Annotated in this window: 108 protein-coding genes, 1 tRNA gene, 1 pseudogene and 1 riboswitch (1 of these 111 only partly in view); of the genes and pseudogenes, 59 read left to right on the top strand and 51 right to left on the bottom strand. The window is 64.9% G+C overall.

From position 1 onward, the window contains the following. On the bottom strand, positions 1-337 hold the start of the coding sequence (locus AmiPiv_RS18555) for an AEC family transporter (RefSeq protein ID WP_340038974.1). 614 nt of this gene lie to the left of the window's left edge; the window shows 337 of its 951 coding nt (coding positions 1-337); its start codon is at positions 335-337; the stop codon falls past the left edge of the window. A 160-nt stretch (positions 338-497) separates the two neighbouring features. On the opposite strand from AmiPiv_RS18555, the gene AmiPiv_RS18550 reads away from it, so the two are divergent. The 6 genes from AmiPiv_RS18550 (at position 498) to AmiPiv_RS18525 (ending at position 6,056) form a co-directional block, all read left to right on the top strand. After that, positions 498-1,043 carry a histidine phosphatase family protein gene (locus AmiPiv_RS18550; protein ID WP_340038973.1) on the top strand — a complete coding sequence of 182 codons (546 nt, stop codon included), beginning with the start codon at positions 498-500 and terminating at the stop codon, positions 1,041-1,043. 123 nt (positions 1,044-1,166) lie between these two features. Beyond that, entirely contained in the window at positions 1,167-1,475 is a 309-nt protein-coding gene (locus tag AmiPiv_RS18545; protein ID WP_340038972.1) for an acyl carrier protein, read from the top strand. 17 nt (positions 1,476-1,492) lie between these two features. Next, positions 1,493-2,683 (top strand): beta-ketoacyl-ACP synthase, encoded by a 1,191-nt coding sequence (locus AmiPiv_RS18540; RefSeq protein ID WP_340038971.1) that lies wholly within the window; start codon positions 1,493-1,495, stop codon positions 2,681-2,683. 18 nt (positions 2,684-2,701) lie between these two features. Then, positions 2,702-3,973: a beta-ketoacyl-ACP synthase gene (locus AmiPiv_RS18535; RefSeq protein WP_340038970.1), complete on the top strand. Its 1,272-nt coding sequence runs from the start codon at positions 2,702-2,704 to the stop codon at positions 3,971-3,973. A gap of 42 nt (positions 3,974-4,015) precedes the next feature. Beyond that, positions 4,016-5,044, top strand: a complete 1,029-nt coding sequence (locus AmiPiv_RS18530; RefSeq protein WP_340038969.1) for a zinc-binding dehydrogenase — start codon at positions 4,016-4,018, stop codon at positions 5,042-5,044. A gap of 52 nt (positions 5,045-5,096) precedes the next feature. Beyond that, a complete protein-coding gene (locus AmiPiv_RS18525) occupies positions 5,097-6,056 on the top strand; it encodes a lipid A biosynthesis lauroyl acyltransferase (RefSeq protein ID WP_340039088.1) in 960 nt (319 codons plus the stop codon). A 5-nt stretch (positions 6,057-6,061) separates the two neighbouring features. On the opposite strand, the gene AmiPiv_RS18520 is transcribed toward AmiPiv_RS18525, so the two are convergent. From AmiPiv_RS18520 to AmiPiv_RS18505, 4 genes are all read right to left on the bottom strand, one after another. Beyond that, positions 6,062-6,982, bottom strand: a complete 921-nt coding sequence (locus tag AmiPiv_RS18520) for a dimethyl sulfoxide reductase anchor subunit family protein (protein WP_340038968.1) — start codon at positions 6,980-6,982, stop codon at positions 6,062-6,064. Positions 6,983-6,985: 3 nt separating this feature from the next. Next, positions 6,986-7,747 carry a 4Fe-4S dicluster domain-containing protein gene (locus AmiPiv_RS18515; protein WP_340038967.1) on the bottom strand — a complete coding sequence of 254 codons (762 nt, stop codon included), beginning with the start codon at positions 7,745-7,747 and terminating at the stop codon, positions 6,986-6,988. Further along, the gene (locus AmiPiv_RS18510) at positions 7,744-10,584 is read right to left on the bottom strand and encodes a molybdopterin oxidoreductase family protein (protein ID WP_340038966.1); all 2,841 of its coding nucleotides are present in this window, start codon (positions 10,582-10,584) and stop codon (positions 7,744-7,746) included. The genes AmiPiv_RS18515 and AmiPiv_RS18510 overlap by 4 nt, the downstream gene beginning before the upstream one ends. 548 nt (positions 10,585-11,132) lie before the next feature. Further along, positions 11,133-11,558 carry a L,D-transpeptidase gene (locus tag AmiPiv_RS18505; protein WP_340038965.1) on the bottom strand — a complete coding sequence of 142 codons (426 nt, stop codon included), beginning with the start codon at positions 11,556-11,558 and terminating at the stop codon, positions 11,133-11,135. A 306-nt stretch (positions 11,559-11,864) separates the two neighbouring features. Between AmiPiv_RS18505 and AmiPiv_RS18500 the strand changes: the two genes are divergently transcribed. The 8 genes from AmiPiv_RS18500 to AmiPiv_RS18465 all read left to right on the top strand — a co-directional run bounded on the left by AmiPiv_RS18500 (position 11,865) and on the right by AmiPiv_RS18465 (position 20,992). Continuing rightward, complete coding sequence (locus AmiPiv_RS18500) at positions 11,865-13,466, top strand: flavin monoamine oxidase family protein (protein ID WP_340038964.1); 1,602 nt, start codon at positions 11,865-11,867, stop codon at positions 13,464-13,466. Positions 13,467-13,516: 50 nt separating this feature from the next. After that, entirely contained in the window at positions 13,517-13,927 is a 411-nt protein-coding gene (locus tag AmiPiv_RS18495) for a c-type cytochrome (RefSeq protein ID WP_340038963.1), read from the top strand. Positions 13,928-13,984: 57 nt separating this feature from the next. Further along, on the top strand, positions 13,985-14,485 hold the full coding sequence (locus tag AmiPiv_RS18490; RefSeq protein ID WP_340038962.1) for a RidA family protein: 501 nt from the start codon (positions 13,985-13,987) through the stop codon (positions 14,483-14,485). Between the two features lie 101 nt (positions 14,486-14,586). Further along, positions 14,587-15,867 carry an acetylornithine deacetylase/succinyl-diaminopimelate desuccinylase family protein gene (locus tag AmiPiv_RS18485; protein ID WP_340038961.1) on the top strand — a complete coding sequence of 427 codons (1,281 nt, stop codon included), beginning with the start codon at positions 14,587-14,589 and terminating at the stop codon, positions 15,865-15,867. A gap of 136 nt (positions 15,868-16,003) precedes the next feature. Then, the gene (locus tag AmiPiv_RS18480) at positions 16,004-17,485 is read left to right on the top strand and encodes an ABC transporter substrate-binding protein (RefSeq protein ID WP_340038960.1); all 1,482 of its coding nucleotides are present in this window, start codon (positions 16,004-16,006) and stop codon (positions 17,483-17,485) included. Between the two features lie 77 nt (positions 17,486-17,562). Next, entirely contained in the window at positions 17,563-18,510 is a 948-nt protein-coding gene (locus AmiPiv_RS18475; RefSeq protein WP_340038959.1) for an ABC transporter permease, read from the top strand. Then, positions 18,507-19,376 carry an ABC transporter permease gene (locus AmiPiv_RS18470; protein ID WP_340038958.1) on the top strand — a complete coding sequence of 290 codons (870 nt, stop codon included), beginning with the start codon at positions 18,507-18,509 and terminating at the stop codon, positions 19,374-19,376. The genes AmiPiv_RS18475 and AmiPiv_RS18470 overlap by 4 nt, the downstream gene beginning before the upstream one ends. Further along, on the top strand, positions 19,373-20,992 hold the full coding sequence (locus AmiPiv_RS18465) for an ABC transporter ATP-binding protein (protein WP_340038957.1): 1,620 nt from the start codon (positions 19,373-19,375) through the stop codon (positions 20,990-20,992). The genes AmiPiv_RS18470 and AmiPiv_RS18465 overlap by 4 nt, the downstream gene beginning before the upstream one ends. A gap of 17 nt (positions 20,993-21,009) precedes the next feature. On the opposite strand, the gene AmiPiv_RS18460 is transcribed toward AmiPiv_RS18465, so the two are convergent. Then, entirely contained in the window at positions 21,010-21,426 is a 417-nt protein-coding gene (locus AmiPiv_RS18460; RefSeq protein WP_340038956.1) for a TerB family tellurite resistance protein, read from the bottom strand. Positions 21,427-21,581: 155 nt separating this feature from the next. Between AmiPiv_RS18460 and AmiPiv_RS18455 the strand changes: the two genes are divergently transcribed. After that, complete coding sequence (locus tag AmiPiv_RS18455) at positions 21,582-22,367, top strand: TSUP family transporter (protein WP_340039086.1); 786 nt, start codon at positions 21,582-21,584, stop codon at positions 22,365-22,367. A gap of 5 nt (positions 22,368-22,372) precedes the next feature. Here AmiPiv_RS18455 and AmiPiv_RS18450 read toward each other — a convergent pair whose 3' ends face one another. Together AmiPiv_RS18450 and AmiPiv_RS18445 are read right to left on the bottom strand one after the other, a co-directional pair. Continuing rightward, entirely contained in the window at positions 22,373-23,842 is a 1,470-nt protein-coding gene (locus tag AmiPiv_RS18450; protein WP_340038955.1) for a cobyric acid synthase, read from the bottom strand. A 2-nt stretch (positions 23,843-23,844) separates the two neighbouring features. Continuing rightward, positions 23,845-24,456: a dimethylsulfonioproprionate lyase family protein gene (locus AmiPiv_RS18445; protein ID WP_340038954.1), complete on the bottom strand. Its 612-nt coding sequence runs from the start codon at positions 24,454-24,456 to the stop codon at positions 23,845-23,847. A gap of 116 nt (positions 24,457-24,572) precedes the next feature. On the opposite strand from AmiPiv_RS18445, the gene AmiPiv_RS18440 reads away from it, so the two are divergent. Together AmiPiv_RS18440 and mmsB are read left to right on the top strand one after the other, a co-directional pair. Then, entirely contained in the window at positions 24,573-25,748 is a 1,176-nt protein-coding gene (locus AmiPiv_RS18440; RefSeq protein ID WP_340038953.1) for an isobutyryl-CoA dehydrogenase, read from the top strand. Between the two features lie 110 nt (positions 25,749-25,858). Next, positions 25,859-26,743: a 3-hydroxyisobutyrate dehydrogenase gene (gene mmsB / locus AmiPiv_RS18435; RefSeq protein ID WP_340038952.1), complete on the top strand. Its 885-nt coding sequence runs from the start codon at positions 25,859-25,861 to the stop codon at positions 26,741-26,743. A 311-nt stretch (positions 26,744-27,054) separates the two neighbouring features. Here mmsB and AmiPiv_RS18430 read toward each other — a convergent pair whose 3' ends face one another. The 3 genes from AmiPiv_RS18430 to AmiPiv_RS18420 all read right to left on the bottom strand — a co-directional run bounded on the left by AmiPiv_RS18430 (position 27,055) and on the right by AmiPiv_RS18420 (position 29,389). Beyond that, a complete protein-coding gene (locus AmiPiv_RS18430) occupies positions 27,055-27,435 on the bottom strand; it encodes a hypothetical protein (RefSeq protein ID WP_340038951.1) in 381 nt (126 codons plus the stop codon). Positions 27,436-27,543: 108 nt separating this feature from the next. Next, a complete protein-coding gene (locus AmiPiv_RS18425; protein WP_340038950.1) occupies positions 27,544-27,954 on the bottom strand; it encodes a carboxymuconolactone decarboxylase family protein in 411 nt (136 codons plus the stop codon). Between the two features lie 55 nt (positions 27,955-28,009). Further along, positions 28,010-29,389 (bottom strand): aspartate aminotransferase family protein, encoded by a 1,380-nt coding sequence (locus AmiPiv_RS18420; RefSeq protein ID WP_340038949.1) that lies wholly within the window; start codon positions 29,387-29,389, stop codon positions 28,010-28,012. 320 nt (positions 29,390-29,709) lie between these two features. On the opposite strand from AmiPiv_RS18420, the gene AmiPiv_RS18415 reads away from it, so the two are divergent. The 5 genes from AmiPiv_RS18415 (at position 29,710) to AmiPiv_RS18395 (ending at position 37,869) form a co-directional block, all read left to right on the top strand. Next, entirely contained in the window at positions 29,710-30,087 is a 378-nt protein-coding gene (locus tag AmiPiv_RS18415) for a COG4315 family predicted lipoprotein (RefSeq protein WP_340038948.1), read from the top strand. Positions 30,088-30,295: 208 nt separating this feature from the next. Continuing rightward, entirely contained in the window at positions 30,296-31,870 is a 1,575-nt protein-coding gene (locus AmiPiv_RS18410; protein WP_340038947.1) for a trimethylamine methyltransferase family protein, read from the top strand. A gap of 62 nt (positions 31,871-31,932) precedes the next feature. After that, positions 31,933-34,506: a GcvT family protein gene (locus AmiPiv_RS18405; protein ID WP_340038946.1), complete on the top strand. Its 2,574-nt coding sequence runs from the start codon at positions 31,933-31,935 to the stop codon at positions 34,504-34,506. A 236-nt stretch (positions 34,507-34,742) separates the two neighbouring features. After that, positions 34,743-36,104: a M24 family metallopeptidase gene (locus AmiPiv_RS18400; RefSeq protein WP_340038945.1), complete on the top strand. Its 1,362-nt coding sequence runs from the start codon at positions 34,743-34,745 to the stop codon at positions 36,102-36,104. 199 nt (positions 36,105-36,303) lie between these two features. Continuing rightward, complete coding sequence (locus AmiPiv_RS18395; protein ID WP_340038944.1) at positions 36,304-37,869, top strand: ArnT family glycosyltransferase; 1,566 nt, start codon at positions 36,304-36,306, stop codon at positions 37,867-37,869. Positions 37,870-37,941: 72 nt separating this feature from the next. On the opposite strand, the gene AmiPiv_RS18390 is transcribed toward AmiPiv_RS18395, so the two are convergent. Next, on the bottom strand, positions 37,942-38,742 hold the full coding sequence (locus AmiPiv_RS18390; protein WP_340038943.1) for a phosphate/phosphite/phosphonate ABC transporter substrate-binding protein: 801 nt from the start codon (positions 38,740-38,742) through the stop codon (positions 37,942-37,944). Positions 38,743-38,790: 48 nt separating this feature from the next. Continuing rightward, positions 38,791-39,801, bottom strand: coding sequence for a fatty acid desaturase (locus AmiPiv_RS18385; RefSeq protein WP_340038942.1), 1,011 nt, complete (start codon positions 39,799-39,801; stop codon positions 38,791-38,793). A gap of 217 nt (positions 39,802-40,018) precedes the next feature. Here AmiPiv_RS18385 and AmiPiv_RS18380 point away from each other — a divergent pair, with 217 nt between their 5' ends. Further along, positions 40,019-40,867, top strand: a complete 849-nt coding sequence (locus tag AmiPiv_RS18380; protein ID WP_340038941.1) for a helix-turn-helix domain-containing protein — start codon at positions 40,019-40,021, stop codon at positions 40,865-40,867. A gap of 143 nt (positions 40,868-41,010) precedes the next feature. Beyond that, positions 41,011-42,027, top strand: coding sequence for a betaine--homocysteine S-methyltransferase (gene bmt, locus AmiPiv_RS18375; protein WP_340038940.1), 1,017 nt, complete (start codon positions 41,011-41,013; stop codon positions 42,025-42,027). Positions 42,028-42,032: 5 nt separating this feature from the next. Here the strand turns inward: bmt and AmiPiv_RS18370 are convergent, their stop codons facing one another. The 11 genes from AmiPiv_RS18370 to AmiPiv_RS18320 form a co-directional block, all read right to left on the bottom strand. Then, positions 42,033-42,353, bottom strand: a complete 321-nt coding sequence (locus tag AmiPiv_RS18370; protein WP_340038939.1) for a hypothetical protein — start codon at positions 42,351-42,353, stop codon at positions 42,033-42,035. 138 nt (positions 42,354-42,491) lie between these two features. After that, on the bottom strand, positions 42,492-43,034 hold the full coding sequence (locus AmiPiv_RS18365) for a PadR family transcriptional regulator (RefSeq protein ID WP_340038938.1): 543 nt from the start codon (positions 43,032-43,034) through the stop codon (positions 42,492-42,494). A gap of 293 nt (positions 43,035-43,327) precedes the next feature. Beyond that, complete coding sequence (locus AmiPiv_RS18360) at positions 43,328-43,774, bottom strand: hypothetical protein (RefSeq protein WP_340038937.1); 447 nt, start codon at positions 43,772-43,774, stop codon at positions 43,328-43,330. 119 nt (positions 43,775-43,893) lie between these two features. After that, positions 43,894-45,930 carry a vWA domain-containing protein gene (locus tag AmiPiv_RS18355; protein ID WP_340038936.1) on the bottom strand — a complete coding sequence of 679 codons (2,037 nt, stop codon included), beginning with the start codon at positions 45,928-45,930 and terminating at the stop codon, positions 43,894-43,896. Between the two features lie 2 nt (positions 45,931-45,932). Then, positions 45,933-46,490 (bottom strand): RNA polymerase sigma factor, encoded by a 558-nt coding sequence (locus AmiPiv_RS18350; RefSeq protein ID WP_340039084.1) that lies wholly within the window; start codon positions 46,488-46,490, stop codon positions 45,933-45,935. Positions 46,491-46,547: 57 nt separating this feature from the next. Continuing rightward, positions 46,548-47,726, bottom strand: coding sequence for an NAD(P)/FAD-dependent oxidoreductase (locus AmiPiv_RS18345; RefSeq protein WP_340038935.1), 1,179 nt, complete (start codon positions 47,724-47,726; stop codon positions 46,548-46,550). A gap of 96 nt (positions 47,727-47,822) precedes the next feature. Continuing rightward, a complete protein-coding gene (locus tag AmiPiv_RS18340) occupies positions 47,823-48,554 on the bottom strand; it encodes a dienelactone hydrolase family protein (RefSeq protein ID WP_340038934.1) in 732 nt (243 codons plus the stop codon). A 69-nt stretch (positions 48,555-48,623) separates the two neighbouring features. Next, positions 48,624-49,937 carry a CynX/NimT family MFS transporter gene (locus AmiPiv_RS18335; protein WP_340038933.1) on the bottom strand — a complete coding sequence of 438 codons (1,314 nt, stop codon included), beginning with the start codon at positions 49,935-49,937 and terminating at the stop codon, positions 48,624-48,626. After that, positions 49,934-50,611 (bottom strand): FadR/GntR family transcriptional regulator, encoded by a 678-nt coding sequence (locus AmiPiv_RS18330; protein WP_340039082.1) that lies wholly within the window; start codon positions 50,609-50,611, stop codon positions 49,934-49,936. The genes AmiPiv_RS18335 and AmiPiv_RS18330 overlap by 4 nt, the downstream gene beginning before the upstream one ends. Positions 50,612-50,710: 99 nt before the next feature. After that, a complete protein-coding gene (locus AmiPiv_RS18325) occupies positions 50,711-51,397 on the bottom strand; it encodes a hypothetical protein (protein WP_340038932.1) in 687 nt (228 codons plus the stop codon). A 92-nt stretch (positions 51,398-51,489) separates the two neighbouring features. Continuing rightward, entirely contained in the window at positions 51,490-53,064 is a 1,575-nt protein-coding gene (locus tag AmiPiv_RS18320) for a trimethylamine methyltransferase family protein (protein WP_340038931.1), read from the bottom strand. A 252-nt stretch (positions 53,065-53,316) separates the two neighbouring features. On the opposite strand from AmiPiv_RS18320, the gene AmiPiv_RS18315 reads away from it, so the two are divergent. Beyond that, the gene (locus AmiPiv_RS18315; protein ID WP_340038930.1) at positions 53,317-54,015 is read left to right on the top strand and encodes a corrinoid protein; all 699 of its coding nucleotides are present in this window, start codon (positions 53,317-53,319) and stop codon (positions 54,013-54,015) included. Between the two features lie 83 nt (positions 54,016-54,098). Here AmiPiv_RS18315 and AmiPiv_RS18310 read toward each other — a convergent pair whose 3' ends face one another. Beyond that, complete coding sequence (locus AmiPiv_RS18310; RefSeq protein WP_340038929.1) at positions 54,099-54,233, bottom strand: entericidin EcnAB; 135 nt, start codon at positions 54,231-54,233, stop codon at positions 54,099-54,101. Between the two features lie 124 nt (positions 54,234-54,357). Here AmiPiv_RS18310 and AmiPiv_RS18305 point away from each other — a divergent pair, with 124 nt between their 5' ends. The 12 genes from AmiPiv_RS18305 (at position 54,358) to AmiPiv_RS18250 (ending at position 63,494) form a co-directional block, all read left to right on the top strand. Continuing rightward, entirely contained in the window at positions 54,358-54,933 is a 576-nt protein-coding gene (locus tag AmiPiv_RS18305) for a DUF1638 domain-containing protein (RefSeq protein WP_340038928.1), read from the top strand. 41 nt (positions 54,934-54,974) lie between these two features. Then, positions 54,975-55,550, top strand: a complete 576-nt coding sequence (locus AmiPiv_RS18300; RefSeq protein ID WP_340038927.1) for a DUF4893 domain-containing protein — start codon at positions 54,975-54,977, stop codon at positions 55,548-55,550. A 128-nt stretch (positions 55,551-55,678) separates the two neighbouring features. Further along, a complete protein-coding gene (locus AmiPiv_RS18295) occupies positions 55,679-56,338 on the top strand; it encodes an exopolysaccharide biosynthesis protein (protein ID WP_340038926.1) in 660 nt (219 codons plus the stop codon). A gap of 228 nt (positions 56,339-56,566) precedes the next feature. After that, positions 56,567-56,869 carry a virulence factor gene (locus AmiPiv_RS18290; RefSeq protein WP_340038925.1) on the top strand — a complete coding sequence of 101 codons (303 nt, stop codon included), beginning with the start codon at positions 56,567-56,569 and terminating at the stop codon, positions 56,867-56,869. Then, positions 56,862-57,470, top strand: coding sequence for a methylenetetrahydrofolate reductase C-terminal domain-containing protein (locus AmiPiv_RS18285; protein ID WP_340038924.1), 609 nt, complete (start codon positions 56,862-56,864; stop codon positions 57,468-57,470). The genes AmiPiv_RS18290 and AmiPiv_RS18285 overlap by 8 nt, the downstream gene beginning before the upstream one ends. Beyond that, positions 57,467-58,567 carry a methylenetetrahydrofolate reductase gene (locus AmiPiv_RS18280; protein WP_340038923.1) on the top strand — a complete coding sequence of 367 codons (1,101 nt, stop codon included), beginning with the start codon at positions 57,467-57,469 and terminating at the stop codon, positions 58,565-58,567. The genes AmiPiv_RS18285 and AmiPiv_RS18280 overlap by 4 nt, the downstream gene beginning before the upstream one ends. Before the next feature lie 78 nt (positions 58,568-58,645). Then, positions 58,646-59,614, top strand: coding sequence for a methyltetrahydrofolate cobalamin methyltransferase (locus AmiPiv_RS18275; RefSeq protein WP_340038922.1), 969 nt, complete (start codon positions 58,646-58,648; stop codon positions 59,612-59,614). A 227-nt stretch (positions 59,615-59,841) separates the two neighbouring features. Continuing rightward, positions 59,842-61,947, top strand: a complete 2,106-nt coding sequence (locus AmiPiv_RS18270) for an ASKHA domain-containing protein (protein WP_340038921.1) — start codon at positions 59,842-59,844, stop codon at positions 61,945-61,947. A 196-nt stretch (positions 61,948-62,143) separates the two neighbouring features. Continuing rightward, complete coding sequence (locus AmiPiv_RS18265) at positions 62,144-62,323, top strand: hypothetical protein (protein WP_340038920.1); 180 nt, start codon at positions 62,144-62,146, stop codon at positions 62,321-62,323. Positions 62,324-62,487: 164 nt separating this feature from the next. Continuing rightward, on the top strand, positions 62,488-62,790 hold the full coding sequence (locus AmiPiv_RS18260) for a hypothetical protein (RefSeq protein WP_340038919.1): 303 nt from the start codon (positions 62,488-62,490) through the stop codon (positions 62,788-62,790). Between the two features lie 142 nt (positions 62,791-62,932). Continuing rightward, positions 62,933-63,115, top strand: coding sequence for a hypothetical protein (locus tag AmiPiv_RS18255; RefSeq protein ID WP_340038918.1), 183 nt, complete (start codon positions 62,933-62,935; stop codon positions 63,113-63,115). 76 nt (positions 63,116-63,191) lie between these two features. After that, positions 63,192-63,494, top strand: coding sequence for a DUF1330 domain-containing protein (locus AmiPiv_RS18250; RefSeq protein ID WP_340038917.1), 303 nt, complete (start codon positions 63,192-63,194; stop codon positions 63,492-63,494). An 81-nt stretch (positions 63,495-63,575) separates the two neighbouring features. Here AmiPiv_RS18250 and AmiPiv_RS18245 read toward each other — a convergent pair whose 3' ends face one another. Further along, complete coding sequence (locus AmiPiv_RS18245) at positions 63,576-64,475, bottom strand: LysR substrate-binding domain-containing protein (RefSeq protein ID WP_340038916.1); 900 nt, start codon at positions 64,473-64,475, stop codon at positions 63,576-63,578. 225 nt (positions 64,476-64,700) lie between these two features. Between AmiPiv_RS18245 and AmiPiv_RS18240 the strand changes: the two genes are divergently transcribed. The 3 genes from AmiPiv_RS18240 to AmiPiv_RS18230 all read left to right on the top strand — a co-directional run bounded on the left by AmiPiv_RS18240 (position 64,701) and on the right by AmiPiv_RS18230 (position 66,590). Next, complete coding sequence (locus tag AmiPiv_RS18240) at positions 64,701-64,880, top strand: hypothetical protein (RefSeq protein WP_340038915.1); 180 nt, start codon at positions 64,701-64,703, stop codon at positions 64,878-64,880. A gap of 314 nt (positions 64,881-65,194) precedes the next feature. Further along, positions 65,195-65,335, top strand: a complete 141-nt coding sequence (locus tag AmiPiv_RS18235; protein WP_340038914.1) for a hypothetical protein — start codon at positions 65,195-65,197, stop codon at positions 65,333-65,335. Between the two features lie 316 nt (positions 65,336-65,651). Further along, positions 65,652-66,590 (top strand): GlxA family transcriptional regulator, encoded by a 939-nt coding sequence (locus AmiPiv_RS18230; protein WP_429091824.1) that lies wholly within the window; start codon positions 65,652-65,654, stop codon positions 66,588-66,590. Positions 66,591-66,621: 31 nt separating this feature from the next. Here AmiPiv_RS18230 and AmiPiv_RS18225 read toward each other — a convergent pair whose 3' ends face one another. The 4 genes from AmiPiv_RS18225 to AmiPiv_RS18210 all read right to left on the bottom strand — a co-directional run bounded on the left by AmiPiv_RS18225 (position 66,622) and on the right by AmiPiv_RS18210 (position 73,236). Beyond that, positions 66,622-67,464, bottom strand: a complete 843-nt coding sequence (locus AmiPiv_RS18225) for a DUF1194 domain-containing protein (protein ID WP_340038912.1) — start codon at positions 67,462-67,464, stop codon at positions 66,622-66,624. Between the two features lie 130 nt (positions 67,465-67,594). Continuing rightward, positions 67,595-70,156 (bottom strand): GcvT family protein, encoded by a 2,562-nt coding sequence (locus tag AmiPiv_RS18220; protein ID WP_340038911.1) that lies wholly within the window; start codon positions 70,154-70,156, stop codon positions 67,595-67,597. Between the two features lie 188 nt (positions 70,157-70,344). Beyond that, positions 70,345-70,611 (bottom strand): hypothetical protein, encoded by a 267-nt coding sequence (locus tag AmiPiv_RS18215; RefSeq protein ID WP_340038910.1) that lies wholly within the window; start codon positions 70,609-70,611, stop codon positions 70,345-70,347. Positions 70,612-70,752: 141 nt separating this feature from the next. Next, a complete protein-coding gene (locus AmiPiv_RS18210; protein WP_340038909.1) occupies positions 70,753-73,236 on the bottom strand; it encodes a mechanosensitive ion channel family protein in 2,484 nt (827 codons plus the stop codon). A gap of 195 nt (positions 73,237-73,431) precedes the next feature. Between AmiPiv_RS18210 and AmiPiv_RS18205 the strand changes: the two genes are divergently transcribed. The 4 genes from AmiPiv_RS18205 to soxG are packed head-to-tail and all read left to right on the top strand — an operon-like array spanning position 73,432 to position 78,575. Then, on the top strand, positions 73,432-74,691 hold the full coding sequence (locus AmiPiv_RS18205) for a sarcosine oxidase subunit beta family protein (protein ID WP_340038908.1): 1,260 nt from the start codon (positions 73,432-73,434) through the stop codon (positions 74,689-74,691). An 11-nt stretch (positions 74,692-74,702) separates the two neighbouring features. Beyond that, positions 74,703-75,002 (top strand): sarcosine oxidase subunit delta, encoded by a 300-nt coding sequence (locus tag AmiPiv_RS18200; RefSeq protein ID WP_340038907.1) that lies wholly within the window; start codon positions 74,703-74,705, stop codon positions 75,000-75,002. Further along, complete coding sequence (locus AmiPiv_RS18195; RefSeq protein WP_340038906.1) at positions 74,999-77,995, top strand: sarcosine oxidase subunit alpha family protein; 2,997 nt, start codon at positions 74,999-75,001, stop codon at positions 77,993-77,995. Before AmiPiv_RS18200 ends, AmiPiv_RS18195 begins: the two co-directional genes overlap by 4 nt. Then, complete coding sequence (gene soxG / locus AmiPiv_RS18190) at positions 77,988-78,575, top strand: sarcosine oxidase subunit gamma family protein (protein WP_340038905.1); 588 nt, start codon at positions 77,988-77,990, stop codon at positions 78,573-78,575. Before AmiPiv_RS18195 ends, soxG begins: the two co-directional genes overlap by 8 nt. A 23-nt stretch (positions 78,576-78,598) precedes the next feature. Here soxG and AmiPiv_RS18185 read toward each other — a convergent pair whose 3' ends face one another. Continuing rightward, positions 78,599-79,108, bottom strand: coding sequence for a DMT family transporter (locus tag AmiPiv_RS18185; RefSeq protein WP_340038904.1), 510 nt, complete (start codon positions 79,106-79,108; stop codon positions 78,599-78,601). A 121-nt stretch (positions 79,109-79,229) separates the two neighbouring features. On the opposite strand from AmiPiv_RS18185, the gene AmiPiv_RS18180 reads away from it, so the two are divergent. Together AmiPiv_RS18180 and AmiPiv_RS18175 are read left to right on the top strand one after the other, a co-directional pair. Next, on the top strand, positions 79,230-80,096 hold the full coding sequence (locus tag AmiPiv_RS18180; protein WP_340038903.1) for a LysR family transcriptional regulator: 867 nt from the start codon (positions 79,230-79,232) through the stop codon (positions 80,094-80,096). Positions 80,097-80,181: 85 nt separating this feature from the next. Then, complete coding sequence (locus AmiPiv_RS18175; protein WP_340038902.1) at positions 80,182-80,577, top strand: RidA family protein; 396 nt, start codon at positions 80,182-80,184, stop codon at positions 80,575-80,577. Position 80,578: 1 nt separating this feature from the next. Here AmiPiv_RS18175 and AmiPiv_RS18170 read toward each other — a convergent pair whose 3' ends face one another. Further along, the gene (locus tag AmiPiv_RS18170) at positions 80,579-81,289 is read right to left on the bottom strand and encodes a nitroreductase (protein ID WP_340038901.1); all 711 of its coding nucleotides are present in this window, start codon (positions 81,287-81,289) and stop codon (positions 80,579-80,581) included. Positions 81,290-81,523: 234 nt separating this feature from the next. Between AmiPiv_RS18170 and AmiPiv_RS18165 the strand changes: the two genes are divergently transcribed. Genes AmiPiv_RS18165 through AmiPiv_RS18145 form a run of 5 tightly spaced genes read left to right on the top strand, consistent with a single transcriptional unit; the run spans position 81,524 to position 88,830 of the window. Further along, positions 81,524-82,066 carry a helix-turn-helix domain-containing protein gene (locus tag AmiPiv_RS18165; protein WP_340039081.1) on the top strand — a complete coding sequence of 181 codons (543 nt, stop codon included), beginning with the start codon at positions 81,524-81,526 and terminating at the stop codon, positions 82,064-82,066. Positions 82,067-82,087: 21 nt separating this feature from the next. Beyond that, the gene (locus AmiPiv_RS18160; RefSeq protein WP_340038900.1) at positions 82,088-84,541 is read left to right on the top strand and encodes a GcvT family protein; all 2,454 of its coding nucleotides are present in this window, start codon (positions 82,088-82,090) and stop codon (positions 84,539-84,541) included. Continuing rightward, positions 84,541-85,206, top strand: a complete 666-nt coding sequence (locus AmiPiv_RS18155; RefSeq protein WP_340038899.1) for an HAD family hydrolase — start codon at positions 84,541-84,543, stop codon at positions 85,204-85,206. Before AmiPiv_RS18160 ends, AmiPiv_RS18155 begins: the two co-directional genes overlap by 1 nt. A 1-nt stretch (position 85,207) precedes the next feature. After that, on the top strand, positions 85,208-86,389 hold the full coding sequence (locus tag AmiPiv_RS18150) for a pyridoxal phosphate-dependent aminotransferase (protein ID WP_340038898.1): 1,182 nt from the start codon (positions 85,208-85,210) through the stop codon (positions 86,387-86,389). Further along, positions 86,386-88,830, top strand: a complete 2,445-nt coding sequence (locus tag AmiPiv_RS18145; RefSeq protein WP_340038897.1) for a GcvT family protein — start codon at positions 86,386-86,388, stop codon at positions 88,828-88,830. Before AmiPiv_RS18150 ends, AmiPiv_RS18145 begins: the two co-directional genes overlap by 4 nt. Before the next feature lies 1 nt (position 88,831). On the opposite strand, the gene AmiPiv_RS18140 is transcribed toward AmiPiv_RS18145, so the two are convergent. Genes AmiPiv_RS18140 through AmiPiv_RS18110 form a run of 7 tightly spaced genes read right to left on the bottom strand, consistent with a single transcriptional unit; the run spans position 88,832 to position 95,386 of the window. Next, entirely contained in the window at positions 88,832-89,419 is a 588-nt protein-coding gene (locus tag AmiPiv_RS18140; RefSeq protein ID WP_340038896.1) for an NAD(P)H-dependent oxidoreductase, read from the bottom strand. Next, complete coding sequence (locus AmiPiv_RS18135) at positions 89,419-90,000, bottom strand: NAD(P)H-dependent oxidoreductase (RefSeq protein WP_340038895.1); 582 nt, start codon at positions 89,998-90,000, stop codon at positions 89,419-89,421. The genes AmiPiv_RS18140 and AmiPiv_RS18135 overlap by 1 nt, the downstream gene beginning before the upstream one ends. An 8-nt stretch (positions 90,001-90,008) precedes the next feature. After that, the gene (locus AmiPiv_RS18130) at positions 90,009-91,406 is read right to left on the bottom strand and encodes an FAD-binding oxidoreductase (protein ID WP_340038894.1); all 1,398 of its coding nucleotides are present in this window, start codon (positions 91,404-91,406) and stop codon (positions 90,009-90,011) included. A gap of 4 nt (positions 91,407-91,410) precedes the next feature. After that, positions 91,411-92,703, bottom strand: coding sequence for a cytosine deaminase (locus tag AmiPiv_RS18125; protein WP_340038893.1), 1,293 nt, complete (start codon positions 92,701-92,703; stop codon positions 91,411-91,413). Positions 92,704-92,705: 2 nt separating this feature from the next. After that, entirely contained in the window at positions 92,706-93,557 is an 852-nt protein-coding gene (locus AmiPiv_RS18120) for an ABC transporter permease (protein WP_340038892.1), read from the bottom strand. Next, positions 93,544-94,368 carry an ABC transporter ATP-binding protein gene (locus AmiPiv_RS18115; protein ID WP_340038891.1) on the bottom strand — a complete coding sequence of 275 codons (825 nt, stop codon included), beginning with the start codon at positions 94,366-94,368 and terminating at the stop codon, positions 93,544-93,546. The genes AmiPiv_RS18120 and AmiPiv_RS18115 overlap by 14 nt, the downstream gene beginning before the upstream one ends. 13 nt (positions 94,369-94,381) lie before the next feature. After that, positions 94,382-95,386 (bottom strand): ABC transporter substrate-binding protein, encoded by a 1,005-nt coding sequence (locus AmiPiv_RS18110; RefSeq protein ID WP_340038890.1) that lies wholly within the window; start codon positions 95,384-95,386, stop codon positions 94,382-94,384. 261 nt (positions 95,387-95,647) lie between these two features. On the opposite strand from AmiPiv_RS18110, the gene AmiPiv_RS18105 reads away from it, so the two are divergent. Together AmiPiv_RS18105 and AmiPiv_RS18100 are read left to right on the top strand one after the other, a co-directional pair. Then, positions 95,648-96,031, top strand: a complete 384-nt coding sequence (locus AmiPiv_RS18105) for a RidA family protein (RefSeq protein WP_340038889.1) — start codon at positions 95,648-95,650, stop codon at positions 96,029-96,031. 59 nt (positions 96,032-96,090) lie between these two features. Further along, on the top strand, positions 96,091-96,888 hold the full coding sequence (locus AmiPiv_RS18100) for a creatininase family protein (protein WP_340038888.1): 798 nt from the start codon (positions 96,091-96,093) through the stop codon (positions 96,886-96,888). Here the strand turns inward: AmiPiv_RS18100 and AmiPiv_RS18095 are convergent. Together AmiPiv_RS18095 and cobD are read right to left on the bottom strand one after the other, a co-directional pair. After that, positions 96,885-97,400: a tyrosine phosphatase family protein gene (locus AmiPiv_RS18095; RefSeq protein ID WP_340038887.1), complete on the bottom strand. Its 516-nt coding sequence runs from the start codon at positions 97,398-97,400 to the stop codon at positions 96,885-96,887. The two genes, AmiPiv_RS18100 and AmiPiv_RS18095, sit on opposite strands and share 4 nt — an antisense overlap. Continuing rightward, on the bottom strand, positions 97,397-98,443 hold the full coding sequence (gene cobD, locus AmiPiv_RS18090) for a threonine-phosphate decarboxylase CobD (protein ID WP_340038886.1): 1,047 nt from the start codon (positions 98,441-98,443) through the stop codon (positions 97,397-97,399). The genes AmiPiv_RS18095 and cobD overlap by 4 nt, the downstream gene beginning before the upstream one ends. Between cobD and cbiB the strand changes: the two genes are divergently transcribed. Further along, positions 98,442-99,407 carry an adenosylcobinamide-phosphate synthase CbiB gene (cbiB, locus tag AmiPiv_RS18085; protein WP_340038885.1) on the top strand — a complete coding sequence of 322 codons (966 nt, stop codon included), beginning with the start codon at positions 98,442-98,444 and terminating at the stop codon, positions 99,405-99,407. The two genes, cobD and cbiB, sit on opposite strands and share 2 nt — an antisense overlap. Positions 99,408-99,421: 14 nt before the next feature. On the opposite strand, the gene cobO is transcribed toward cbiB, so the two are convergent. The 6 genes from cobO to AmiPiv_RS18055 all read right to left on the bottom strand — a co-directional run bounded on the left by cobO (position 99,422) and on the right by AmiPiv_RS18055 (position 102,763). Continuing rightward, entirely contained in the window at positions 99,422-100,039 is a 618-nt protein-coding gene (cobO, locus tag AmiPiv_RS18080; protein ID WP_340038884.1) for a cob(I)yrinic acid a,c-diamide adenosyltransferase, read from the bottom strand. A 1-nt stretch (position 100,040) separates the two neighbouring features. After that, positions 100,041-100,550, bottom strand: a complete 510-nt coding sequence (gene cobU / locus AmiPiv_RS18075) for a bifunctional adenosylcobinamide kinase/adenosylcobinamide-phosphate guanylyltransferase (protein ID WP_340038883.1) — start codon at positions 100,548-100,550, stop codon at positions 100,041-100,043. Then, entirely contained in the window at positions 100,543-101,310 is a 768-nt protein-coding gene (locus tag AmiPiv_RS18070) for a CbtA family protein (RefSeq protein ID WP_340038882.1), read from the bottom strand. Before AmiPiv_RS18070 ends, cobU begins: the two co-directional genes overlap by 8 nt. 15 nt (positions 101,311-101,325) lie before the next feature. Further along, on the bottom strand, positions 101,326-101,505 hold the full coding sequence (locus AmiPiv_RS18065) for a CbtB domain-containing protein (RefSeq protein ID WP_340038881.1): 180 nt from the start codon (positions 101,503-101,505) through the stop codon (positions 101,326-101,328). 36 nt (positions 101,506-101,541) lie between these two features. Then, positions 101,542-101,735: riboswitch (cobalamin riboswitch) on the bottom strand. Positions 101,736-101,802: 67 nt separating this feature from the next. Next, entirely contained in the window at positions 101,803-102,492 is a 690-nt protein-coding gene (locus AmiPiv_RS18060; protein ID WP_340038880.1) for a gamma-glutamylcyclotransferase, read from the bottom strand. Positions 102,493-102,538: 46 nt separating this feature from the next. Then, a complete protein-coding gene (locus AmiPiv_RS18055) occupies positions 102,539-102,763 on the bottom strand; it encodes a hypothetical protein (RefSeq protein WP_340038879.1) in 225 nt (74 codons plus the stop codon). A gap of 89 nt (positions 102,764-102,852) precedes the next feature. Here AmiPiv_RS18055 and AmiPiv_RS18050 point away from each other — a divergent pair, with 89 nt between their 5' ends. Beyond that, positions 102,853-103,851, top strand: coding sequence for a heparan-alpha-glucosaminide N-acetyltransferase (locus AmiPiv_RS18050; protein ID WP_340038878.1), 999 nt, complete (start codon positions 102,853-102,855; stop codon positions 103,849-103,851). Further along, on the top strand, positions 103,848-104,324 hold the full coding sequence (locus AmiPiv_RS18045) for a methyltransferase family protein (protein WP_340038877.1): 477 nt from the start codon (positions 103,848-103,850) through the stop codon (positions 104,322-104,324). Before AmiPiv_RS18050 ends, AmiPiv_RS18045 begins: the two co-directional genes overlap by 4 nt. 30 nt (positions 104,325-104,354) lie before the next feature. Here the strand turns inward: AmiPiv_RS18045 and AmiPiv_RS18040 are convergent, their stop codons facing one another. The 3 genes from AmiPiv_RS18040 to AmiPiv_RS18030 form a co-directional block, all read right to left on the bottom strand. Beyond that, entirely contained in the window at positions 104,355-104,741 is a 387-nt protein-coding gene (locus AmiPiv_RS18040) for a MerR family transcriptional regulator (protein ID WP_340038876.1), read from the bottom strand. Positions 104,742-104,886: 145 nt separating this feature from the next. After that, positions 104,887-106,314, bottom strand: coding sequence for a magnesium transporter (gene mgtE, locus AmiPiv_RS18035; RefSeq protein ID WP_340038875.1), 1,428 nt, complete (start codon positions 106,312-106,314; stop codon positions 104,887-104,889). 128 nt (positions 106,315-106,442) lie between these two features. After that, positions 106,443-106,865, bottom strand: coding sequence for a MerR family transcriptional regulator (locus AmiPiv_RS18030; protein ID WP_340038874.1), 423 nt, complete (start codon positions 106,863-106,865; stop codon positions 106,443-106,445). 71 nt (positions 106,866-106,936) lie between these two features. On the opposite strand from AmiPiv_RS18030, the gene AmiPiv_RS18025 reads away from it, so the two are divergent. Beyond that, a complete protein-coding gene (locus tag AmiPiv_RS18025; protein ID WP_340038873.1) occupies positions 106,937-109,222 on the top strand; it encodes a heavy metal translocating P-type ATPase in 2,286 nt (761 codons plus the stop codon). Between the two features lie 224 nt (positions 109,223-109,446). Here AmiPiv_RS18025 and AmiPiv_RS18020 read toward each other — a convergent pair. After that, a tRNA-Leu gene (locus tag AmiPiv_RS18020) sits at positions 109,447-109,531 on the bottom strand. Between the two features lie 207 nt (positions 109,532-109,738). Here AmiPiv_RS18020 and lipB point away from each other — a divergent pair. Next, entirely contained in the window at positions 109,739-110,479 is a 741-nt protein-coding gene (lipB, locus tag AmiPiv_RS18015; protein WP_340038872.1) for a lipoyl(octanoyl) transferase LipB, read from the top strand. Positions 110,480-110,915: 436 nt separating this feature from the next. Further along, positions 110,916-111,030, top strand: a pseudogene (locus tag AmiPiv_RS18010) (IS630 family transposase); the annotation flags it as partial.

The following is a 111,030-nucleotide window of genomic DNA, read 5'->3' as shown; positions in this document are numbered from 1 at the left end:
GTATGCCGAGCAGCACCAGGTTGGAGAAGGCAGAGGAGACGCCGCCGACCACACCAGCCTGCCCGTCCCGGCCGAAGACCCGCGTGGTCACCAGATGACCGGCAGCCCAGGCCACGGCCACTGCCGCGAAGTAGGTGGCCCACAGGCCCCAGGGCGCCGCACCCTGGAAATCGGCGCCCAGCATCGTGCGGAACAAGAGCAGCGGCAGCGCCACCCCGACTGCAAAATGGGACAGTTGGTCCCCGGCTTCGGCCCGCAGATAGCCGGTCGCGCCGGCGAGGTAGCCCAGGGCGACGAGACCGAATACGAAGAGCACTGTTTCGACGAGTGGTGACATCGGCGCTTACGGGTTGGGGAATCGCGCTCCAGCATTGCCGCCTATCCCATCCCGATCAAGCCGGCCGGCGCCTTTGCGCCACCCGCTGCGATTGCCGGCCGCCTTGCCTTTCAATCGGCTTTGGCATCCCTATATCCGCATTGCGAATTCGGGACGATTCATGCTCAGGCTCGTGCTTGCCATCATAGTGTTTCTGGGCGCCATGCCGGCCCAGGCGACCGAAGCCGGCTGGGCGCTCCTGCGCAATGGCGGCCACGTGGTGCTGCTGCGTCATGCCGCCACGACGGGAACTGTCGAGCCACCGAGCTTCGACATCGAAAAATGCGCCACCCAGCTCAACCTCTCCGACCGGGGACGCCAGCAGGCGCGCAAGATCGGGGCATTGTTCGCAGCGCGTGCCGCGCCGGTCGAGAGGGTGCTTTCCAGCCGCTACTGCCGCACGCTGGAAACCGCCCGGCTTGCCTTCGGCGACAGCCTCGTCGAGCCGCTGGCCGCGCTCGACAAGCCCACCGAAGCGACGATCGAGGCCGATGTGACGGCGGTAAAGGAGATCATCCGCAACTTCTCTGGCTCCGACAACATCGTGCTGGTGACCCATCTCGAGAACATCCAGGCGCTGACGGGCGCATCGGCGCGCGAAGGCGAAGCCGTCATTGTAGGGCTCCAGGGAGAGAACTTGCATGTGCTCGGCCGCATCGTCTTTTGACGTGCCTTCCCCAACGTACAGGAGCGGACGCCCAATGAAGGCACAGGATTTGGCCTTTTCCTGTCCGGAAAAACCGATTAGACAGCCCGACAAAACTATGCGCGCAGAATCTGCCCCGGGTTCATGACCGCCCTCACCAAAGGAAAAGCCGTGTCCACGACCTTCGAGAAAGTCGCCAAGATCATTGCCGAAACCAGCGAGATCGACCTCGACACCATCACGCCCGAGAGCCACACCATCGACGACCTGGGCATCGACAGCCTCGACTTTCTCGACATCGTCTTTGCGATCGACAAGGAATTCGGCATCAAGGTGCCGCTCGAGAAGTGGACGCAGGAAGTCAATGACGGCAAGGCTTCGACCGACGAGTACTTCGTCATGAAGAACCTCTGCGCCAAGATCGACGCGCTCGTCGCGGCCAAGAACGCCTGAGCAGGCGAACGCCGCCCATGGCCAACCGCGACGTCGTCATCACTGGCATCGGCCTCGTCTCCTCGCTCGGCGAAGGCGGCGGGGCGCATTGGGACAAGCTGAGCACCGCCGGTGCGACGCCGGTCATCGATGCCGAGCGCTTCTCGCCCTACACCATCCACCCACTGCCCGGAATCGACTGGGGACTGCAGATCGCCAAGCGCGGCGACCAGCGGCAGATGGAGACCTGGCAGAGGCTGGGCACCTATACCGCCGGCATGGCGCTCGACGACGCCGGCATCAAGGGCAACGACGATCTCAGCACGACCATGGACATGGTGGTTGCGGCAGGCGGCGGCGAGCGGGACGAATCTGTCGACGCAGGCGTCCTCGATGCGTCCAACACCCGCAGCGACCGTGGCGTACTGCTCAATGAAAAGCTGACGACCGAGCTTCGGCCGACGCTGTTCCTCGCCCAGCTCTCCAATCTGCTCGCCGGCAACATCTCGATCGTCCACAAGGTCACCGGCTCGTCCCGCACCTTCATGGGCGAGGAAGGTGCCGGCGTCTCCGCCATCGAGACAGCGGCGGCGCGCATCCGTTCGGGCCAATCGACGCATGTCCTGGTCGGCGGCGCATTCCAGACCGAACATTCCGACATGCTGCTCGGTTACGAGCTGGCCGGTTATCTGCATCGCGGCCCGTGGAAGCCGGTATGGCAGCGGCAGGGCTCGGAAGGCGGTGGCGTGGTCACCGGCTCGGGCGGCGCGTTCCTGGTGCTCGAATCCCGCGAACATGCCGAGGCCCGTGGCCAGAAGATCTATGCCCAGTTGGGTCCGGTCGTGTCCGGCCGCGCCAGGCGCCGCGGAAATGGCAGCCTGGAGGAAGGGCTCGCCGAGCTCCTGGCCAAGGTCGAGCTTCCCCAAGGCAACCTGCTGGCGATTTCCGGCGCGTCCGGCGCACACGCCGCGACCGCGGCTGAAAAAGCTGCGCTCGACGCCAATCCCGCGATTGCCGCACGTGCGCTTTCGTCGCTGACCGGTCACATGAAGGAAGCGCAGTTTCCGTTCGCGGTTGCGCTCGCGGCCCTCGCCATCGACAACGGCGCTGGCTATCCGGCGTTCGAAACTGGCGAGAAGGAATTTGCCGGTGCGCCGAGAAATGTACTGGCAACAGCCGTCGGCTATCACCAATTCGAAGGCGTGGCGCTCGTCTCCGCGCCGCGCTGAAGGGTGTCAGGACAGAACATGGCCAATTTGAAAGATCATCTCGGCAGACCCGTCGTCGCCGTTACCGGCATCGGCGTCGTCACCTCGCTCGGCGTCGGCAAGGCCGACAACTGGGCGGCGCTGACCGCAGGCAAGTCGGGCATCCACCCGATCACCCGCTTTCCGGTCGACCACCTGAACACCCGCGTCTCCGGCATGGTCGACTTTCTGCCGTCAAGCACCAAGGGCTCCAGCGCCCTGACCTACGAGCTCGCGGAAACGGCAGCACAGGAGGCCGTCGCCGAGGCGGGCTTCGATGCCGGCGACTTCGACGGTCCGCTGTTCCTCGCCTCCCCGCCCGTCGAGCTCGACTGGGCCGACCGCTTCGCGCTCTATGCCGGCGACGATGAGGGCTCCGCTTCCGAGCGCCTGCTGCGTGTCGCCCGCAACCTAAATTCGCTCGACATGTTCGACACCTCGCAGTTCGGCTCGATCGCCGATCGCCTGGCCGAGCGCTTCGGTACGCGCGGCCTGCCGATCACACTGTCGACCGCCTGTGCATCGGGCGCCACCGCCATCCAGCTCGGTGTCGAGGCGATCCGCCGCGGCGAATGCGACCGCGCGCTCTCGATCGGCGCCGACGGCTCGGCCACCGCCGAGGCGCTGATCCGCTTTTCGCTGCTGTCGGCGCTGTCGACCAACAACGATGTTCCGGAGAAGGCGTCAAAACCCTTCTCCAAAGACCGCGACGGCTTCGTGTTGGCGGAAGGCTCCGCGGCACTGGTGCTCGAGTCGCTGGAAAGCGCGCTTGCCCGCGGTGCCGAGGTGCTCGGCATCCTGCGCGGCTGCGGCGAAAAGGCCGACGATTTCCACCGCACCCGCTCCAAGCCGGACGGTTCGCCGGCCATCGGCGCCGTCAAGGCCGCGCTGGCGGATGCTGGCCTCAGCGAGGACGAGATCGACTACGTCAACGCCCACGGCACCTCGACGCCCGAAAACGACAAGATGGAGCACATGTCGCTCTCGACCGTATTCGGCGAGCGCATCCGCAAGATTCCGGTGTCGTCAAACAAGTCAATGATCGGCCACACGCTCTCGGCGGCAGGTGCGATCGAGGCCGCCTTCTCGCTGATGACCATGCGCGAAGGCGTGATCCCGCCGACGATCAACTACGACAATCCCGATCCGTCGATCGAACTCGACGTGGTGCCGAACGTGAAGCGGGAAGCCAAGGTTCGCACCGTACTCTCCAACTCCTTCGGCTTCGGCGGCCAGAACACCTGCCTTGTCATGGCACTGGAACCGGTCTAAGCGACCGTCTCAACGTTCCAGAGACAAGGATTTAGCGACACCATGCGCGCATTGCAGCTCGTCGAGGACCGCCGGCTCGAGCAGGTGGACATTGCCCCGCCGCCACCTCCCGGCCTCGGTGAGGTCACGCTCCGCATCAAGGCGGTCGCACTCAACCACATCGACGTTTGGGGCTGGCGCGGCATGGCCTTCGCCAAGCGCAAGATGCCGCTGGTGATCGGCGCCGAAGCCTCCGGCGAAGTCGACCAGGTCGGCCCGGGCGTGACCGGCCTTGCCCCCGGCCAGCTCGTCTCGATCTACGGCGCCCGCACCTGCGGCCTCTGCCGCCCCTGCCGCGAGGGCCGCGACAATCTCTGCGAGCATGTTTCGGGCGTGCACGGTTTCCATCTCGACGGTTTCGCCCAGGAGAAGATCAACCTGCCGGCGCGCCTGCTGGTGCCCGCCCCGCCCGGCGTCGACGCCATCGGGGCTGCGGTTGCCCCCGTCACCTTCGGCACCGTCGAGCACATGCTGTTCGACAACGCCAGGCTGGAGCCTGGCGAGACCATCCTGGTCCATGCCGGCGGCTCGGGTATCGGCACTGCGGCGATCCAGCTCGCCAAGAAGATGGGCTGTACCGTCATCACCACGGTCGGCTCCAACGACAAGATCGAGAAGGCCAAGGCGCTGGGCGCCGACCACGTCATCAACTACCGCGAGGACCGCTTCGAAGGCGTGGTGCGCAAGCTGACGAAGAAGAAGGGCGTCGACGTCGTCTTTGAGCATGTCGGCAAGGACACTTGGGCCGGCTCCATGTTCAGCCTCAAGCGCGGCGGCCGCCTCGTCACCTGCGGCTCGACCTCGGGTGTTTCGACAGACATGAATCTGATGATGCTATTCCAGCAGCAGCTAAAGATCCTCGGCTCCTTCGGCTGCCGCATGGAGAACATGGCCAATGCCATGCAGAAGATGGCCGCCGGCCTGGTGAAGCCGATCATCGATACGGAAGTGGATTTCACCTCCATCGACACGGCGCTCAAGCGCATGGAAGGCCGCGACGTGTTCGGCAAGATCATCCTCCGCATCGACTGAGGATTTTCCCGAATTGCCGCGCAAGAAGGCCAGCAAGATACCCAGTCCGACGATGATGCGGATCATGGGGCGACTACGCCAGCTGAACTACTGGCTGATCGCGCAGGTGGCGCTCGTCGTGCTCAAGCTGCTCAGGTTGCTGCCCGTCGACAGGGCGCTGAATTTCGCCGACAGCGCCGCCCGCACCGTCGGCCCCTGGTTCGGCCGCCATCGCGTGGCCGTGGCCAACCTGCGTGCCGCCTATCCCGAAAAGAGCGACACCGAGATCGAGGCCATCGCCTTGGACATGTGGGGCAACATGGGCCGGCTTGGTGCCGAATACATCTTCCTGGACCAGATCTTCGACTTCGATCCGCATGCCGCGGTCCCAGGCCGTATCGAGGTTTCAGGCACCGAAAACTTTGCAAGGATCGCCAACGAGGACAAGCCGCACATCGTCTTCACCGGCCATCTCGGCAATTTCGAGCTGCTGCCGATCGCGGCCGCTACCTTTGGCATGAAGATCACCGCGCTGTTCCGGCCGCCGAACAATCCCTACCTCGCCGAGTACATCTTCTCGACCCGCAGCTCCAGCATGGGCGACCTGCTTGCCTCGCAGCGCGGCGCGTCCTTTGCGCTTGCCGGCATCCTCGACCGTGGCGGCAATGTCGGCGTGCTCGTCGACCAGAAGTTCAATCGCGGGCTGAGGACGACCTTCTTCGGCCGCGAATGCGAGACCAACCCGGTACTCGCCATGCTCGCGCGACACTACGACTGCGACGTCTATCCCGCTCACTGCATCAGGTTGCCCGGCAACCGCTACCGCCTGGCCATCGAGGACAAGCTCGAGCTGCCACGCCGCGACGACGGCGCCGTCGACGTCCAAGCGACGACGCAGTTGCTGAATGACACGGTCGAACGCTGGATCCGCGAGGATCCGGGCCAGTGGATGTGGTTCCACAAGCGCTGGGCGCTTTCGCGCGGCAAGAAGCGGAGGGTCAACACTGCTGGCAAGCAGGCGGAGCGCTCCTGAATTCGCTATCCGCCGTAAAAGTTCATCACGGCGTGGCGTGCTTCGGCGAAGAACAGCCAACGTTCGACGACGATGCCCAAGGTGCAACACGCCGCCGCCAGTGCCGACGCGACGATGGCCACGGCGCCCGCGCCTGAGAATGCCGCAATCGCAAGCAGCGCTATCGGCACGGCCCCACCGGCGATCATCGCCAGATTAGACAGCTTCACCGCATGCTTGCGGGCGACCTTGAAGCCCATTTCGCGCGTCAGGTAGTTGTCGTTGACATGCGGCCGCTCGAACAGCCGCACGCGGCCGATGTTGCCGAGGCCAGTGGCGCTCTCCGGCGTCGACAGCGGCACAAGCGTGCGTTGCCGAGTCCACCATAGGTTCTTGGCTATCCAGGCAGCCGCAATCGCTACTATGGCCAAGATGCCCGGGAGCCACGCGCTGTTGCCAGAAGATGCAGCGAACACAGTCGTGAGGGTGAGTCCGCCCGCAGCGGCGAACAGCAGGTAGCAGAGCGGCGTCAGCTGGGTGTTCCAGGCCTGCACCGCGCGCAGCGAGGCATAGATCATCGCGGTGCAGTAGACCGTCGCAGCGCACATTGCTGCCCCGAGGAGCCCCAGCGTCGGCACGTAGCGGCCTTCGATCACGGCGAACCAGGCAGAAAGCGTCAACGGCACGAAGGTCGCGAGCGACATCGCGCCTTCGCGCGACAGCCAGCTCGAACGCCATTGCGACAGTGCCCGCCAGGCGCGCTGCGGGTTGCCGAGATGCAGCGTCGACGACAGCAGGCCGCCGGCGATCATCGCCAGCGCCAGCACGTGCGCGACTTTCGTAGCTGCAGCTCCAGGATCGAGCAAACCGAGCCCGAGGATTGTGGCGAGCCCGTAGCCCATGCCGGACAGCGTGGTGAAGATGATGATGGAAGGCGCGGGATGCATATGTCAGATTCGGTCCAGCATGCCGTCGAGCCAGGCGAAAAAGCCCCTGGCCCCGTCGGTATTTTCGGCCAGCACCGCCGAGCTTGCGGCGAGCGGTTTGCGCGCCCGCGGCGGCAGGTACTTGTTGGTGGGCCGCGTGCCTTGCTCCGGCATCAGGTCGAAGCCGCCGCGTTCTGCCACCATCCGCGACACTTCCGAGGATGGATCGCCAAGGTCGCCGTAGTGCCGGGCATTGGCAGGGCATGTCCGCACGCAGGATGGAACCCGGTCGATCTCTTGAAGCGTCTCGTTGTAGATGCGGTCGATGCAAAGCGTGCATTTTTTCATCACGCCAGCGGCCAGATCCATTTCGCGCGCGCCATAGGCGCAGGACCATGCGCACAAGCCGCAGCCGATGCACTTGTCCTCGTCGACGAGCACGATGCCGTCCTCGGCGCGCTTGTAGGAAGCGCCCGTCGGGCAGACCGTCACGCAGGGCGCGTCCTCGCAGTGCAGGCAGGACTTCGGAAAATGCACGATGCGCGCTTCGCCCGCCTCGCCGATGACCTGCCCACCCTCCGGCACCACCTCGAAGCTGTGGATGCGGTTGAGGAAGGCACCGGAGACGTCGGAGCCGTACGGATTCTGGTCGGACAATGCGGCGCCGTAGCCACCGGTGTTCCATTCCTTGCAGCTGATGACGCAGGCATGGCAGCCGACGCAGACGTCGAGATCGATGACCAGCCCAAGCTTTTTCGGTGTCGGTAGCGAAGGCAGTGTGGTCATTTCGCCCACTCCTGCCCGTAGCGCAGTTCATCCACATGCAGCCGCTTCGGCGCAACCGCCGTAAAATGCGGCTCGCTGACCTCGGCCGGCTGTGCCTTCTCGATGCGCACGCGCAGGTCGTACCAAGCTGCCTGCCCGGTGATAGGGTCGGAGTTCGACCAGCGCAGCCCGTCGCCCTTCGGCGGTAGAAGTTCGTGGATCAGGTGGTTCATCAGGAAGCCTTTTTTCGCCTCCGGGGCATCTCTGTCGAGCGCCCACGCACCCTCGCGCTTGCCGATCGCGTTCCAGGTCCAGATCGTGCTCGGGTTCACCGCCTCCATGCGCGCGATCTCGACCTTGATGCGGCCGTGATGCGAGATGACCCAGACCCAGTCGCCGGTGGCCAGCCCGAGTTCGCTGCAGATCGGTCCCGGTACATAGAGCGGGTTCTTCGTATGGATCTGCCTGAGCCAGGCGTTCATCGAGCCCCAGGAATGGTACATCGCCGCCGGCCGCTGGGTGATGGCGTGGTAGGGGTACTCGTCCGGACTTACCGCCGCTTCCTCGAAAGGCCGATACCAGACCGGCAGTGGATCGAAGGTGTCGAGGATGCGCTGCCGGTGCGTTTCCGGCGCCACCGGCTCGCGCACGCCCTCGGCCGAAAGCCGGAATTTCTGCAGCGTCTCCTGGTAGAGCTGGAAGGTGACCGGCTTGGGTTCGTCAAAGAAGCCCATGCGCACGCCAAAATCCTGGTAGGCCCGGTTGGCGTGCTTGAAGAATTGCGCCTCGAGCGGAATGTGGGCTGAGAAGAACGAGCCGTTTTCGATGTAGCGTTCGATTTGTTCGGGATTGATCGCGCCGCGCCCGGCACGGTCGCCCTTGCTGCCGCGGAAGCCCGCCAACGGCCCGATGCCCGGGCGGCGTTCGTGGCGGACGATGTAGTCGGCATAGTCCTTGTAGAGCGGCTTGCCGTGGTTGTCGGCGAAGCCGGGCAATCTCAGCCGCGCGCCGAGATCGAGCAGCACCGTCTGGAAGGGGCGCACGTTACGGTCGGGCTGGACCACCGGCCAGCGTATGGCGTCCTGCACCGCGTCGGGCTCGGAGATCGGCCGGTCGAGCAGCGAGATGCAGTCGTACCGCTCAAGATAGGTCGTGTCAGGCAGGATCAGGTCGGCATATGCGACCATCTCCGACGAATAGGCATCCGAGTAAATGATCTTCGGAATGCGGTATTCGCCCGTGGCGGGGTCCTTGTCCTCAAGCATCTTGATGACGCCGGCCGTGTTCATCGACGAGTTCCACGCCATGTTGGCCATGTAGAGGAACATCAGGTCGACCGGGTACGGATCGCCGGCATGCGCATTGGCGATCACCATGTGCATCAGGCCGTGGGCCGAAATCGGCGCGTCCCAGGAAAATGCCTTGTCAATGCGCATCGGCTGCCCTTGGGCATCTACGAGCAGGTCCTCCGGCCCGCGCGGAAAACCGAGATGCGGACCCGACAGCGGCTTGTTGGAACCGAAATGCTCGGCCTTGCCGTGCGGCGTGGGATGCGCCTCGACCGGTTTGGGGTAAGGCGGCTCGAAGCGGAACCCGCCAGGGCAGTCGACGGCCCCGATAAGCACCTGCAGCATGTGCAGCGCCCGCGCCGTCTGGAACCCGTTCGAATGAGCCGACAGGCCCCGCATGGCGTGGAACGACACCGGCCGCCCGACGAAGCCGTCGTGGCGCTGGCCGTTGACGTCCGTCCACGGCTGGTCGACGACGATGGCCTCGTCGAAGGCCACGCGCGCGATTTCGGCTGCCAGGCCACGGATGATCGCGGCTGAAACACCGGTTTCCTTCGCGACCGCCTCCGGCGCATATTGCGGATCGAGATACTTTTCGGCGAGCAGCTGGAAGGCGGGCACCGCGAAGCGCCCGTCCGGCAGCTCCACGCGACCCGAAAGCCCTGCCCGCGCGCCCGGCGTGCCGAGCGGCACGACCTGCTCCGTCACCGTCTCGTGGATCTGGGCCTTGCCGTCCTTGTCGCGCAGGAAGAGGCCATGCTCGGGCGTGCCCGGCGCATCGACTACCAGCCAGGTCGCGTTGGAGTAGCGAACGATGTAGTCGACGTCGATCTTGCGCGCCTTGAGCAGTTCGTGGACCAGCGACAGGATCAACAGACCGTCGGTGCCCGGACGAATGCCGATCCAGTTGTCGGCGACCGCGGAATAGCCTGTCCGCACCGGATTGACCGAAACGAAGCGGGCGCCGCGCTTCTTGAGCTTGGAGATGCCGATCTTGATCGGGTTGGAATCATGGTCCTCGGCAACACCGAACATGACGAACAGCTTGGTCCGGTCCCAGTCGGGGGCGCCGAACTCCCAGAAGGCGCCGCCGATGGTCATGATGCCGGCCGCCGCCATGTTGACCGAGCAGAAGCCGCCATGGGCGGCATAGTTGGGCGTGCCGAACTGCTGCGCCCAGAATCCGGTCAACGATTGCGACTGGTCGCGCCCGGTGAAGAAGGCGAGTTTCTTCGGGTCGGACTGCCGCACCTCCTCAAGCCATTGGGTGGCGAGCGAAAGCGCCTCGTCCCACGAGATTTCCTTGAATTCGCCAGATCCGCGCGGCCCGGTCCTGAGCATCGGCGCGCGCAGCCGCGCCGGGGCATAATGCTGCATGATGCCGGCGGAGCCCTTGGCACACAGGACGCCGCGATTGACCGGATGATCCCTGTTGCCTTCGATGTAGCGGATCTTCCCGCCCTTGAGGTGGACGTCGATGCCGCAGCGGCAGGCACACATGTAGCAGGTCGTCTTGCGGACCTCGTCGGAAACAGGCTCCGAAAGGGCCACGCGCTGTTCAGACTTCATCCGGCAACCTCCCCTGCGATGAGTCCTACTCAGGCGCTCGATGAAAGGAAATGCCCGAAAACGTAAGTCTACGGCAAATTTGTCTAAACCACATGAGGAACTTAGTTCAGGCAGCTAAAGTCCGATCCGAAATAGAAAGGCCGGGGAGCCCCCACTCCCCGGCCGTCGCAGGCCCGTCTCTGCGAAATTTCGTCTAAAAGAACAGGTAGCTGGACCGTTGCGTATCGCCGATCGGCGCCACCACATCCGCCGCGAATGCGGGAGAAGCAACCACCGCAAGCATCGCACCGGTCAAAAGTCGCTTCATGAAGTTTCCCACCTTACCCCGAAATAGGTAGCCGTCTCAATTTAGCACCAGCTTGGCCACTGGCAATTGAGGAGGTGCTCATATCTGTCGAGACAGCAGATTTAGCCGCCTTAATGATACAATTCTGCAACAGAGCACAGTCGCTGCCGCAGGCAGCGCAAGTTAAAATCGCAAATATTTCCAATATAGTAGCTCAGACAGATTCTAAATTCTTCGATTGCGTAGCCGGGATGACGCAGGCTCAGTTTGCGACGATGATCCGGGTGTTGCTGGGCCCGACTTCCCTGACCAGGGAATAGAACCTCGCCGCATTGGCGACAGTGAGCCTTACGCAGCCGTGGGAGGCAGGTCGGCCAAGCGACCTCACCGCCCCCGTGCCGTGGATCGCATAGCCGCCATTGTAGAAGACCGAATAGGGCATCGGCGAGTTCTCGTATTTGCTCGAGTACCACATCCGGTGCAGCCGCTTGGGCCGCCAGTTGCCGCGCGGCGTCACATATCCCCTGCGAGCCGTGGACACCGGCCAGCGATGGATCACACGCCCGTCCATCGTGACGGTCATGGTCTGCGTCGAAATATTGACCCTGGCAACAAGTATGTCGGCGGCGGCCTGTGCAGGGAATCCAGCAATCGCCAGGACCGCGGCCACGAAGAGAGCTTTGTACATCTCCGCACACTCCCCGACCGGCAGTAATTCTGCCTTACCCAAAGGAATGGGAACACGAAAAGTTGTACGGTTGGTAAATCTAGCGCGACGAGCGAGCCGCCGCCCGGACTGCCGTCGGAGGCTGTCGAAACGACCTTTGCCGGCTTCGTTTGTCGCTCTCCAGCCCCTATCGCCGCCCGGTTCTGGCCCAGTTGACTCGACTTTGTATGAGCATAGGCTCCTCCCACGGCTGGAAGGATTTTTCCACGCCGTTCAACAAGACATCGTGCGGCCGTGTGCGGACCGGCGCCCGGAGGATCTTAAATCATGCAGCAATCCGAACCATTTAGCGGCATCAGCCGGCGCAATCTGCTTTCGCTGATCGGCCTCACGGCCGGCTCGGCGGCAATGTATCAGGCAATGACCAGCCTCGGTCTGGCGGTCGAATCCGGCTATCGGGGACCACCGAAGCTGGAAGGCGACCCCAAGGGCGCCACGGTGCTGATCCTGGGGTCGGGCCTCGCCGGCATGACTGCGGCGCTCGAACTTCGGCAGGTCGGCTACAAGGTCAAGATCCTCGAATACAACAGCCGTTCGGGCGGCCGCAACTGGACGCTGCGCGGCGGCGACACCTACACCGAACTCGGCGGCGCAACGCAGAAATGCGAGTTCGACGAAGGCCTGTACCTCAATCCCGGCCCATGGCGCATCCCCTACCACCACAATGGCCTGCTGGCCTATTGCCGACGCCTCGGCGTGACGCTGGAGCCGTTCCAGCAGCTCAACCACAATGCCTTCCTGCATTCGTCCAAAGCCTTCGGCGGCAAGCCGCAGCGCGTACGCGACATCAAGATCGACTTCCAGGGGCACGTCTCCGAACTGCTCGCCAAGGTGGCGCATACCGGCAAGCTCGAAGGCGGCGTCACCAAGGAAGACCAGGAGATGCTGATCGAGGCGCTCCGCTCCTGGGGCGCGCTCGACAAGGACTATGCCTACGCCAAGAGCGTCGCGACGTCCGAGTTCCGCGGTTTTGCCAAGGATCCCGGCGGCGGCCTGACCGCGGTGCCGACGCCGAGCGACCCGATCGCGCTCAAGGATATCCTGAGCTCGGGCCTGTGGAGCAACCTGGCCAACTTCGCGCTCTACGAGTTCCAGACGACCATGTTCCAGCCGGTGGGCGGCATCGACATGATCGGCAAGGCCTTCACCAAGGAGGTCGGCGACCTCATCACCTATCACGCCAAGGTCACCAAGATTCACCAGGACGACAAGGGCGTGACCGTCACCTACGAGGACCAACAGAAGCCCGGAACCATGGTCGAGGACAAAGCCGACTGGTGCATCTGCACCATTCCGCTCACCATCCTCAGCCAGATCGAGCTCAACGTCAGCGCCCCCATGCAGGCGGCCATCGAGGCCGTTCCCTATGCCTCGTCGGTCAAGGTCGGCCTGCAGTTCAAGCGCCGCTTCTGGGAACAGGACGAACTGATCTTCGGCGGCGTCAGCTACACCGACCTGCCGATCACCCAGATCTCCTATCCGAGCACCAGCTTCAACACCGACGGCAAGGGCGTACTGCTCGGCGCCTACACCTGGAATGGCCCGCACTCCTACGAGTTCACCGCCATGCCGCCGGAGGAACGCGTCAAGCGCGCGGTCGAATACGGCACGATGATCCACCCGCAATACAGGGACGAGTTCGAGAACGGCATCTCGATGGCCTGGCACCGCTCGCCGTTCACGCTTGGCTGCGCCGGCGACTGGACCGAGGAGGCGCGCAAGGAGCACTACGAGAACCTCTGCAAGATCGACGGGCGCATCGTGCTGGCAGGCGAACATGCCTCCTACATCCCGGCTTGGATGGAGGGCGCGATCCTGTCGTCGCTCGACGCGATCACCCGGCTGCATCAACGCGTCGTCGCGGGATGACGGCCATGGCCCGCCATCCCTCACCCCCCGTTTTCGCAAGGCACGCCACAATGACCCAGCAACTTGCACGGCCCATCGGCCTTCTCGCCGCGGCAGCGTTCGCAGCCCTCCCCGTAACCGCAGCACTCGCCGATTCGGCCGGTGCGACGCTCAGCGAGGGCGACAAATTCTCGGAGAAGACCGGCCAGGAACTCTACACCAATGTCTGCCAGGCCTGCCACATGGACCAGGGACAGGGCGCAGTCGGCGCCGGCAAATACCCGGCGCTGGCGAAGAACGAGAACCTCGCCTCCGGCGCCTATCCCGTCTACGTCATCCTGCACGGGCTCAAGGGGATGCCGCCCGTCGGCAAGATGATGAGCGACGAGCAGGTGGCCGCCGTCGTCAATTACCTGCGGTCCAATTTCGGCAACGACTACAAGGACGCGGTGACGGTTGAGGACGTCACCGGCGCCCGCTGAACCTCGAGGCCGCCGGCTCCGGCGGCCCCGCCTGCCCTTACTTGATAGGAGAACCAGATGACCAAGATGCGGATCCCCGCCGCCGCGCTGGCGGCTGCCCTCCTGCTTGCCGGCAACGCGACGGCCGAGGAGGTCATACGCCACAAGACGCCGAACTCGGATTTTCCGATCGCGCGGGCCGTAGAGGTCCCGGCGGGTAAGACAACAGTCTATGTCAGCGGTGCCGTGCCCTCGGTCGTCGACGAGAAAGCTGACAAGGGCAGCATTGCCGCCTATGGCAACACCAAGACCCAAACCGAATCGGTGCTGAAGTCGATCGACAAGACCCTTGCCGACCTCGGGCTCAAGATGGGTGACGTGGTGAAGATGCAGGTCTTTTTGGTCGGCGACCCAGACAAAGGCGTCAAGATGGACTTCGGCGGTTTCATGGAAGGCTACACCCAGTTCTTCGGCACCAAGGAACAGCCCAACCTGCCGGCCCGCTCGGTGATGCAGGTCGCAGGCCTGGTCGCGCCGGGCTGGCTGGTCGAAATCGAAGTGACGGCCGTCCGTCCCTGATCGCCGCTGCCGGACCATCGGCATCCTGGCCCGCTCGACACGCTGGCCGGGATGCGCAAGACTGACTGCGGATCCAGGCAATTCAGGCACACGTCGACCGCATGTACGACAGGCTTTTCAAGACCATAGACGATCGCCGTGACGAACTGGCGGAACTCACGGCAGAACTGATCCGTTTCCCGACGATCAATCCCCCCGGCGACGCCTACCGCCCCTGCGCCGAATACATCGGCAAGCGCCTGGCCAGGCGCGGTTTTGGCGTCGAGTACGTCCGCGCCGAAGGCACGCCCGGCGACACCGACCGCTATCCGCGTATCAATGTCATCGCCCGCTTCGACGGCAGGACGAAAGGCCAGACGGTCCATTTCAACTCGCATATAGATGTCGTGGAAGCCGGCGAAGGTTGGAGCCTCGACCCGTTTGCCGGCGTCATCCGCGACGGCCGCGTCTACGGCCGCGGCGCCTGCGACATGAAGGGCGGGCTCGCCGCCTCGATCATCGCCGCCGAATCCTTCATGGACGTCAACCCCGATTTTCCTGGCGCCATCGAGATCTCCGGCACGGTCGACGAGGAATCGGGCGGGTTCGGCGGCGTCGCCTATCTCGCCGGCAAGGGCTATTTCTCAAAGCCCAAGATCGACCACGTCATCATCCCCGAGCCGCTCAACAAGGACCGCATCTGCCTCGGCCACCGCGGCGTCTGGTGGGCGGAGATCGAGACCAAGGGCGAGATCGCCCACGGCTCGATGCCGTTCCTCGGCGACTGCGCCGTCCGCCACATGGGCGCGGTGCTGGAAGCCTTCGAACAGGAGCTGTTCCCGGCGCTCGACCGCAAGACGACGCGCATGCCGGTCGTGCCCGAGGGCGCGCGGCGGTCGACCATGAACATCAACTCCGTCCATGGCGGCCAGACAGACGACTTCCGTCCAGGGCTGCCTTCGCCCAACGTGCCCGATTCCTGCCGGCTGACCATCGACCGCCGCTTCCTGCTGGAAGAGAGGATCGAGGACGTGAAAAGCGAAGTGACGAGCATCCTCGAAAGGTTGAAACGCGAGCGGAAGAAATTCGACTACGAGATCCGCGACATCATGGAAGTGCAGCCGCTGATGACCGAGCGCGACGCGCCGGTGCCCTCGGCAATCGCCGAAGGCATCCGGGCGATCTTCGACAAGGAGCCGGAGTACGTCATCTCGCCCGGCACCTACGACCAGAAGCACGTCGCCCGCATCGGCCATCTGTACGATTGCATCGCCTACGGTCCCGGTATTTTAGACCTCGCCCACCGGCCCGACGAATGGGTGGGTATCGACGACATGGTTCAATCGGCAAAAGTGATGGCGGTCGGACTCGATATATTGCTGCGTGGCCAGTTCAAGGGCTGAACGGCCAAGCAACGACACGCGGCAAGGCAGGAATTCCATTTCGGCAGCGCCGGAGAGATTGCAACAAACTTGATTTACGCGGCCGGAAATTCGCGCTTCTATCCGGCCCGACCACATCGAAGCGGGGAGACCAGAGATGAAGCAGTGGAACACCATTCTCGCAGCCGCCGCGATTGCGCTGGCATCGAGCACCGCCGCCATGGCTGCGCGCACCGACCTGGTGCTTGGCATTCCGCTGGAACCCCCGCATCTCGATCCGACCGCGGGTGCCGCGGCCGCGATCGACGAAGTGCTCTATGCCAATGTCTTCGAGGGGCTGACCCGCATCGGCCAGCGCGGCGAGGTGCTGCCTGATCTCGCCGAAAGCTGGACGATCTCGGATGACGGCAAGACCTACACCTTCAAGCTGCGGCCGGGGGTGAAGTTCCACGACGGCACCGACTTCAACGCCGACGACGTGAAGTTCTCGCTCGACCGCGCCCGCGCCGAAAATTCGGTCAATGCCCAGAAAGGCCTGTTCGCGCCGATCGACACCGTCGAGGTCGTCGACCCGGCGACCGTCAAGGTGACGCTGAAGAACCCGCTCGGCTCCTTCCTCTACAATCTCGGCTGGGGCGACGCCGTGATCGTGGCGCCCGAATCGGCCGAAACCAACAAGGAAAAGCCTGTCGGCACCGGGCCATTCAAGTTCCAGAACTGGGCCAAGGGCGCGTCGATCACGCTGGTCAAGGCCGACGGCTACTGGGGTGCTCCTGTCGCGCTCGACAAGGCCGAGTTCCGCATCATCCCGGATGCGGCGGCGGCAATCCCTGCCTTGCTCTCCGGCGACGTGCAGGCCCTGCCCAACTTTCAGCTCGGCGACGCGCTGGCGCAGGTGAAGGCCGATCCGCGTTTCAAGGTGGTGATCGGCACGACCGAGGGCGAGACCGTCCTGTCCACCAACAACAAGCGCAAGCCCTTCGACAACCTCAAGGTACGCCAGGCGATTGCCCATGCCATCGACCGCAAGGCGATCATCGACGGCGCCTCGGGTGGGCTCGGCACGCCGATCGGATCGCACTTCGCCCCGCACAACCCGGCCTATGTGGACCTGACCGGCACCTACCCGCACGACGTCGGAAAGGCCAAGGAACTGCTCAGGGAAGCCGGCTATCCGGAAGGCTTCAAGGCAACGCTGAAGCTGCCGCCCGTGGGCTACGCCCGCCAGGGCGGCGAGATCGTCGCCTCGCAATTGCGCGAGATCGGCATCGACCTCCAGATCATTCCGGTCGAATGGGCCGACTGGCTGAAGCAGGTCTTCACCGACAAGGACTACGACCTGTCGATCGTCTCGCACACCGAGCCCAACGACATCGATATCTATGCCCGCAAGGACTACTATTTCGGCTACGACAACCCGGCCTTCAACAAGGTCATCGACGAGCTCAACCTGACCTTGGACGCGGCCAAGCGCACCGAACTCTACAAGCAGGCGCAGAAGATTCTCGCCGACGATGCCGTCAACGGCTTCCTGTTCGAACTGCCCAAGGTCGGCATCTGGGACGCGAAAGTGGAGGGACTCTGGGAGAATTCGCCGATCCAGGCCAACGATCTGACCAAGGTCAAGTGGGCCGACTGACAACAGGCCTGTGAAATGCTTCGCCCCGGACACGTATTGCGCTTCCGGGGCGAAGCTTTTTTGGGCAACGTGCGCCAATGACCGCCTATCTGCTCAAACGCCTGCTGATCGGTGTTGCGACCCTCGTGGTCGCGTCGGTCGTGGTTTTCCTGATGCTCGAGGTGGTTCCGGGCGATCCCGCACGGCTGATGCTCGGCATGAATGCCTCCGACGCCCAGGTCGAGCTGCTGCGCGAGCAGATGGGGCTCAACCAGCCACTCGTCATACGCTATCTCGATTGGGCGCGCGGCCTGCTGTCGCTCGATTTCGGCAGGTCCTACACCTACTCCGTCCCGGTGATCGACCTGATCTCCGAGCGTTTGGTGGTTTCGCTGCCGCTCGCCGTCATCGCACTCACGCTGTCGACGCTGATCGCCATCCCTGTCGGGCTGTTCGCCGCCGCCCGGCGCGGCAAGGCCGCCGACACAGCCGCCATGGCCGTGGCGCAGGTCGGCGTGGCGATGCCCAATTTCTGGTTCGCGCTGCTTCTGGTCTATGTCTTTGCCGTGTGGCTCCGACTGGTGCCGGCTGGCGGCTTTCCGGGCTGGAGCGGTGGCGCGTGGCCGGCGCTCAAGGCGCTGATCCTGCCGGCGGTCGCCCTGGCGCTGCCACAGGCGGCAATCCTCAGTCGCGTCACCCGCGCTGCCCTCATCGAAGTGCTCGGCGAGGACTACATCCGCACCGCCCGCGCCAAGGGCATGCCGATGCGCGCGGTGCTCTGGCGCCATGCGCTGCGCAACGCCATGATCCCTGTCCTCACCATCATAGGCCTGCAGTTCGCCTTCCTGCTCGCAGGCACGATCATCATCGAGAACGTCTTCTACCTGCCCGGCCTCGGCCGTCTGGTGTTCCAGGCGATCACCCAGCGCGACCTGATCGTGGTCGAGAGCGTGGTCATGCTGCTCGTCGCCACCGTCGTGCTGGTCAATCTGGTGGTCGACCTGTCATACGCACTGGTCGATCCGCGCCTGAGGACGCGCCAATGAGCGACGCCGTCCCTCACAAGCCCGAGACCCTGGGCGACCTCGTCGGCAGGGCGCTCGGCAACCGCTCCTTCGTCCTTGGCCTATTGATTACGCTCGTGGTCGCCGTCATGGCGCTGGCGTCGTTCTTCTGGACGCCCTTCGACGTCACCAAGCTCATCGTCGCCGACCGCATGCAACCCCCTTCCTCCGTCCACTGGTTCGGCACCGACCATTTCGGCCGCGATGTGCTGTCGATGATCATGGTCGGCTCGCGCAATTCCATCGCCGTGGCCCTCGTTGCCGTCGGCATCGGCATGGGCATTGGCGTTCCACTGGGCTGCTGGGCGGCCGCACGCGGCGGCTGGCTCGACGAAGCCGTGATGCGGCTGAACGACCTGGTCTTCGCCTTCCCGGCGCTGCTGTCGGCCGTGATGATCACGGCCGTCTTCGGCCCCAGCGCCATCAATGCCATCGTCGCCATCGGCATCTTCAACATACCTGTCTTCGCGCGCGTCGCCCGCGCCGGCGCGCTCGCCATCTGGCCACGCGAATACATCCTGGCCGCACGTGCAGCCGGCAAGGGCCAGGCACGCATCACCGTCGAGCACATCCTGCCCAACATCGCCAACCTGCTGCTCGTCCAGGGCACGATCCAGTTCGCGCTCGGCATCCTGGCGGAGGCAGGCCTGTCCTATGTCGGGCTCGGCGCCCAGCCGCCGATGCCGAGCTGGGGCCGCATGCTGTTCGATGCCCAGACCGTGATGATGGTGGCGCCGTGGCTGGCGCTGTTCCCCGGCTGCGCCATCCTGCTGACGGTGCTCGGTCTCAACCTGCTCGGCGACGGCATTTCCGACATCTTCGACCCGCGCGCGAGGCGCCGGCCATGAGCCTGCTTTCGATCGAGAAGCTGTCGCTCAGGATCGGCAGCCTGCCGGTGCTTAAGGACATCGACCTCACCATCGCTCCCGGCGAGGTGATGGGGCTGGTCGGCGAATCCGGCTCCGGCAAGTCGATGACTGCGCTCGCAGTCATGCGGCTCGCGCCCGCAGCGGCCCGGATGAGCGGGCGCATCGCCTTCGACGGCATCGACATCCTCGGCGCGACCGAGCAGCAGATGTGCGCGCTGCGCGGCGACGACATCGGCATGGTGTTCCAGGAGCCGATGACCGCGCTGAACCCGGTCAAGACGATCGGCGAGCAGGTCGCCGAGGGCATTCGCTGGCACACGCGGGCAAGCCGCGCCGAAGCCGAGGACCGCGCGCGGAAAATCCTCGACCGGGTGGGCCTGCCCGAACGGAAATTCCCGCTGTCGCGCTATCCCCACGAGCTTTCGGGCGGCCAGCGCCAGCGCGTCGCCATCGCCATCGCCTGCGCGCTGAAGCCGAAGCTGCTCATCGCCGACGAACCGACGACTGCACTGGACGTCGTGCTGCAGGCGCAGATCCTCGACCTGCTCAAGGAACTCGTCGCCGAGAACAGGATGAGCCTGCTGTTCATCTCGCACGACCTCGCCGTGGTCACCGAGATCGCCGACAGGATCACGATTCTGCGCCAGGGCGCGGTCACCGAGGCCGGCGAGACCGCCCGCACGCTCTCGGAGGCAAGCCATCCCTATACGCGCCAGTTGGCGCTCGCTTCCATGCATATGCCGGCCCGGGCGAAGCCGCATGTCGACGAAGGCGACAACCTGCTCGAACTCTCCAACGTCACGCGGGACTATCCCGGCCGTCGCAGGTCTTTGTTCTCGAAGCCCGAGCCGGTTCGGGCGGTGGACAATGTTTCGCTGACGATGAAACCCGGCGCATCGGTGGCGCTGGTCGGACGTTCCGGTTGCGGCAAGTCCACCCTCGCCCGCATGATCCTCGCACTGGACCGGCCGACTTCGGGCATCATCAAGTTCCGCGGGTTCGACACCACCCGCGCAAGCGACGAGGAACTGAGGCGGCCGCGCCGCAACATGCAGGTCGTCTTCCAGGATCCGTACGGCTCATTCGACCCGCGCCACACGGTGGAGCGCCTGGTTGCCGAGCCGCTCCACCTGCTCGACCGCAAGCCCGACCGCAAGGAGCGCCGCGACATGGTAGCCCGTGCGCTGCACGAGGTCGGTCTCGCCCGCTCCGACATGGAAAAATATCCGCACGAGTTCTCCGGCGGCCAGCGCCAGCGCCTGTCGATCGCACGCGCCATCATCACGCGGCCCAAGCTGGTCGTCGCCGACGAGCCGGTTTCCGCGCTCGACGTCTCGATCCGCGCCCAGATCCTCGACCTGTTCGCCGAACTGAACCATCGGCTCGGCGTCGGCTATCTCTTCATCACCCACGACCTGACTGTGGCGCGCGCCATCACCGACGACGTGCTGGTCATGCATGAAGGGCGGATCGTCGAGCGCGGCCGGACGGCGGACGTGCTGGATCACCCGCAGTCGGAAGCAGCCCAAGCGCTGGTATCGGCCGCACCCGACCTGCACAGGGCGATTGCGCGGAGGCTTCAGGAACAGGGGTGATCCGTAGCCTTACGGCTTCACGACGTCGTCCGGCTGATGCCGAGCAGTTCGAGCGTGCGGCGCAGCAGCCTGACCTCGTTTTCGGCCAGATGCGCGTCGGCCTTGGCGATGTCGGCCATATGGCGCGCCAACAGCTTGCGCCGTTCGACGCCGAGGTCCTGGAACATGGCGATCGCCTGCGCGCCATTGGTCTCGTAGCCGAAGTCGTTGAGATATTCGACGACCGCGTCGATGCTCTCGCCCGAGATGCCGAAGGCTTCGGCGCAGATGCGGCGGAAGGCGGCCATCTCGCTTTCGCTTGCCACGCCGTCGGCGAGGATCATGCGGAACAGGAGAAGCAGTTCGGCCGAAAGCACCGGATCGTCGGCCACCTTGCGCACGCCGGCATCGCCTTCGAACAGCGAACGAATCTGGGCCAGCAGTCCTGTCGCCATGCGAATCCTCTCCCGTCCGGCGGTTGCTGTCTCCGATATAGAACAAAGCGCTACGAAATACACTTGGCCCAATGGCCGGGTTGTCGCACCGCTATTGCACCGGCCTGTCGGCTGTGGTCGAAGGCCCCGGTCCCTCCAGCGCAAAGCCGGCGCAGATGTTCGATATCGCCACTGAAACCATCCTGATCCTGACCGCCGCGGCCTTCATCGCCGGCTTCATCGATTCCATAGCCGGCGGCGGCGGACTGATCACCATCCCGGCGCTTCTGCTCGCCGGCCTGCCGCCGGTCGACGCGCTCGGCACAAACAAGCTGCAGTCGCTGTTCGGCTCCGGATCCGCCACGATGACCTATGCAGCAAAGGGTCACGTCGACGTCCGCAAGCAACTGCCATGGGCCGCAATCTCCTGCGTGGGCTCCATCTTCGGCGCGCTGCTGGCGACGGTACTGCCGGGAGACATATTGCGCGTGCTGATGCCGATCCTGCTGGTTGCCATCGCGCTCTACTTCGCCTTTAAGCCGAACATGGACGACGTCGACCGCAGCCATCGCATCTCGCCCTTCCTGTTCGGTGTGACCGTGGTGCCGGCAATCGGCTTCTACGACGGCTTGTTCGGCCCAGGCACTGGCTCGTTCTTCATGCTCGCTTTCGTGTCGCTCGCGGGATACGGCGTGCTCAAGGCGACCGCCCATACCAAGCTGTTGAACTTCGCGTCCAACATCGGCGGCCTGCTGGCCTTTGCCTTCGTCGGCGCGGTTCATTGGAAGATCGGACTGATGATGGGCGCAGCCCAGTTCCTCGGCGCGCGGCTCGGTGCGCATATGGCCATGCGCAGCGGCGCCAAGCTCATCAAGCCGCTGCTGGTCTGCACCTGCGTGGCGCTCGCGATCAAGCTTTTGATCGACCCGACCAATCCGCTGCGGGTGCTGCTCGGCTTCTGAGTTCCCTAGCGCGCCGCCGCGAAGATCGCATCGCAATCGAGATGGCGTTCCAGCTCGGCTGCGATCTCGTCCAGCGCACGCTCGACCTCGGCCGGATAGTCGATGCCGCCGCCCCTTATGCCCAGGCTTTCGAGGAAGCGGCCGCGAAAGCCGTCGGCGCCGAACAGGCCGTGCATGTAGGTTCCGAACACCCTGCCATCAGCCGACGTCGCCCCATCCTCGACGCCGTTGACGATGGCAGTGGGCCGCGCGCAATCCGGTCCGGTCGTGCGACCAAGATGGATTTCGTAGCCCGAAAGCGGCTCGTCGTAGCGCACGGAACGCGCCTCGACATTGCGCACGGTCTTTTCCGGTTCCATCACCGTCTCGATGTCCAGGAGCCCGAGCCCCGGCGTCTCCTTGACGCTGCCCTCGATGCCATGCGGATCGCGCACCACCTGCCCGAGCATCTGGTAGCCGCCGCAGATGCCGACGACATGCCCGCCGCGGCGGCGATGGGCGTCCAGGTCGCGATGCCAGCCGTTGTCGCGGAATCCGATGAGGTCGGCGATGGTCGACTTGGAGCCCGGTATCACCACCAGCCCGGCATCGTCGGGCAACCTCTGCCCCGGCGCCACGAACACGACCTCCACTTGCGGCTCGGCCCGCAACGGATCGAGATCGTCGAAATTGGCGATGCGTCCGAGCATCGGGACAGCGACTTTGAGCGCGCGCTTCTCGCCGCCGGCGAGGCGTTCGAGGATGACGGAATCCTCAGAGGGCAGCAGCGCCGCTGTCTTGAGCCAGGGCACGACGCCGAAGCAGCGCCAGCCGGTGAACCGGCCGATCGCCTCGATGCCCTCGTCGAACAGGCTGGCATCGCCGCGGAACTTGTTGATGAGGTAGCCGACGATCATCCGCCGGTCGTCCTCGGGCAGGATGAGATGCGTTCCCGCCACAGAAGCGATCACGCCGCCGCGGTCGATGTCGCCTACGAGGATCACCGGCACGTCGGCGCGGGTGGCGAAGCCCATATTGGCGATGTCGCGCGGCCTGAGGTTGATCTCGGCCGGCGAACCCGCGCCTTCGACGATGACGACGTCGGCGCCCTCGCCCAGCTTCTCCCACGAATCGATGACCGCGCCCATCAGCTGCGGCTTGAGCTGCTGGTAGTCGCGCGCTTTGGCCTGGCCAAAGACCTTGCCTTGCACGATCACCTGGCTGCCGACGTCGCTCTGCGGCTTGAGCAGCACCGGGTTCATGTGGATCGACGGCTTCACGCCGCAGGCGATGGCCTGCAGCCATTGCGCCCGGCCGATCTCGCCGCCGCCCGCTTCGCCGGGGAGGTCGGCCACCGCAGCGTTGTTCGACATATTCTGGGGCTTGAACGGCCTGACGCTGAGGCCACGGTTGCGCGCCACCCGGCACAGCCCAGCAACCAGAACCGTCTTGCCGACATCCGAGCCTGTGCCCTGCAGCATGATCGCCTTGGCCATAGTCACTCGGCTCCCCGGTTGGCGGTGATCGTCGAGCGCTGGGCCAACGGCCCGCCACGCCAGAGATAGAGCGCAAGCAGCGGCTCTGTGCCGGTGCGCATGGCGTGATCGACGTTCGTGGCATGATGCACGACCTCGTCGGCCCAGCGCATCCGATAGGCAGCGTCCCCCATCCGCCACTCGGTGCCGCCGGTCAGCGGAACGTAGAGTTCCTCGGCGATGTGGTGATGGTCGGGATATTCGATCCCCGGCCCGAGGACCAGGAAGCCGGCCGCAACCGTGTCGTTGTCGAAATGCCCGCGCGTGCCGAACAGCTCGACCCAGCCGTAGTTGTCGACGAAATGCTGGCCGAAATCGGCGGCTGTGTAGGTCTGCCCCCAGCGGAGCTGGTCCCGGTGCCGGGCAAGCAGTGCCGCCAGCGGTCGCGTTGCGCCGGACGCAAGGTCAACGGTGCGGTCGAGAAGACTCGAACCCGGAATGGCCTTCGGATCGAGCGCCCTGGCGGGCATCGCCCAGTCGATGTCGGCGAGAAAATCATGAACCGTTGGAACGTCGGCCCTGCTTTCCAGATAGTCCCGGAACGCCGCCAGCAGCTCATCAAAAATTGTCGTCACGTCGATTGTCGCCCGCACATTTTCGCACAGCCGCTCTGTCGGTCATCGGGTTGCGCGGGCGCATCATTGGTCTAGATTGATCGCCGCGCATAGCCAAAAACGTCAGGGAGGCCGACATGGACGCCGCAATCGAAGCGACAGCCGGTCAATTCGAACTCAACGAGGACCAACTGGCCATCCGTGAAATGGCGGGTAGCTTTGCCGCCGAGCGAGTTGCCCCCTACGCCCTCGAATGGGACAAGGCCAAGCACTTCCCCGAAGACGTCATTCGCGAGACCGGCCAGCTCGGCTTCGGTGGCCTGTATGTCAAGGAGGATGTCGGCGGCTCGGCCCTCAGCCGCCTCGACGCCGTGCTTGTCTTCGAGCAACTGGCACAGGCCTGCCCGGGATTCTCGTCCTTCATTTCCATCCACAACATGGCCGCCTCGATGATCGATCGCTTCGGCAACGAGGAGCAGCGCCAGCGCTTCCTGCCCAAGCTGACGTCGATGGAATGGCTGGCGAGCTACTGCCTGACCGAACCGGGCTCGGGTTCGGATGCGGCCGCCCTCAAGACCAAGGCCGTGCGCAGCGGCGGCAATGGCAGCGACTATGTCCTGAACGGCACCAAGCAGTTCATCTCGGGCGCCGGCGACAGTGACGTCTATGTCGCCATGGTACGCACCGGGGCCGACGGCCCCAAGGGCATTTCGGCGCTCGTCGTGCCCAAGGATGCGCCGGGCCTGTCGTTCGGCGCCAACGAGCACAAGATGGGCTGGCACATGCAGTCGACCCGTCAGGTGATCTTCGACGATTGCAAGGTGCCGGCCGAAAACCTGCTCTCCGACGAAGGCGCGGGCTTCGGAATCGCCATGGCCGGCCTTGACGGCGGACGCCTCAACATCGCCGCCTGCTCGGTCGGCGGCGCGCAGTCGGCGCTCGACAAGGCGCTCGCCTATGCCGCCGAGCGCAAGGCCTTTGGCCAGACGATCGACCGCTTCCAGGCGCTGCAGTTCCGCCTCGCCGACATGGAGACCGAACTCCAGGCCGCCAGGCTTTTCCTCTATGCCGCCGCCTCCAAGCTCGACCGCAAGGCGCATGACGCCTCGAAGTGGTCGGCCATGGCCAAGCGCTTGGTCACCGACACGGGCTTCAACGTGGCCAACAACGCCCTGCAGATACTCGGCGGCTACGGCTACCTGCACGACTACGGCATCGAGAAGCTGGTGCGCGACTTGCGCGTCCACCAGATCCTCGAAGGCACCAACGAGATCATGCGCGTCATCATCGCGCGGCAACTGATTGGAAGATAGCGAATAGGGAGTAGCGAATAGCGAGTAGAGGGCAGGCCTTCGGATTCGTCCTTCGCTGTTCGTTCGACTTCGTTCCCTATTCGCTACTCGCTACTCCGGAGGACCCCTCAATGACCACCATCGCCTTCATCGGCCTGGGCAACATGGGCAACCCCATGGCAGCCAACCTCGTCAAGGCCGGGCATGCCGTCCATGGCTTCGACCTGATGCCCGAGCATCTCGAAACGGCGAAGAACAATGGCGTCGCAGTGATGGCCAACGCAGCGGCGGCGGTGAAGGACGCCGATGTCGTGATCACCATGCTGCCGGCAGGAAAGCATGTGCTGTCGGTCTACGAGGATATCGCGCCTAAGGTGAAGAAAGGCGCTCTTCTCATTGATTCCTCGACAATCGATGTCGATTCCGCCCGCAAGGCGCATGCCATCGCCGGCAACCATGGCCTGCTCTCCGTGGACGCCCCCGTGTCTGGCGGAACGGGCGGCGCGGCCGCCGGCACGCTGACCTTCATGGCCGGTGGCGCCAAGGCCGCCTTCGACCAGGCCGAGCCGGTGCTGAAGCCGATGGCCGGCCGCATCGTCCATTGCGGCGAGGCGGGTGCCGGCCAGGCCGCCAAGATCTGCAACAACATGATCCTCGGCATCTCGATGATCGGTGTCGCCGAAGCCTTCGTGCTCGCCGAAAGGCTCGGGCTTTCGCACCAGGCGCTGTTCGACGTGGCGTCGACCTCATCGGGCCAGTGCTGGTCGCTGACCTCCTACTGCCCTGTCCCCGGTCCGGTGCCGAATTCGCCGGCCAACCGCGACTACCAGCCCGGCTTTGCCGCGGCGCTGATGCTGAAGGACCTGAAGCTGTCGCAGGAAGCCGCCCAGCAGGCGGGCGCCGCCACGCCGCTCGGCGCCGAGGCGACCCAACTCTATTCGCTGTTTGCCGGCCAGGGGCATGGCGGAACCGACTTCTCGGGCATCATCAAGTTCCTGCGTGGCGACGCAAGCTGACAACGCCCACGTGGCCTGGAAAGAGATTCGAACCCATCCGGAACAAGTCCGATAGTAGATTTCGCTGGTCGAAGTCCGTAGAAGTCGAAAAAGTTCAAAATTTAGAATTGATTAAGCTCTCGATAACCACGCGGTAACGATGTCCGGTTAAAACGGTTTGCAAGGCGGTCATCGCAGCCGTCGCGCTCCGGATCAGGTCTCGCGTACCGGAGCCGTAACCTTCGCCGGTCAAGCGTTGCGAAGGGCCATGCGTTCAAGTGGCAAAGCCGCGTTCCCGTTCGGGGCGCGGTTTTTGCGTTACGCGCATCGCTTCAATCGCTCCTGTCCACCGACTTCGTCGACAGCCGTCGGAAATTCGCCTTCACGCGCTTGCTGGCCGGGCGCAGCGCGGCGGCAACCGAACGCTGCGCGGCAACGCCGGTCAGCACCGAAGGCGTCTTGCCCGAAAGCACCTCGGGCCAGAACTGCATGGCCGAATTGAGGTAGGAGATCTGCGCCGCAACGACGCCCTCTGCCATCGCGGCGGTCTTCTCGGTGACCGCCGTCAGGCTTTCGCCTTTGAGCATCCGGCCGGTACTCGCCTCCGTCGCCATCATCGGCAGCCGCATGGCCACGACCATTGGCGCCAGCATCAGGCTGCCGGCAATGGCCGTCGACTGGCGCGAGGCGCGCGCAAACCGCTTGCTGCTCATGCGAACCTCTCCGACTGCATGCCGTTCCTGTTCAGTCTGCAACGAACGGCAGGTCTATTGTGCAGTGCACAATAGACCTGCCGTTGATCGCGAACAAGCGTAAAGCGGCTAGCCCCTGGGTTCGAACTGGACATCGACCGGCGGGCGCAACGCGTTCGCCAGCCGGTTGGTCTCGTTGGCCATGCCGACGACGGCGAGTAACTCCATCAGCTGCGCCTCGCTGAGGCCCTTGGCGCGTGCCGAAGCGGTGTGCGAATAGGTGCAATATTCGCAGCCATTGGTCGCCGAAACGGCGATGTAGATCATTTCCTTGGTGAGCGGGTCGAGCGCGCCGGGCGCCATCACCTCGCGCAGCGTCTCCCAGGTGCGCTTCAGCAGCGCCGGATCATGCGCCAGCACCTTCCAGAAGTTGTTGATCCAGTCGACCTTCCTGGTGGCCATGATGTCGTCATAGACGGCGCGGACTGCGTCGCTTGCCTGCTCGTACTCGATCAATGGCACGATCGGTTTTCCGCTCATCTTTTCCTCCCTGGATAGAGAAAGGCCGGACAGGTTGCCCTGCCCGGCCCCGATGTCAGGCCTTCCTCAGGTCGCGCTCTGCGAGATCGAGCGCCTTGAGTATCCGGTCGCCGGCCATGTCGATGGTGGCGCGGGTCCAGATCAGCGGCGGCGACAGGATCATCGAGTCGCCGGTGGCGCGCAGCATCATGCCGTTGGCAATCGCATGGTCACGCACGGCGACCGCCGCGCTGCCGACCGGCGCAAATCGCTCCCTGGTCGCCTTGTCCTTGACGATCTCGATGGCTGCCATCAGGCCGACGGAGCGCACCTCGCCCACCAGGCCATGACCGGCGATGCGTTCCTTGAGCATCTGGGCGAAATACGGGCCGGTGTCCGTCTTGACCCGCTCGACAAGGCCTTCGCGCTCGATGATCTCGAGGTTCTTGAGCGCCACGGCACATGCCACCGGATGACCGGAATAGGTGTAGCCGTGGTAGAACTCGCCGCCCTTCTCCACCAGCGTCGATGCGATCCGGTCGCCGACCAGCAGCGCCGAAAGCGGCTGATAGCCGGAGGTCAGCGCCTTGGCGGTGGTGATCGTGTCGGGCTCGATGCCGAAGGTCTGGGCCGCGAACCACTCGCCGGTGCGCCCGTAGCCGGTGATGACCTCGTCCAGCATGAGGAGCACGTCGTGCTTGCGGCAGATGCGCTGCACTTCCGGCCAGTAGCTTGCCGGCGGAATCTTCACGCCGCCCGCGCCCATGATCGGCTCGCCGATGAACGCCGCGACGTTCTCGGGACCGGCCTCGAGAATGGCGTCCTCGACCGCCTTGGCGGCGCGCAGGCCGAAGTCATGGTCGCTCTCGCCGGGAAGTGCGAGCTCGTAGGCATACGGCATCATCACGTGGACGATGTTCGGCACCGCCCCGCCAAGCTGGTTGTGCATGCCCTCCATGCCGCCGAGCGACGTACCGGCGACGGTCGAGCCGTGATAGGCCATCTTGCGCGAGATGATGCGGTTCTTGTTCGGCCTGCCCTGGAGCGCCCAGTAATGACGCACGAGCCTGAGGGCGGTATCGTTGGCTTCCGAACCCGACGAACCGTAGAATACCTGGCTGATGTTCTTCGGCGCGAGTTCGGCCAGCTTCTTGGAAAGCAGCACCGGCGTCGGCGTCGTGCACTTGAAGAAGGAGTTGTAGTAGGGCAACTCCTTCATCTGCGCATAGGCCGCCTCGGCCAGTTCGTGACAGCCGTAGCCGATGTTCACGCACCACAGGCCGGCCATGCCGTCGAGGATTTCCGCCCCTTCCGAATCGTAGATGAACGGGCCTTCGGCGCGGGTGATCATCCGCGACCCGATTTCGCGCAGTTCCTTGTGGTCGGTGAAGGGGTGGAGGTGATGCGCGGCGTCGATCTGCTGAAGCTGCTTCAGCGAATAGTTCTGATATGTCATTGAGTTGTGCCTTCTTCTTGAATCAATCCGGCAGGTGCCGGGTGCGGATTCAAGCAAGGCGTGGCGGCGAATAGCCGATGCGCGCGCAGAGTCGAAGAAGCTCCGTGTGCCGCGTGCGCGGCGACGGCTTCGATGCAGCCTGCACAGGAACATGGGCTTGCGGCGCGCTCATACAGTCAATGTAACCCGCGACCTCGGCCAACGACAAGCACAACCAGTCCGTTCTCCGGAGTGCCGGAATACCGGGCCTCCCAGGAACGTTGACTGCCTGTAGGCCGGCCTTCCGTCGGCCGAGTCCGATCCCCAGGGAGTCAATCAGCATGAAAACCGTAGCTTCAACCCTCGCCGTCCTGTTCCTGAGCACCGCGGCAAGCCTTGCCGCCGAACCCGCCAAGGTCATGGATAGTTCGGCAGGCAAGATCTACACCGACGCCGCGGGCATGACGCTCTACACCTTCGACAAGGACAGCGCCGGCAAATCCGCCTGCAACGACGACTGCGCCAAGAACTGGCCGCCCTTGATGGCCGCTGCCGACGCCAAGGACGAAGGCGAATGGACGCTCGTCACCCGCGACGACGGCTCAAAGATGTGGGCCTATGAGGGCAAGCCCCTCTACACGTTCGCCCAGGACAAGAAGGCCGGCGACGTGACCGGCGACGGCAAGGGTGGCGTCTGGCACGTGGCCAAGGCCGACTGACTGTTGCACACCAGCGGCGGTCCGGCGATCGCCGCTGGTCTCATCTGTATTGCGACCAAACAGGATCGTGATATCGCCGGCAGCATAGCCGACATTCTGGTATCGCGGCATGTCGCTTCCCTCGCGCTATTGGTCGCCGCTTCCGCAATGAGTGCCGACCGCCCGGTCCAATATGCCCACGACAATTCGACCTGCCGTGAGGATTCCGATGACCGTGGCCCTGACCTCCGCCGAACCGGCTGCCGCCGCCGACCGAACCCGACGTGGCGGCCGTGCCGGCAAGCGTTCCGGCTCTTCGGCTTTCGAGCAGCCGCCCTTCCGACAGCTGAAGATCCCCTTCGCCCCGACGAAACTGGTCTCCGACGACGAGCTGGAATCGATCCACCTCGCCTCGCTCCGCGTGCTCAAGGAGATCGGCGTCGAAGTGCTTCACGACGAGGCGCGCGCCACGATGAAGCGTCATGGCGCCGACGTGGCCGAAGGCTCGCATCGCGTCCGCTTCGACCCCGACATGATCATGGAATTCATGGCGTCCTGCCCCTCGGAGGTGACGCTGCACGCCCGCAACCCGGCGCACAACGTCCGTTTCGGCGGCGACAACATCATCTTCGCGCAGATGGCCTCGGCGCCCAATTGCTCGGACACCGATCGCGGCCGCCGCGCCGGCAACCACCAGGATTTCCGCAACCTGGTCAAGCTCGGGCAGATGCACAACATCCTGCATGTCACGGGCGGTTATCCGGTCGAGCCCGTGGACATCCACCCGTCCGTCCGCCACCTCGACTGCCTGCGCGACTTCGCGCTGCTGACCGACAAGGTGTTCCACTGCTACTCGCTGGGCAAGGAACGCAACGTCGACGGCATGGAGATCGCCCGCATCGCCCGCGGCGTCTCGATGGAGCAGTTCGTCGAGGAGCCGTCGGTCCTGACCATCATCAACACCAACTCGCCGCTCAAGCTCGACGTTCCCATGATGGAAGGCATCGTCCAGATGTCGTCGCACGGGCAATTGGTGGTGGTGACGCCCTTCACGCTTTCCGGCGCGATGGCGCCCGTGACGATCGCCGGGGCGCTGGTGCAGCAGAACGCCGAGGCGCTCGCCGCCCTCGCCTTCTCGCAGATGGTGCGAAAGGGTGCGCCGGTGGGTTATGGCGGCTTCACCTCCAACGTCGACATGAAATCGGGTGCGCCCGCCTTCGGCACGCCGGAATACATGAAGGCGCAGCTCGTCGGCGGTCAGCTCGCGCGCCGCTACAACATTCCCTACCGCACCTCCAACGTCTGCGCGGCGAACACCGTGGACGCACAGGCAGCATATGAGAGCGTGTTCTCGCTCTGGGGCTGCGTCCAGGGCGGCGGCAATTTCGTCAAGCACGCCGCCGGCTGGCTCGAAGGCGGGCTGACCTGCTCCTACGAAAAGACCATCCTCGACATCGACCTGCTGCAGATGGTGGCGGAGTTCCTGACGCCGCTCGATCTCTCCGAGGACGCGCTCGCCATCGATGCCATCCGCGACGTCGGTCCCGGCGGCCACTTCTTCGGCACCGCCCACACCCAGTCGCGCTACAAGACCGCCTTCTACGCGCCGATCATCTCCGACTGGCGCAATTTCGAGACCTGGGCGGAGGCCGGCTCACCGACCGCGATCCAGCGCGCCAACCGCATCTGGAAGGAGCGCCTTGCTGCCTACGAGGAGCCATGGATCGACCCGGCGATCCGCGAGGAGCTCAACGCCTTCGTCGACAAGCGCAAGGCCGAGGGCGGCGCGCCGACGGATTTTTGACCAGAGGGGCTTCCAGGGCTCTTCCACGCTGACTCGAATACTTCAAACTTGGATATAACCTCATGAAATCCCATGTGAAAGCGGTTGTCATTGGCGGCGGCGTGGTGGGCTGCTCGGTGCTCTACCACCTCGCCCGCGCCGGCTGGACTGACGTCATGCTGATCGAGCGCTCGGAGCTGACCTCCGGTTCGTCCTGGCATGCCGCCGGCGGCTTCCACACCCTCAACGGCGACCCCAACGTCGCCAAGCTGCAGGCCTACACAGTCCAGCTCTACAAGGAACTGGAGGAGATTTCTGGCCAGTCCTGCTCGCTGCACCTGACCGGCGGCGTCATGCTCGCCGACAGCCCCGAGCGCATGGACTTCCTGCGCCTGGCGCATGCCAAGGGCCGCTATCTCGGCATGGACACCGAGCTGATCACGCCGTCCGAAGCCAAGAAGATGTTCCCGCTGATGGACGAAAAGCACTTCGTCGGCGCCATGTGGGACCCGGTCGAAGGCCATCTCGACCCCTCGGGTACGACCCATGCCTACGCCAAGGCGGCGAAGAAGCTCGGCGCCGAGATCGTGCTGCGCAATCCGGTGAAGGAGTTGACGCAGGATGCCGACGGGACCTGGAACGTCATCACCGAACAGGGCACGGTCAGGGCCGAGCACGTCGTCAACTGCGGCGGCCTGTGGGCGCGCGAGGTCGGCCGCATGGTCGGCGTCGAGCTGCCGGTGCTTGCCATGGAGCATATGTACCTGCTCACCGAGCCGATGCCCGAGGTCGAGGCCTTCAACAAGGAAACCGGCCGCGAGATGATCGGCGTGCTCGACTTCAAGGGCGAGATCTACACGCGCCAGGAGCGCAACGGCATCCTGCTCGGCACCTACGAGAAGGCCTGCAAACCTTGGTCTCCGGTCAACACGCCGTGGGACTTCGGCCACGAACTCTTGGCACCCGACCTGGACCGCATCGCCCCGTCGCTGGAGATCGGCTTCCAGCACTTCCCCGGCATCGCCAACGCCGGCATCAAGCAGGTCATCAACGGCCCCTTCACCTTCGCTCCCGACGGCAACCCGCTGGTCGGCCCGGTGCAAGGCCTGACAAACTTCTGGTGCGCCTGCGCGGTCATGGCCGGCTTCAGCCAGGGCGGCGGCGTCGGCCTGGCGCTGTCCAACTGGATGGTCCATGGCGACCCGGGCTTCGACGTCTGGGGCATGGACGTCGCCCGCTTCGGCGAATGGGCGAGCCTGCGCTACACCAACGCAAAGGTGCGCGAGAACTATTCGCGCCGCTTCTCGATCCGCTTCCCCAATGAAGAGCTCCCGGCCGCCAGGCCGGCACAAACGACTCCGCTCTACGACACCATGGTCGCCAACAACGCCATCATGGGAGACAGCTGGGGCCTGGAAACGCCACTCTGGTTCGCGCCGAAGGGTACGGAACCCAAGGATATCGTGTCCTTCCATCGTTCGAACGATTTCGAGCACATCGGCAACGAAATCCGCGCGACGCGAGAACGCGTGGGCGTGACCGAGATCGCCAACTTCGCCAAGTACGAGGTGTCCGGGCCTGCTTCGGAAGACTTCCTCAACCGGCTGATGACCAACCGCATGCCGAAGAAGGGCCGCATCGTGCTGACGCCGATGCTGAACGAATTCGGCCGGCTGATCGGCGACTTCACCATCGCCAAGACCGGCGACGACAAGTTCATGATCTGGGGCTCGTCGGCGGCGCAGAAATACCACATGCGCTGGTTCGAAAAGCACCTGCCCAAGGACGGCTCGGTGCGCATCCACCGCTTCGACCAGACGCTCGTCGGCCTCTCGATCGCCGGCCCCAAGTCGCAGGCGCTGCTCGCCAAGCTGGTCGACGTCGACGTGTCGAGCAAGGCCTTCCGCTTCATGGACTTCCGCGAGATGGCCGTCGGCGGCGCGCCCTGCATGGTCAACCGCATCACCTATACCGGCGATCTCGGCTACGAGATCTGGATGGCGCCCGCCTACCAGCGCCTGGTCTACAAGGCGATCAAGGAAGCCGGCGAAGAGTTCGGCATCGTCGATTTCGGCATGCGCGCCCTGCTGTCGATGCGCCTGGAGAAGAACTTCCCGACCTGGTTCCGCGAGCTTCGCCCGATCTACGGTCCGTTCGAGGGTTCGATGGAACGCTTCATCAAGCTCGAGAAGAATGACTTCATCGGCCGTGAGGCAGCCGCCAGAGAGCACGCCGAAGGACCGAAGCTGCGCCGCGTCTCCTTCTATGTCGACGCCCTTGACGCCGACGTGATGGGCGACGAGCCGATCTGGGCGAAGGTCAGCTACAAGGACTTCGGCACGGTCGAGAAGCCGCATGGCTACGGCGCGCCGCGCTTCGACGAGACCGGCAAGGAAGTGCGCGGTTCGGACGCCGCAACCGGCGCATCCGCCGTGCGCGGCATCGTCGATGGTGAATGGCGCGTGGTCGGCTGGGTGACCTCGGGCGGCTATGCCCACTATGTCCAGAAGTCGATGGCACAGGGCTACGTTCCGGCAGCTCTCGCCGAAAACGAGGCGGAAGGCCTGTTCGAGATCGAGATCCTGGGCAAACGCCGCCCTGCCCGGATCAATGTCGAACCGCCCTTCGATCCGAGCGGCGACAAGATGCGGGGGTAAGCCCGAGCCGCACGGGAGGGAAAGCAGATGCTCGACGTTGCCCCCCTCTGCCCTGCCGGACATCTCCCCCTCGAAGGGGGAGATTGGCTGTCACACTCGTTTCGCCCAATCTCGACGGACCTCAAAAATGCACAGAGGCTTCAACTGCTAATCTCCCCCCTTGAGGGGGAGATGTCCGGCAGGACAGAGGGGGGCGTGAAGCAGCGCGGCATCAGGCGATTTGCAGGTCGCCGCTGATGGACACCCCGGCAAAAGGCAACTTCGGCCGCCACCGCAAGATCATGCCGTTCGAGCCCGGTTCGGGCTCGGTGGAGGAACTGCGCGAGCAGGCCCGCACCAAGGCAGCCTCGCTCAACAGCCACGTCCTCGGCTACGGAAAGGTCGCCGAGGCCGAGTGGGCGGCGGCAGGCATCGCCGCGCCCGATCTTGGCGCAATGCGCAGCTATCGCCTGGAACGCATCCGCTCGGAACTCAGGCGTCGCGGCTATGCCGGCGCCCTGCTCTACGATCCCGTCAACATCCGTTACGCCACCGATTCGACCAACATGCAGCTGTGGGTGGCGCATAACCCGACGCGCCACTGCTTCGTCGCCACCGACGGGCCGGTGGTTCTGTTCGACTACTTTTCCTGCGAACACCTGTCCGACCATTCGGGCGTCGTCGACGAGGTCCGGCCGGCGGTGTCGTGGATGTATCTCTACAGCGGCGAACTGACCGCCATGAAGGTCGAGCGCTGGGCAAACGGCATCGCCGACGTCGTTCGCGAGCATGGCGGCGGCAACAGCCGCATCGCCATCGACCACCTCGACCACGAAGGCGTCGACGCACTTGCTCGCCTCGGCATATCGGTCGGCAATGGCGAGGCGGTGATGGAGAACGCCCGCCTGATCAAGTCGCCTGACGAGGTCCTCTGCATGCGCCGCTCCATCGTCGCCTGCGAGGCCGCAATGGGCGAGATGGAGGCGGCACTCCGGCCGGGCATTTCCGAGAATGAACTCTGGGCCGAACTGCATCGCGGCAACATCGCCCGCGGCGGCGAATGGATCGAGACGCGGCTCCTGGCGTCCGGCCCGCGCACCAATCCATGGTTCCAGGAATGCTCGTCGCGCATCGTCGAGGCCGGCGATCTCGTCGCCTTCGACACCGACCTCATCGGCCCATACGGTTTCTGTGCCGATCTATCGCGGACCTGGCTCTGCAGTGATGGAGCACCCACCGACGAACAGCGCGACCTCTATAGGATCGCTGCCGCGCAGATCGCCCACAATGTCGCGCTGCTGAAGCCCGGAATCGGCTTCCGGGAGCTCGTCGAACTGTCAGCGGTGCCGCCGCCCGACTGCTTTCCGGCGCGCTACGGGGTGCTCTATCATGGCGTCGGCCTCGCCGACGAATACCCGACCCTGCCCCATGCCACGGACTGGACCGCCGACACGCCGGACGGCGTGCTGGAGCCCGGCATGGTGCTGTGCGTCGAGAGCTATATCGGCCGCCTCGGCGGCCGCGAGGGCGTCAAGATCGAGGAACAGGTGCTCATCACCGAGACCGGTCATGAGCAGCTCTCCGCCTACCCGCTGGATGCGCGCTTGCTGGGCGGGTGAGGACGCCAGACCGCGGCTGTTTGTTCTTGGCGACCGAGCAGGTCTATGAGCGGCAATTCTGGCAGCAAATCCAAGCCGAATACCTTTTGCTTGCTTGGCGAGGCGTCAGCACTCCTAGACGTCGCGTCATGGAGAGAAGTTACGTAGATGAATTCGCGCCACGATTGAGAAGAATGGTCTTCCATGATACTTGGCGCGCATGCAGATCAGACTGGCATCTATCCCTTCTTTTCGATTTCACGCGGCGCAGACCGAGTGGCTTGCCGAAGGCAAGGTCGGCCGGTTCGACGCAATCGTCGTGGTGCTGGCCGTCTATGCCGGCCTTCAGGTGGTGGCGATGACCCTGCTGTCCCAGGTCGTGGGCACCGGGGTTGGCGTCGATGACGCCGAACAACTGATGTACATGACCGAGTTGCAAGCTGGTTACGGTGGCTCGCAACCGCCCCTGTACACTTGGCTCGGCTGGCTGGTGGCGCAATTGTTTGGCCCGAGCGTACTCACCCTCAAGCTCGTCAAATACTCGATGATGTTCGTGGCGGCGTCGGCGATCCTGCTCGCCGTGCTGAAGCTTGGTTACTCCCGCCGTACTGCGGTGACAGCCTTGTTCGGCGTGCTGCTCTTCCCGCAGATATTCTGGGAAATGCAGCATACGCTGTCGCATTCGGTAGCCGTCTTTGCCCTGGGCTCGCTGGTGCTTTTGGCAGTGGCCTGGCTGTTGCAGCGGCAATCCGCCCTGGTCTATGCGGTGTTCGGACTTGCGATGGGCGCTGCCATTCTGGCTAAGTACAACGACCTGATACTGCTCGTTGCCATCGTGGTTGCGGCGCTGTCGCTGAGCGCAACTCGGGCGATAATCCTGGACCGCCGCTTCCTCATCAGCATCGGCGTCGCCGTGCTCGTCTGTGTGCCGACGCTCTACTGGAATGCGACCCATCCCGGTGAGCTGGTCGCTCGTGGCTACAAGTTCGGATTGGGTTCAGATCAGGGCCAGCTGGCCGTGGCCTGGCTCGGGATTCGGGGCTTCACCCGGGCAGCGTTCAACTTTGCCGTGCTGCCCATTGCCGTCTTCGCGGTCGCATTCATTGCAGCGCGCGCCCGGCCTTTTACCGCTGACCAGCACCTTCCCGTCCTAGAGAAATTGATATGGCGAACGATCCTTGCAGGTCTCGCCATCGGACTGCTCCTGGCTCTCGCCAGCGGAGCCACCACGTTCAGGGACCGCTGGATGTTGCCTCTGCTGCTGTTCCTGCCCGTGGCGCTGGCCATGCGGCTGGACAGTCTGGGCAACAAAGGCAGGACGGCGCAGGCCATCGTCATCAGCGTGGCCGCCACGTTGGCGATCCTCGTGCTGCCCCTTACCTGGTACATGCATCTCTACGGCGGCGACGGCAGGGGCAGCATCGCCCGCATCGACTATGGCACCCTCCATCGCGGCATGGTCGCCGAAGAGCCGGTTCGAACCGTAGTGTCCAATTGGCACTGGATCGGCAACCTCAAGCTGGTCGATCCAGCCCTGACGATACTGTCGTCGGAAGTGCCGGACTTCATCAAGCAGCTTCAGGAGCCGGCCGTCATCGCCCTTCTCGACGGCCAGCAACCGAGCGAGGAACTGCTCGGTCTCGTCGCCAAGGCTGGCTATGCGCCTGGCAATTCCATGGCAGTCCTCGATGTTCCGATGTTGTTCAGCCGGAAGGAGACTGACCGCAAGGTCAGCATCATACGACTGATGAAGGCTCCCCCGGCCTCGGCACCGCAGGCGAACTGACCCTGCTCGAGACGGCGCTCGGTTCCATGCGGCGCCCTGAACCCCTGAATTGAACGGGGCGTCCCTGCAAACTCAGTCCATTCCGGCAATGACGTCGATGAGTTTCTCCGGGACGGGTGTGCTGATCGCCGTGATGAACGGCAGGCCCTTGCGCTTGCCTGTCCAGCCGACGACGACAAGCCCCTTGGCCGCTGGTTCGAAACGCTGCGCCAGGGTCCAGCTCCGGCAATCGATGGTTGCCACATCGGCCCTGCCTTCGACGATGTAGGCGAGCGATGAGCGATGGCCGCCGCTCTCCACCTGCTCGGAGAACATGTCGAGGCTTTCGCCCAGAGCCGCAAGGTCGCGGGAAATGCCGTCATAGCCAGACATTGAATCCCGGCTGTTGAAGGCGAATCGCTTGCCGCGGATAAGCTCCAGCGGGATCTGCGCCGCATTGTCCGCCGTCGCGGCGACTGGCGAGGCGACCGCGCCCGCTCGCATGACGATCGCACTGGAATAGAGATCGCCGCGCCCGCCCTCGATGCCGTCGTAGTTCGGCTGGCCGATGACCCGAACTTCCGCAGCGAGCCCGGTTTTCTCCATGGGTCCCCAGCACGTTTGGCCGACCAGGAGTTGCGGATGCCGGAACAGCGTCGCCAGATCGAAATCTTCGGGGGGCAGTGTTGCCGGGTCGGGAGCGATCACCTCGCCGGCGCGGTTGCGGATCCCCCCTGGAACGGCCGGCATGTCGCGGTTGCATCTGGCAAGGCGCTCCGGGGCATCGTATCCCGCTGCCCGCAGCCTTTCACGCAGGGTTGTCCATTGGGCATCGACGTCCGCCCGAATTTCGGGCCAGTCATACATGGGCAGTGCGGCTACGAAAGTGCTCATGACAATTATTTCAAGCTCAATTGCGTCTGCTGGCAAGCGAAAGAAGGCTTATTCTTTCGGTGGTTCGGCGGGTACGGGCGCCGTACCCAGCCCGTTGACGTTGCGCGCCCTGATGCGCGGCGCAAACGCCCTGCCGGCCTCGGGGGTGCGGCGCAGCACGGGATGACACACCGGCTCCTTGGCGCGGAACGCATAGGCGCGGATCAGCGACAGATAGTTCGGATAGGCATAGCCCTTGTTCATCCTGAGCCACTCGTCGCGGCGTGCGCGAAACAGCGCCGGCAACTTGTACCAGGCCACGGTGGGGCTCTTGTGGTGCACGAAATGCAGGTTGTTGTTGAGGAACAAGATGGACAGCGGCGAGCGTTCGACGATGATCGTTCGCCCTTCCGGATGCTCGGACCACTGGTGCTCGGCAAAGGTGCGGACGGAGATCACGGAATGTCCGAGCCAGACGGGAACCAGCATGTAGAGCCAGATCGGCATGCCGAAACCAAACTGGATCACCGGAAGGACCACGGCGAGGCCCGCCCCGTGCAGAAGCCAGGCCTTGCGGATCGACTTGTCGCCGGCGGCGATCGACTTCGCGTCATCGATGAAGAAGCCGATGCACGACAGAAGCGGCCCCAACACGAAGCGCCCGGCCATGGTATTGTTGACCTTGAGCACGAACTTCATCGCCCCCGGCAGTTGCTCATGCTGCCACAGCGCCCGATAATAGCTCTCGGGGTCATCGAACGGGTCGGTCAGCTTCTCGTCGGCATGGTGGCGCAGGTGAATGGTCTTGAAGCGCCGGTACGGCCAGAGGAGGCCGATCGGAAGCGACACCAGCGCTTCGTTGACCAGCGCATTGCGTGTCGGATGGCCGTGCAGCACTTCGTGCACCAGCGATGACTGAAGGGCCACCGTCAGAGACAGGACAATCAGGGCCGCGACGGGAAATGCCGGCCACAGCAGCCCGCCGGCGACGAGCCAGACGGCATAGCAGGCGGCGATGAGAAATACTGTCGGCCACTCCACCGCTGTGGTCGTGCTGCGCCTTTTTCTGCTCTTTGCCATGCTGCTGCCTGCTGTCCCCTCATGCCGGAACCTGATGGTTCCTGACATAATGTTGTCAGTAATCATGCATGGCTTCAACGCGACAATGCGTACATAATGTTTACATTGCGCTCCTTAGGCCGCAGTTGTTACACTTAGTCAACACGAGGGATGCTTTATCTAATTCCGCGCGCCGACATGCCGCCGGAAGCAATTCGAATCCAGGAAGACCCGGGCCATGGACAAACGCGATCTATCGGAAGTGTTCAGGGAGCGCATCAAGACGCTGGTTCAGCGCTCAGGGCTCAACCAGTCGGCTTTCGCGGCCTCGATCGACATCGACCGCTCGGCGCTGTCGCAACTACTGTCTGGCGCCACGACGCGCCTGCCCCGGGCCGAAACGCTGCTGACGATCGCTTCGACCCACAAGGTCTCGCTCGACTGGCTGCTCGGCCTCAGCCAGGACGAAGGCGTCACCGGCGAGATCCGAGAAAGCCTCGAAATCGAGGAGGCGTCGGGCGGTTTCGAGCGAACGCTGATTGCCAAGTGGCACGCGGAAGCGGCAGGGACCAAGATTCGCTACGTGCCGGCCGGCATTCCCGACCTCTTGCGCACCGAGGCGCTGATCGACTACGAGGCCGACATCTCGAAGAAGAGCCGCGAGGCACAGGCGGGCGAGACGCAATATCGCATCGACTACAACCGCAGGCCCGAGACCGACATGGAGGTCTGCATGCCGCGCCACACGCTGGAGATTTTCGCGCGCGGGTTAGGCGTCTGGTCGGGTCTCCCCGACCGCGACCGCCGGGCGCAACTGCGCCACATGGCCGACCTGCTCGACGACCTCTATCCGACCTTCCGCCTGTTTCTCTACGACGGTCGGCTTCGGTATTCCGTGCCCTACACGATCTTCGGCCAGGCCCGCGCCGCTCTCTACGTGGGCGACATGTATCTGGTGCTCTACGCCACAGAGCCGATCCGCACCCTGACCCGCCATTTCGAGAACCTGATCCGCGCCGCCGACATCAATCCGCACGAGACGGCGGCCTTTGCCCGCAAGCTGGCGACAAGCTTCTTCACCCGCTGATCGCTGAAGCGGCACCCTTTGAACTGGAGGCAAGGCTGCGCGCACTGGCCGATATCGCCGTCGGCCACGACGCCGGACATTGACTGGACATAAAGACTTCTTTATATCCTTATCCATCTTCCATTCACATGAAAGCCGTCTCGATGACCGTCAATCCGATCGACGCCCTGCTCGCCGAAAAGGGCATCTTGCTTGCCGACGGCGCCACCGGGACAAACCTGTTCGGCATGGGCCTGGAGGCGGGCGAAGCTCCCGAGCTGTGGAACGAAAGCGCGCCCGAGAAGATCGAGACGCTGCATCAGAACTTCGTCGATGCGGGCGCCGACATCATCCTCACCAATTCCTTCGGCGGCACGCGCCATCGGCTCAAGCTGCATCACGCGCAGGATCGCGTCTTCGAGCTCAACAGGCGTGCCGCCGAGATCGCCCGCTCGGTCGCCGACAAGGCCGGCCGCAAGGTGATCGTCGCCGGTTCCGTCGGCCCGACCGGCGAGTTGCTGGTGCCGCTCGGCGCGCTGACCTACGAGGCCGCGGTCGACGCCTTCGCCGAACAGATCGAGGGGCTGAAGGCCGGTGGCGCCGAAGTCGCCTGGATCGAGACCATGTCAGCCCCCGACGAGATCCGCGCGGCCGCCGAGGCCGCGATCCGCGTTGGCCTGCCCTATACCTATACCGGTTCGTTCGACACCGCCGGCCGCACCATGATGGGCCTGTTGCCCAAGGACATCCACGCCGTTGCCAACGGCCTGGCACAATCCCCCATCGGCGTCGGCGCCAATTGCGGCGTGGGCGCTTCCGATATCCTCGCCTCGCTGCTGGACATGACCGCGGCCAAGCCGGAGGCGACCGTCATCGTCAAGGGCAACTGCGGCATTCCCGAGTTTCGCGGAACCGAAATCCACTATTCCGGCACGCCGGAACTGATGTCGGATTACGTGCGGCTCGCCGTCGACGGTGGCGCCAGGATCATCGGCGGCTGCTGCGGCACCTCGTTCGAACACCTGGCCGCGATGCGCAAGGCGCTCGACGGCCACCGGAAGGACGCGCGCCCGACCGTCGCGACCATCATCGAACGCATCGGCCCGATGCGTAACAAGCTGGCCGATGCCGGTTCGGGCGAGGGCGGCGAGGGCCGCCGCGAACGCCGCCGCCGCAGCTGACCTGTTCAGCTGTTCTCATCGTAGCGGGCGTGGGCCGACCTGATGTCGGTCCCTGCCCCTTCGACCGGCCGCATCACCGCGAGGGCGTCCGATATCCGGACGTCCGCAAGCCTTTCCATGACCAGGCCAAATCGCTCGTTGCGCAGCGCTGACAGCGCCGTGCGGTGCGCATCGTCCAGGGCACTTGTACCGCTGCCGGCCGGGCGCTCGGCTCGAGTGGCTGTTGCGGCCACCAGATTTTCGGCGCGGCCCGCCACGCGGGACTGTGAAACAGCCGAAGCGGGCGCGAACGCCGCCGCGCCAGAAATCGGACCATCAACCTGCATTCCAAGCCCCCGTCTTGCCCGATGGCTGTCCTAGCCGCGGATCGTTGCGATCCGGTTCGCGGAGACGTGGGCTTTTGACTTGAATTGTAGGAAGTTCCCGCCTCACGGCGGGAGCTTGAAAGCCGGGATCGGCGGCAATCAGAGGTCTTCGAGATCGCGGCGCGCCTTCTTGAGGATCTCGCGTGCCTTCTCGGCCTGAGCCGCCGTCAGCGAGCCGCTGCGCAGCCGGCTGAACACTGCGAAATTCAGGGCCTTGACTTCGTCGCCGAGCGCCACGCCACTGACCTGTGTCGAGGCTTCGTCGATCTGGGCATTGATCTTGGCGAGTTCCGCCGCATTTTCCGCGAGATAGGCCTTGCCCTGCTCGGTGATCGAATAGAGCCGCTTGTTGCCATCGGCGGTCGACGACACGAGGTCCGCCTCCTCCAGCATCTGCAGCATCGGATAGATCGCGCCCGGGCTCGGGCTGTAGGCGCCCTGGAACTTGGCTTCCAGCGCCTTGATGATGTCGTAGCCGTGGCGCGGCTCCTCGGCGATCAGGCCGAGCACGACCAGGCGCAGCGCGCCGGGATCGAACATGCGCGGGCCGCGGCCGCCGAAGGGGCCGCCACGATGGCGACCGAAGGGACCGCCGCGGCCGTGCCGGCCGCCGCCCCTGCCGCCTTCATGCTGGCCCGACATGGACCATTCTCCGCCGCAGCGATGATTGAAATTGGGGTGGTTGAACATGTGAGTACCTCTCCAGGATGTTTGCTTCATGCCGCTATATCTATTCAACGATATATCTTTTGCAAGATAGAACGTAAGGATTTTTCCGGCCGGCGGGTGACGGCCGCGCGAAAAGGGCCGACAAAGAGCGCCTTCGCCTGCCCAACCAACAGGATTTTTTCTTCTTTTTTTCAGTAGCTTATAACAGCCGAGCGCCGTGCTCGCACGACATGCGGCACTTGCGAAATCCAGTGCCCGCTTGCGGCTTACGCACTGACGACGACGTCAGTCATGGTCTCACTGAAGTGCTCTTCCTGTCGCTCCAGCCATGCATAGGCCGCCGGCCAGTTGGCCGGATCGACCATCGCGACGGGATGGTTGGACAGGTAGCAGAGATTGTATTCGCCGCGCAGGCTGACGCCGAGCGCGTGGCCGAGTCTAGGCTCGAACGCCGAGAGCCGGTTCAAAGTGGTGGCAAAACCCTCGCCACGCTGGCCGCGCACGAACAGCCCGACGCTTCGATTGGTGAGGTAGAGCGAGACGACGAGATCGCCCGAGACATGGCGCCAGCGCGAATAGAGGCTGCCATGGCGTATCCTGGGATCGTTGCGCCGGACGAGATAGCCGTCCCAGAATGCCTTGATCTCGCGCGACGACAGCGAGCGCAGGCCGCCATGCGCGATGTCCCATTCGTCCAGCTGCCTGTCGGCCATTTCAGCTCTCCAATGCCCCGCCTTCGTGATTTCGGGTGGACGCCTAGAGACCACAAAAGATCGACCGGCGGAAAGCCCCCTTTCCGCCGGCCGGCCCACCTGCCCAAGCCAGGTCGTTGCTACTGCCTGCTGCCCTGAAGCGAAGACGCCAGCCGCACCAGCGACAGGAATTCGGAGCGATATCCGTAAGGATCGGCACCGCGCGCCGCCGAGGCGATCTCAGCGATCTTTTCGTAGCCGAGCTTCGATGTCGCATCCTCGTCGCGCAGCTTCTGGCCGAAGGCCGCCACCGCCACCGAGAAGCGCTGGTCGGTGCCGGCGGCGTCGAAACTGGCGACCTCGTTCGCCTTGGTCACTGGCGTGGTGATCAGCTTGCTCACATCGCCGTCGGGCGCCTTGTAGCGGATCTTCACGAAGGCATATTCGTCGGCGTTCGAGACACCGCCATTGTTAGTGGCCGCCTGGCCGTAGCGCAGCGGATCCATGGCAAGCGAAGGGCTGTCCTTGGGCGTGATCTCGTAGATCGCCGTCACCGAATGGCCCGACCCGATCTCGCCGGCGTCGACGCGGTCGTTGTTGAAGTCCTCGCGGTTCAGCGCCCGGGTTTCGTAGCCGATCAGCCGGTATTCGGCGACCGCCGCCGGATTGAACTCGACCTGGATCTTCACGTCCTTGGCGATCGGGAACAGCGTCGACGATGCATCCTGCACCAGCACCTTCTCGGCTTCCGCCAGCGTGTCGATATAGGCCGCGGTGCCGTTGCCGTTCTGGGCGATGGTCTGCATCATCTGGTCGTTGAGATTGCCGCGGCCGAAGCCGAACACCGACAGGAACACGCCCGACTTGCGCTTCTCCTCGATCAGCAGCTTGAGATCGTCGTCATCGGTCTGGCCGACATTGAAGTCGCCGTCGGTCGCCAGCATCACGCGGTTGATGCCGTCCTTGACGAAGCTCTTCTGCGCCAGTCGGTAGGCCTCGCGAATGCCCGCCTCGCCGGCGGTGGAACCTCCTGGCGTCAACGCGTCGATGGCGGACAGGATCTTGTCGCGCTCGGAAGCGCTTGTCGGCTCGAGCACGGTCCCCGCATTGCCGGCATAGGTCACGATCGAGACGGTGTCGTCGGGCGCAAGCTTGTTGACCAGAAGCCGGAAGGCCGAGCGCAGCAACGGCAGCTTGTCCGGCTCATCCATCGAGCCCGACACGTCGATCAGGAACACCAGGTTCGCCTTCGGCCGCTCCGCCGGCTGCACGTCATAGCCCTTGATGGCGACATGCATCAGCTTGGTGTGCTCGCTCCACGGCGTCGGCATGACGCTGACCGTGGTGTTGAACGGCGTCGCCGCCTGGTCCGGCCCCTTCCAGTCATAGGGGAAGTAGTTGACCATCTCCTCGACCCGTACGGTGTCGGGCTGGGGAAGGATGCCTTCCTTCAGCGAACGGCGGACGAAGGAATAGGACGCCGTGTCGACGTCGATGGAGAAGGTGGAAACCGGTTCCTCAAGCGCCGAGCGCACCGGATTGGTCTTGAAGTCCTGGATGCGGTCGCGATTCTCGGCCGGCGGCATCGGCATGTCACCGGGCGCAATGGCCGCCTGTGGCTGGACCATCAGCGTCGGCATGCCCTGCGCGCTCATCCGTGCGGCAGCATCCGCCATCGGCGCAGGCGCCGCCGGGCTGGCTGGCGCAATCTCACCTATCACGGCAACCTCGTCACTGGCCGTCTCGGATTTCTGCTTGGCAGCCTCGGAGGCGGCCAGCGGCTTGGCTGCATCGAGTTCCGCATCGGACTTCTTCAGCGGCTCGACCGTCACGACCGGAACATCAGTGCGCTGACGCGCCAGTTCGGTTTCTTCCGGGGCCGAAAACTGGAACGGCGACTGCTCCATCAGGTAAAACGTGGCGTAGCCGGCAATCGGCAGGGCGACGAGCCCGGCGAGAGCCGGCGCCGCGATCAGCTTCTTCTGCATGATGTCTCTCCAGAGCTTCCTTGCTCGTTCGGTGAGACGATTGCCCTCGCCCATTCCTTGGGGGGCGACAGAAATATCTTCCTCATCGAAGGCAGCCATGGCCGCGGCCAGCGCCCGCGCTTTGGCATCAGCGTCTGGCGCCGGCGGCTTCATACCCCTGAGCATGTCGAGTTCAGTGTCGTCGACCATGATCATACTTCCCCGGCCGAGCGCATCAGCAGCTTCAGCCGTTTCTTCGCTTCATGGATGTGCCAGGAGACCGTTGCCTCGGCGATGGCCATGGCCTCGGCCGCATCGGCATGCGACAGGCCCTCGCCATAAACCAAAAGCACCGCGTCGCGCTGCTTGTCCGGCAGCTGGCGTACGGCGGCCCACAAGGCTTCCGTCGGGTCTTCGCCGCCCTCTGGTTCGCCCGCGACCAGTGCGTGGACGCCATAGGCGGCGGTCTTGGCCATGTCCCTCGACGATTTGCGCAGCGCATCGCGTGCGACGTTGATGGTCATGGCATAGAGCCAGGTGGTGAAGGCCGAGCCGCCGCGATAGTCCCTGACGGCACGCCCCAGCCGCACGCACACGTCCTGGGCGATGTCCTCGGCATCCGATGCATTGCCGCACCAGCGCCAGGCGACACGATGGATGAAATCATAGTGCCTTCCGACGAGTTCGCCGAAAGCCCGCCTGTCGCCATCGCGCGCTCGTCCGACCAGTTCTGCGTCGGAGGCCTCGCCCTCGTCCAGCATCATCGCCATCATCGCCACTTGGACGAGAGCTTCTGGGCAATCCTTGGGGTGGTCAAAAGAAAATTTTCAGACCGCCTGTCCGGCCACCCAGCCCGACGACCAGGCCCACTGGAAATTGTAGCCGCCGAGCCAGCCGGTGACGTCGACGACCTCGCCGATGAAATAGAGGCCGGGCACCGATTTCGCCTGCATGGTCTTCTGGTCGAGCGTACGCGTGTCGACCCCGCCAAGCGTCACCTCGGCGGTGCGATAGCCCTCGGAGCCGGCCGGCTTGATGCGCCACTGATTGACCGCTGCATCAACCGCCTTCAGGTGGGAATCGTTGAGATCGGCGAGATTGCCGTTGAAGCCGAGCCGCTCGGCGATGGTCTGGGCGAGCTTCTTGGGCAGATGTGCTGCAAGAATGGTCTGGACCGCCTGGCGACCGTTGGCACGCTTGGCCTCGCGCAGGATGCCGGCGACGTCCATGCCCGGCAGCATCGAGATCGCGATCTCGTCGCCCTCGCGCCAATAGGACGAGATCTGCAGGATCGACGGGCCGCTGATGCCGCGATGGGTGAACAGCATCGCCTCCGCAAAGCTCGCCTTGCCGCAGCCGACCTCCGCGTCGACCGCGACGCCGGAGAGCGGAGCCAGCTTCGCAAGCGTATTGGCATCGAAGGTCAGCGGCACGAGCGCGGGCCGCGTCTCGACCACGAAGAGACCGAACTGCTCCGCAATCTCGTAACCGAAGCCGGTCGCGCCCATCTTGGGGATCGACTTGCCGCCGCAGGCGACGACCAGCGACGAGCACCGGACCTTGCCGCCTGTCAGCGCAAGTTCGAAGCCGTCGCCGAAACGGCTGACGCCTTCGACCTTGGTGGCGAGCCGCATCTCGACACCGCCGTCGCGCATCTCGGCAACCAGCATGTCGATGATCTGGCGCGCCGAGCCGTCGCAGAACAGCTGGCCGAGGGTCTTTTCGTGATAGGCGACGCCATGGCGCTCGACGAGCGCAATGAAATTGCGCTGCGTGTAGCGGCTCAGCGCCGAAATGCAGAAATGCGGGTTCTGCGAGAGAAAGTTCTTCGGCGTGGCGTTAATGTTGGTGAAGTTGCAACGGCCGCCACCGGAGATGCGGATCTTTTCGCCCGGCGCCGAGGCATGGTCGACGATCAGCACGGAGCGGCCGCGCTTGCCCGCCTCAGCGGCACACATCATGCCGGCCGCGCCCGCGCCGATCACCACGACGTCGAATGATTGCATCAAGGCTTTCCATCGGTGAGAACATCGACGCCCGTTCAGCCCGGGCGCATTCCGCCGGCCTGATAGCCGACCGCGGCGGAATTGGCAAAACCGCCGCTATTCCAGCGTCTCCTCAAATAGTATCAGCAGGCGTTTCCAATGCCGCGAGGCGCCGGCGGCATCGTAGACGCCATGGTCGGGAACGCACCAGCCGTGCCCCATGCCGACATAGTTTTCGATGATGTGGTCGACGCCGGCAGCGCGCAGCGTCTCGGCAAGCAGCGCCGACTGTTCTGGCGGAAAACTGCCGTCGACGCCGGCGGAACCGACATAGACGCGCGCCTTGAGCCGGGCCGCGTTGCGATGCGGGCTGTCGGGCGCGTCGCTGGCCAGATTGCCGCCATGGAAACTCGCCGCAGCCACGATCCGGTCCGGATGCGCGGTAGCCGCGTTCAGCGCCCGCGAGCCGCCCATGCAGTAGCCGACTGTCCCGATCGGGCCGGATATGCCTTCGGCCACCAGTGCTTCGATGAACGCGCCGGTATCGCGCATCGTCATCGCCTGGGTGGTGCCGCCGATCAGCGCGCGCAGTTCGGCACGGGTCTTCTCTTCGGCAAACGCGGTCTTGGCGTCGAACGGGCCGTAGGCGCCAGCGCGATAGAACAGGTCCGGCACCAGCACCGCATAGCCGTGCCCTGCCAGGCGTTCGGCCATGTGGTCGAGCGCCGGACGCGGTCCGAAGGCATCCATGTAGAGGATGACGCCGGTGCGGACTTTGTCGGCGGACCTGAACAGGCCGGCCCTGGCAACGCCGTCCGGTGTCCTTATCTCGATCTCCCGCTTGGCCATGGCTGGTCTCCTTCTGCTCGGCACAGCAGCAAAGATAGGGGCTTATCCCCCGGCCGCAACGTTCGGACGTCAGGCCCGGCTGGAGACGCGCATGGTCCTTGCACCGACATGGAGGGCGCGGCCGGCCCCCATTCCCATGATGGCGGCGCCGAGCGCCAGCGCAACGAACAGGAACGCGGTAGCCGCAAAGCCGCCGGTCCAGCCGCGGATCAGTCCGACCAGCAGAGGACCGAAGGCAGCGATCGTATAGCCGACGCCCTGCGCCATGCCGGACAGGTGGGCGGCGACATGCGCGTCCGGAGAACGCAGCACGATCAGCGTCATTGCAGCAGCGATAAGGCCGCCCTGGCCGACGCCTTGAAGGACCGCCCAGAACAACACGGTCGAGGTGGGCGCAAAAAGTATGCCCAGCAGCGCGATCACCGCTGCCGCGACGAGCGCGACAGTGACCCCGCGCTGATCCTTGCGGCGGATGGCGATGGACGGCACGGCGAGGCAGGTGACCACCTGTGCCATCACCGACAGCGACACGATCGCGCCGGCGGTCGTGGGGTCGAAGCCGCGCTCGCGCAGGATCGGTGCCAGCCAGCCGAAGACGCAATAGGCCAGCGCCGACTGCAGGCCCATGAACAGCGTGACCTGCCAGGCCAGACGATCGCGCCAGAGCCCGACGACGCGGAAGCCGCCGTGGCTCGCCTGCCTGCGGCTGCCGAGTGCCTGCGGGGCCCATACGAGCAGAACGGCGAATGCGGGCACCGCCCATGCGGCCAGCGCGCCGGACCAGGAGCCGGTCAGCCGATGCTCGATGGGCAGGGTCAGCCCCGAGGCGGAGGCCGCCCCCGCGCAGAGTGCCATCGTGTAGAGCCCGGTCATCATCGCCGCCTTGTCGGGGAAGTCGCGCTTCACCAGGCCGGGCAGCAGCACGTTGCTGACCGCGATCGCGGCACCTGCCATGAAGCTCGCGACGAACAGCAGCGGCACCGAAGCGAGGCCTCGCAGCGCCGTTCCGGCCGTCAGCAGCATGAGTGCCGCAAGCAGCGTCCGCTCGGCCCCGTAGCGCTGCGCCAGTTTCGGCGCCAAAGGGGCAAAGAGCCCAAGACACAGCACGGGCAGCGTCGTGAGCAGGCTGGCGCCAGCAGTGGTCAGCCCCGTCGCCTGCATCACCTCGGGCAGGAGCACCGAAAGGCTGGAGAACAGCGGCCTGAGATTGAAGGCGATCAGCACCAGGCTGGCGCCGAGGACGAAACGCGCACCGCCGCCATGCAACGCAGGCGGTTGCGGCTTGGGCAGGCTGTCAGCCTCCGCATCGATCAGCTGGTCGCCGAGGCCGTCGACGGCCATGGCTTTAGCCCGCGAATCGGGCTGGCGGAAGGTCTGGTTCATTGCGAAAGAAGCCGATCGAGCTCGAGAAGCACGGGCGCCATGAAGGCGCGGACGGCGGCAGCCGCCCGATCGGGATCGCCGGAGGCAACGCCGTCGACGATTGCGGCATGGGCCCGCACATCGGGCTCGGGAAGGTCGCTTGCGATCGTCGAGTGGATGGTTTCCGCAATCGCGGCCGTGAAGAAGTCGTAGAGTTCGAGCATCGCGCGATTGCCCGACGCCTCGACGATCGAGCGGTGGAAGGCGATGTCGCGGCGGATGAAGGCCTCGCGCCCGCCATCGGCCACGGTTCCGCGCGCGGAAAGCAGGCTTCGCATCCTCTCGATGTCGGCCGGCACATGGCGCAGGGCCGCTAGGCGTGCTGCCTCCACGTCGAGCGCAGCGCGGGCCTCCCATTGGTCGCGAAGGCCCGCGCGCTTGACCCGGTCGAGCGCAGCAGCCGGGTCGACGGTCGAGCGCACATAGGTACCCGACCCCTGCCTGGTCTCCAGGAGCCCTTGCGAGACCAGCGTCCGAACCGCTTCCCGCACCGTGCCGCGGCTGACCAAAAGCATGCCGGACAGCGCCGCCTCGTTCGGAATACGGCTCCCCAAGGCCCAGCGACCGCCGGCGATCTCAGCTCGCAGGCTCTCGGCTGCACTATCGGCAAGGTTGGTACGAATGGCAGGTTGCATCGGCCCGATGGTCAAATCATCTGATGACTTGACCATTAGCCTTGCCGGCTAGGTACGTCAATCTCTGCAAACGAACCTGTACCAGACGAACTACTACGCTCAGAGGCCGGCAAAGCTCTTCATGTGGAAGGCCTGCACTGCCTCCGGATACCGATAGGCGAGACCATGGGGACAAGCGTTGCGGTCCAGGCAACCGCCGCTGCGGCAAGCGCCGCCCGCTGGAGCACGCACATGCGCGAGGCAGTCTTCATAGGCAAATCCGGATCCCGAATAGGCTCCCACCGGACATGATTTAAGGCAGGGTTTTCCAACACATAGATCGCAAAGGTGACCCTGTTCGCGAACCTCCGGAATTTCGTTTTCGACATCGAACAGCAGCGCACCGCGATAGGCGTGCCAAAGCCCGTATTCGGGATGCATGAGGATGCCGAGCGGCGAGGGTCGCAGTCCCTCGGCGCGCATCGCCCATTGCTGGAAGGGCAGATGCGGCCGGTCCGACGGCGAGACGGCACGGGCGCCGAAGTCTTTCGCGACACGCCCGATCACCTCTCGCGACCAACCGTCCAGAGGGTTTTCAAGACCTGTCGGCTGGGCCTCGCGCCAGCGCTCGAAATGACGCCAGGGCGCGGCTCCCGCCTGCCCGACCAGCAGCAAGGATCTGGCCGGACGCAGGGAAGGGCCCGGCGGCGCATCCTCGCCGTCTTCAAAAGCAATACCGCCGCGCGGGATGAGCCCATGCTCGGCCAGCGCGGCGGCGATTCGTCTGGTCGGGCTGTCGCCGGACATCATCCCTTCCGGTCCGGATCGGAGAACGCGCTCCGCCAGACTTCCTTGTGAATGATGTTGGCGACTTTAGCCCCGCCTGTAACGGGCTCCCTTCAAGTGAAGGCGTCGGGCATCGATTCCTTCTTCTTGGCGATGAAGTCCTTGAGGCCATCATCGATGCCCGGATCGAGATAAGGCGCCTCGTAGGTTTCGAGCCAGCGCCGCGCGAGTTCATTGGCACGCTGCGGTGCGGTCTTCTGGCCTTCGGCCAGCCACTGCTCGTAGGAATTGTTGTCGGCGATGCTGGAACGGTAGAAGGCCGACTGGAAATTCGCCTGGGTGTGGTCGCAGCCGAGGAAGTGGCTGCCCGGACCGACCTGGCGGATGGCGTCCATCGCCTGGCCATTCTCCGAAAGATCGACACCTTCGGCCAGCTTCTGCTGCATGCCGAGCTGGTCGATGTCCATCATGAACTTCTCGTAGCAGGAGGCGAGACCGCCTTCGAGCCAGCCGGCCGAGTGCAGCACGAAGTTCGTGCCGGCAAGCAGGGTCGAGTTGAGCGTGTTGGCGCTTTCGTAGGCTGCCTGGGCGTCCGGGACCTTCGAGGCGCACAGCGAGCCGCCGGTACGGAACGGCAGGCCGACGCGGCGGGCAAGCTGGGCGGCACCGTAGGACACCAAGGACGGCTCCGGCGTACCGAAGGTCGGCGCGCCCGACTGCATCGAGATCGACGAGGCGAAGGTGCCGAATAGCACCGGTGCGCCCTTGCGGATCAACTGGGTGAACGAGGCGCCTGCCAGCACTTCGGCGAGCACCTGCGTCAGCGTGCCGGCCACCGTCACCGGGCTCATGGCGCCGGCGAGGATGAACGGGGTGACGATGCAGGCCTGGTTGTGGCGGGCATAGACCTTGGCCGCGCCCAGCATCGTCTCGTCGAAGACCATCGGCGAGTTGGCGTTGATCAGGCTGGTCAGCACCGTGTTGTTCTCGACGAAGTCGTCGCCGAACACGATCTTGGCCATCGATATGGTGTCTTCGGCGCGTTCGGGAGCCGTCACCGAGCCCATGAACGGCTTGTCCGAATAACGGATGTGCGAATAGATCATGTCGAGATGGCGCTTGTTGACCGGCACGTCGACCGGTTCGCACACCGTGCCGCCCGAATGGTGGATCGACGGCGCCATGTAGGCCAGCTTCACGAAGTTGCGGAAATCCTCGATCGTCGCATAGCGGCGATTGCCATCGAGGTCGCGCACGAAGGGCGGGCCATAGACCGGCGCGAACACCGTGCCGTTGCCGCCGATCTGCACCGACCGCTCGGGATTGCGCGCATGCTGGGTATAGATGGAGGGTGCGGTCTTCAGCAGTTCGCGGCACAGCCCCTTGGGGAAGTGAACCCGCTCGCCCTTGACGTCGCAGCCGGCTTCTTTCCAGAGCTGCAGCGCCTCGGCGTCGTCGCGGAACTCGATGCCGATCTCTTCGAGCACTGTATCGGCGTTCTTTTCGATGAGGGCGAGGCCCTCCTCGTTCAACACCTCGTATACATTCACCTTGCGGCGGATGTAGGTCAGCTGGGTGCCCGGGCCGCCGCCGCTGCGAGCCGCGCGCCGCGCGGCCGCGCCGCCCCGGTCGCCGCGCCCCCGCCTGCCGCCTGCCTGCTCTTGATCGAGTGACGGGTTCTCGCTCATGATCGTTTCTTCCCTGAATCCGTTTTGCACCGCCCTCGGCGGCTCCTTGCCGGATCGTAGCCAAGCACCCTTAGCGAAACGGCTTGTCAGCGCCAAGAGCTGTCGCAAATTCGACAAGAAATCCGCGAGATTGTCAGTCGCTTTCGTCTTGCAGGAAGTCGCAAATCAGCTATGGATTTGCGACGCTTACAAGCTAGGTATAGCGCGATAGCCGCACGCCGCTGATTGGCCTGCCCGAGGGAGCCCCCAAAGATGTCCGACGACGAAATCATCCTCTCCGAGCTTTCCGACGACGAACTCGTGCAGCAGATGCACGACGACCTCTACGACGGGCTCAAGGAGGAAATCGAGGAAGGCACCAACATCCTGCTGGAGCGTGGCTGGGAGCCGTATAAGGTCCTGACCGAGGCGCTGGTCGAAGGCATGCGCATCGTCGGCGAGGACTTCCGCGACGGCATCCTGTTCGTGCCGGAAGTGCTGCTTTCGGCCAACGCGATGAAAGCCGGCATGTTCATCCTGCGCCCGCTGCTCGCCGCCACCGGCGCGCCCAAGCAGGGCAAGCTCGTGATCGGAACGGTCAAGGGCGACATCCACGACATCGGCAAGAACCTCGTCGGCATGATGATGGAAGGTGCCGGCTTCGACGTCATCGACCTCGGCATCAACAACCCCGTCGAGAACTACCTGGCCGCCATCGAGGAGCATCAGCCCGACATCATCGGCATGTCGGCGCTGCTGACCACCACGATGCCCTACATGAAGGTGGTCATCGACACGATGAAGGAAAAAGGCATCCGCGACGACTATGTCGTGCTCGTCGGCGGCGCCCCGCTCAACGAAGAGTTCGGCAAGGCAGTCGGTGCCGACGCATATTGCCGCGATGCCGCGGTGGCCGTCGAAACCGCCAAGGACTATATGAAGCGCAAGCACAACCTGCGCGCTTCCGCCTGATCTGCCATCAGCAAAAAAGGGCCGCGCCTCGCAGCGCGGTCCTGCCGTCACGATCTAAACGAGAAGCGCGTCGCGGTCGGAAACTAGTTGACCGTGTCCTCGATGGCGTTGGCGGTGCCCTTTACGTCCTTGCCGACGCCGCGAATGGTGTTGGCGCAGGAGGCGAGCGCGAGCGCGCAGGCGATGACGACGATCGGTGCCAGACGTGACAGTTTCATGGACGGTGTCTCCCTCGTTCTGTAGATTCGCCCCTGAACCCAACCCCGCAGAACCGTTTGCATGGGCACGCCGCGAACACAACAACGGAAATCTGCCGAAAAGCTGCTGGTCATAGGCTGCGGCATGATCGCGCGCGAGATTCTGGCGGTCAAGCAGCAGTTGGGGCTGGAACACCTTGAACTGACCTGCCTGCCTGCCGAATTCCACTTTCATCCTGACCGCATCGCGCCGGCGATGGACAAGGCGATCGTCGAGGCGAAGGCCGAGGGCTACACGCACATCTATGTCGGGTATGCCGATTGCGGCACCGGTGGTCTGCTCGACCGCGTCTGCGAAAAGCACGGCGTCGAACGCATCGCCGGCCCGCATTGCTTCGCCTTCTATCAAGGCGCCGCGGCATACGCCCAGGTCACCGACGCCGACATGATGTCGTTCTACATGACCGACTTCCTGTGCCGGCAGTTCGAGGCCTTCTTCATCAGGCCGCTCGGGCTCGACCGGCACCCCGAACTGGTCACCGACTACTTCGGCAACTACGAGAAGCTGATTTATCTCGCACAGACCGACGACCCGGCGCTCGACCAGGTGGCCGAGGACGCAGCGAAGATGCTCGGGCTCGTCTACGAGCGCCGGGCCACGGGCTATGGCGACCTGCCCTCAGCCCTTGCCAACGCGGTCTCGAACGCCGCAGATCAATGAAGCGTCCGATTCCCCTGGACCGGGCGCCAGGGGAGAATTCGATGATCGTTCGCAAACTCACGCTCGCCGCCCTTCTGTCGCTGTCCGCCGCCGCCGCCCAGGCCGACGGCGTGGTGCAGAAGCTGATGACGCCGGCAGACAAGGCCAGGCTGGAGAAGTACGACGCTACCCGCAAGGACGCGCTTCAGGAAGCCAAGGCCGGCCTGGTGCGAGAAGTCGCCATCCTCGATGCGATCGTGTCGAAGAAGCCTGTGTCCTTTTCCGATTTCGACATGACCGGCGCCTGGCAATGCCGCACCGTCAAGGCAGGCGGCATCGGCGAACTCGTCGTCTATGACTGGTTCCGCTGCCGGGTCAGCGACGACGGCTCCGGCTGGATGCTGGAGAAGCTCAGTGGATCGCAGCGGACGAAAGGCCGCTTCTACACCGACGGCGACACCCGCCTGATCTATCTCGGCTCGGGCTTTGTCGCCGGCGAAAAGCCGGCGGCCTATGGCCAAGGCCCCGACACGGACCAGGTCGGCTATGCCTTCCGCACCGGACCGAGTGCGTGGCGGATCGAGTTCCCTGCCCCCTACTACGAATCCAAGCTCGACATTCTGGAATTTCGCCGCTGACGTTGCAATCGGCGCTCGACGGCATCACATTGCTGCCTTCAGGCGTCATCAAGGATTAACCTGGCGGTCGCACACTGCGATGGGGACGGCGCGTCGAGAGGCGCTGCCGCAGCTGGGCGAAAGGGTTCATGAAGCAGCACATGGACGGCTTCGAGGGGGGAGAGATCGATGCCGCACCGCGTCGGCGGCGCGGGCGCCGGCTTTCGGAAATATTCGCCCAGCTCGCACATGACGCCAAGGACCAGGTTTCGATCGGCGACATCCGCGACACGCTCGGCAAGCGCAGCTTCGCGCCGCTTCTGGTGTTGTTCGCAGCCTTCAACCTGCTTCCGCTCCCGCCCGGGGCTTCGGCGGTGCTCGGACTGCCGCTGCTGATCGTGGCCGCCCAGATGGCCTTCGGCAGCAGTCGTGCATGGCTGCCGAGCTTCATCACCAGGCGCTCGCTCAGCGCAGAACAGTTCCGCACGGTCACCGACTGGGTCATCCCGCGGCTCATCCGCCTCGAGGAAGTGGTCCGGCCGCGCTACTGGCCGTTCTGGCGCCGACAGGGCGACCGGGTGATCGGCTTCATCGCGCTCATCCTGTCGGTCTCGATCACCCTGCCGATACCGCTCGGCAACTGGTTGCCCGCCTTCGCCACCGCCTTGCTGGGATTGGCGCTGTCGGAAAGGGACGGCATCCTGTTTGCCGTCGGCAGCGTCGTCGGCGCGGCGTCGCTGGCCGTCATCGGAGTGGTCGTGGGCGGAGCCGGTTTCGCCACGCACGCCTTCCTAGCCTGGCTGGGGTGAGCCGCTCCTCGGGCTGCGCCCGCCCGCGGCACACATGCTTCTCCTACCCAATCGCCTGCGCCTGCACGGCAAAATCCAACGCGACGGATTCGGCTCCGCACGAACCGCCCTTCCCCGTCCACTTCGCGACACCGAGACGCGTCGCTTTTGAATGCGCGCACGTCGTCCCATAACAAGCGGCACCCCAATGGTTGCGGCAATGCTCAACACACTGAAAGCGAGACTGAAATGGCCGATCTGATCATCGTCTACTGGCGCGACATCCCCGCACAGGTGATCGTCAAGAAGGGCCGGCAGAACGCCAAGCGCGAACTGCCGCTGCGCTTCACCGAGGCGATCGACATGTGCGCCATGCGCACTGGCGCCGGCGACACCGATGCCTATCTGGCGGAGTGGCGCAAGGCCGATCCCGTCCCGGTCGGCGACGACCTCGAGGCCGAGGCCGAGAAGGCGATGGCAGAACTCGATGCGAAATTCACCCGGGAGCGGCTGGTCGCTCTCGTAAAGGCAGGCGGCAAGGACGATGGTTGATACTCAGCCGAAAACCAACTCGACGGCACACCCCGTCGTCACCCAGGCGACGCTCGTCAAGCAAGCTGCGCCCAAGAGCGACTACAAGCCTGCAGACGTGTCGCCGCAGCGGCGCGTCCAGCGCAGCTACACCGTGCGGCTCTGGTCCGTGCGCCATTCGCGCCTTCTCGAGTGGTTCTACGGCCGCTTCGCCGACGCCTTCCTGACGCTCCATCCGCTGTGGAAGAAGATCGGCTACGGCCGCGTCGAGGCCCCCGTGAAATTCGTCGAGAAGCACGTCAAGGGGTTCATGTTCGACTGTCGTATGTGCGGCCAGTGCGTGCTGTCGTCCACCGGCATGTCGTGCCCGATGAACTGCCCGAAGCAGTTGCGCAACGGCCCCTGCGGCGGCGTCCGCGCCAACGGCAATTGCGAGGTCGAGCCCGACATGCCCTGCGTCTGGGTGAAGGCCTGGGAGGGTTCGCGCAACATGACCCACGGCGACGCCATCCTCAACGTCCAGAAGCCGGTCGACCAGTCGCTGCGCGAAACCTCGGCATGGCTGCGGGTTACGGCCCAGGCCGCTGCCGCCAGCGAAGCCGCAAAGAAGGAAGTCGCATGACCCCGCCTCGCCCGCGCCACCCCGACGAGAACCCCGAGGGCATCGAACTGCCGCTCGATCCCCTGCCCGGCCATTCGTCGCGCGGGCGGCTCGAGCGCGTGCTTCGTCGCGGCGAGTTCGCCGTGACCACGGAACTCAATCCGCCCGACAGCGCCAATCCGCAGGACGTCTACGAGCGCGCGAAGATCTTCGACGGCTGGGTCGACGGCATCAACGCGGTCGACGCTTCCGGAGCAAACTGCCACATGTCGTCGGTCGGCATCTGCGCGCTGCTCACTCGCATGGGCTACGCGCCCATCATGCAGATCGCCTGCCGCGACAAGAACCGCATCGCCATCCAGGGCGACGTCCTTGGGGCGGCAGCCATGGGTGTCGCCAACATCCTCTGCCTCACCGGCGACGGCGTCCAGGCCGGCGACCAGCCGGGCGCCAAGCCGGTGTTCGACCTCGACTCCATGTCGCTGCTGGAAACCATCCGCATCATGCGCGACAACGGCAAGTTCCTTTCGGGCCGCAAGCTGACCACGCCGCCGCAGCTTTTCCTGGGCGCAGCCGTCAACCCCTTCGCCCCGCCCTACGATTTCAGGCCCATCCACCTGGGCAAGAAGATCGCAGCCGGCGCCCAGTTCGTGCAGACCCAGTACTGCTTCGACGTGCCCATGTTCAAAACCTTCATGCAGAAGGCGCGCGACCTCGGCTTCACCGAAAAGGTCTTCGTCCTCTGCGGCGTGGGCCCACTGGCCTCGGCCAAGACCGCCAAGTGGATCCGCTCCAACGTGCCGGGCATCCACATCCCGGACGCCGTCATCAAGCGGCTCGAGGGCGCCCAGGACCAGAAGAAGGAAGGCAAGCAGCTCTGCATCGACATCATCAACGAGGTGAAGGAAATTCCCGGCGTCTCCGGCGTCCATGTGATGGCTTATCGCCAGGAGGAATATGTAGCCGAGATCGTCGATGAATCGGGCTTGCTCAAATCGCGCCGGCCATGGAGGCGCGAAGCGCGCGCCGACGACCAGATCGTCGCCGACCGGCTCGACCACCTGCTGCACGACGATGTGACCGAGTCCCAGGTCGAGATGGTGAAATCCGCGCATTGACGCCGCCAGGCGACCTTCGCGCTTGAACTAAAACAGATAACGATATAAAGAAATCTTTATATCTCACGGAGAGGATTCATGACCCGCACGATCGTTGCCTCGGCAACCAAGGAAATCATCATCGGCTTCGATCAGCCCTTCTGCGTGATCGGCGAGCGCATCAATCCCACCGGCCGCAAGAAGCTGGCTGCCGAGATGGTTGCCGGCAACTTCGAGACCGTCATCAAGGACGCACTCGAACAGGCCGCGGCCGGCGCCACCATGCTCGACGTCAATGCCGGCGTGACCGCCGTCGACCCCAACGCGACCGAGCCGGCGCTACTGGTCAAGACTCTCGAGATCGTCCAGAACCTCGTCGACCTGCCGCTGTCGATCGACAGCTCCGTGACGGCAGCCATCGAGGCGGCGCTCAAGGTCGCCAAGGGCCGCCCGCTGGTCAACTCCGTCACCGGCGAGGAAGAGAAGCTCGAGGCCATCCTGCCGCTGGTCAAGAAGTACAACGTCCCGGTCGTCGCCATTTCCAACGACGAGACCGGCATTTCGATGGACCCGGACGTCCGTTTCGCGGTTGCCAAGAAGATCGTCGAGCGCTGCGCCGACCACGGCATTCCCGCCCATGACGTCGTCGTCGACCCGCTGGTCATGCCGATCGGCGCGCTTGGCGACGCCGGCCGCCAGGTGTTTGCGCTGCTGCGCCGCCTGCGCGAGGAGCTCAAGGTCAACACCACCTGCGGCCTGTCGAACATCTCCTTCGGCCTGCCGCACCGTCACGGCATCAACTCCGCCTTCATCCCGATGGTGATCGGCGCCGGCATGACGTCCGCCATCATGAATCCCTGCCGCCCGCAGGAGATGGAAGCGGTGCGCGGCGCCAACGTGCTCAACGGCACCGACGAGCACTGCACCACCTGGATCAAGACCTACAAGGACTACAAGCCGGGCGAGCATGCGGCACCGGCGCCTGTCGCGGTGACATCGCCGACCGATGGCGCTGCCGCCGGCGGACGCCGCCGCGGTGGCCGCGAGGCCCGGATGGCAAGGGGATGATCGGATAAGCCTGTGCTCAACGCTGCCCCCCTCTGTCCTGCCGGACATCTCCCCCACAAGGGGGGAGATCAGCCGGCCGCTTTGTGGTCGTTTCTCCTGAAACCTCGGCAAATGCTGTGGGGCGGCAGTGAAATCCAAGCTCCTCCCTTGTGGGGGAGATGTCCGGCAGGACAGAGGGGGGCGCCATCGAGCAGCGCCCCCGAATGCATTTCAGAAAGCTGCATGCCATGAACTCTCCCGCCAACATCACCGACCCGCTGGTCCTCTTCATGCCCTCGGGCAAGCGCGGCCGGTTCCCGGTGGGAACGCCCGTGCTCGACGCCGCACGCCAGCTCGGCGTCTATGTCGAGAGCGTGTGCGGCGGACGCGCAACCTGCGGCCGCTGCCAGATCGAGGTGCAGGAAGGCAATTTCGCCAAGCACAAGATCGTGTCGTCGCTCGACCATATTTCGCCCAAGGGCCCGAAGGAGGAGCGCTACGAGCGCGTCCGCGGCCTGCCCGAGGGACGCCGCCTCTCTTGCTCCGCCACGATCCAGGGCGACCTCGTCATCGACGTGCCGCAGGATACGGTGATCAACGCCCAGGTGGTGCGCAAGGCCGCGACCGATCGCGTCATCGAGCGCAACGCCGCCATCCAGCTCTGCTACGTCGAGGTCGAGGAACCCGACATGCACAAGCCGCTCGGCGACCTCGACCGGCTGAAGGCGGCTCTCGAGAAGGACTGGGGCTGGAAGGACCTGCTGATCGCTCCCCACCTCATTCCTCAGCTCCAGAAGATCCTGCGCACCAAGCTGCCCGACCAGCCGGAAGTCAGCCCTGGCAAGTGGGGTGTGACCGCGGTCGTCCACCGCGACATGGATACGTCGCGGCCCTTCATCATCGGTCTGTTCCCCGGCCTCAAGAACGAGGCCTATGGCATCGCCTGCGACATCGGCTCGACCACCATCGCGATGCATCTGGTATCGCTCTTGTCCGGCCGCATCGCCGCGTCCTCCGGCACCTCAAATCCGCAGATCCGCTTCGGCGAGGATCTGATGAGCCGCGTCTCCTACGTGATGATGAACCCCGACGGGCGCGAGGCCATGACCAAGGCCGTGCGCGAGGCGGTCAACTCGCTGATCGGCAAGGTCTGCGAGGAAGGCAATGTCGACCGGAACGACATCTACGACTGCGTCTTCGTCGCCAACCCGATCATGCACCACCTGTTCCTCGGCATCGATCCGACGGAGCTCGGCCAGGCGCCGTTCGCGCTCGCCGTGTCGGGCGCGCTGCAGTTCTGGGCGCATGAGGTTGGCATCGAGGTTTCCCAGGGCGCCAGGCTCTACACCCTGCCCTGCATCGCCGGCCATGTCGGCGCCGACGCCGCAGGTGCCACGCTGTCCGAAGGCCCCTATCGCCAGGACAAGATGATGCTGCTCGTCGACGTCGGCACCAACGCCGAGATCGTCCTGGGCAACAGGAATCGCGTCGTCGCCGCCTCTTCCCCTACCGGTCCGGCCTTCGAGGGCGCCGAGATCTCGGCGGGCCAGCGCGCAGCCCCCGGCGCCATCGAACGCGTCCGCATCGATCCGGAAACGCTGGAGCCGCGCTATCACGTGATCGGCACCGAGCAATGGTCGGACGAGGAAGGTTTCGACGAGGCCTCCTGGAAGACGGGCGTGACCGGCATCTGCGGCTCGGCGATCATCGAGGTCGTGGCCGAGATGTACCTCTCGGGCATCATCTCGGAAGACGGCGTCATCGACGGCGCACTCGCCGCCAAGAGCCCGCGCATCATCCCGAACGGGCGCACCTTCTCCTATCTGCTGCGCGAAGGCCGCCAGGGCGAACCGCGCATCACCGTGACCCAGAACGACGTCCGCGCCATCCAGCTCGCAAAGGCCGCGCTCTATGCCGGCGTGAAGCTGCTCATGGAAAAGCAGGGCGTGGAGACGGTCGACACGATCCGCTTCGCCGGTGCCTTCGGCTCCTTCATCGACCCGAAATATGCAATGGTGCTCGGCCTCATCCCCGATTGCGACCTCGCCGAGGTCAAGGCGGTCGGCAACGCCGCCGGCACCGGCGCGTTGATGGCGCTGCTCAACCGCAACCATCGCCGCGAGATCGAAGTCGAGGTCGGACGCATCGAGAAGATCGAGACTGCGCTCGAGCCGCATTTCCAGCAGCTCTTCGTCAACGCCATGGCACTGCCCAACAAGGTCGATCCGTTCACCAAGCTCGCCGAGCAGGTCAAGCTGCCGCCGCGCAAGGCGGTCGGCGAAGGCGACGCCGACTCTGCCGCGCCGCGTCGCCGGTCGCGCGAGGAACGCGCCGCCCGCCGCGGCCGCGACTGAGCGTTGAACGCAACGTCCGCACGGCAATTTTCGTGATATGATGGTGTTGCGGACATGTTTCCGCAGCGTAACCGTTCCACCAGCAGTTGCTGACGGAACGAAATCGATACGAAACAAGATCGAACTAATTTCCGATCATCGAACGCCGCCCGTGGGGCTGATGCCCACACCGGCGGACGGATGAAAGGAAGACGTAATGTCGATCATGAGTACGATTGGCCGCTATGGTGCGGCCATCCGCAAGGCGCGTCGCGATGCCCAGATCGTCCGCTCGCTCAACCAGCTTCCGCCGGAAGTCCAGAAGGATATCGGTTGGCCTGCCCTTGAGGGCGAACCAAGGGGACGGCCCCGTTCGACCATATTTCCCGGCCGCTGAGCCAGAATGCCGGCGACGCGTCTGTTTCAATTTCGCTCTCATAATGAAACACAAATGCGTCGCAGCACGATCAATTCGAAACAGAAACGAACATAATCTTCTGCCGGGTCGGCGAGGCATCAAGTCTTGCGTCGCGTCGCCGACCCTCAACCCGGGAGAAGCCCATGTCCATCATCGGTGAGTTCCACCAGTTTGGAGCCGTGCTTCGGCATGCGCGCCGCGACAGCCGCATCGAGGCGATGATGAACGGCCTGCCGCGCGAGCTGCAGATCGAGCTCGGCTGGATCGACGGGCGGACTGCGCACGGCACCGGCATCGCCGGCCAGGTCCATAAATATGGCCGCGTGGCCATGCTGATGGACAGGCTGCCGCTCGACATACAGGCCGAGCTCGGCTGGCCGGTCGGCCCGCTGGCTCCTGCATCGAATGTCATTGCGTTCGACCGGCAGAAAGCGCGCTGCGCATGACCTTCGCCGAAAAGGTTCGCATGCTGCCGCTTCGCCGTCGCGGCGCCGGCCGGTCCGCCGCAGCCGACCGGCGCCTGCTTACCTCGCTCAAGCCGGCGTAGCGCCCACGCCTTTCCGGATGCCTGCATTGGACGGGGCTGAGATGCCATTCTTCGACGATATCGGCCGCATCCGCGCTGGCTACAACCAGGCTCGCCGTGCGCGCAGGACGGCCCGCATCATGAATGCGCTGCCGCCCGAGATCCAGCGCGACCTGGACTGGACCCCACCGCCGTCGCTCATGGCCAAGGTTTTCCGCTGGATGTCCGGAGCGATGCGGCGCTGAGCCCGGCCACTCCGTTCATATCGGTGTCGAAATCGGCTACCCTCACAAGCCTCGCGTTCACAAGGGAGGCGCTGCCATGGCTGCCTATCTGATCGCCGACGTCGATGTCACCGACGCCGCAGCATTCGAGGAATACAAGCGCGAAGTCCCCGCCACCGAACAGCGATACGGCGGAAGATACCTCGGGCGCGGCGGGACGACCAAGGTTCTGGAGGGCGACTGGCACCCGCATCGCCTCGTTATCGTCGAGTTCCCGGATATGGACTCGCTGATACGCTGGTACGAATCCCCCGAGTACGTGCGCCTGAAGGCAATCCGCGAACGCTGCGCCCGGACGAGGATCATCGCCTTGCAGGGCGTCGAGGCGACAGCCCTCTAGGCGCGCTTCCCCTGCCCGGCTGTGTAGACACTCGGGGACCGCCCGAGCACTCCGCGTCCGCGCGACTTCCGTCGTACTCGTCTAGAACCTGCCGGTCAGGTTGAACGCCTCGAAGGCTGCGCGGATGTGATCGGCCGCCGCCTTGACCGGGGCGCTTGCTTCGGGCGCCACGATCATCGCCAGGCTGTAGTTGCCGATCTCGGGCATGCCGTCCTTGGGGCCCAGTTCGACCAGTTCCTCGCCGAGGAACGACTTGGGCAGCGGCGCGACCGCGAGGTCGGAGAGGATCGCCGCCCGTTGACCGGCCGTATGCGCGCTCATATAGGCGACGCGATAGTTGCGGCCCTCCCGGCCCAGCGCCTCGAGCGCCCCTGCCCGCCACGCGCAGCCCTCCTCCCACAGCGACACGGGCAGCGGCTCGCGCATGTGGGCGCAGCCGCCCTTGGCGCCAGCCCAGACGATCGGCTCAGTCAGGAGCACTTCGCTGCCGGCGGCCACCGCCTTGCACGAATTGGTCAAAAGCGTGATGTCGAGCGCGCGATCATCCATGCGGCGCCGGAGATTGCTGCTTTGATCGATGACGACGTCGACGGCGATCGCCGGATGCGTCTGCGCGAAGCGCTTGAGCACATGCGGCAACACGCGTTCGCCGAAATCGTCGGGCGAGCCCAGCCTCACCACGCCGACGATGTCGGGAATGATGAACTTCGACACTGCCTCGCGGTTGATCGCCAGCAGGCGGCGCGCATAGCCAAGCAGCATCTCGCCATCCGTGGTGAGCGACACCGAACGTGCGTCTCGCGCGAAGACGGAGCGGCCGAGGATGTCCTCGAGCTTCTTGATCTGCATCGAGACGGCCGACGGCGTGCGGAACACGGCGTTCGCGGCCGTGGTGAAGCTGCCTGTCTCGGCGATCGCCACAAAGGTGCGGAGCACATCCAGATCGAGCAAGGGGAGCGGGTGGTTGAGTGGCGCGTTCATGAAGTTCGTCCTTCAATATTTCTGATCGAAGCCATCATTTCATTTCGTTTGATTGAACCTCATCGGCGAGCGATAGTCAACACGTCAAAGCAAGCCCAACAGTCGCTTTGAGACGCCCGGAAGAGTAGGCGCGTATTGCGCGCAAGACGGTTCGAAACCAGCGGTGCCCACCGGGCGAGCACCTCAAGCCGGCCTTGACCCGGTTCAGCAGGAAAGGAAACCGCAATGACCATTCTCTCGACCATCGGGCGCCTCGCCACAGAGTTCAACGCCGCCCGTGCCCGCTACCTGACCGAGCGCTCGATCCGTTCGCTGCCGCTCGAACTGCAGAAGGACATCGGCTGGCCGGAAGCCGCCGATTTCAGGACCGGCTATCGCCGCGGCCGCAGCGGAGACCTGGCCTGACGAATACTGGAAGGGGCTGTCGCGGATGGAACCGACGAGCCCCTCCCGCCATGCCGGAACCGCACCGTGGGGACCTCCGGCAATGGGCGGCAAATGCTTGCAGAAGTGGCCTCCGGGCCGCCTGTGCCAGCGGACCGCACTCCGCGACGGTCGCCGGCAGCGCGTGTCGCAATCCAGTGTCGCTTTTGAGATGCGACGTTTCGCATTCGCTGCATTCCGGGCTGCAGACAACCACTATATCCGCCTCGTCAAACGAGATGCCCCACTCCAGAGCGCGAAGGCACCCGTATCAGCCTGATGCATGGAGACCTATCATGAAGATGTTCGCCCGCCTTTTCGGCCGCCGCCGCCAAGTCGCCCTGTCAACCGCGATCGAGAGGGACCGCCTCGCGCGCACGATGCCCGGCCAAACCGCGGCCCTGGCCGCCAATCGACTCGGCATGCTGGTTTGCTGACCGATCCGGTCCGTCACTCCCGCGGGCCGAGATACTTGACCGCCCTCCGGACAATCCGGAGCGGCGGTTTGTTTTATTAGGCGGCGGCCATACAAACGCCACATCTCGTGGCCGCAACCCACTCGCTACCGGCATGTCGCAGATTTAATTTTAGCGACAGCTTCAACCCCATTGACAGCAAGGGAATTTGCTGTTGTCGCTATGCTATTCGCGACATCAGGTTCGCGCCGTTTCCGGTCAGCGTGAGGGTTCCTTGAACGCCATCAAACATCCGATCAAAAGATCGCTTGTGTTCTTCCTCGTCCCCGATTTCACCATGGTCGCCTTCGCGACGGCTCTCGATCCACTGCGCATCGCCAACCGCATGCTCGGCTACGAAGCCTACAAGTGGCGGCTCGCCAGCATCGACGGCAAGGGCGTGCGCGCCTCCAATGGCGTGGAATGCGCGGTCACCTCCTCGCTCGAAGAGGAGCGCAAGAAGATGTCAGGGCCGGAGCGTCCGTCCATGGTCATCGTCTGCACCGGCATCAATGTCGAGACTTACAGCAACAAGTCGGTCTTCGCCTGGCTGCGCGAGGAATACAACCGCGGCGTCGCCGTGGGTGGGCTCTGCACGGGCGCCTACGTGCTCGCCAATGCGGGCCTGCTTTCCAACAAGCGCTGCGCCATCCACTGGGAGAACCTGCCGGGCTTCTCCGAGGCCTTCCCCAAGGCCAATGTCTATGCCGACCTCTTCGAGGTGGACCAGAACATCTACACCTGCGCCGGCGGTACCGCCGCACTCGACATGATGCTCAAGCTGATCGGCGATGATTTCGACGACAACCTGGTCAACCGGGTGTGCGAACAGGTGCTGACCGACCGCGTGCGCAGCCCGACCGACCGGCAGCGCCTGCCGCTCAGGGCGCGCCTCGGCGTACAGAACTCCAAGGTGCTCACCATCATCGAACTGATGGAGGCGAATCTTTCCGAGCCGCTGTCGCTGATCGAGATCGCCGATCATGTCGGCCTGTCGCGGCGGCAGATCGAACGCCTGTTCCGCACCGAGATGGGCCGCTCCCCTGCCCGCTACTATCTGGAGATCAGGCTCGACCGCGCCCGCCATCTGCTGATCCAGTCGTCGATGCCGGTCGTCGAAGTGGCCGTCGCCTGCGGCTTCGTCTCGGCGTCGCACTTCTCGAAATGCTATCGGGAACTCTACGCCCGCTCGCCACAGCAGGAACGGATCGACCGCAAGCAACTCATCGCGGCCTAGCGGGTTCGCCGGGATGTACCCCCGGCGACCGTCACCTGCTGTCCCACAGCCATGATCGGTCGCGCCAGAGCTTCTCGCCGATCAGGCAGTCGTATTTCGGCTGCGCCTGGGCCGGCATCACAGGCGGATGGGCGGCCTCCTCGGCGGCCCACTGCGGCGAATCCGGGCCGGCGAGTTCCAGCACGAGCTTGCGGCGAACCGCTTCCGGGAACTGGTCCCAGTCGTTGACAGGAACCATGAAGGCGCCCGGCCCGCCGATCACGCAGTCAGCGTAATAGCGGTCGAGGTCCTCGACATCGTAGGCGCTGCCGAAGCCGCCATTGGTCATAAGCGGCAAGCCGTTGATGGTGATGCCCTGGGCCACGACACCGTCGCGGATGATGTCGACGGGCGGGCCCTGGTTGTTGGGACCGTCGCCGGAAATGTCGATCACGCGCTTGACGCCGCGATAGGCGCTTTCGGCGAAGAGGTCGCTGCCGAATTCGAGTGCGCTCGAGATCGAAGTGCGCCTGGCGCTGTTGGGCGGCTTGGCGGTGAGTTGCCGCACCACCCGCTCGGCATCCGCGCGGTTTGCAATGACCGTCCACGGCACGATGACGACCTGGGAGGTCGAGCCGGCCCATTCGACATAGGTGACAGCGATCTTGCCGTAGGCGCCTTCGGCGATTGCCTCCAGCACCCGTTCATGGGTAAGGGCCGCGGCGTAGCCGTGGCGCTGGATCTCGAGTTCGTCCGGAGACATGGAGAGCGAGACGTCGACCGCCAGGACCAGTTCGACGTCCACCTGCTCGGCGCCAGCCGATTGCGGCGCCAACCCAAGCACCAGCGCCATTGCGGCGCTGCCTGCGACAAGAGCTTGGGCCACAGCAGACATTCCCTCAGGGTAAGCGAGAATCGGCGGCTTCAAAAGAAAAGCCCGGGCGAAATCCCGGGCTTTTCCGTTCACATTTTTGCGAAGTGTGGACTTGGCTCTTGCGGACTATGACAGCTTGCCCGCCCTACCCTCAGCTTCGAGGCTTGAGGTTCTCCGGATCGTAGAGCGGCTTGTAGCCGATGCCGACCACCTCGACCGGATAGGTCTCGGCGAAATACTCGACATTCAGCTTGCGGCCTTCCTGGCAATAGGCGTGAGGAAGATAGGCAAGCGCGATGTTCTTGCCGATGGTCGGACCGAAGGCGACGGAGGTCGTGTAGGAGCGGCGGCCGAGGTCGTCGACCAGCGTTTCGCCGGTCGACGGGTCCAACACCGGCAGCGTGCCGACCGGATAGCGCTTGACGCCGTTCCTGTCAGTGTTCTCGGTCATGACGAGCGTGCAGAGCATGGCAGGCTGGTGCGCGCGCGCCTTGTACTCCAGGTGCTTGGCCTTGCCGCGGAAGTCCGCATCCTTGACCTTCGGACGGGCAAGGTCCGCCTCGATGAGGTTGTACTGGGTGAGCAGGTCGGCGTTCTGCAGGCGCAGGCTCTTTTCCATGCGGCGCGAATTGGCGTAGGTCTCGACGCCGAAGGCCATGACGCCGGTCGAGCGCAGCGCATCCCAGACGGCCAGGCCGTCCTCGTACTTCATGTGCAGTTCCCAGCCCTGCTCGCCGACATAGGAGATGCGGAAGGCTGTGACGTTCTTGCCTGCTATCTCGATCTGCTTGATCGCGGCGAAGGCGAAGTTCTCCTGGTCGAGCCCTGCCGGGTTCGTCACCACCTTCTTCAGGTTTGCGCGGGCGTTCGGACCCCAGATGCCGATGGTGATGAACTTTTCCGAGGTGTCGGTGATCGTGACGTCAAGGCCGCGATCCTCGGCGACGCGCTTCATGTAGTGAAAGTCGCGCGGGCCGGCGTCGGCGCCGTTCACCAGGCGGCAGCGGTCGACCATGCGAAAGACCGTGAAATCGGCGCGCACCATGCCCTCGTCGTCGAGGAAGTGGGTGTAGATGCCCTTACCGATATTGCCGTCGCCGCCGATCTTGGCGGCGCACAGCCATTCCAGCAGCTCGACATGGTCGGGGCCTTCGATGTCGACCATGTGGAAATGGCTGAGGTTGACGATGCCGCAATCGTCGCTCATCGCCAGGTGCTCGGCATTGGAAACACGCCAGAAGTGGCGGCTGTCCCACTCGTTCTCACGCACGGGCACGCGGTTGCCGTACTTCTCCAGAAGATGCTCGTTGGCCTTGTAGCCATGCGCGCGCTCCCAGCCGCCGAGTTCCATGAAGTGGCCGCCGAGCTCGACCTCGCGCTCGTAGAATGGCGAGCGCTTGACGTTGCGCCCGGTGCCATAGGGTTCGCGGGTGTGCACGGCCGGGAAATAGATCTTCTGGGCGGCCTCGAAGGTGCGGCCCTCGATGAACTTCTCTTCCAGCTGGTGCGGATAGAAACGGGCATAGTCGATCGAATTGTGGTCGATCTCGGTGCGGCCGTCGGTCATCCAGTCGGCGATGAGCTTACCGTAGCCCGGGCCGTCCTTGACCCAGATGGCGACACAGTACCAGAGACCGCGCACCTTCTGGCTCTCGCCGCAGGAAGGGCCGCCGGCTGCCGACACCTGAAGCAGGCCGTTGAAGGAGTGGCTCTCGTTGTAGCCGATCTCGCCGAGGATCGGCGTCAGCTCCATGGCGCGCTCCAGCGGCGCCATGATCTGCTCCATGTCGAGGTCGCGCTGCGAGGGCGACAGGCGCGCCTCCTGCTTTTCGAGGATCTCGCGCGGGTGGCAGAGACGCGGATTGGTGGTCTCGTAGTAGCCCCACTCGATCTGGCCGCCTTCAGTGGTCTTGGGGTCGCCGGTGTCGCGCATGTAGGCCGAGTTGCCCTGATCGCGCAGCAGCGGGAAGCCGATCTCCTTGCCGGTGCCTTCGAACTCGTTGTACGGGCCGAAGAAGGTCAGCGGATGGTCGACCGGCATGACCGGCAGGTCCTCGCCCACCATCTCGGCGATCAGGCGGCCCCAGATGCCGGCGCAGACGACCACATGGTCGGCCATGATCGTGCCGCGATGGGTGACGACGCCCTTGATGCGCCCACCCTCGACGATCAGCGAGGTGGCCGGCGTGTTGCCGAACACCTGCAGCTTACCGGATTTTTCAGCGGCATCGACCAGCTTGCCGGCGACCGTCTGCGAGCGCGGGACGACGAGGCCGGCGTCGGGATCGAACATCCCGCCCATCACCTGATCTTCCTCGATCAGCGGGAACATCGCCTTGATCTCGGAGGGCGAGACATAGTGCGCGCGCGTGCCGAACGCCTTGGCGGAGGAAAGCTTGCGCTTGATCTCTTCCATCCAGGTGTCGTCGCCGGTGCGGGCAACCTCGAGACCGCCGATGCGGGCGTAGTGGCCCATCTTCTCGTAGAAATCGATGGAATACTGCGTCGTCCAGACCGACAGATAGTCGTGGCTGGTCGTGTAGCAGAAGTCCGAGGCATGTGCCGTCGAGCCGATGTCGGTGGGCACGCCCGACTTGTCGATGCCGACGATGTCGTCCCAGCCACGCTCGATCAGGTGATGGGCTATGGATGCGCCCACGATACCGCCAAGCCCGACGATGACGACCTTCGCCCTTTTCGGAAACTCTGCCATTTCCCACGACTCCGAGATGATATTGCGCGCACACTATAGGGCAGTGTCGGGCGATTGCAGCCTGTTTGCGACATTGCGAAAACGGCGCGCGACCTCGGCGGCGAGACCTGTCGGGATTGGATTCTACGACCGCAAATGGAAAGGGCCGGACAAATGCCGGCCCTTCGTCGAATTGGCGGGATATGAACCTACTTGATGCGGGCGACGCCGCCGGAGATCTCGACCGTTTCCGAGCCCGTCAGCGCCTCGCGGTCGCCATTGGGCATGGTCACGAAACAGCCGCTCGGGCAAAACTCCACCGTCTCGCCGGCGGCAAGCGCCAGTTCCGACTTGGAGCCGCCTTCCGTCACGATCAGCGTGCGGGGCTCGGAGTCCAGGTTTACAGCGCTCGCGGCATGCGCCGCACCCGACATGGCCAGGAAGAGCGCGCCTGCGGCGACAAGAAACCTATTCATTTCATCATCGGTGTTTCCACCGCCTCTGCTTCATCTTCGCAAGGCATTTCGCCTTTGCGGATGAGCTTATATGAGTTCGAAGCTGAACGGCAACTGAATGCCTTGTTCATGCCACAATTTGGCAAAGCTTCGCTCTCCGCCCTATTCCGGATCGGGTTTCCGCCGTCGACCGGGCTTGCGTTCCGAAGCCACTGCCGCCGCCCGCTTCCTGCGGGCCTCTTCCTCCAGGGCGACCTGGGCCTCCATCTGCTCGTCGTCGGCCGGCCATTTTTCGGCAGGCTTGGGATCCTGCGCGCGCGGCGTCGAGGGGATATGGATGTGTTCGCGCGCGAAGGTCTCGAGGATGGCGAAGCGGATGTCGTTCTGGACGGTGTTGCTGGCAAGCACGTCGGCCAGGAAGAAGCGAACCTCGAACTCCAGCGCGGCCGTGCCGAAATTGGCGAAGAGCACGAACGGCTCGGGGTTCTTCAGCACCATCGGATGCGAGCGCACCACGTCGAGCATGATCTCATGCGCGCGCTTGACGTCGGAGTCGTAGGCAACGCCGACCTTGATGTCGATGCGTCCGAGCTTGTTGCGGTGGGTCCAGTTGCCGACCGCGCTGTTGATCAGCTCCGAATTGGGCAGGATCACCGACTGGCGCTGGAAGGTCTCGATCTCGGTGGCGCGCACGCTGATCTTCTTGACCGTGCCCGAGACCTGGCCGGCAACGATCCAGTCGCCGACCTTGAACGGCCGTTCAGCGAGAAGGATCAGGCCCGAGACGAAGTTCGACACCACGTTCTGCAGGCCGAAACCGATACCGAGGGAGAGCGCGCCGGCAACCAGGGCCAGGTTCGAAAGATCGAGGCCTGCCGAAGAGATCGCGATCAGCGCCGCGATGGCAAAGCCCGCATAGCCCACGGCCACCCGGATCGAATTGCGCACGCCGGCGTCCACCTTGCCGCGTGCCATGACCGATCCGTCGAGCCAGCCCTGGAACCAGCGCGTCAGGAAGTAGCCGATGGCGAAGACGACGATTCCCGACAGGATGCCGACCGGCGAGAAGGTGAACGTGCCGATCTGGAAGCCTGCGCCCACCTTGTAGAGCCAGGTCGTCATGTCCCCCGGCTGAAAGCCCCACTGGAACAGGATCAGCGGCACGCCGATGACGATGACGATCAGGTTGATGACGATGCTGGTCACGAGGCCAAGCTGGTCGAGCGTGGTGTCGTCGAGCTTGAACAGCCTCTGGATCCGGCGGCCTACCGTGGTCTTGGCGAAGGCGTCTTCCTCGTTGATCGCCCGCGACGACAGGAAGCCGATGTACATGGTGGCGAGTATCGCGCCGGTGACCACGATCTGCTGCGACACGAAGCGCGCCAGGCCGATATAGCCCAGGAGCGCGGCGGCTATGGTCACGCCGCCGAGCAGGTAGAGGAAGTAGCGCAGTGTCCGCGGCCACGGCTTGGGCTGACCGTTCTCGTCGACGAACGGCTTCACCATGCCGATGAGGACGACGAGCACGCCGATGATAACGGTCGACACCAGCGCCTCGCCGACCGTCAGCGTGATCGGGGAGCCGAGCACGCGGTAGACGGAGCTTAGCAGGTAGTCCAGACCGGTGAAGAAGGCGGTGGCGATGATCAGGAGCATCAGCCAGCGCGCCGCCCCGCTTTCAACGGCGATCAGCCGCCAGTTGGGCAGTTTGGGCGCGAGCACGGCCGTGCCCAGCCGCGAGACGAAGAAGACGATGCCGATGACGTAGAACAGCGACGACATCATCGCGCCGATGTCGCCGCGCAGGACGCCGAAGTAGTCGTAGAGGAAATAGGTGACGCCAAGGAAGACGATCACCGCGATGGTCTGCATCAACGTCGACCAGAAGGCGACCGACAACCGGCTGAGATAGGATGGATCCTCTACCCTCGCGTCCGGCTCGAACAGGCGGCCGAAGAGCCGCCGGCCGCCCATGACGATGACCGCAGCAGCAGCCAGCGCAAAGAACGTGGCCGCCAGCATGGACTTGAGCTTGAAGCTGACGACGAAGCGAATCCACGACGACACCGTGCGGTAGAGGTCGCTCATTTCGGTTTCGAAGTTGTCGATGACTTCGAACACCAGCGCGAAATCGATCTCGTAGCGCTTGGTAAGCAGGCTCTGGAACAGGTCCCGCCGGATTTCCGTGATCTGGCCGACGATCTTGTTGATGCGGATCGAAAGGTTCTCGGCGACCCCGAGCACGGCATTGATCTCGGCCTTCTCGTTGGTCAGCGCCTTGCGCTCGTTGGTGACGACATCCGATTCTGCCGGCTGGCCTTCGGCCGGCGGCTTGCCGAGCTGTTCGAGACGCGCGTTGATCTCGGATAGGCGGGGACGGAAGGCAACGCCGCTCTGGAGCAACTCGCGCGACAGCTGTTCGAGCTGGAGACGGATTTCGACCAGGGCCGCATCGTCTTCCTGGCTCTGATCGAGCTTGCGCTGCAGCGTGTCCACCTTGCCGGTGACGCTGGCGATGACCTCCTGTTGATCCGCGATGACGCCGGCGGGCGCCTTGCCGAGGTCCTGCGCGGCGGCCGGCATCCAGAACGCGAATGCGACGAGGATCAATGATGCGGCGACGCGCCGGGCTGCGGAAACGAGCATGTCAGGTCTGCGACTCACTATGTGGATGAAATGCGCGAGGGCGCGCCATTGATAGAGACCGGCATCCGGGCGGGCAAGTCGACCGCAAATCCGGTGGCGGAGGTCGGCCTAGCGAAAGGCCATGGCGAAATATTGGCTTCCGTTTCGCGAACCCGACTATAGTCTCCGCGCACAGATCGAAGGATGGCATCAAGTATGGCGGAATATTCGGCGTTTTCGCTGCTGAGAAACGCGCTCTCGGGCAATCGCGACTGGAAGCCGGCCTGGCGCAAGCCGGCGCCCAAGCCGTCATACGAGGTGATCATCATCGGCGGCGGCGGCCATGGTCTTGCCACCGCCTACTACCTTGCCAAGGAACATGGCATCACCAACGTCGCGGTGCTCGAGAAAGGTTACCTCGGCTCGGGCAATGTCGGGCGCAACACGACCGCCGTGCGCTCCAACTACCTGCTGCCGCAGAACACGCGCTTCTACGAGCATTCGATGAAGATGTGGGAGAACCTCTCCCACGATCTCAACTACAACGTCATGTTCTCCCAGCGCGGCGTGCTCAATCTTGCCCACACCCCCGCGCAGCTTGACGATCTCGCCCGCAAGGGCAACGCCATGCGCCATCTCGGCACCGACGCCCATCTGATGACGCCGGCCGAGATCGCCCGCCGGGTGCCCGGCCTCGACATGTCGCAATCGGCCCGCTTCCCCGTCATCGGCGGGCTGATGCAGGAGCGCGCCGGCACTGCCCGCCACGATGCGGTGGCCTGGGGGTATGCGCGCGGCGCCGATCGCCGCGGTGTCGACATCATCGAGAATTGCGAGGTCACCGGCTTCCTGCGCGACGGCGACCGTGTCGTCGGCGTCACCACCAACCGCGGCGAGATCCGCGCCAAGAAGGTGGCGGTCGCGGTGGCCGGCAGCACCGGCCGCGTGCTGCAGCTTGCCGGCATCGAGCGCATGCCGATCGAAAGCTACGTGCTGCAGGCCTTCGTCTCCGAATCGCTGAAGCCGTTCCTCGATACCGTGCTGACCTTCGGCATGGGCCACTTCTACGTCGGCCAGTCCGACAAGGGCGGCCTGATCTATGGCGGCGACCTCGACGGCTACAACAGCTATGCCCAGCGCGGAAACCTGCCCATCGTCGAGGAGGTGATGAGCGAGATGCTGGCGGTGTTCCCCTCGCTCGCCACGGTTCGCGTGCTGCGCTCCTGGGGCGGGGTCTGCGACATGTCGATGGACGGCTCGCCGATCATCACCGCCGGCCCCTTGCCCGGCATGTATCTCAATTGCGGCTGGTGCTACGGCGGCTTCAAGGCCACGCCTGCCTCTGGCCTGTGCTTCGCCTACACGATTGCCAAGGACGCGCCGCACGAGCTCACCGCACCCTTCACCCTCGACCGTTTCAGCCGTGGCACCGTCATCGACGACAAGGGCCAGGGGCCGACACCGCGCCTGCACTAGGGTTCCGATCCATGTTCATCACCTGTCCTTATTGCGGCCCGCGCGATGTCTCCGAATTCGCCTACCAGGGCGACGGCAACCGCACCCGCCCGGACCCCGCCTCGACCGACGAGGCCGCCTGGCACGCCTACGTCTATGACCGGCTGAACCCGGCCGGCGCGCACAACGAGATCTGGCAGCACGCCGGCGGCTGCCGGGCACATCTCGCCGTAGTGCGCGACACGCTCACCCACGAAATTTCAAGCGTCCGATTCGCGCGCGAACATGGCGCGCCTGTCCACGGACGCCGCAAGCCGGGAGCCAAGGCATGAGCCCGCGCCGTATACCCTCGGGCGGTCGCATCGACCGGCTGCGCACCATCCGCTTCACCTTCGACGGGGTTTCCTACGCCGGACATCAAGGCGACACGCTGGCCTCGGCGCTGCTCGCCAACGGCGTCATGCTGTTCGGCCGCTCCTTCAAGTACCATCGCCCGCGTGGCGTGCTGACCGCCGGCGTCGACGAACCAAATGCACTGGTGACAGTGCTGCGCGGCGACGTCCGCGAGCCGAACCTGCCCGCTACGACGGTCGAGATCTATGACGGACTGGTCGCCGTCAGCCAGAACCGTTTCCCGTCGCTCGCCCATGACGTGAGCGCGGTGAACCAGCTTGGCGGCAAGTTCATTTCGGCCGGTTTCTACTACAAGACCTTCATGGGTCCTGCGATCGGCCCGCTCAAGGGTACCCGCTTCTGGATGATGTGCGAGCACATCATCCGTCGCGCCGCCGGCCTCGGCCGCGCCGGGCATGCGCCCGACCCGTCGCGCTACGAGCGCATGAACGCCTTCTGCGACGTGCTGGTCGTCGGCTCTGGCCCCGCCGGCCTTTCCGCCGCGCGCGAAGCGGCCGCATCGGGGTTACGCGTCATCCTCGCCGAACTGGACCCTGAATTCGGCGGTTCGGCCAACTGGTCCGGCGAGACCATTGACGGCGAGCCCGCAGCCACATGGGCGAGCGACATTGTCGGTGAGCTCAAGGAACACAAGAACGTCCGCCTGCTCAAGCGCACCACCGTCTGGGGCTACTACGACGGCAACACGATTGCCGCCCTGGAGCGCGTCTCCGACCACGAGGCCTCGCCCGCCAAGGGCGCTCCGCGCCACCGCCAGTGGACGATCCGCGCCGGGAGCGTAGTGCTCGCCGCCGGCGCTTTCGAGCGGCCGCTGGTCTTTCCGGGCAACGACCGACCCGGCGTCATGATGGCGAGCGCAGCGATGCGCTACGCCAATCAGTACGGTGTCCTGCCGGGTGAAAAGATCGCCGTCTTCACCAACAACGACAGCGCCTATCTTGCGGCGGCGGCGCTCGCCAAGGCGGGTGCCTCGATCGTCGCCATGATCGACCTGCGTCGCAACGTCGGCGATGCATGCCGGGCGCTCGCGAAAGCGGCCGGCGCCGAACTGCTGACTGGACGAGCCGTTGTCGGCACCGAGGGCGGCAAGAAGCTCACCGGCGTCAAGCTGGCGCATTTCGACGAGGCCTCGGGCGTGATCTCGGGTGAGGCGCGCGCAGTCGCGACCGACTGCCTTGTCGTGTCGGGGGGCTGGTCGCCGACCATCCACCTCGCCAGCCAGGCGGGAGCACGCCCGGCGTGGGACGCCGAACTGCAGGCCTTCCTGCCGCCCGAGCCCGGCAAGGGCTGGGTCGGCGCGGGCGCCTTCAACGGAACCTTCTCGACTGCCGAAGCCATCGCCGAGGGCTTTGCCGCCGGCCGCAAGGCGGCCGACCTGCCGCCGGTCAAGGTCGATATGTTGCCGCAGGTCGAGCCTGCCGCGCTCGACCCTCGCCCCGCGCCGGTGTTCGAGATCAGGGCCAAGGGCAAGGCCTTCGTCGACTTCCAGCATGACGTCACCGCCGACGACGTGCGGCTTGCCCATCTCGAGGGTTTCGTCTCGGTCGAGCACCTCAAGCGCTACACCACCCTCGGCATGGCCACCGACCAGGGCAAGGGCTCCAATGTGCCGGGCCTCGCGATCATGGCCGAAGCCGTCGGCAAGCCGATCCCCGAGGTCGGCACCACGCGGTTCCGCCCACCCTTCGCACCAGTTTCGGTCGGCTCGCTGGCTGCCGAGCGCTTTGGCGACCTGAAGCCGGAGCGGCTGACGCCGATGCACGACTGGCATATCGAGAACGGCGCGACCATGTATTCGGCCGGCCTGTGGTTCCGTCCGATGATCTATGGCGACCCCGGCGAGACGGTCGAGCAGGCCTATGTCCGCGAGGCAGGAACCACTCGCGACGCCGCCGGCATCGTCGACGTCTCCACCCTTGGCAAGATCGCCGTGCAGGGTCCGGACGCCGCCGAATTCCTCGACCGCGTCTACACCAACGTCTTCTCCACCCTTCCCGTCGGCAAGGCCCGTTACGGCCTGATGTTGCGCGAGGACGGCATCGCCTTCGACGACGGCACCACCTGGCGGCTCGGCGAAGAAGACTTCCTGATGACCACGACCACGGCCAATGCCGGCAAGGTCATGCAGCATCTCGAATATTTCCTCGACGTCGTCTGGCCCGATCTCAGGGTTCATCTGACCTCCGTGACCGACCAGTGGGCGGGTGCCGCCATCGGCGGGCCCAAGGCACGCGAAATCCTTGCGTCGTGCGTCACCGGCACCAAGGTCGACAACGAGACGCTGCCCTTCATGGGCATCGTCCGCGGCGAGATCGCCGGCGCGCCCGTCATGATCTGCCGCCTCTCCTTCTCCGGCGAGATGGCCTTCGAGGTCTACAGCGGCGCCGGCCACGGCATCCATGTCTGGGAGGCGTTGGTCGAGGCCGGCAAGCCGCACGGCATGGTGCCCTACGGGCTCGAGGCGCTCGGCACCATGCGCATCGAGAAGGGCCATGTCACCGGCGCCGAGATCGACGGACGGACAACGGGGCGTGACCTTCATCTGGGCTGGATGCTGTCCAAGAAGAAGCCGTTCATCGGCTCGGCGATGATGGACCGCGAAGGCCTCACCGCCCCCGACCGGCTCGAGCTGGTGGGAATCGTTTCGCTCGACAACCGGCCGCTCAACGGCGGCGCCCACATCGTCATGCAGGCCGATCCGGAAAATCCGCACGGTTCGCTCGGCCACATCACCGCCGCCTGCTTCTCGCCGGCGCTCGGCAAGTATATCGCGCTGGCGCTCGTCTCGGCCGGCAAGTCGCGCCACGGCAAGCGCGCCCAGGTCTCCGACCCGCTGCGCAACCGCTTCGGCCCCGTCGAGATCGTCAGCCACCACTTCTTCGACCCCGAAGGGAAGCGCATGCATGGTTGAGCAGCTTTCACCGCTCGCACAGGCCTTCCGGCCCGGCTCTCACGGCAACTTTGCCGATGGCGTGGGCGTGACCCTGTCCGAGATCGCTCCCGGTTCGATCGTGCAGGTCGCCGCATGGCCTAGAGAGGAAAAGACGCTGATGGGGGCGATCGCCTCGGTCACGCAACTCAGCCTCGCCGACGGCGCCGGTGCCGGCGCCGTCTCTGAGCGCCATGCCGCATTCGGCTTCGCACCCGGGAAGTTCCTCGTTACCGACACCTCGGAAGGACTGGCAACCGCGCTCGCAGGCGCGGTCACGTCGAGCGCCGGCACGGTGACCGACCTTTCGCATGGCCGGACCGCGATCCGCATCGAGGGCACCAAGGCCGAATGGGTGCTGGGCAAGCTCTTTGCCGTAGATTTCGAGCAGGCGGCATTCCCGATCGGCTCGGGCATTTCGACGGCCCATCACGACATCTTCGCCCAGATCCAGCGGAGCGGGGCGGCGCGGTTCGACCTCTACGTCTTCCGCTCCTTCGCCCGCTCGTTCTGGAAGATGCTCTGCCACGCCGCCGCCGAGGTCGGCTACGAGGTGGTCTGAGGCAAGCGCGCGGAGGGCGTATGCTACTCCGCTGCGCCAGCTTCGATCGCGCTCCCCGAACGGTTCTGATCAGGTTTGGTGGAGTTCGCCCATTGGGTGACCACCAGGCCGGCGACGATCAGGAGTAGCCCGGCAACGCGCGCAAGCGTGGCGGGCCGCTGCGCAAAATTCATCAGACCGAAGTGGTCGATGATGAGGGACGTCGCCATCTGGCCGGCGATCACCGCCACAATGAAGCTGGCAGCACCGACTTTCGGCGAAAGCAGAAGTGCCGCCGTGATGTAGATCACCCCGCCGACGCCACCGATCCAGATCCACCACGGCCCCTTGAACAGGGCACCCACCATCGGCACCGGCACCCTCGACGCAAGCATGACGGGGACGATCAGCACGACGCTGATGGCGAGCGAAACCAACGTCGCCCAGAGCGGGTGGCCGAGCAGGCGTCCAAGCATGGCATTGGCGCCGGCCTGAAACGGAACTGCTGCCCCGGCGAGCAAGGCTGCGACCAGCAACGATGAGGACTGCGGCATTGAGTGTCTCCGTATCTACTCCCCGGAGATATATCATCCGCCACACTTATGGAAATTCACAGTTCTTACCGATAACATGCACCGGATGAATAGCCTGTCCGGCATCGACCTCAATCTGCTCGTGGTCCTCGAGGCGCTCCTGGCCGAGCGGCATGTTTCGCGCGCCGCCATTCGCCTCAACCGGAGCCAACCCGCGGTCAGCCACGCGCTTGCGCGCCTGCGCCACCTCCTCGACGACCCGCTGCTGGTCAGACATGGCGGCGGCTTGCAGCCAACGGCGCGCGCCATGGAGATCGCGCCACTGCTTGCCGACGCACTCGATCGCATGCGCCGCCTCCTCGTGCCCGCCGGCTTCGATCCGGCGACCGAGAGGCGCACCTTCCGCCTCGCCATGTCGGACTACGGTGCGACCGTGATCCTCCCCCGCCTCCTGCCGGCGTTGCGGACGCAGGCACCCGGCATCAATCTCGAGATCAGCCAGTCGAGCCGCGAGGCGATGACGGTACAGGTGATGGATGGCGAGATCGACCTGGCCTTCGGCGTCTTTCCCACACTCGAAAGGTCGATGCGGGCATTGCGGCTGTTCGACGAGCGATACGCTTGTCTTGCCGATGATGCCTCGTTGGGTGGCGCAGTAAGCATGGATCTCGCCGCCTACCTTGCGCGTCCGCACGCCCTCGTGGCCCTGCGCGCCGATGTCGAAAGCGAGGTCGATTCCGCGCTTGCGGCTATTGGCCATAAGCGCCGTGTCGCGCTGCTTCTGCCGCACTGGGGCGCAGCAGCCGGCCTCATTGCCGGCACCGATCTCGTGCTGACCGTGGCGCGGCGTATCCTGCCGCCATCGGTCGAGGCCAATGGCCTTACGGTCTTCGAACCGCCTTTCGCCATTCCGGTCTTCGGCTTTGAGCAGATCTGGCACAGGCGCCGCGACAGCGACGCCGCGCACCAGTGGCTGCGGGAGACCATCTTGAGCCTTTGCGGGGACTGACGCCGTCGATTCCTTGCCGGGCGCCTGCCCCCGGCTAGCGAGCCAAGCGTATTGCGGGCAATATGCAGCCATTGAGGGGGCGACCATGGAATTCATCAATTCGGCGCAAGCCAAGGCGCTCGGGCTGCCGTTCAGCCAGGCGGTGCGGGTCGGCGACGTGCTCTATCTTTCCGGCGCACTGGGCAACCGCCCCGGCACGCTGGAACTCGTTCCCGGCGGCATGGAGGCCGAGGCGCGGCAGACGATGGAGAACATCAAGGCGGTGCTCGCGGAGAACGGCTTGGGCATGGCCGACATCTTCAAATGCACGGTCATGCTGGCCGACATGGCCAAGTGGCCCGAGTTCAACAAGGTCTATGTCGGCTACTTTGCGCCGGACCGCCTGCCGGCGCGCTCGGCATTCGGCGCCAATGGCCTGGCGCTGGGCGCTCAGGTCGAGCTGGAATGCTGCGCTTACATCGGAAAGCGAGCCGGCGCCTGACCTATTTCAGGAACTGAACCCAGTCATCGAGCGGCGCGCGGTCTGTCCGGAAAGTGCTTTCCGGCTTGCTCGTGTCCTCGTGCCCAAGCGCCATGCCGCAGACGACGACTTCCTCGTCGGGAATGCCGAGCACCGGCCGTATCTGCCGGTGATAGGGCGCGAATGCCGCCTGCGGACAAGTGTGCAGCCCCCTCGCCCGCGCCGCGATCATGATGTTCTGCAGGAACATGCCGTAGTCGATCCAGGAGCCCTGGTTCAGCCTGCGATCGATGGTGAAGATCATGCCGACAGGCGCATCGAAGAAGAGAAAATTGCGGTCATGCTGGGCGCGCATCCGGTCGACGTCCCGGCGGCCAATGCCGAGCACGCCGTAGAGGCCGAAGCCGTTGGCGCGGCGACGGCCGAGATAGGGCTCGAAGAACTGGTCGGGATAATATTTGTACTCGTCCCAGACGGCCTTCTCGGCGCGTACGCCGGAATTGAGGATGGCATCGCTGATGCCGCGCAGCGTCTCGCCGGAGGTCACATAGACCTTCCACGGCTGCATGTTGGTGCCCGAGGGCGCACGCGCCGCGACATCGAGGATGTCGCGGATCACCGCCTCGTCCACTGGCGTGGGCAGGAAGGCGCGCACGGACCGTCGCGAGACGATCGCCTCGTCGACGATCGCCGTCTCGTCACTGTCCTGCGGTCTGTTCTCCGGTGCCAGCATCGGCGGTCCCCATGGCATCGCTGCGCGGAGGCCCCTCCAACCGTCCGTGCGCCAGCCTTTGCACCGTAGGCCGGAGTCCCGCAAGCGAAACTTGCCGGGCCATGAAAATTCCCTTGAGAATTTCACAGAACTGGCCTCATATGAAATTCTGATCAGAATTTTCATGCAAGGCAGCCGGTCTTGGCCCTCACATCGAATGCCCCAGTGTCCGCCAACATCGAGGTCTCAGGCGACCTGCTCGCCGCCGATTTGCGTGCGCTGCGCAAGTCCCGCGGGCTGACGCTGGCCGAAATCGCTCTCAAGCTCGGCCGCTCCGTCGGCTGGGTCAGCCAGGTCGAGCGCGGACTGTCGACTCCATCCATCGGCGATCTCAGGGCCTTCGCCGAGCTGTTCGGCGTGCCGATCAGCCTGTTCTTCGCCCATGAGGCGCCGCTGGAGGCCGAGCGTGGCGTCGTCGTCCGCTCGGGCAGGCGCCGGACGCTGGGAACGAGCGATTCGGGACTGGTGGAAGAACTCCTGTCGCCCGACCTCGGCGGTAGCTTCGAAATGCTCCGCTCGATCTTCGCGCCGGGAGCCGGGATGGCCAATCCGGTGACGCGGCCCACCGAGGAGGCTGGCTACGTCGTCTCCGGTCGTTTCGACATCGAGATCGACGGCACCTGGCACAGCCTTGGCGAAGGCGACAGCTTCCGCTTCGACCACAAGCCGTTCCGCTGGCGGAACCCGGGTTCGGTGCCCTCGGTGGTCATCTGGGTCGTGGCGCCGCCGGTATATTGATCGCGTTATTGGGAGGACAACATGGCTGAGTTGCCGAGCACGGCGCGGGTGGTGATCATCGGCGGAGGAGCGGTTGGCGTCTCATCGCTCTATCACCTCGCCAAGGCGGGCTGGACCGACTGCGTGCTCCTCGAAAAGAACGAGCTGACCTCGGGCTCGACCTGGCATGCCGCCGGCAACGTGCCGACCTTCTCGTCGTCCTGGTCGCTGATGAACATGCAGCGCTATTCGACCGAGCTCTATCGCGGGCTGGCGGCCGAGGTCGACTACCCGATGAACTATCACGTCACCGGCTCGATCCGGCTGGCCCACACGAAAGAGCGCATGCAGGAGTTCCAGCGCGCCAAGGGCATGGGCCGTTATCAGGGCATGGACATCGACGTCATCGGCCTCGACGAGATCATGCGCCGCTATCCGTTCATCGAGACACATGACCTCAAGGGCGCGCTCTACGATCCCAACGACGGCGACATCGACCCGGCCCAACTCACCCAGGCGCTCGCCAAGGGCGCGCGCGACATGGGCGCCAGGATCATCCGCTTCTGCCCGGTGAGTTCAGTTCGCCGCGACAAGGACGAATGGATCGTTGCGACCGAACAGGGCGAAATCCGCTGCGAAAAGGTGGTCAATGCCGCGGGCTACCGCGCCGCCGAAGTCGGAAAGCTGTTCGGCCGCGACGTGCCGATGACGGTGATGAGCCACCAGTACATCCTGTTCGACGAGATCCCGGAACTCGCCGCCTGGTCACGCGAGGCCGGCCAGAAGCTGCCGCTGCTGCGCGACGTCGACACCTCCTACTATCTCCGCCAGGAGAAGAACGGCATGAACCTCGGCCCTTATGAGCGCAACTGCCGCGCCCATTGGGCAACGCCCGACGACCAGATGCCTGCCGACTTCTCGTTCCAGCTCTATCCCGACGATCTGGAACGGCTGGAATGGTATCTCGACGACGCCGTCCGCCGCGTGCCGATCCTCGGCACAGCCGGCCTGTCCAAGGTCATCAACGGCCCGATCCCCTATGCGCCCGACGGCAACCCGCTGATCGGTCCCATGCCGGGCGTGCCCAACGCCTTCGAGGCCTGCGTCTTCACCTTCGGCATCGCCCAGGCGGGTGGAGCCGGCAAGGTGCTGGCCGAATGGGTGACCCGGGGCGAGACCGAATGGGACATGTGGTCCTGCGACCCGCGCCGCTTCTCGTCCTTTGCTTCGGCTCCCGACTACGCGGTCGCCAAGGGCATGGAGGTCTACGGCCACGAATACGCCATCCATTTTCCGAGGCACGCCTGGCCGGCGGCGCGCAACCGAAAGCTCTCGCCCATCCACGACCGGATCGCAGCCCTCGGCGCCCAGTTCAACGCCTACAACGGCTGGGAGCGCGCCACCTGGTACGCCAAACCGGACGACGACACCTCCGAAGAATCCACCCAGACCTTCGCCCGTTCCGGTCCTTGGGAGAAACGCATCCGAGAGGAGTGCCTCGTCGTGCGCGATGCCGCAGGCATACTCGACCTGCCCGGCTTCAGCCGCTTCAATCTCGACGGCCCGGGTGCGGCCGCATGGCTGGAGACGCAGGTCACCGGCACCGTGCCGAAGGTCGGCCGCATCGGCCTGTGCTACTTCGCTGACGATCACGGTCGCATCGTCACCGAGATGTCGGTGGTCCGCCATTCCGAAGACCTGATGACGCTGATCACGGCAGCCGTCGCGCAGTGGCACGATTTCGAATGGCTGAAGTCGCACATGCCCGCCGATGCGACCTTCAAGCTCATAGACCGCACCGAGGAATACTCGACCCAGATCCTCGCCGGGCCCAACTCGCGGAAGATCCTGGTCGAGGTCTGCGAGGCCAACCTATCGGCACCGTGGCTGACACATCAGGAAACCACCATCGCCGGACGCTGGGCCAAGCTGGTGCGCGTCTCCTTCGCCGGCGAGCTCGGCTGGGAAATCCACACCAAGGTGGCCGACACCGCTACCGTCTTCGACACCGTCTGGGCGGCCGGCCAGAGGCATGGCCTGAAACCCTTCGGCATGTTCGCGCTCGACGCGCTCCGACTGGAGAAGGGTTACCGCGCCTGGAAGGGCGACCTCTCGACCGACTACACCGTCCTGCAGGGCGTGCTCGAACGTTTCGTCAAATGGGACAAGCCAGCGTTCCGCGGCAAGGCAGCCCTGCTCAACGAAAAGCAGCAGGGCGTGAAAAAGCGCTTCGTCACGCTGGTGATCGACAGTCCTGGCGAGTGCGACGCGCCCTACATGTCGACGCTCTGGCACAATGGCCAGATTGTCGGTGAGACCACGTCAGGAGGCTGGGGCCATAGGGTGGACAAATCGATTGCGCTGGGCATGCTGCGGGCCGATCTGGCCGTGCCGGGCGTTACCATCGAAGTCGAGATTTTCGGGGAGCGCTTCAGCGCCACGGTCCAAGAGGACAAGCCCTTGTGGGATCCCGAAAACGAAAGGCTACGCTCATAATGTCCCTTCCCTTCCCCGATCGCGCCTTCGGCGCCTTCATGTTCGACATGGACGGCACCATCCTGAGCTCGATCGCCGCCGCCGAACGTGTCTGGTCCGCCTGGGCGATCCGGCACGGCCTCGACGTGGAGACCTTCCTGCCGACCATCCATGGCGTTCGCGCAGTCGAGACGATCCGCAACCTGAACCTGCCCGGCGTCGACGTGATGGCCGAGGTCGAGTTCCTGACGCAGGCCGAGTTCGACGACGTCGAGGGCGTGGTGTCCATCGAGGGCGCCGCCGCATTCCTCAACGCCCTGCCGCCCGAGCGCTGGGCGATCGTCACCTCCTCGCCGCGCCGGCTTGCCATCCGCAGGCTGGAAGCCGCCGGCCTGCCGGTGCCGCAACTGATGATCACGGGTGAGGACGTCGCCAACGGCAAGCCCGCCCCCGATTGCTTCCTGCTCGGCGCCCAGCGCCTCGGCCAGAAGCCGCAGGATTGCCTGGTCTTCGAGGATGCGCCGGCCGGCATCCAGGCCGCCGAAGCCGCGGGCGCCCGAGTGGTGGTCGTCACCGCCACGCACGACCACGCCGGCGACACGCCTCATCCGACGATCGCCGAATACAGGTCGCTGACCACGCGCCTGAACACTGCCGGCCTGCTGACACTGGCGGTGGGAGCCTGACATGCCGAAACCATCCTCCCGCATCTCCGGCATCGTCCCTTCCGGCAAGGACGGCTGGGAAGTGCATTTCGCCGCCATGACGCGCAAGCAGGCCGGCGAAGACATCATCATGCTGTCGGTCGGCGACCACGACTTCGACACGCCGTCCGAAACGGTCGAGGCCTGCGTGGAAGCGGTGCGTTCCGGCTTCCACCACTACACGCAGCTGCCCGGCCTGCCGCGCCTGCGCGCCGCCATGGCCAAGGTCTCGGCCCGCTGCACCGGCGTCGACACCGCGCTCGCCGAGATCATCGCCACGCCGGGCGGCCAGGCCTCGCTCTACGCCGCCGTGCAGGCGACGCACGATCCGGGCGACCACGCAGTGGTCGTGGCCCCCTACTACGCAACCTATCCCGGCACCTTCCGCGCCGCAGGCGCCACCTACACGGTGGTCGAGGCCCATGCCGCCGACGGCTTCCAGCCGCGCACCGAAGAGATCGAAAAGGCGCTGAAGCCCAACACGCGCTCGATCCTGATCAACACGCCCAACAATCCGACGGGTGCGATCTACTCGCGCAAATGCCTGGAAAACATCGCCGAGCTCTGCATCCGCCGCGATCTTTGGCTTTTGTCCGACGAGGTCTACTGGACACTCGGCGACGGCGAGCATGTGTCGCCGCGCGCCCTGCCCGGCATGGCCGCGCGCACGCTGGTCATCAATTCGATGTCCAAGAGCCACGGCATGACCGGCTGGCGCATCGGCTGGCTCACCGCGCCCGCCGATCTCGTGTCGCTGATCATCAACCTCAACCTCGTCACCACCTACGGCCTGACCGATTTCGTCAGCCGCGCGGCGATCGAGGCTCTGGAAAACGACTTCGGCGTCGAGTGGATCGCCAAGACCTATGCCGACCGGCGCACCCACTTCCTCGACGCCATGCGCGGCCTCAACAACGTCACCGTGCGCGGCTCGGAGGGCGGCATGTATGTGATGCTCGACATCAGCGCCATCGAGCCCGACTGCGAGAAGTTCGCCTGGGACCTGCTCGAGCGCGAGAAGGTCGCCGTCATGCCGGGCAAGAGCTTCGGTGACGCCGCCGCCGGTCACATCCGCATCAGCCTGTGCCAGCCCGACGAGGTGCTCAGGGAGGCCGCCGGCCGGCTCAGGCACTTCGCCAACAGCTACGAGAGGTCTGCCGCATGACCGAAATCCCCGCCCGTGCCCGCGCCGTCATCATCGGCGGCGGCGTGTCCGGCTGCTCCGTCGCCTATCATCTGGCGAAGCTCGGCTGGACCGACATCGTGCTTCTGGAGCGCAAGCAGCTCACGTCAGGCACGACATGGCACGCGGCGGGGTTGATCGGGCAACTGCGCGCCTCGCAGAACATGACGCGGCTGGCGAAATACTCGGCCGACCTCTACGTCAAGCTCGAGGCCGAGACCGGCGTCGCCACCGGCATGCGCCAGGTCGGCTCCATCACCGTGGCGCTGACCGAGGAGCGCAAGCACGAGATCTATCGCCAGGCCTCGCTCGCGCGCGCCTTCAATGTCGATGTGCGCGAGATTTCGCCCAGCGAAGTCAAGGAGATGTACCCGCATCTCAATGTTTCAGACGTGGTCGGCGCGGTGCATTTGCCGCTCGACGGCCAGTGCGACCCGGCCAACATCGCGATGGCCTTGGCCAAGGGCGCCCGCCAGCGCGGCGCCAGGATCGTCGAGAACGTCAAGGTCACCAAGGTCCACACCCAAAACGGCCGCGTCTCCGGCGTATCGTGGGCGCAAGGCGGCGAACAGGGCACCATCGAGACCGACATCGTCGTCAACTGCGCCGGCATGTGGGCGCGCGAGCTTGGCGCCCGGAACGGCGTCACCATCCCGCTACATGCGTGTGAGCATTTCTACCTCGTCACCGAGGCGATCAAGGGTCTCGGGCGCCTGCCCGTCCTGCGCGTGCCCGACGAGTGCGCCTACTACAAGGAAGATGCCGGCAAGATGATGCTCGGCGCATTCGAGCCGGTCGCCAAACCCTGGGGCATGGACGGCATCCGCGAGGACTTCTGCTTCGACCAGCTGCCCGAGGACATGGACCACTTCGCGCCGATCCTCGAAATGGGCGTGAACCGCATGCCGATGCTGGAAACCGCCGGCATCCATACCTTCTTCAACGGCCCGGAAAGCTTCACCCCCGACGACCGCTACTATCTCGGCGAAGCGCCGGAACTCGGCGGCTACTGGGTCGCCGCCGGCTACAACTCCATCGGCATCGTCTCCTCGGGTGGCGCCGGCATGGCGCTGGCGCAGTGGATCCACGATGGCGAGGCGCCCTTCGACCTCTGGGAGGTCGACATCCGCCGCGCCCAGCCGTTCCAGAAGAACCGCAGCTACCTGAAAGAGCGCGTATCCGAGACGCTCGGCCTGCTCTACGCCGACCATTTCCCCTATCGCCAGATGGCGAGCGCGCGGAACGTCAGGCGTTCACCTCTCCACGAGCATCTCAAGGCGCGCGGCGCCGTGTTCGGCGAAGTCGCCGGCTGGGAGCGCGCCAACTGGTTTGCCCGCGAAGGCCAGGAGCGCGAATACAGATACTCGTGGAAGCGGCAGAACTGGTTCGACAACCAGCGCGAGGAGCATCTGGCGGTCCGCAATGGCGTCGGCCTGTTCGACATGACCTCCTTCGGCAAGATCCGCATCGAGGGTCGCGATTCCCTTGCCTATCTCCAGCGCCTCTGCGCCAACGACATGGACGTCGAGCCGGGCAGGATCGTCTACACGCAGATGCTCAACCAGCGCGGCGGCATCGAGAGCGACCTGACCGTCACCCGCTTTTCGCCAACGGCCTTCCTGGCCGTCGTGCCCGGCGTGACGCTTCAGCGAGACCTCGCCTGGTTCCGCAAGCATCTTAGCGGCGAGTTCGTCGTCATCACCGACGTCACGGCGTCCGAGAGCGTGCTCTGCCTAATGGGACCGAAGTCGCGCGAGCTGATCCAGAAGGTCAGCCCCAACGATTTTTCTAATGACAAGAATCCGTTCGGCACCTGGCAGGAGATCGAGATCGGCATGGGCCTCGCCCGCGCGCATCGCGTCACCTATGTCGGCGAACTTGGCTGGGAGCTTTATGTCCCGACCGATCAGGCGGCCCACGTCTTCGAGGCGATAGAGGACGCAGGCCGCGATCTCGGCTTGAAGCTCTGCGGCCTGCACACGCTCGATTCCTGCCGGATCGAGAAGGCATTCCGCCATTTCGGCCACGACATCACTGACGAGGACCATGTGCTGGAAGCCGGCCTCGGCTTTGCGGTGAAGTCAGGCAAGGGCGATTTCATCGGCCGCGACGCGGTGCTACGCAAGCGTGACGCCGGGCTCGGTCGTCGGCTGGTCCAGTTCCGCCTGACGAAGCCCGAACCGCTGCTGTTCCACAATGAGGCCATCGTCCGCGACGGCAAGATCGTCGGCACGATCACGAGCGGAAACTACGGCCACCATCTCGGCGGCGCCATCGGCCTCGGCTATGTGCCTTGCACCAACGAGACCGAAGCCGACGTGCTCGGCTCGCACTACGAGATCGAGATCGCCGGCGAGCGTTTCGCCGCCGAGGCCTCGCTCAAACCGATGTACGACCCCAGAGCCGAGCGCGTGCGGATGTAGATCAGAAGGCCGTGAGCTTCCGCTTCACGTGGTCGAGGAAGGCGCCGCGCGATTCCGGCGTCGAGCTGTCCATCAGGTAATGCGCCATGAAAAGCGTACGGCAGCGCCTTGCGCACAGGGCCCTGATGCCGCGCAGGATCGTCTTCCGGCCGGGATGGCCGACCAGATGCGACCATAGGCGCGGCGCACCGCAGGTCGTCACGACCGCGATCTTGGAGATGTTGGTCATCAAGGGCCTGATCGCCCCCTTGCCCTTGGGCAGTTCGAAGGCCACGTCGGTCGCCCAGACGCGATCGAGCCAGCCCTTGAGCATGGCCGGCAGTCCGTACCACCAGGTCGGGTAGATGAAGACGATTTCCTCCGCCCACTTGATGTGGTCGATATGGGCCTGCAGGGTCGGATCGATCGGGGCGCGGTCGTTGTAGAACCGCCGCTCGTCGCAGCGCATCACCGGATCGAAGTTCTCGGCATAGAGGTCGAGCAGCCGCGCCTCGCACCCCTTGGCCCTGATCGCCTCCAGCGCGGTCTCGCAGACCGCGGCGCAGAAACTGTCGGGCACCGGATGGCAATAGACGATCAGCACCCGCATCAGAACCGGCCCATCCTCTCGGCCACCCTGAGCATGAAGGCCTTGCGCGTACTGTCGGTCGAGAGATTCAGTGAGTACTGCGCCAGGTAGGCTACCGGCGCGCCCGGACGGACGTTGGCGCGCAGGACCCGCCCGACGAGCTTGCGCGGCGGATCGCCCATCAGCATGGCGCGCAACCGGCTGCCGCCATAGGTCGCGACCGCCACGACCTTGCGGATGTTGTGCAGCATCGGCACCACCTTGCCGTCGACCAGCCTGAACGACACCCCTGGCAAGAACACGCGATCGAAGAACCCCTTCAACATGGCCGGATAGCCATAGTTCCAGACCGGGAAGCACAGCACCAGCCCTTCGGCGCGGCGCAGGCGCCGAACGTAGGATGCCATCGCATCGTCGTCCGACCTCGCCTCATGGTAGCCGAGCCGCTCGGCCCGCGTCAGCCGCGGGTCGAAATCCTCGGCATAGAGATCGCAGTCGTCCACGTCGTGCCCGGCGGCCATGAGCCGCTGCACGATGAGCCGGTGAAGCTCCGCATTGAAGCTCGTTTCGACGGGATGGGCATAGAGCACGAGGATCTTCATCGCGCAGTTCAGCTTGCCTTCTGCAAGCCCTTGAAGAGAAAAGTCTTGCCGCTTCGGTAATCGTAGTTCGGGTTTTCCCAGGCGATCATCTTTCCGGGATTGAGCAGCCCGCTCGGGTCGGCCTCGCGCTTGAAAGCGAGCTGGACGTCGTCGGTCTGCTTCATGCCGCCCTCCTCCAGCGTGAAACGATGCGGGTTGAAGATGGGGCAGCCATTGTCCTCGTGCAGACGGATGATCTCGTCGAGCCGTTCCTCCGTGGTGAACTTCACCAGTGGCAGGCCAAAACAGGTGATATTGCCGTCGAAGCGGACGAATTCGAGGTGCGAGAAGACCTCGCCGGGGAACATCGCGTCCATCTTCTCCACCAGCGCCAGCTGGTTGGGGAATGGATAGAGCGACTGCAGATAGGTGATCGACGGATCGACCCGCAGGGCCCGGAGCGTCGTGTGGTTCCAGGCCAGTTCATAGGCCGGCGGCAGGCCCTTGGTGTCCTCGGCGGTCGCCGCGTTGAACAACACGTCGCCGCCCTCGCGGCGGGTGAAGGCGAGGAACGCATCGAGCGAATGCGGCGCCACCATGACCACGCAGATGCTCTGGTCCTCGCGCAGGAAGCGCTGATGGCGCTTGAAATAGGCGAAGGGCACCGGCGCTGCGATCGGCGTGACCAGCTTGGTAAGGATCCCGTCCTGGCAGGCCAGCGCATTGCCGTAACGGGCGGCGGCCATGAAGCTGTCGAACCCGACGATCACGTCCACCCAGTCGTAGGAAGCGGTCAGCGGCATCTCGACCTCGGTGATGATGCCGTTGGTGCCGTAGGCGTGGGTGACCTTGTGCAGCGCCTCGCCGGTCAGTTCGAGGACCTTCGGCTCCGTCTCCATCGTCACGACGCGCAGCCTGATCACGTTGCCGAAATCGCGCAGGCCGCCGAAATTGATCGAGCCGACACCGCCCGAGCCGCCGGCGATGAAGCCGCCGATGGAGGCGGTGTTGTAGGTCGAGGGGTGAAGCCTGAGCTCCTGGCCGGAATGGGCGCGTGTGGCGCGGTCGATGTCTGCCAGCACTGCCCCCGGCCCGCTGACGACCCGGCCAGGGGAGATCGCCGTCACCTGGTTCATCTCGGCAAGGCTGAGCACGACACCGCCCGAAAGCGGCATCGCCTGGCCGTAATTGCCCGTGCCCGTGCCGCGCGGGGTGACCGGCACGCCATGCCTGTGGCAGGCCGCAAGCGTGCGGATGACCTCGGCCTCGTTCTTCGGCGAAACGATCAGGTCGCCGGTGACATGGTCGAGCTGGCGCTTCAGCACCGGGCTGTACCAGTAGAAGTCGCGACTCTTCTGCTGCACGATCTTCTCGTTGTCCTCGATCCTGAGCCCGTCGAGATCGCGCTTAAGCCCGGCAAGGTCCATCGTCTCACCCCATCAGATCGTCGAGTTCGGAATAGTCGGGCAGTGCTGCATCGATCGGCCTTCCGTCGCGCACGACGATCCGGTCCGACTCCGGCCGCGACAAAAGCTCGGTCCAGTTACGGCCCTTGAAGATGATGAAGTCGGCCGGACCGCCCACCGCGAGCACGCCCGCGCCGTCGAGCCGCATCACCCCAGCCGGCGTTGCGGCAACCGCCATCGGCCAGTCGGCCACGGGATGGTCGAAATGCAGGATGCGCGTCGCCATGCGATAGACCTCGAGCATGTCGAGATCGCCATAGGCGTAGAAGGGATCGCGCACATTGTCGGAGGCGACGCTCACCGGAATGCCGCGCGCTTTCATCTCGTGCAGCAGCGTCACACCGCGCCAGCGCGGCGTCGTCGCGTCATGCCGCCGGTCCTGCAGATAGAGATTGCACATCGGTAGCGAAACGACGGCAATCCCGGCCTTGGCGACCTCGTCCAGCGTGCCGAGAACCTCCTCGTCAGGCTGGCGCGCCAGCGAACAGCAGTGGCCGACGAGGATCTTGCCCTCGAAACGATGTCGCAGGGCGGCCGCGGCGATCCTGCGCAGCGACACGGCGCCGACGTCGTCCGTCTCGTCGGCGTGGAAGTCGAGATCGAGGCCGTGTTCGGACGCAGCCCGGAACATGACGTCGAGCAACTCGTCGAGGTCGGGCATCATGTATGTCACCGCGCCCAGCACGCCATGTGCCCCGGCGACGCGACGCGCCATGCCGGCGAACCAGCCCCGGTCGCGCACCTCCTCGATGCCGAACAGGCAGGCGGCCTGCAACTCGATGCGGCCGCGCCAGCGTTCGCGCATCGCCTCGAAGACCGGCCAGGAAATTTCCTCCTGCGGCACCACGCTGTCGAGATGCGTGCGCATCGCCTTGGTGCCGTGCGCGTAGGCGGTGCGCAGCGAGAAATCCATGCGGCGCGCCACGTCCTCGGCGCTCCAGCGCGCCGCGCGGTCGGTCCCCGTCGCGGCCAGCGCGCCCATGAACGAACCGTCAGGGTTGGGCTGGCGCGGCCAGATGTGCCCCTTGTCGATGTGGGTGTGGCAGTCGACGAAACAAGGCAGGACGATGCGGCCCTTCAGGTCGAACCCGCCCGCAACGTTCGCCGCCGCTCCGATGCGGGCGATCCTGCCGTCCGCCACCGCGATGTCGACCAGCGCAAACCCGTCGCCGTCGACCGCCAGGGAAAGGCCAGGCGCGAGCGACGAATGGATGCGCGCATTGGACAGACGGTAGGTTCTGGAATTCGAAAAGGTCACGGCTAGCGCTCCTGCTTGAGCGCGCTTTCGTGCCAGCGCCGCAGGATGAGATGGGAAACCAGCGACAGCACGAGGAAGATCAGGATACCTGTCACCGAGATGAGGATAAGAGCTGCAAAGAGGCGCGGCGCGTTGAGCCGGTAGCCGGCCTCGATGATGCGCGAGGCGAGCCCCGATGATTGGCCCGAGGCGCCGGCGACGAATTCGGCGACCACCGCACCGATCAGCGACAGGCCGCCGGCGATCTTCAGGCCGCCGAGGAAATAGGGCATCGCCGCCGGCAGGCGCAGGTGCCACAGCTGTTGCCAGCGCGTCGCGCCGTTCATCTTGAACAGGTCGCGCAGGTTGCGGTCGACCGAATTGAGGCCAAGCGTCGTGTTCGACAGGATCGGGAAGAACGCGACGATCCAGGCGCAGAGCAGCAGCTTGGCCGTCTGGTTGTCGACATAGATGTTGATGAGCGGGAAAATCGCCACGATCGGCGTCACCTGCAGCACGACCGCGAAGGGGAAGAACGACATCTCCACCCATTTCGATTGGGCGAACAGCACCGCAAGCCCCACGCCGCCGACGACGGCGAGCAACAGGCTGAGGAAGGTGATCCTGAGCGTCACCAGCAGCGACGAAAACAAAAGCGGCGCGTCCTTGAAGAGCGTGTCCAGCACCACACCCGGCCGCGGCAGGATGTATTGCGGGATCTCGTTCCACACACAGATGCGGTCCCACAGCCAGATGGAGAGCACCATGATCGCCAGCGGCAAAAGCCACTTGCCCAGGCGCTCCAGCCGCTCGGCGCGGACGCGCCTGGCTTCCTCCGGGTCGAGCACGGCGCCTGCCTGTTCAATGATCGTCATGGCTCGCCCCACCCTTGGAATGGATAGCCGAGGAAAGCACGGCGGACGCGCGCCGGCAAAGTGCTGCGTAGTCGATGGAGGTGCGGAACGTCTCGTCCCGGGGATAGGGCGCGTCGACCGCGAACTCCTCGAACACCCGCCCCGGCCGCGCCGCCATCACCACGATCCGGTTCGCCAGGAACACGCTCTCGAACACGCTGTGGGTGACGAAGACCACGGTGAAGCGCTCGTCCTGCCAAAGCTCCAGCAGGTCGTTGTTGAGGCGGAAGCGCGTGATCTCGTCGAGCGCGGCAAACGGCTCGTCCATGAGCAGCAGCCGCGGCTTGGTGACCAGCCCCCGCGCGATCGAGACGCGCATCTTCATGCCGCCGGAGAGTTCGCGCGGCACCGCCGTCTCGAAGCCGGCGAGATGGACCCGCTCCAGCATTTCCATCACCGCCGGTCGCGCCGCCTCCCGCGACACGCCCCGAAGCCGCAGCGGCAGCCAGACATTGTCGAATACGCTTGCCCAGGGCAGCAGCGTCGGCTCCTGGAAGACAAAGCCGACGCAGTCGTCTCCGAGGGCCTTATGCCAGTCGAGCGCGCCCGAACTCGGGGAAGACAGCCCGGCGATGATGCGCAAGGCCGTCGACTTGCCGCAGCCGGACGGTCCGAGCAGGCTGACGAAGTCGCCTTCCCGGACCGTCAGGTCGACGTCGCGCAATGCGACGACGCCGTTCGAGAAGCTTTTCCCGACGCCGCGCAGGACGAGCAGCGGATTGCCGCCCTCCACTGCCCCGGTTCTTGCGATGCTGGTCTGCTGGGGCATCATGTTTCGGCTGGCTTCACTTCCTGAGGTCGAGGCCGACACCCTTGTTGACGAAGTCGAGTGTATAGGCCTTCTTGATGTCGATCCCGTCGGGGATGACCTTGGCCTTCACCATCTTGTCGTAGAAGCTCTTGATCCGCTCGTCGGTCATGGCGCCGATGCCGAGCTTCTCCGTGTCGCCCGAATCGACGATGCCGTACTTCTTCATCTGCTCGATGGAGAAGCCGATCTGCTCGTCGGTAATGTCCGGATTGTCCTTCTTGATCATCTCGTTGGCGGCCTTGTTGTCGCCGTAGAGGTAATTGTACCAGCCCTTGGCCGAGCCATCGACGAAGCACTGCACCACCTGCGGGCGCTCGTCTATCGTCTTCTGCATCGCTTCGATCGTCGTGGCGTAGGTGTCGAAACCGTAGTCGGCCAACAGGAAGACGTTGGGCTTGAAGCCGCCCTCCTTTTCCACCGCAAAGGGTTCGGATGTGACATAGCCCTGCTGGATCGACTTCGGATTGGCGATGAAGGGTGCGGGATTGAAGGTGTAGGGTACGCGCTTGGAGACGTCGAAGCCGTGGTCGGTCGCCATCCACAGCAGGAAGCTCTGGGCGCCTTCGTCGCCGACGATGTACTGCTCGGCCTTCGGCAGGTCCTCCCACTTGTCCAGTCCCTGGCCGGGATGCGACATCACCACTTGCGGCTCCTTCTGGAACGACGCCGCGACGATGCGGAGCGGAATGTTCTGCTGAACGGCGTCGAACGCCTGGAGCAGGTTGCCGCCCATGTAGAAATCGATCTTGCCGGCGAGCAGCAACGGACGTCCGCTGACCTGCGGCCCGCCCTGGGCGATCGTCACGTCGAGGCCGCAGGCCGCATAGGTGCCGTCGGCGACGGCCTGGTAGTAGCCGCCGTGCTCGGCCTGGGCGAGCCAGTTGGTCATGAAGGTGACCTTCTCGGCCGCAGCCGCCCCGAACGAAGCGGCGACAAGCACCACCGACGCCCCTGCCGACATTTTCAGAAATTCGCTCATAAGCACCACCCTCCGTTAGCCCCTGCCCGCCGAGCCGGGGTCATGACCGCCACGTTGCTTCAAGCAAGGCACATGCCAATGTCGATCCGCGCCGGCTGCCTGGGTTTGGCTTCGACATGCGCGGAAAGGCCGGATGGTGCATGCCTTCGGAACGGCACAGTGCCTATTTTTCAGGCGCCTGTCCATGACGCGCTGATCGGCGCAGGGTATCTTGAAACGAAGGTGGTGACCGCTTTAGGCTCCACTTGAATGGAGAGCCCTATGTTGAGATTTCTGCTGCCCAAATCGATCAAGCCGCCATTCGCGCGCTACAGCCACGGCGTCGAGGTTCCGGCCGGCAAGCGGCTCGTGCTGTGCTCCGGCCAACTCGGCATCGGCCTCGACGACACGGTGCCCGAGGACGCAGGCGCGCAGGCCGAACTCTGCTTCCGCAACATCTCCGCAATTCTCGGCGAGGCGAGCCTGACCCTCAACGACGTCGTGCGCATCAATGCCTATGTCACGGACCGGATCCACATGCGCCCCTACATGGACGTGCGCGACAAGCTGTTCTCCGACCCGGCCCCGGCTTCGACGCTGATGATCGTGTCCGGCTTCACCCGGCCGGAGTTCAAGGTCGAAGTCGAGGTGATCGCCGCGGGTTGATTGCGTCGGCCCGGCCCAGGACGTAGATCGTCAACAACATCGAGGAAGAGGATCGGACGATGGCGGGAAAGAGAAGATGGTGGGGCGACTACAGGACCACCGAATATGCATCGATCGATCCCGAGAACACCATCGCAGTGCTTCCGGTCGCGGCGATCGAGCAGCACGGGCCGCATCTGCCCGTCTCGACCGACACGACCATCATGGCCGGCATGCTCGACGAAGTGATCGCACGCCTGCCCGACGAACTCGACGTGCGTTTCCTGCCCATCCAGGCGGTCGGCAAGTCCAATGAGCATGTCCACGCGCCGGGCACCCTCACCCTGCCTCCTTCGACGCTCATCGACGCCTGGACCGAACTCGGCGTCTCGGTCGCACGCGCCGGCATCCGCAAGTTCGTCGTCGTCAATTCGCATGGCGGCAACGAGGAGATCATGGGCATCGTCACGCGCGAACTGCGCGTGCGCTTCGACATGCTTGCGGTCAAGACGAGCTGGCAGCGTTTCGGCCGGCCGGCCGGCATGTATCCCGAGCTGGAGGACCGCCACGGCATCCACGGCGGTGACGTCGAGACCTCACTGATGCTGCATTTCCGCCCGGACCTGGTCGACATGAGCAAGGCGGAGAACTTCATCTCCAATGTCGCGCGCGCCGAGGAGGCGTTCGAGCTGCTGCGCCAGACCGGCACGCACGCCTATGCCTGGGTCGCCTCCGACCTCAACCCGCACGGCGTGGTCGGCAATGCCGCGATCGCAACTGCCGAAAAAGGCCGGCTGACTGCCGAGCACCAGGCGGAAGGCTTCGTCCGGCTCATCCACGACATCCGCAAGGCCAAACTCTCCGACTGGCTGGCCTAAAGCTCCAGGCCGAAGGGGACGCCCTCGAAACAGTCGGAGCCGCGGCCGATCGCGGCGATCGCGGCGATCATCCGGCCATTGCGTCCGAGGATCTGGTCCGCGACCGCTATCAGCCGGGGATTGGGCGTTGCGGTAGGCGACAGGCGCCGCAGGCTTGCCGCGAGTTCCGCCTCGTCGCGCGACGGCGCAAGCGCTGCCGCGATGATGTAGGCGGAGGCCGTCGAACGGCTCACGCCGGCGTAGCAGTTGATCGCCAGCGGCCGCGCGCGGTTCCAGCTTTCCGCAAAATCCAGCAGCCGGCGCACATGGATCTCGCCCGGCAGCGTCATGCCGTCCTGTTCGGCCGCGATGTCATGCATGTTCAGGAGCAGGTGATCCTCGGCGCGGAGCGACGCCGGCCGCGTCATCTCGGTGCCGGCGGAAAGCAGCGAGATGAGCCGCCCGGCGCCTACGCGAACAACGGTTTCGTCCACTTTCGACAGCGGGCAGACATGGATCGTCGAAGTGCTCATCTTGGCATCGCCTGTCGGTCTTGAGCCCAGTCGCCCAGCGCCACGTCGAGCCGCCGCCATTCGACCTCATGTCCGGGCAGGCCGCAGCGCAACTGCGTCGGCCGGTCGGCGAAGGCGCGCACGAGAATGCCCTCGCGGCCGAGCGCCCGGAACAGGCCGGCGGCGTCGGCGATGTCGACATGGCGGAACAGCGACGTGCCGCCCGTGGTGATCACGCCTGCGCGCGCGAACGCCTGGTCGAGCCGATGCGCGGCCTGAGCGAGCATCGCACGCATATCCGTTTGCCAGGCGCCATCGGACAGCGCCTTGATGCCGTATTCCAGCGCCGGCACCGCCACCGACCAGGGGCCGAGCTCTTCCTCGAGCCGTTCGGCGATCGAGCCGTGAGCAAGCGCGAAGCCGAGCCTTATTCCCGCAAGGCCATAGAACTTCCCGAAGGAACGCAGCACGACGATGCCACCCTGGTCGACATCGCCGGCGAGGCTTTCCGAGCCAGGGCCGACATCCATGAAGGCCTCGTCGACCACGAGCAGCCCACCCTTCGCCCGCATCTTCTCCGCAAGGCCGAGCAGTTCCAGGCGCGAGACCACGCGACCGGTGGGATTGTTCGGGTTGACCACGACCGCGAAGTTGGCATCGGCGAGGCGCGCAATGTCGCGGACCTCCGCCACCTCGTGACCGGCGATGGCGGCGGCTCGAGCGTGCTCCTGATATGTAGGGCCGAGCACGAAGGCGCGGCCCGGTGGCACCAGCGACGCGATGCGCGGCAAGAGGATCTGCGTGCCCGGCGCCGGCACCACGTTGGCTGCCGACGGCGCGCCATAGGCCGTCGCCGCCACCGCCGAAAGGTCACGCGCCCTTCCAGGCTCCGGCAGGCGCGACAAGGCTGTGGCGGGCAGGTCGAAAAGCGGATAGGAGTGCGGATTGATCCCGGTCGAAAGGTCGACGAACGGCTCGGGCGCTCCCGGAAACAGCGCCCTCGCCCGCTCCAGGCTGCCGCCGTGATCGACCGTCCCAGTCCTTCGTCCTGCAAGAAGCGTCATGTCTTTTCCGCTTGCCTTCCTGTCGCTTCTGGTTGAACTCGGCCTCGGCTATCCGGACCGGCTTGTGCGCAAGATCGGCCATCCGGTCATCTGGATCGGACAGCTGATATCCTTTCTCGACAAGAGCCTCAACCACGCCACCGATACCGACGCCATGCGCCGCATCTGGGGCGTGGCCGCCCTCGTCGTCATCGTTGCCGTTCCCGCCGCCACGGCATTCGCCATCGAGCGCCTGTTCGGTCTCCTGCCCTTCGGCATTCTCTTGACCGCGATCGCGGCGAGCAGCCTCGTCGCCCAGCGCAGCCTCGGCATCCACGTCCGCGCCGTGGCCGACGCGCTCGACAGCGGCGGTCTTGCCGCCGGCCGCAAGGCCGTATCCCAGATCGTCGGACGCGACCCGGAACGCCTCGACGAAGCCGGCGTCAGCCGTGCCGCCATCGAAAGCCTGGCCGAGAATTTTTCCGACGGCATCACCGCGCCCGCCTTCTGGCTGGCCGTCCTCGGCTTTGCCGGTGGCGCCGCCTACAAGGCTGCCAACACCGCCGATTCGATGATCGGCCACCGCACCAAGCGCCACGAGGCCTTCGGCTGGGCGGCCGCCCGCTTCGACGACCTCATCAACCTGCCGGCATCGCGCCTGACGGCCTTGGCAATCGTGCTCGCCGCCTTCGCAGTTCCAGGCGCGGACCCGAAGGCTGCCTGGCACGCGGTCTGGCGCGATGCGAAGCAGCACCGTTCGCCCAATGCCGGCTGGCCTGAGGCCGCCATGGCGGGCGCGCTGGGCCTGGCGCTCGCCGGCCCGCGCAGCTATGGCGGCGTGATGGTCGACGACACCTTCATGGGCGCCGGCGGCCGGCGCGAAGCCAATGCCTCGGACATCCGTGCAGCCTTGCGTCTCTATTGGACGGCCGATGCCATTCTAGTCGGCACGATCGGACTGGTCGGATTGGCCATGTGGTTCTGAAGGCGCCCTGCCGGTCAGAACTCGATCCCCTTCTGCGCCTTCACGCCCGCCGAGAAGTGGTGCTTGGTGGCACCCATTTCGGTGACGAGATCGGCCGCCTCCACCAGCGCCGGCTTGGCATTGCGGCCGGTAACGACGACATGTAGCCCTTCGCGCCGGCCCTTGAGGGCCTCAACCACAGCGTCCAGGTCGAGATAGTCATAGCGAAGCGCGATGTTGAGTTCATCGAGTACGACGAGCGAAATGCTCGGATCGGCAAGCAATTCTTGCGCCTTCGCCCATGCCGCCTCGGCAGCGGCGATGTCGCGCTTGATGTCCTGCGTTTCCCAGGTGAAGCCCTCGCCCATCGTATGCCAGACGACGCGGTCGCCGAAGGTCGCGAAAGCGTCCTGCTCGCCCGAATGCCAGGCGCCCTTGATGAACTGCACCACGCCGACCCGGTGGCCGTAGCCGAGCATGCGCAGCGCCAGTCCGAAGGCCGCCGTCGACTTGCCCTTGCCAGGCCCGGTGTTGACGATCAAAAGGCCCTTCTCGACGATGGTCTTTCCTGCCACTTCGGCGTCCTGCACCGCCTTGCGCTTGGCCATCTTGGCGCGGTGCCGCTCGGCTTTCTGGTCGTCGATGGTCTTCATGTCACTTCACCCTCATCGGCAGGCCGGCGACCAAGAACAGCACCTCGTCGGCGCCTGCCGCCACCTGTTGATTGAGCCGTCCGGCCGCGTCGCGGAAACGGCGGCCAAGCGCATTGTCCGGCACGATGCCGAGGCCGACCTCGTTGGCGACGACGAACCACGGGCCGCGCGGCCGCGCCAGAAGCCCCGCAAGGCTCGAACTTTCGACCTCGACGTCATGGTCAGCGAGCATGTGGTTGGAAAGCCAGAGGGTCAGGCAATCGACCAGCACCGTCGCACCGTCCGGGACGCTGCCGAGGGCGCCAGTGAGGTCCAGCGGCGCATCGATCGTATGCCATCCCGCGCCGCGCCGGGCGCGATGGATGTCGATGCGCTCGCGCATCTCCTCGTCATAGGCTTGCGCCGTGGCGATATAGGTCCACGGCGCGGGATGCTGGGTCGCGAGGCGCTCGGCATGCGCGCTCTTGCCGGAGCGCGCCCCGCCGAGCAGGAAGGTCAGCTTCTCAGGCAAGATGCCCGCGCAACGCTTCGCCCCGCTCACCCATGAAGCGGCCGCGCACGAAGCCTGCAACGGCACCGAGGACGACCCAGAACACGAGGTTCGATATCGTGGTGGCGACGACGAAACTGCGGTGCAGATCCACCGGGATCGGCGTCTCGTGGCTTGCCGGCTGCGGTGCGCCCACGACATGCGGCGCGACGATCAGGGCGACGCCCAGGATGGCGAGCGGCAGCGACTTGCGGAATGCGATGAGTGCGAGGCCCGCGGCGGTGGCGAGCACCGTGAGCGTCCACCAGACCTGGCGGTCGCCGAGGTCGGCGGCCGGCATTGCCGGCAGTTCCGGCGGCAGTCCCAGGCCGGGCGCGAGCGTGAACACGGCGAATCCGGCAAAGCCCCAGAACACACCCTGGCGCCAGTTGGCGATGCCACCGGCAAACTCGGAGGCCGCGACCAGGATCAGCGCGAAGGCCACGCCGCTCACCACGTTTGCAAGCGCCGTATAGGCGAAACGTTCGAAACCGTCGGCCGGCGCCCAGGCCTCCGCCTCGGGCTCCTGCGGTGGTGTCGCAGCCTGGGCGTCGGCGGCCGGGGCGGACATTTCGGTCCCGGCGGCAGGCGCCGCCATCTGGTCATGACCGCCGGCGTTCTCGTAGGTCTCCGCCTTGAAGATCAGCGGATCGGTCGAATAGGTCTGAAGCGCGGCAAGGATCACGCCGGCCAATAGGCCGCTGATCGCCGCGATGAACACGACGTTGCGAAAGACAGACATGTCGGAAGACCTTCGTCAGTGGCAGGGAAAGCCCATCGAGTGGCGGTAGTCGTGGGCGGCGTTGTGCACCACTTCCATCTGCGAGAAACCGAGGAACCCGACGAAGAACAGGCCAAGCAGTGCCGCCATGGCAAGCTGCATGTTGCGCGACTGGGCAGAAACGCCGGCGCCGATTGCGGAAGAAACAGTCGTCATGTCGATGTCCTTTCGCCCTCCACCCGAGGGCACAGAGTTCATTTCCCGTCGCCGGCAGGTCTCCTGGCTTGCGGATCGACACCCTTCCCCGCCTTCCCGAAGCAAGCTTCAGTGGCCTTTGGGGAGAGCTAACCGCACACAGTTGCGGGGGCAGCCGCGGCTTCGGGCAAAAAACGCCCTCACCGCATTCCCTCTTGATTCCAAACGGAACCGACGATGGCGGCAACTATAGAAACAAAAGCCGGGGGCGGCAAACCAAATTCCGACGCCGGGAGACGCGAATGCGGCGTCGGCCCTTTAGGCTCTCGCCGCGATCCGCTCGGCGACCAGATGCTGCAGGCGCCACAGATGCCGGTCGTGGATCGCCCGCTGCTCAAGGTTTTTCACGACATTGTACAGGTAGTCGGCGGCAGAGCCCCAGTGGCCGCAGCTCGTGGCGATGCGTTCCACCACTTCGTCCTCGGAAATGCCGCCGGCATAGGCGCGCCCCTTGCGGTTGGCGACGAAGCCGAGCGCGACAAGCGGCCCTTCCTCTGTGGAGAGCTTCAGCCAGCGCGGCGTGTAGGTCGACGGCTTGAGCGTCATCTCGCGCCGGAACAGCTTGTCCAGTTGCTGGCGGCGGTCGCCATCCATGAGCCGCAGCGCCACCCCCTTGCACTGGCCGCCTCTGTCCATGGCCATCATGAGCCCGGGCTGGGCCTTGGTGGCCCGCCAGCGGGTCATGTTCACACAGAACGAACGGTGCCAGCCGCGCACCAGCGCCACCTTCTCCTCGGTGTGCTCCACCTCCGGCTTCCAGATCAGCGACCCGTAGGCGAAGAGCCACAGCGGCCCGTCGTCCGGTCGGGCGGCCATGGTCTCCTCGATCATCCGGGCATAATCGTCTTCGCCGAGATGCTGCGCGGCAGGATCCGGCCCCTCGTCGACAACGTCACGATGGCAGCGCGCCACCAGTTCTTCCGTCAGCGACATGATGCGCCCCGTCATGGTCACCTCTTGCTACGCCCGGAATTCAATCCCTTCCGGAGAGAATTCAAAATCGCACAACCGTCAGCGCCTGCTCGGCAAGGTCGAGATGGCGGCCGTTTTCGTCGCCTGACGAGCCGAAATCGAACACAGCCACGCTGCCAGCACCGGCGTGACGGTAGCCGAATGCCAGCGCCCCGGATACAAGCTCCAGGCAGGCGTCACCCTTCAATATCCAGGTGCTGCGTCCGATGGCCGCGATTGATGCGCCATTCGCAGAAACTCTGTGCATCGGCCGCAACTCTACTCACTACCGCCTAGTTTAAACCATTATAGTACTGCATTGGCGCAAGAACGTTCCAGACCGCAAAAGTGATATCCATGACGACCCAACTGTCCGCCGACCTGGCTCCGGCCCGCTCGAAACGCATCTCGACAATCGACATCGTCCGCGGCGTCGCCTTCGTCGCCATGGCGATCTACCACTTCGCCTGGGATCTGGAGTTCTTCGGCTACATGGATCCAGGCACGACCGCCTATGGCGGCTGGAAGATATTCGCGCGCTCCATCGCCTCCAGCTTCCTCTTTCTTGTCGGTGTGAGCCTGGTGATGGCTTACACCAGGGGCTTTCATTGGGGCAGGTACTGGCGCCGCCTTGCCATGGTGGCGGCTGCGGCGCTGCTCATCACCGTGGCGACATGGTTCGCCATGCCGAACACGTTCATCTTCTTCGGCATCCTGCATCAGATCACACTCGCCAGCGTGCTCGGCCTCGCCTTCCTGCGCCTGCCGCCCCTGCTGACCCTGGTCATCGCCGTACTGGTCATCGCCGCCCCCCAGTTCCTGCGCGCGGATATCTTCAACCACCCGGCGCTGTGGTGGGTCGGCCTGTCGACCGTCGTCCCCCGCTCGAACGACTACGTGCCGCTGTTTCCGTGGTTCGGCGCGGTCCTGGCAGGCATGGGCGTCGCCGGGCTTGCACAGAGGGCCGGCCTGTTCGAGAAGCTCGCAGCATTTCAGGCAGGCGCCTGGTCACGGCCGCTGACCTTCGTCGGCCGCCACGGCCTCGCCGCCTATCTCATCCACCAGCCGGTGCTGATTTCGCTGGTCTGGGCCTTTGCACAGTTTTTCCCTGCCCAGGTCGAAACCCGGGAGGTGACGTTCCTCAGTTCCTGCCAGCTGTCCTGCGAGCAGACCCGCGACACCGAATTCTGCGCGCGCTACTGTGCATGCGTGCTCGACGACCTGCAGAAGGACGATTCGTTCGATCGCTTCTATGCCGGTGAGCAGAGCGCGGCGCTGACGACCCGCGTGCGAGAAACGACGGCCATGTGCACCGCGCGCTCGGACAGCGAAATGCAGAATGGAGGAGTGCAATGACAGATCGTTCCGCCGCTCCCAACAAGGTGCCGTGGCCGCCGATCATTTATCTTGCGACGATCGCGGTCGCGATCCTGCTTGAGGTCTTTCTCCCGCTGCCGTGGATCACCGAGCCGCTTTCCGATATTCTGTTCGCCGCCGGCGGTCTTGCAGTGGTGGCAGTCGTAGCGATCGAGATTTCGGCGATGCGCGCGCTCAAGCGCGGCAACACGACCATCAGGCCGGACAGGGCTTCCGACCATCTGGTCACCGACGGCGCCTTCGCCCTGACGCGAAACCCGATCTATTTCGGCAACACGCTGATGATGATCGGCATCGGCCTGATCGCCGGGAGCATCTGGTTCATCGCCCTGGCCCTGATTGCCGCCTTCGCGACGCAGAAACTCGCCATCGAGCGCGAGGAAAAGCACCTCCAGACCCGTTTCGGCAAGAAATACATCGACTACACGAAAAGGGTCAGGCGCTGGATCTGACCGTGCCCCTGGCGCCTGCAGCTGCAGGGGTCAAGTGGTGACGCCGAGTTCGACCAGGCGTTCGACGCAGGATTCCTCCGCCTGGTCCAGCTCGGCCAGCGTTTCTTCCAGATCGCGCCGCTTCTGCCGCAGATCCTCGCGCTTCTCCTCGATCCGCTTGATCATCAGCTTCAGCTGCCCCACTTCGCCGGGCGGTTCCTTGTACATCTGGATGATCTCGCGGATCTCGTTGATCGAGAAGCCGAGTCGCTTGCCGCGCATGATCTGGCGGATGAGATGCCGGTCCGAGGGCCGGAACAGCCGCGTCCTGCCGCGGCGAACCGGAGAGACGAGCCCCTCGTCTTCATAGAAGCGCAACGTCCGCGTCGAGATGTCGAATTCGCGGGTCAGTTCCGTGATCGAATAGTATTCCCGCATTCCCACTCCACCCGACGGGCCATGCCGCGCCGCCTCCTCACATTGCCGGGGCGGATACACCGGCCGGCAGACGGCCGCGCAGCCGGGCAAATTCTTAGACTCTGCGATTCTCGCACGCGACTTACGTAAAAGTCAATTGACGCACCTAGCCGGACTGCGCGCCAAGGTGCAGCCACCACGTGGCGAGGCTGAGAAAGGCGAGGAAGCCGATGACGTCGGTAATCATCGTCGTGAAGATGGACGACGAGATGGCCGGGTCCGCGCCCAGCTTGTCCAGGAACAGCGGAATGAGAATTCCGCCAAGCGCCGCGGCGAGCATGTTGACGATCATCGCCGAGGCGATGACGAAGCCGAGGTCGACGCTCTGGGCCCAGGTGCCGGCCACCAGCCCGAGGATCGACGCGATGACCGCGCCATTCAGAATCCCGACCATCACCTCGCGGCGGATGACGCGACCGGCATTGTAGATGTCGAGATCGCGGGTGGCGAGCGCACGCACGGTAACCGTCATCGTCTGCGTGCCGGCATTGCCGCCCAGCGAAGCCACGATCGGCATCAGCGCGGCCAGTGCCACCATCTCCTCGATGGTGGCGCCGAACATGCTGATCACCGAAGCCGAAACGAAGGCGGTGCCGAGATTGACAAGAAGCCACGGAACGCGCGAGCGCGAGGTCGCGGCCACTGTGTCCGACAGTTCCTCATCGCCCACGCCGCCCATGCGCAGCAGGTCCTCTTCGGCTTCCTGCTGGATGACGTCGACGACGTCGTCGATGGTGAGCACGCCGACCAAACGCTCGTTCTCGTCGACGACAGCGGCAGACAGGAGGTCGTATTGCTCGAACTCGCGCGCCGCCTCCTCCTGATCCATTGTCGCCGGGATGGCGTGGCGCGTCTCGTGCATCACCTCCTCGATCTTCACCGCACGCTTGTTGCGCAGGATCTGGTCGAGATCCATCGCGCCGAGCAGCTTGAAGGTCGGATCGATGACGAAGACCTGGCTGAAGCGGTCGGGAAGCTCCTTGTCGTCGCGCAGGTAGTCGATGGTCTGGCCGATGGTCCAAAACGGCGGTACCGCGACGAATTCGGTCTGCATACGCCGGCCCGCCGATTCTTCGGGGTAGTCGAGCGAGCGGCGCAGCCGGATGCGTTCGGTGAACGGCAGCTGCGCCAGGATCTCGTTCTGGTCCTCGGCGTCGAGATCCTCGAGAATATAGACCGCGTCGTCGGAATCGAGTTCTTGGACGGCCTGCGCGATCTGCTCGTTCGGCAGGTTGTCGACGATGTCGAGGCGGATCGCCTCATCGACCTCGGTCAGCGCCGAGAAGTCGAAGTCGGAGCCCATGAGCTCCACCAGCGCGAGACGCTGTTCCGGAAGCAGCGCCTCCAGAAGATCGCCGAGCTCGGACTGGTGCAGTCCGGCGGCGTCGCGTTTCAGTGTCAGCGTGTCGCGATCGGCGATCGCAGCCCCGATATGGGCTAGGAACGAGTGAAGGATTGCCCCGTCTTCGCCGTAGATCTCGGCGCCGGTGGCCTCGGCGTCAGCGCCGTGCATCTGGTTCTGCTGGGCTTCCATCGGCGCTTCCCGTCTGCGGATTTTCGGGATTCGAGGTGGGCTATCCGTAGACCGCAAAGGACCGGAATATCAAATGAAATGCGCCTCGCGGCGAGCGCCGGCCACAGCCGGTTTCAGCCCTGTCTCAATCAGGACACATGCTCTGCCGTACACTGGCCGTGGTCGGCGAGGACCTCGATGATGCGGCAGTCGCAGATACGGCCGTGGCCACATTCGTCGACCATTCGGGCAAGCTCCACCCGCAGCGCCTGAAGCTTCTCGATGCGCCTGTCGACTTCACGCAGATGCGACTTGGCGATGCTGTCGGCCTGATGACACGAGGCCTGCGGTTCCTGTGACATCGCCAGCAATTCGCGGATGTGGTCGACTTCGAAGCCGAGTTCGCGGGCATGCCGGATGAAGTTCAGCCGGTCGACCTCGGTCTTACCGTAGCGTCTTTGGTTACCTTCGGTGCGCGGCGGCGCGTCGATCAGCCCGATCTGCTCGTAGAAGCGGATCGTCGGCACCTTGACGCCCGTGCGCCGCGCCAGCTCGCCAATCGGCAAATTCATCGCAAATTCCTCTTGATCCTATAGTGGCTAGAGATTCTAGCATCGCGTCATATTGGATGAAAGGACTGATTATGAACGATGCCAGCATCGCCAAGACGCGTTTCCGCGTCGGCGGCATGGATTGCGCCTCCTGCGCAACCAAGATCGAGAATGCAGTAACCCGCCTGCCCGGCATCACCGAAGTCGGCATCTCGGTTTCAGCCGGTACCATGACCGTCTCCCACAAGGGTCAGGCTCCCACGGCGGAGATTTCTCGTCAGGTCAAGGCACTGGGCTATACGGTCGCGGAGCTCGGCGCGGCGCGGCCGAACGAAGGCAGCTCGAGCAAGCATGTGCATGGGCCGAGCTGCAGCCACGATCACGGCGCCCATGACCATGCCGGCCACGATCATTCCAAGCACGATCATTCCGACCACGGCCATGGCGATCACGGGCACGCGCACGATGATGGCACCGATACGACGGCCGGCCACGCCCATTTCGACCTCGACGAGGGTCCCTGGTGGTCGTCGCGCAAGGCGAAGCTGACCATCGCCTGCGGCGTGGCGCTCGTCGCCGCCTATGCGATCGGGCAGTTGGTGCCGCAGCTCGGCCACTGGGCCTTCCTGGTGGCGCTGGCGGTCGGTCTCGTTCCGGTGGCGCGCCGCGCCCTTGCCGCTGCACGCACCGGCACGCCGTTCTCGATCGAGACGCTGATGAGCATCGCCGCGATCGGCGCAGTCTTTATCGGCGCCACCCAGGAAGCCTCGATGGTGGTGCTGCTGTTCCTGATCGGCGAGCTTCTGGAGGGAGTGGCCGCGCGGCGCGCGCGCGCCAGCATCCGGGGGCTTGCCGACCTGGTGCCCAAGACTGCCTTGCTCGAAGAGGGCGGCACCACCCGGGAGGTGCCCGCGGAAGGCCTGAAGGTCGGATCCATTATCCTGATCCGCCCCGGCGACCGGGTCGCCGCCGACGGCACGATCGTCGAAGGCACGAGCACGCTCGACGAAGCGCCGGTAACCGGCGAAAGCGTTCCAAAATCGAAGTCCGTCGGCGACGCTGTCTTTGCCGGCACGATCAACACCGATGCAGTGCTGAAGATCAAGGTGACGGCTGCGGCAGCCGACAACACCATCGCCCGTGTCATCAAGCTGGTAGAAGAAGCGCAGGAGAGCAAGGCTCCGACCGAACGCTTTATCGACCGCTTCTCGACTTACTACACGCCGGCGGTGCTTGTGGTCGGCGCGCTCGTCGCAATCCTGCCGCCGCTCGTCGGCGGAGGCGATTGGTCGGCATGGATCTACAAGGGCCTCGCCATTCTTCTGATCGGCTGCCCGTGCGCACTGGTGATCTCGACGCCGGCCGCGATCGCCGCCGGTCTTTCGGCCGGCGCGCGCCGCGGGCTTCTGCTCAAGGGCGGCGCGGTGCTCGAAGGCATGCGCTCGGTCACCACGGTGGCGCTCGACAAGACTGGAACGCTAACCGAGGGCAAGCCCAAAGTCACCGACATCGTCAGCATCGGCCGTCCCGAAGCGAAGGTGCTCTCGCTTGCCGCGGCGCTCGAAACAGGCTCCAGCCACCCGCTGGCACTCGCCATCCTCGCCCGGGCCAAGGCAGATGGCGCGCCCGTGCCGCCGGCAATGGCTGCCAAGGCCGTCGCCGGCAAGGGTGTGACCGGCAAGGTTGGCGGCGAACAGATTTTCCTGGCCTCCCCCGGCGCCGCCGAAGCACTGGGTGCCCTTTCGTCCGAGTTGAAGCAGCGGATCGCCGCGTTCAACGCCGACGGCAAGACCGTCTCGGTGCTTTTGGTCGACGATCAGGCGGCCGGGCTGCTTGCCATGCGTGACGAACCGCGTCCCGATGCCATCGCCGCCTTGGCCAGGCTGAAGTCGGAAGGGATAGCCACCGTGATGCTGACCGGCGACAACGAGGCCACCGGGCAGGCGATCGGCAAGGGTCTCGGCATAGATGTCCGCGCCGGCCTGCTTCCAGACGACAAGCAGAACATCGTGCGCGAGCTGCAGAAAAAGGGCCAGGTGGTCGCCAAGGTCGGCGATGGCATCAACGACGCGCCCGCCCTTGCCGCCGCCGACTTCGGCATCGCAATGGGCGGCGGCACGGACGTGGCGCTCGAGACCGCCGACGCCGCCATCCTTCACGGCCGGGTTTCCGACATCCCCGACATGATTGCCCTGTCCAAGTCCGTGATGGGCAACATTGCCCAGAACATCACGATCGCGCTGGGCCTCAAGGCCGTGTTCCTGGTGACGACGATTGCCGGTCTCACCGGCCTGTGGCCGGCGATCCTCGCCGACACCGGCGCCACGGTGCTCGTGACCGCCAACGCCATGCGCCTGCTGGGCTGGCGCGGCCGCTGAGCAGCCGGCTTAGCCTGCCCGGAGCGGTCCTCCCGCTCCGGGCAGACATTCCTTGCCGAGACACGCGGCCGCCATGCGGCACAGCGCGATCCTGTATGGCAGGACAGCTCGGTAATCTCTTGGAAAATCTTCGAAAAAATCGCCTCGGCTTGGATCGGTTCCAAGCCTTTTCTCATTGCGGCCTCGTGGCAGCGCATCGAAGCGAAATGTCACTATAGAGTGACTGGTGCGGTCGAGAAGACTCGAACTTCCACGGGTTGCCCCACAGCGACCTCAACGCTGCGCGTCTACCAATTCCGCCACGACCGCACGTCACGAAAGGGCCGGTCCGAACCGGCTCGCGGCATGTAGCAAATCGTTTCCGGGGAAACAAGCGTCCTGAACAATATTCGTCCATCATTCTTGCATGCCCCAGGGGAAGACGGCGAACTTGGCCGCCAAGTGGCCGCCAGGAAGCTCCGCACTGGACCTTTCCGGCATCAGCCGCCATATCTGGCGCATCAACGGACCTTGAAAATGACCGAACGCAGCCAGATCGCCACGTCGTTCCTGCCCATGCCGGGCTCAGCCCCCGTCGAATGGCGAATCGAACCGGGGCTGACACCCTACGATCGGGCCCTCGCCTTCATGGAGGAGCGAGTCGATGCGATTCGCCAAGGCACCGCGGGCGAGATGGTCTGGCTCGTCGAGCACCCGCCGATCTACACCGCCGGCACCAGCGCACAGGAACAGGATCTCGTCGACCCCGACCGGTTTCCGGTATTTAAGTCAGGACGAGGCGGCGAATACACCTACCATGGCCCGGGCCAGCGCGTGGCCTATGTCATGCTCGACCTCAAGCGCCGGCGCGAGGACGTCCGCGCCTTTGTCGCCGCCCTCGAAGCCTGGATCATCGAGGCGCTGGCCGCCTTCAACGTGACGGGGGAACGGCGCGAGGACCGCGTCGGCGTCTGGGTCGTCAGGCCCGACCGCCCGCCCCTGCCCGACGGTACGCCCGCCGAGGACAAGATCGCCGCCATCGGTATCCGCCTGCGGCGCTGGGTGAGCTTCCACGGCATCGCCGTCAATGTCGAGCCGGACCTCGGCCATTTCTCCGGCATCGTGCCCTGCGGGGTGACCGAGCATGGCGTCACCAGCCTGGTCGACCTCGGGCTTCCCGTGCAGATGCAGGATCTCGACGTCGCGCTCAAGATCGCATTCGAGGAGATATTCGGGCCGGCCAACTCGACCGTCGACACGACCCGCAAGACTGGCTGACCAGCTTCCGGTTCAGCTGCCCGCAGCGATTGCCGAACAAAGCTGCCGGCCGTCCTGTTGGGTTACGGGGATATCCCCGCTGCCCGTCTTTCCAAACCCGGATCGGCATCCAGGCGGGCGTCCGCTTCAGAGCGCGCCGATCCACAGCGCCATGGTGACAAGGAAGGTGCTCATGCAGACCATCGAGACGACGTCCTGGATAAGATCGGTCATAACTCGCTCCTGTTTTTAATATGTTCTCAATTTGTTCTCTTTTAGTTCAAATGTCAACGCATGCCATTGCACTCCGGCCACTTCAGGTGGCGGCCAGCGAATCGACGGTAAACAAAGGATTTAGAGCGGCGGACGCTCAGATTGAATCAAGAGGGATTCCATTGAGGCAAACTTGGTGATTCACTTCCGGTAGGAGGTGATTTGCGATGCCCAAGCCTATTCGATGGATCTGCGGGAACGTGTTGTCGGTTATGTCGAGGCCGGCCGTTCACGCCGCGCGGCCGCGGCGCATTTTGGGGTGTCGGTTTCGTTCGTCGTGATCCTGATGAGGACCTATC

Source organism: Aminobacter sp. Piv2-1 (assembly GCF_037625995.1).
In the GTDB taxonomy this organism is placed as follows: Bacteria; Pseudomonadota; Alphaproteobacteria; order Rhizobiales; family Rhizobiaceae; genus Aminobacter.
This window is presented reverse-complemented; position numbering and strand designations above follow the sequence as displayed.

What these genes read in the sequence shown, in the direction of transcription:
- AmiPiv_RS18230 (WP_429091824.1), top strand. Translation starts at nt 65,652, where the DNA reads ATGGTCGCCTTCGCGACGGCTCTCGATCCACTGCGCATCGCCAACCGC.
- AmiPiv_RS18370 (WP_340038939.1), bottom strand. Translation starts at nt 42,353, where the DNA reads ATGCAGGTTGATGGTCCGATTTCTGGCGCGGCGGCGTTCGCGCCCGCT.
- AmiPiv_RS18105 (WP_340038889.1), top strand. Translation starts at nt 95,648, where the DNA reads ATGTTGAGATTTCTGCTGCCCAAATCGATCAAGCCGCCATTCGCGCGC.
- AmiPiv_RS18235 (WP_340038914.1), top strand. Translation starts at nt 65,195, where the DNA reads ATGAAGATGTTCGCCCGCCTTTTCGGCCGCCGCCGCCAAGTCGCCCTG.
- AmiPiv_RS18240 (WP_340038915.1), top strand. Translation starts at nt 64,701, where the DNA reads ATGACCATTCTCTCGACCATCGGGCGCCTCGCCACAGAGTTCAACGCC.
- AmiPiv_RS18495 (WP_340038963.1), top strand. Translation starts at nt 13,517, where the DNA reads ATGACCCAGCAACTTGCACGGCCCATCGGCCTTCTCGCCGCGGCAGCG.
- AmiPiv_RS18120 (WP_340038892.1), bottom strand. Translation starts at nt 93,557, where the DNA reads ATGACGATCATTGAACAGGCAGGCGCCGTGCTCGACCCGGAGGAAGCC.
- AmiPiv_RS18515 (WP_340038967.1), bottom strand. Translation starts at nt 7,747, where the DNA reads ATGACCACACTGCCTTCGCTACCGACACCGAAAAAGCTTGGGCTGGTC.
- AmiPiv_RS18270 (WP_340038921.1), top strand. Translation starts at nt 59,842, where the DNA reads ATGAACTCTCCCGCCAACATCACCGACCCGCTGGTCCTCTTCATGCCC.
- AmiPiv_RS18440 (WP_340038953.1), top strand. Translation starts at nt 24,573, where the DNA reads ATGGACGCCGCAATCGAAGCGACAGCCGGTCAATTCGAACTCAACGAG.
- AmiPiv_RS18520 (WP_340038968.1), bottom strand. Translation starts at nt 6,982, where the DNA reads ATGCATCCCGCGCCTTCCATCATCATCTTCACCACGCTGTCCGGCATG.
- AmiPiv_RS18170 (WP_340038901.1), bottom strand. Translation starts at nt 81,289, where the DNA reads ATGCTGGCACCGGAGAACAGACCGCAGGACAGTGACGAGACGGCGATC.
- AmiPiv_RS18260 (WP_340038919.1), top strand. Translation starts at nt 62,488, where the DNA reads ATGTCCATCATCGGTGAGTTCCACCAGTTTGGAGCCGTGCTTCGGCAT.
- mmsB (WP_340038952.1), top strand. Translation starts at nt 25,859, where the DNA reads ATGACCACCATCGCCTTCATCGGCCTGGGCAACATGGGCAACCCCATG.
- AmiPiv_RS18150 (WP_340038898.1), top strand. Translation starts at nt 85,208, where the DNA reads ATGCCGAAACCATCCTCCCGCATCTCCGGCATCGTCCCTTCCGGCAAG.
- AmiPiv_RS18470 (WP_340038958.1), top strand. Translation starts at nt 18,507, where the DNA reads ATGAGCGACGCCGTCCCTCACAAGCCCGAGACCCTGGGCGACCTCGTC.
- AmiPiv_RS18300 (WP_340038927.1), top strand. Translation starts at nt 54,975, where the DNA reads ATGATCGTTCGCAAACTCACGCTCGCCGCCCTTCTGTCGCTGTCCGCC.
- AmiPiv_RS18155 (WP_340038899.1), top strand. Translation starts at nt 84,541, where the DNA reads ATGTCCCTTCCCTTCCCCGATCGCGCCTTCGGCGCCTTCATGTTCGAC.
- AmiPiv_RS18335 (WP_340038933.1), bottom strand. Translation starts at nt 49,937, where the DNA reads ATGAACCAGACCTTCCGCCAGCCCGATTCGCGGGCTAAAGCCATGGCC.
- AmiPiv_RS18460 (WP_340038956.1), bottom strand. Translation starts at nt 21,426, where the DNA reads ATGGCGACAGGACTGCTGGCCCAGATTCGTTCGCTGTTCGAAGGCGAT.
- AmiPiv_RS18290 (WP_340038925.1), top strand. Translation starts at nt 56,567, where the DNA reads ATGGCCGATCTGATCATCGTCTACTGGCGCGACATCCCCGCACAGGTG.
- AmiPiv_RS18360 (WP_340038937.1), bottom strand. Translation starts at nt 43,774, where the DNA reads ATGGCCGACAGGCAGCTGGACGAATGGGACATCGCGCATGGCGGCCTG.
- AmiPiv_RS18345 (WP_340038935.1), bottom strand. Translation starts at nt 47,726, where the DNA reads ATGCAATCATTCGACGTCGTGGTGATCGGCGCGGGCGCGGCCGGCATG.
- cobD (WP_340038886.1), bottom strand. Translation starts at nt 98,443, where the DNA reads ATGACGCTTCTTGCAGGACGAAGGACTGGGACGGTCGATCACGGCGGC.
- AmiPiv_RS18505 (WP_340038965.1), bottom strand. Translation starts at nt 11,558, where the DNA reads ATGTACAAAGCTCTCTTCGTGGCCGCGGTCCTGGCGATTGCTGGATTC.
- AmiPiv_RS18320 (WP_340038931.1), bottom strand. Translation starts at nt 53,064, where the DNA reads ATGAGCGAGAACCCGTCACTCGATCAAGAGCAGGCAGGCGGCAGGCGG.
- AmiPiv_RS18325 (WP_340038932.1), bottom strand. Translation starts at nt 51,397, where the DNA reads ATGTCCGGCGACAGCCCGACCAGACGAATCGCCGCCGCGCTGGCCGAG.
- AmiPiv_RS18265 (WP_340038920.1), top strand. Translation starts at nt 62,144, where the DNA reads ATGTCGATCATGAGTACGATTGGCCGCTATGGTGCGGCCATCCGCAAG.
- AmiPiv_RS18095 (WP_340038887.1), bottom strand. Translation starts at nt 97,400, where the DNA reads ATGAGCACTTCGACGATCCATGTCTGCCCGCTGTCGAAAGTGGACGAA.
- AmiPiv_RS18060 (WP_340038880.1), bottom strand. Translation starts at nt 102,492, where the DNA reads ATGACGGGGCGCATCATGTCGCTGACGGAAGAACTGGTGGCGCGCTGC.
- AmiPiv_RS18215 (WP_340038910.1), bottom strand. Translation starts at nt 70,611, where the DNA reads ATGAATAGGTTTCTTGTCGCCGCAGGCGCGCTCTTCCTGGCCATGTCG.
- AmiPiv_RS18405 (WP_340038946.1), top strand. Translation starts at nt 31,933, where the DNA reads ATGAAATCCCATGTGAAAGCGGTTGTCATTGGCGGCGGCGTGGTGGGC.
- AmiPiv_RS18250 (WP_340038917.1), top strand. Translation starts at nt 63,192, where the DNA reads ATGGCTGCCTATCTGATCGCCGACGTCGATGTCACCGACGCCGCAGCA.
- AmiPiv_RS18245 (WP_340038916.1), bottom strand. Translation starts at nt 64,475, where the DNA reads ATGAACGCGCCACTCAACCACCCGCTCCCCTTGCTCGATCTGGATGTG.
- AmiPiv_RS18220 (WP_340038911.1), bottom strand. Translation starts at nt 70,156, where the DNA reads ATGGCAGAGTTTCCGAAAAGGGCGAAGGTCGTCATCGTCGGGCTTGGC.
- AmiPiv_RS18540 (WP_340038971.1), top strand. Translation starts at nt 1,493, where the DNA reads ATGGCCAACCGCGACGTCGTCATCACTGGCATCGGCCTCGTCTCCTCG.
- AmiPiv_RS18145 (WP_340038897.1), top strand. Translation starts at nt 86,386, where the DNA reads ATGACCGAAATCCCCGCCCGTGCCCGCGCCGTCATCATCGGCGGCGGC.
- AmiPiv_RS18385 (WP_340038942.1), bottom strand. Translation starts at nt 39,801, where the DNA reads ATGGCAAAGAGCAGAAAAAGGCGCAGCACGACCACAGCGGTGGAGTGG.
- AmiPiv_RS18340 (WP_340038934.1), bottom strand. Translation starts at nt 48,554, where the DNA reads ATGGCCAAGCGGGAGATCGAGATAAGGACACCGGACGGCGTTGCCAGG.
- cobO (WP_340038884.1), bottom strand. Translation starts at nt 100,039, where the DNA reads ATGAAGACCATCGACGACCAGAAAGCCGAGCGGCACCGCGCCAAGATG.
- AmiPiv_RS18100 (WP_340038888.1), top strand. Translation starts at nt 96,091, where the DNA reads ATGGCGGGAAAGAGAAGATGGTGGGGCGACTACAGGACCACCGAATAT.
- cbiB (WP_340038885.1), top strand. Translation starts at nt 98,442, where the DNA reads ATGTCTTTTCCGCTTGCCTTCCTGTCGCTTCTGGTTGAACTCGGCCTC.
- AmiPiv_RS18115 (WP_340038891.1), bottom strand. Translation starts at nt 94,368, where the DNA reads ATGATGCCCCAGCAGACCAGCATCGCAAGAACCGGGGCAGTGGAGGGC.
- AmiPiv_RS18510 (WP_340038966.1), bottom strand. Translation starts at nt 10,584, where the DNA reads ATGAAGTCTGAACAGCGCGTGGCCCTTTCGGAGCCTGTTTCCGACGAG.
- AmiPiv_RS18400 (WP_340038945.1), top strand. Translation starts at nt 34,743, where the DNA reads ATGGACACCCCGGCAAAAGGCAACTTCGGCCGCCACCGCAAGATCATG.
- AmiPiv_RS18550 (WP_340038973.1), top strand. Translation starts at nt 498, where the DNA reads ATGCTCAGGCTCGTGCTTGCCATCATAGTGTTTCTGGGCGCCATGCCG.
- AmiPiv_RS18025 (WP_340038873.1), top strand. Translation starts at nt 106,937, where the DNA reads ATGAACGATGCCAGCATCGCCAAGACGCGTTTCCGCGTCGGCGGCATG.
- AmiPiv_RS18065 (WP_340038881.1), bottom strand. Translation starts at nt 101,505, where the DNA reads ATGACGACTGTTTCTTCCGCAATCGGCGCCGGCGTTTCTGCCCAGTCG.
- AmiPiv_RS18275 (WP_340038922.1), top strand. Translation starts at nt 58,646, where the DNA reads ATGACCCGCACGATCGTTGCCTCGGCAACCAAGGAAATCATCATCGGC.
- AmiPiv_RS18420 (WP_340038949.1), bottom strand. Translation starts at nt 29,389, where the DNA reads ATGACATATCAGAACTATTCGCTGAAGCAGCTTCAGCAGATCGACGCC.
- AmiPiv_RS18055 (WP_340038879.1), bottom strand. Translation starts at nt 102,763, where the DNA reads ATGCACAGAGTTTCTGCGAATGGCGCATCAATCGCGGCCATCGGACGC.
- AmiPiv_RS18110 (WP_340038890.1), bottom strand. Translation starts at nt 95,386, where the DNA reads ATGAGCGAATTTCTGAAAATGTCGGCAGGGGCGTCGGTGGTGCTTGTC.
- AmiPiv_RS18355 (WP_340038936.1), bottom strand. Translation starts at nt 45,930, where the DNA reads ATGGTCGACGACACTGAACTCGACATGCTCAGGGGTATGAAGCCGCCG.
- AmiPiv_RS18185 (WP_340038904.1), bottom strand. Translation starts at nt 79,108, where the DNA reads ATGCCGCAGTCCTCATCGTTGCTGGTCGCAGCCTTGCTCGCCGGGGCA.
- AmiPiv_RS18485 (WP_340038961.1), top strand. Translation starts at nt 14,587, where the DNA reads ATGTACGACAGGCTTTTCAAGACCATAGACGATCGCCGTGACGAACTG.
- AmiPiv_RS18135 (WP_340038895.1), bottom strand. Translation starts at nt 90,000, where the DNA reads ATGAAGATCCTCGTGCTCTATGCCCATCCCGTCGAAACGAGCTTCAAT.
- AmiPiv_RS18200 (WP_340038907.1), top strand. Translation starts at nt 74,703, where the DNA reads ATGTTCATCACCTGTCCTTATTGCGGCCCGCGCGATGTCTCCGAATTC.
- AmiPiv_RS18330 (WP_340039082.1), bottom strand. Translation starts at nt 50,611, where the DNA reads ATGCAACCTGCCATTCGTACCAACCTTGCCGATAGTGCAGCCGAGAGC.
- AmiPiv_RS18295 (WP_340038926.1), top strand. Translation starts at nt 55,679, where the DNA reads ATGAAGCAGCACATGGACGGCTTCGAGGGGGGAGAGATCGATGCCGCA.
- AmiPiv_RS18310 (WP_340038929.1), bottom strand. Translation starts at nt 54,233, where the DNA reads ATGAAACTGTCACGTCTGGCACCGATCGTCGTCATCGCCTGCGCGCTC.
- AmiPiv_RS18450 (WP_340038955.1), bottom strand. Translation starts at nt 23,842, where the DNA reads ATGGCCAAGGCGATCATGCTGCAGGGCACAGGCTCGGATGTCGGCAAG.
- AmiPiv_RS18130 (WP_340038894.1), bottom strand. Translation starts at nt 91,406, where the DNA reads ATGGACCTTGCCGGGCTTAAGCGCGATCTCGACGGGCTCAGGATCGAG.
- AmiPiv_RS18350 (WP_340039084.1), bottom strand. Translation starts at nt 46,490, where the DNA reads ATGGCGATGATGCTGGACGAGGGCGAGGCCTCCGACGCAGAACTGGTC.
- AmiPiv_RS18030 (WP_340038874.1), bottom strand. Translation starts at nt 106,865, where the DNA reads ATGAATTTGCCGATTGGCGAGCTGGCGCGGCGCACGGGCGTCAAGGTG.
- AmiPiv_RS18210 (WP_340038909.1), bottom strand. Translation starts at nt 73,236, where the DNA reads ATGCTCGTTTCCGCAGCCCGGCGCGTCGCCGCATCATTGATCCTCGTC.
- AmiPiv_RS18490 (WP_340038962.1), top strand. Translation starts at nt 13,985, where the DNA reads ATGACCAAGATGCGGATCCCCGCCGCCGCGCTGGCGGCTGCCCTCCTG.
- AmiPiv_RS18500 (WP_340038964.1), top strand. Translation starts at nt 11,865, where the DNA reads ATGCAGCAATCCGAACCATTTAGCGGCATCAGCCGGCGCAATCTGCTT.
- AmiPiv_RS18395 (WP_340038944.1), top strand. Translation starts at nt 36,304, where the DNA reads ATGCAGATCAGACTGGCATCTATCCCTTCTTTTCGATTTCACGCGGCG.
- AmiPiv_RS18160 (WP_340038900.1), top strand. Translation starts at nt 82,088, where the DNA reads ATGGCTGAGTTGCCGAGCACGGCGCGGGTGGTGATCATCGGCGGAGGA.
- AmiPiv_RS18425 (WP_340038950.1), bottom strand. Translation starts at nt 27,954, where the DNA reads ATGAGCGGAAAACCGATCGTGCCATTGATCGAGTACGAGCAGGCAAGC.
- AmiPiv_RS18040 (WP_340038876.1), bottom strand. Translation starts at nt 104,741, where the DNA reads ATGCGGGAATACTATTCGATCACGGAACTGACCCGCGAATTCGACATC.
- soxG (WP_340038905.1), top strand. Translation starts at nt 77,988, where the DNA reads ATGGTTGAGCAGCTTTCACCGCTCGCACAGGCCTTCCGGCCCGGCTCT.
- AmiPiv_RS18545 (WP_340038972.1), top strand. Translation starts at nt 1,167, where the DNA reads ATGACCGCCCTCACCAAAGGAAAAGCCGTGTCCACGACCTTCGAGAAA.
- AmiPiv_RS18255 (WP_340038918.1), top strand. Translation starts at nt 62,933, where the DNA reads ATGCCATTCTTCGACGATATCGGCCGCATCCGCGCTGGCTACAACCAG.
- AmiPiv_RS18480 (WP_340038960.1), top strand. Translation starts at nt 16,004, where the DNA reads ATGAAGCAGTGGAACACCATTCTCGCAGCCGCCGCGATTGCGCTGGCA.
- AmiPiv_RS18365 (WP_340038938.1), bottom strand. Translation starts at nt 43,034, where the DNA reads ATGTCGGGCCAGCATGAAGGCGGCAGGGGCGGCGGCCGGCACGGCCGC.
- AmiPiv_RS18205 (WP_340038908.1), top strand. Translation starts at nt 73,432, where the DNA reads ATGGCGGAATATTCGGCGTTTTCGCTGCTGAGAAACGCGCTCTCGGGC.
- AmiPiv_RS18315 (WP_340038930.1), top strand. Translation starts at nt 53,317, where the DNA reads ATGTCCGACGACGAAATCATCCTCTCCGAGCTTTCCGACGACGAACTC.
- AmiPiv_RS18285 (WP_340038924.1), top strand. Translation starts at nt 56,862, where the DNA reads ATGGTTGATACTCAGCCGAAAACCAACTCGACGGCACACCCCGTCGTC.
- AmiPiv_RS18415 (WP_340038948.1), top strand. Translation starts at nt 29,710, where the DNA reads ATGAAAACCGTAGCTTCAACCCTCGCCGTCCTGTTCCTGAGCACCGCG.
- AmiPiv_RS18175 (WP_340038902.1), top strand. Translation starts at nt 80,182, where the DNA reads ATGGAATTCATCAATTCGGCGCAAGCCAAGGCGCTCGGGCTGCCGTTC.
- AmiPiv_RS18410 (WP_340038947.1), top strand. Translation starts at nt 30,296, where the DNA reads ATGACCGTGGCCCTGACCTCCGCCGAACCGGCTGCCGCCGCCGACCGA.
- AmiPiv_RS18455 (WP_340039086.1), top strand. Translation starts at nt 21,582, where the DNA reads ATGTTCGATATCGCCACTGAAACCATCCTGATCCTGACCGCCGCGGCC.
- AmiPiv_RS18475 (WP_340038959.1), top strand. Translation starts at nt 17,563, where the DNA reads ATGACCGCCTATCTGCTCAAACGCCTGCTGATCGGTGTTGCGACCCTC.
- mgtE (WP_340038875.1), bottom strand. Translation starts at nt 106,314, where the DNA reads ATGGAAGCCCAGCAGAACCAGATGCACGGCGCTGACGCCGAGGCCACC.
- AmiPiv_RS18380 (WP_340038941.1), top strand. Translation starts at nt 40,019, where the DNA reads ATGGACAAACGCGATCTATCGGAAGTGTTCAGGGAGCGCATCAAGACG.
- bmt (WP_340038940.1), top strand. Translation starts at nt 41,011, where the DNA reads ATGACCGTCAATCCGATCGACGCCCTGCTCGCCGAAAAGGGCATCTTG.
- AmiPiv_RS18430 (WP_340038951.1), bottom strand. Translation starts at nt 27,435, where the DNA reads ATGAGCAGCAAGCGGTTTGCGCGCGCCTCGCGCCAGTCGACGGCCATT.
- AmiPiv_RS18390 (WP_340038943.1), bottom strand. Translation starts at nt 38,742, where the DNA reads ATGAGCACTTTCGTAGCCGCACTGCCCATGTATGACTGGCCCGAAATT.
- AmiPiv_RS18140 (WP_340038896.1), bottom strand. Translation starts at nt 89,419, where the DNA reads ATGCGGGTGCTGATCGTCTATTGCCATCCGGTGCCCGACAGTTTCTGC.
- AmiPiv_RS18195 (WP_340038906.1), top strand. Translation starts at nt 74,999, where the DNA reads ATGAGCCCGCGCCGTATACCCTCGGGCGGTCGCATCGACCGGCTGCGC.
- AmiPiv_RS18045 (WP_340038877.1), top strand. Translation starts at nt 103,848, where the DNA reads ATGACAGATCGTTCCGCCGCTCCCAACAAGGTGCCGTGGCCGCCGATC.
- AmiPiv_RS18280 (WP_340038923.1), top strand. Translation starts at nt 57,467, where the DNA reads ATGACCCCGCCTCGCCCGCGCCACCCCGACGAGAACCCCGAGGGCATC.
- AmiPiv_RS18465 (WP_340038957.1), top strand. Translation starts at nt 19,373, where the DNA reads ATGAGCCTGCTTTCGATCGAGAAGCTGTCGCTCAGGATCGGCAGCCTG.
- AmiPiv_RS18525 (WP_340039088.1), top strand. Translation starts at nt 5,097, where the DNA reads ATGATGCGGATCATGGGGCGACTACGCCAGCTGAACTACTGGCTGATC.
- AmiPiv_RS18050 (WP_340038878.1), top strand. Translation starts at nt 102,853, where the DNA reads ATGACGACCCAACTGTCCGCCGACCTGGCTCCGGCCCGCTCGAAACGC.
- AmiPiv_RS18070 (WP_340038882.1), bottom strand. Translation starts at nt 101,310, where the DNA reads ATGTCTGTCTTTCGCAACGTCGTGTTCATCGCGGCGATCAGCGGCCTA.
- AmiPiv_RS18535 (WP_340038970.1), top strand. Translation starts at nt 2,702, where the DNA reads ATGGCCAATTTGAAAGATCATCTCGGCAGACCCGTCGTCGCCGTTACC.
- AmiPiv_RS18305 (WP_340038928.1), top strand. Translation starts at nt 54,358, where the DNA reads ATGATCGCGCGCGAGATTCTGGCGGTCAAGCAGCAGTTGGGGCTGGAA.
- lipB (WP_340038872.1), top strand. Translation starts at nt 109,739, where the DNA reads ATGACCGAACGCAGCCAGATCGCCACGTCGTTCCTGCCCATGCCGGGC.
- AmiPiv_RS18530 (WP_340038969.1), top strand. Translation starts at nt 4,016, where the DNA reads ATGCGCGCATTGCAGCTCGTCGAGGACCGCCGGCTCGAGCAGGTGGAC.
- AmiPiv_RS18225 (WP_340038912.1), bottom strand. Translation starts at nt 67,464, where the DNA reads ATGTCTGCTGTGGCCCAAGCTCTTGTCGCAGGCAGCGCCGCAATGGCG.